Origin of the sequence: Streptomyces sp. NPDC002870 (genome assembly GCF_042888505.1) — a bacterium.
Taxonomy (GTDB): domain Bacteria; phylum Actinomycetota; class Actinomycetes; order Streptomycetales; family Streptomycetaceae; genus Streptomyces.
The window spans coordinates 56840-170104 of sequence record NZ_JBIAPW010000009.1; the positions used below are offsets into that span (position 1 = coordinate 56840).

A 113265-nucleotide genomic window follows, 5' to 3' on the forward strand; every position below is an offset into this window, starting at 1 on the left:
ACGTCACGGGGCTGCACAGCGCGCGGGAGGCCCGTCAGGACATCGGCGACGTCCTGCGCTGGGCCTGGGGCCATGTCACGGAGCCGGTGCTGTCGGCACTCGGCCACACCGGGCCCCGGCCCCTGGACCGGCGCCCGCGGCTGTGGTGGGTCGCGACCGGCCCGTTCGCCTTCCTGCCGCTGCATGCCGCCGGTCACCACAGCCGCGAAGAAGTGCAGCGGCGCTCCGGCCGTACGGTGATGGATCGCGTCATCTCCTCGTACACCCCCACCGTCCGGGCGCTCGGTCACGCGAGGCGAGCCGCTTCGGCGGCACCGGACGGCCCTCGGGGTGTGCTCATCGTGGCCATGCCAGAAACGCCCGGGGAGTCGCCACTGGTCGGTGTCGACAAGGAGGTGGGGGAGATCACCGGAGTCGTACCGGACGCGGAGATCCTGAGCGGACGGCAGGCCACACGCGAGGCGGTACTGAGCGCACTGCCCCGGCACACAATCGCCCACTTCGCCTGCCACGGGGTCAGCGAGCCCGGAGACCCGTCCACCAGCAGGCTGCTGCTCGACGACCACCTGGCCGCTCCGCTCGATGTCGCGGTGGTCTCCCGGTTGGACCTCCCCCACGCCGAGCTCGCCTATCTCTCGGCATGCAGCACGACCGAGACCACCGGCCGGTTCGGCGACGAGTCCGTCCACATCACGGCCGCCTTCCTGCTCGCCGGGTTCGCCGGCATCGTCGGCACCCTCTGGCCGGTCCAGGACGCAGCCGCGCGGCGCATCGCGGCAGCGTTCTACCGGCAGGCGTTCGCACAAGAGGCCACGAGTGGTCCGGTGGACCGGGCCGCGTACGCACTCCAGTACGCGGTCGACCGGCTGCGCGCGAAGAGGCCCGGCATACCGGCACTGTGGAGCGCACATATTCATGTGGGCGTCTGACCGACCGGACCTTCCGCCCCCATGACGTGACCGTCACCCCCGGCTGTCCGCGCGCAGACGACGACGCATGAACAACCATCCGCAGCCGAAGCCGGGCAGTGCCACCGCCCAGGTCAGCAGGACCGACGAGCCCCGGCCCGAGACCGCATGTGCGGTCACGGTGACCGCCAGCCAGCCCGCCGTGGCCCCGACCAGTCCGGCGAACAGCGAGCCGAGTCGGCCCCGCCCCCGTTCCTGAGGTGGCGTCGCCAGCCAAAGCACCAGTGTGGCCAGCAGCAGGGCGAGGGCCCCGAGCAGCGCGATGAGGGCGGGGACCGCGGGCGGCGCGAGAAAGGGAACCTTGTAGGCGAACGCCTGAACGGCGGCGAGCACCATCAGGACGGCACTGAGGAACGCGCCCTGAAGCAAGTTGACCGTGCCCTGCCGACGGTGAAGGGCCATCTCCTGTTGTTGCGTCCGTTCCCGGCGTCGCTGCAGGGCGTTCTCGGCCTCGATCGTGAGGGCGGACAACGCGTCACGGGCGCGTTCTCGATCCGCCTCCAGATAGACGAGGCCGTCGGTCAGGCGCTGGATGAACCACTGTGCCAGGGCGAGATCCTCGGCGAACGGGCCTTGCGCGCTCGTGGGAATGCCTGCGGCATCCCGGTGGAAACGCATGTTGGCCTCGCTGATCTGCACGGTTGTGCGCATCTCGCTCAGCCTGGTGATCCGCTGGGTCAACCCCGCGGAGCCCGCGGTCAGCGCCAGCAGCCTGTTCCGCCACTGAGCGAGTTCCTCGCTCCGGTCATCCGCTCGGCCATCGCCGGTCGGTGGCGTCTCCAGCACAGCGAGGGCACTGTCCACGACCGTTCCCGTGGCGGATCCGGGGTTGCTGCCGTGGGCCGCGTGCACCCGTATCTCGTAGCGGAGTTCGGCCGCGGCTGCCAGGTAACGGGCGAACGGCGCAGGTGCGCCGCCGCCTTGACTCCACAGCCAGCGCTCGGCCTCCCGAGGCTCGTCCCCGCGGTCCGCCGCCACGGCCACGAGGCGACGCGAGTGCCGCGTCTCGGACTCCCCGGCCACCTCCCACACGGTGACCGGCGGGCGTGCCACCGCGACGCCCGGTCCCAGCCGCAAAGGCGGATCGGCGGGCGGCAGCCCGGACAGTACAGACTCATCCGTGTCCCGCGTGCTAGTCGGGGCGTCGCTGCCGCTGCGGTAAGCGACGAACAGCCGCGCCTCGCCCACCGCCCACTCCTGGACCGTCCCGCTGGCCTGCGTCCACCGCCGGTCCCATTCGGCCCACGATCCCTGCTGCCCGGCGGCGGGCGAGAGTGCGACCGACAAACACAGCAGGTCGTGGTGGCGCCGCAGGACCGCCTGCAACAGACCGTCACGGCTGCGCCGCGCCGCCACCGCTCCGGAGGCGGGCAGGTCCCCCAACTCCTCGGGGAGCGTGTCGGGCAGCCCGGTCGCGGCGACAGGGTGTGCCATGCCGAGGCTCAGCCCACACGCCGCCCACAGTTCACGCAGCCGCCGGTACGATCTGCCCCGGCGCGGTCCGGTCGCGGCTGCGAACAGATGGACGACGAGGGACTGGTCAGTGAGGGTCACCACTGGCTGGTTCGTCCTCCGTGAGGTCGCCGTCCAGGGCTTCGCTCTGCAGTGAGTGCACCAACCGGTTGACTCGGTCCACTACGTCCTGTGACGCCGACTCGCCCTCTTCAGCAGGCTGCGTACGAATTCTTGAGGGCCCCACGAGTTCCAATTGCCCGGTCGCCTCGCTCAGCGCACCCGGGTCCCCGGCCCGCAGCGCCGTTTCCATCGACTCCAGCGCGCGTTCCACAAGGGCCCAGCCCGACGGCGGCAGCACCAGGCCGACGATCCCGGTCAAGGCGCCCACGGCGTCGTCCCGTTCCTCGGCCAGGTTCACCGGTGCCCGATCGCCCTCCGACAAGTCCATGGCCGACAAGGTAGCGGGCAGGTCCGTGCCCGGACTGCCGATCGTCCAAGGAGGCCGCACTGAGGCGCGGCCTGTGGTCCTGATCCGCCAGGATCTCGACGGCTTCGGCCGCGCACCGGCGTATGCGCCGACGCAACCCGCGGCATCTGCGCGTGTGGGCGTACAAGGTCATGGCCGAGAACGTGCTGCGGCGGGTCCGCTTGTACGATGCTCGCGCGTCGCGCCTGACGTACCTCGCGAACAGCGGCGTGCCGGATCACATCCTGGCCCGGTGGGCGGGGCACACCGACGTCAAGACGACCAAGAAGCGGTACGTGAAGCCGCACGTGGAAGACCGTCGCCCGGCGGGAAGCCTGGGGTGGTCTGGCGAGCGTCCCGACCCCCGGCAGTGAGAAATTGTGAGATGTGGGAGCGTGAGCAGGTGAGTGAGACGAAGACCGAAACCCTGCAATACCGCTTTGACGGGCCAGAAGACGCCCCGGTCCTGATCTTGGGACCGTCCCTCGGTACCACATGGCACATGTGGGACCGGCAGATCACCGATCTGTCCCGCCAGTGGCGGGTGTTCCGCTTCGACCTGCCGGGCCACGGCGGGGCCCCCGCCCACCCCGCCACCGCCGTCGCCGAACTCGCCGACCGGCTGCTCGCCACCCTCGACGAGCTGGGCGTCCAGCGCTTCGGCTACGCGGGCTGCTCCATCGGCGGCGCGATCGGCGTCGAGCTTGCGCTGCGACATCCCCACCGGCTGGCCTCCCTCGCGCTGGTCGCCGCCTCGCCCCGGTTCGGGACCGCCGACGAGTTCCGCCAGCGCGGCGTGATCGTCCGTACCAACGGCCTGGACCCGATGGCGCGCAGCGCACCCGAGCGCTGGTTCACGCACGGTTTCGCCGCCGCCCAGCCCGCGATCGTCGAGTGGGCCGTGCAAATGGTCCGCACCACCGACCCCGGCTGTTACATCGCCGCCTGCGAGGCGCTCGCAGCCTTCGACGTGCGCGGCGAACTCGGCCTGGTCGGCGTCCCCACCCTCGTCCTGGTCGGCTCCGAGGACCAGGTCACCGGGCCCGCGGAGGCCCGCACCCTGGTCGCCGGGATACCGGACGCCCGGCTCGCGCTGGTGCCCGGCGCCTCGCACCTCGCGCCGGTGGAGCAGCCCGCCGCCGTCACAGACCTGCTCGTACGCCACTTCTCCACCGCCTGGAACGACACCCTCTCCGCCATCGTGGCCCCGCCCGTCGCGCCCGCGATCTCCGCCCCGGTGGTACCCGTCGCCGAGATCGCGTCCGCCTCGGCCACGCAGCCCGAAGCGGTGCAGTCGGGCCGCCCCGATCCGTACGTCGCGGGCATGAGGGTCCGCCGTGAGGTCCTCGGTGACGCGCATGTGGACCGGGCGACGGCCGCCGCCGACGACTTCACCGACGACTTCCAGGAGCTGATCACCCGCTACGCCTGGGGGGAGGTCTGGACCCGCGAGGGCCTGGACAGACGCACCCGCAGCGTGGTGACGCTGACCGCGCTGGTCGCGGGCGGGCATCTGGACGAGCTGGTCTTCCACACCCGGGCAGCCCTGCGCAACGGACTGACCCCCGCCGAGATCAAGGAAGTCCTGATCCACACGGCCGTGTACTGCGGCGTCCCGGCGGCGAACTCCGCCTTCAGGGTCGCCCACGCCGTCATCCAGGAGGAGACCACTCCCGAGCCGTAGCAGGATGGGGGCATGAGGCTTACGAAGAAGACGCATGCCTGCATCCGCCTGGAAAAGGACGGGCAGACGCTCGTCATCGATCCCGGCACCTTCAGCGAGGAGGACGCCGCCGTCGGCGCCGACGCCATCCTCGTCACGCACGAGCATCTCGACCACTTCAACGAGGACCGGCTGCGCGCCGGCCTCGAAGCCAACCCGGCCGCCAGGATCTGGACGCTGCGGAGCGTCGCCGAGAAGATCTCGGCGGCCTTCCCGGGCCGCGTACACACCGTCGGCCACGGCGACTCCTTCACCGCGGCCGGTTTCGACGTCCAGGTCCACGGCGAGCTGCACGCGGTGATCCACCCGGACATCCCGCGGATCACCAACGTCGGCTATCTGGTGGACGGTTCGGTCTTCCACCCCGGCGACGCCCTCACCGTCCCAGGCCACCCGGTCGAGACGCTGCTGCTCCCCGTGCACGCCCCGTGGAACAAGATCTCCGAGGTCATCGACTACGTACGCGAGGTCAAGCCGCGGCGCGCCTTCGACATCCACGACGCCCTGCTCACCGATCTCGCGCGGCCGATCTACGACAGCCAGATCGGCTCGCTCGGCGGCGCCGAGCACGGTCGGCTGGCCCCGGGCGAGACGGCGGACCTGTGACTGCCGCCCGCCCGACTGTCAGACCCCACGGCTAGGCTGTCGCACATGCGCATCGCTACCTGGAACGTCAACTCGATCACCGCTCGGCTGCCCCGGCTGCTGGCCTGGCTGGAGAGCACCGGCACGGACGTGCTGTGCATCCAGGAGACGAAGTGCACCGAGGAGCAGTTCCCCGCCGACGAGCTGCGCGAGCTCGGATACGCATCCGCGGTCCACGCCTCCGGCAGGTGGAACGGCGTGGCGCTGGTCTCCCGGGTCGGTCTTGACGACGTCGTGAAGGGCCTGCCCGGCGGTCCGGACTACGAGGGGCTGCAGGAGCCGCGGGCGATCACGGCGACCTGCGGTCCGGTCCGCGTCTGGTCGGTCTATGTGCCCAACGGCCGCGAGGTCGCCCATGAGCACTACGCCTACAAGCTGCGCTGGCTTCAGGCGCTGCAGGTCGCGGTGGCCGAGGACGCGTCCGGCAGCCGCCCCTTCGCGCTCCTCGGCGACTTCAACATCGCGCCCACCGACGACGATGTGTGGGACCCGTCGTTCTTCGAGGGGCTGACCCATGTCACCCCGCCCGAGCGGGCGGCGCTGGAGGCCCTGCGCAAGGCCGGGCTCGCCGACGTGGTGCCGCGCCCCCTGAAGTACGAGCACCCGTTCACCTACTGGGACTACCGCCAGCTGTGCTTCCCGAAGAACCGCGGCATGCGCATCGACCTGGTCTATGGCAACGAACCCTTCGCCAAGGCGGTCAAGGACAGCTATGTCGACCGTGAGGAGCGCAAGGGCAAGGGCGCCTCGGACCACGCCCCCGTTGTTGTCGATCTGGACATGTGACGTTCGTTGACGCGCGCCCTGTGGTGCGTGCGGCTGCGGGGATGCGAGGCTGAGCGGTATGAACATCCCTTTCTTGGATAACTGGCTCAAGCGGCACGGCGCTGAGCAGGAGGAGGACGATCTCTCCGCCGAGTACGACCCGGAGCGCGCGGCGGCCGTCGCCGAGCTGCTCTCCGAGTGTGAGCTGCTGCGTGTCCGAGCGGGGCAGGCGGGGCTCGAACTGGACGACTCCCCGGCCTCGTTGGCCGCCCTCGACCAGCTGCCGCCGCGCTGGCGCGACGACCCGGAGGAGCTGCCCTGGCTGGGCAATGACGCGGGCCTCTACCTCGGCACCGTGATCGTCCGTACGGTGCGCGGCGCGGCCTGGCACGTCTGGCCGGGTGGCCATCCCGTGGTGCGGCTGGCCTCCGGCCGCGAGATCAGTGTGGTGGAGGCCGGCCTCGAGTGGGCGGTCAATGGAGCACCTGAGCTGTCCCAGGTCTATGCGGAAGCAGCCGAGGCCTGACCTGCTAAATTGCCATTAATACGGCTTATGCCCTATTTATGCGTGTCGGGTGTGAAGTCCCTTGTCCGGCTGGATAGTTTGCGCAGACGCCGACACAGCTGAGAGTGGGTAGGGCAGCGTATGGCCGTCGATCCGTTGATCGAGCTGCGTGACGTCAACAAGCACTTCGGACAGTTGCACGTCCTCCAACACATCGACCTCACGGTCGGCCGCGGAGAAGTGGTGGTGGTCATCGGCCCGTCGGGCTCAGGGAAGTCCACGCTCTGCCGGGCGATCAACCGCCTGGAGACGATCGAATCGGGCTCCATCGCCATCGACGGCGTGCCGCTCCCCGAAGAGGGCAAGGCGCTCGCCAGGCTCCGTGCCGACGTCGGCATGGTCTTCCAGTCCTTCAATCTCTTCGCGCACAAGACCGTCCTGGCCAATGTCTCGCTCGGACAGATCAAAGTCCGCGGGCGCAAGAAGGAAGAGGCGGAGGAGCGCTCGCGCCGGCTACTCGAACGCGTCGGCCTCGCCGACCAGGCCGAGAAGTATCCGGCCCAGCTCAGCGGCGGTCAGCAGCAGCGCGTGGCCATCGCCCGTGCGCTCGCCATGGACCCCAAAGTCATGCTCTTCGACGAGCCCACCTCGGCCCTCGACCCGGAAATGATCAACGAAGTGCTGGAGGTGATGCAGCAGCTCGCACGCGACGGCATGACCATGGTCGTCGTCACCCACGAGATGGGCTTCGCCCGTTCCGCCGCCAACCGCGTCGTCTTCATGTCGGACGGCCGCATCATCGAGGACCGTACCCCGGAGGGCTTCTTCACCAATCCCGAGAGCGACCGCGCCAAGGACTTCCTTTCCAAGATCCTCAAGCACTGACGGGGGGCAGGGTTCATGATGCGTACGAGACGTACCGGACGCACAACTCGCTCCCTCTCGGGGGGATTCTCGCCACGGGACGGCTCAGCCACTACGATTTGTCGTTCATCCCAGTGGTGATGGTGATCTCGCCGATCTATATCGGGCTCCGCCCGACAAGAGGCCGTGGACGTCGCCCCGGCCGAACCAGGAACGCTGCTGCCGGGCGGGGGTCGACCCACGGCCCCCAGGTCGTAGGGGGAGCAGTGGCTCAGGGGCAGTGCCCGCCCGGCAGCAGCCGGTGATCACTTCTCGCGCAGCGGGACCGACAGATAGGACGGGTCGGCTGCGGACGAGGAGAAGGTCAGCTGCGCGCCGGACGGGTTGTGCTCGATGTAGAGCGGGTCGACGGTGTCGACGACCAGGGCGAGACGGTGACCGGCCGGAACGTCGTAGGCGGTGGAGAACAGCTCCAGGTCGACGGCGAACGGCTTTCCGGGCGTCTTGCCGTGGAAGGTGTACGGCGCATTGCTGACCAGCTTGCCGAGGCCGAGCGGGCCCACGTCGTAGAGATATGCGACGAGGGTGCCGCTCTCCTTGGTGCTGGTTACCGTGGTGTGCAGCCTGGCGGTGCCGCGGATGTGCTGCTCGGAGGCGTAGCGCTCGGACTGCCAGACGGCGGCGAAGAGGCGCGGCAGCAGCGGGATCGACGCCATGGGCGGCAGCTTGGCGATCTGGTCCAGGATGCTGGAGAGGAAGATGACCCCGCCGTTGGCGCCGGAGTCGATATTGGCGAAAATCCTCTTGCTGCCGCCGAGGTCGATCTTGCGCTCCGTCGCGGCCACCGACTTCCAGTCGGGATAGTTCTCATAGGCGTCGGTGGAACGGGACTTGATGCGGACCGGCTGCTCGCGGTCGACGCCGTTGTCGACGCCCCTCAGGTGGTGGTCGAGCCAGCGATGGGCGCTGGTCCAGGTGTCGTTGGGCAGACCGAGCAGACCCGTGCCCTCGGCCGTGGCATGGTCGCCGGGGCGGAACTCCAGGCGCTTGGGGCCGGTGAGCTTCTCGTAGAAGTCCGCGTACTGGTTGGGCGGGAAGATCGTGTCGCCCCAGGCGTTGCCGAGCATGATCGCGGCGCCGTTGGCGTTGATCCGGTCCAGATAGGTGCTGGGGGACCGCTTGTTCCCCCAGGCGATCAACTCCTGCTCCTTGGCGAGATTGGAGGAGAAGAAGTCCGCCGTGATCTGCTGGAACTCCGCGCTCGGCCGGCCGGTGAGATACCCCGCCCCGGCGAGCATCGCCGTGGCCTGCACATGCTGGGTGCGGCCGCTGTAGATGGACTCGCCGAGGTCGGCCCAGCCGCTGAGCGCCGCGACCGCCTTGATCCGTCTGTCGTGGGCGGCGGCCAGCAGACAGATGCCCGCGCCGTACGAGACTCCGGCCATGCCGACCTTGCCGGGGTCGGCGGGGGTGTTCGCCAGCGCCCAGTCGATCACCTTGGACGCGTCGGCGATGTCGGGCGGTCCTCCCACCTCGATGTAGCCGCCCGACTGCCAGAAGCCGCGGGTGTTGTAACTCACCACCACATAGCCGGAGTCGGCGAGCCTCTTCGCTTGGGCGATGTATTCGATCTGGGGCAGGCCCCAGCTCGTGGGCAGCACGATCACGGGGTACTTCCGCGTGCCGTCCGAGCCTGAGGGGGTGACCACATTGGCCTTGAGCACGGTTCCGCCGTCGCCCTCGATGTCGACGAACCGTACGTCCGTGGCGGCGGATTGGGCCTGCGCCCGGGCCTGGGGCTGCGCCGACGGCATGGCGGGTGCCGCCCCGACGGCGGGTCCGGCGAGAAGCGCGGCCGAGACCGTGCCGATCGCGGTCGTGCGCAGGGCATTGCGGTGCTGGCCCACGGTCACTCCTCACGTGTCATTACAAAGTGACCCGACGGTAACCTTGAGGGCTTACTTGGGGTAACTCCTCGGTAAGTTACGCGAGGGTAACGATTATTGGACTCGGTGTCAGTGAGCGGGTCGGGCGGCTCGGTGCAGCGCCTTTCCGGGCCGTCCCGCACCAACTCCAGCCGGTGGCTGCCGAGATGGACCGGACCGGCGCCCGAGCGCTGCCCGGGCGAACGGCTGACCGGAATTCAGCAGACCTCTGGCGTTCCCGCGGTGGACGTTCCAAGCTCTGGGTGTGGCGAATTCAACGGGCGGGGCACCGTCGGCGGTGCTGACCCTCCGGCTGAGACGGCAGGTCGAGTGGGTGCCCGTCGCCGCGCTCGTGCTGCTCGTCGGCTGGGGCGTCGCCGTCGCGAGCATCGTCGAAGGACCCAACGGCACCGCGGGCGCAATCGCCCTGTCGGTCGTCGGCGTGCCGGTCGCCGTCATCGCCGTGAGCAGCGCCGGCCATCTGGTGCGTCCGCTGCGGGTGCGCGTCGACGCGGACGGGCTGACCGTGCGGCTGCCCACCTGGCCGGCCAGGACCGTGCCCTGGTCCGCGGTCTCGGGCGTGCGGGAGCACGTCCCGCGCGCGGAGAGCTACGGAGGAGCGTCGGGGCGGTATGTCGTGGTCGACTGCGACGCCACCGTGCGGCGGCTGCCCCGCACCTGCCGGGTGCGGGCCGCGTACCGGAGACTCGCCCCCGACCAGGACCGGGCCGCAGACGGCCACGGGCTCTGTTTCGAGACACAGATCTTCGATCTGGATCCGGCCGAACTGCTGGACGCCGTCAGGCAGTACGCGCCGGTAGGGCTCACGGTCATGGACGAAACGCGCCAGTAGCCTCCCGCAGGCCCCCTTTCGGGCTTGTCCGAAAGGGCAGTCTTCATGTGCCGGACCTGGCTGCGCTGCCGTACGCGCGGCGAGGTGGTGGAGCGGGCGTGCGCCGGACGCCATGCGATGGCCGAGACTCCGCTCCAGCTCATCCGTACCCTCGAGGACTTCCTCCGCCCGCGGGCGCCCACGGCTGACAACGCCCGCATACGGCTGACAATGCCTGTATGACGAGGCCCGACCAGACCGTGCCCGATGTGTTCGATCCGCGGATCTACGCCGCCGGGCTGCCGCACGACGCGTTCCGCGAGCTGCGGGACCGCCGCCCGGTGGCCTGGCAGCAGGAGTACGAAGTCCTGGGCTGGCCCGCCGGGCCCGGCTTCTGGGCGGTCACCCGGCACGCCGACGTCGTACGGGTCCTGAAGGACTCGGGAACGTACTCCTCTCACCTCGGGGCCACCCAGATCCGCGACCCGGACCCGGCCGACCTGCCCTTCATCCGGCGGATGATGCTCAACCAGGACCCTTCCCCGCGCTTCGCGGGGGAGGCCCCGTCGGACCACGGGCGGCTGCGGCGGCTGGTGAGCCGCGCCTTCACCCCGGGCCGGATCGACCGCTTCACCGCGGCCGCCCGGACCCGGGCCCGCCAACTGCTCACCGCCGCACGGGACACGGGGCCTGTCATCGACCTCGTCACCGCCGTCACCGACGACTACGCCCTGCTCAACCTCGCCGATCTGCTCGGCGTCCCGGAGAGCGACCGCGGCCTGCTGCTGAAGTGGACCGAACGCGTCATCGCCTACCAGGACCCCGACGAGCCGCCGGTGCTCGGACCGGACGGGCGGCCCGTCAACCCACGCTCGCCCGCCATGCTCCGCGAGATGTTCACCTACGCCCGGGAGCTCGCCGCGTACAAACGGCGCAGCCCCGCCGACGACGTCATGACCTCACTCGCGCAGTCGGAACTCTCCGCCGCCGAACTGGAGATGTTCTTCTTTCTGCTGACGGTCGCGGGCAACGACACCGTACGCAGCGCCGCCCCCGGCGGCTTTCTGACGCTGGCGGAGCACCCGGACGAACAGCGCAGGCTGCGGGCGGGCGAGGCCGGCCTGGACCTGGCCGTCGACGAGCTGCTGCGCCGCCACCCGCCGGTTCTCAGCTTCCGCCGCACCGCCACCCGCGACACCGCTCTCGCCGGGCAGCGGATCCGTGCGGGCGACAAGGTCGTCGTCTTCCACGCTTCCGCCAACTACGACGAGCGGGTCTTCGACGCGCCGTACGGGCTCGACCTCGGCCGTTCCCCGAATCCGCATGTCTCCTTCGGGGACGGGCCGCATGTCTGCCTCGGCGCACACTTCGCCAGACTCCAGCTGCGCGTGCTGCACGAGGAGGCGCTGGATGTGCTGCCGCCGCTGGTGACCGCCGGCCCGCCCAGGCGGCTGGTGTCCAACTTCATCAACGGCATCAAGTCACTGCCGCTGACGGCGGCCTGACCGGCCGGGCGGGTCAGCTCGCGGCGCGGTGGGAGTTGCGCGCGGCGGGCGCCGGGGCCTGCGCCGTCCGGGTCACATCGGCGACCAGCTCGACCACATCGGGGCCGTACGCGGAGGAGTTGACGACCTTGAGCAGCAGGCAGAAGGAGTCGGCGCCGTGCTTGCGTGCGAGCTTCTCGTGGTTGCGGGCCAGATAGCGGGTGGCCGCCTGGTTGGTGATGGCGCGCTGTCCGCAGAAGAGGAAGACGGGCCGGGCGTCCTGCCCCGCCGTGAGCCGCGCCAGCATGACGTACTCGGCGACGCCCGGCTCCATGCGGTAGCGCTCAGAACCGATCTGGAAGGCACCCTGGTCGGGGCCCGGCTCCGGGTCCGTGTTGACCTTCACGCCGGGGAGCAGTGAGTGCAGATGCGCGGCCATCCGGCGATTGGAGAACGGGCCGCCCACACAGAATTCCGTGCGCTCGCCGAAGCCCTGCTGGGCTATGTCGTGCCAGATGATCTGGGCGTTCGCCCCGCAGTCCTTGATCAGCGCGGAGAGCTCGATCAGCGCGAAGACGTCGAAGCGGTGCACGGAGCCGTCCCGGCCGGCCTCGCGGTTGACAACAAGCAGCGATTCGGAGTTTCCCGGCAGCCCGAAGAAAGCCTGCTTGCGGCGGAGTCTGCGCTTCCACAGGTACGTGCGGGCGAGCCAGCCGAGCGCTGCGCTGATGCCGGCGGCCAGCACGCCGAGCACAAGGTTGCGTACGTCGTCAGTCATGGGCGCGCATGTTAGCGGGGTTGCTGGAACATTGTTCTAGGCGGTCCTGACGGGGACGTGGTGAAGTTACGCTGCGCGGACGTACGTTGACTGGAGGTACGCATGCGTCGCTCTACCGCACGGTATGTGTCGGTTCTTGCCGCTTCGGCGGCCGTGATCTCGATCGGCGCGGCTGCGCCGTCGGCGGATTCCCCGCCGGTCAGGACTCCCGCGAAGACGCCCGTGGCGGCCGGGTACGGCGGCGCGGTGGCGAGTGTCGACGCGGACGCGTCGGCCGTCGGGATCGACGTGCTGCGGCGCGGCGGCAACGCCGTGGACGCGGCGGTGGCGACGGCGGCGGCCCTCGGCGTCACCGAGCCGTATTCGGCGGGCATCGGCGGCGGCGGCTTCTTCGTCTACTACGACGCGAAGTCTCGCAAGGTCCACACCGTCGACGGCCGCGAGACCGCGCCCCGCGCCGCCGACTCCTCCCTCTTCCTCGAGAGCGGCAAGCCCATACCCTTCGAGGAGGGCATGACGAGCGGTCTGGGCGTCGGCACCCCGGGCACCCCCGCGACCTGGGAGACGGCACTGGACGACTGGGGCACCAGGTCGCTGCGGCAGCTGCTGCAGCCGGCCGAGCGGCTGGCGAAGGACGGCTTCACGGTCGACGCCACCTTCCGCTCGCAGACCCAGGCGAACCAGGCGCGCTTCGCAGACTTCCCCGACACGGCGGAGCTCTTTCTGCCGGGCGGGCAGCTGCCGGTGGTCGGCTCGGTCTTCAAGAACCCCGACCTGGCGCGCACGTACAAGGAGCTGGGACGCAAGGGGGCCGGCGCGCTGTACCGCGGCGAGCTGGCCGAGGACATCGTCGACACGGTACGCAAGCCACCGGTGCGGGACGACGCGACGCGGATCGTGCGCCCCGGCGATCTGACGGTGCAGGACCTGCGGTCGTACGAGACGGAGCGGCGCGCGCCCACCAAGCTCACCTACCGCGGGCTCGACGTGTACGGCATGGCGCCGTCCTCGTCCGGCGGCACGACCGTAGGCGAGGCGCTCAACATCCTGGAGCGGACCGACCTCTCGAAGGCCACGCAGGCGCAATATCTGCACCGCTTCATCGAGGCGAGCCGGATCTCGTTCGCGGACCGGGGGCGGTGGGTCGGTGACCCGGCCTTCGAGGACGTGCCGGTCAAGGAACTGCTCTCCCAGCGGTTCGCGGACTCGCGCGGCTGCCTGATCAAGGACGACGCGGTGCTCACCAGTCCGCTGGCTCCGGGCGACCCGCGCAGGCCCGCGGCGTGCGGGACTTCGGGCCCGGCCGCGCCCACCACGTACGAGGGCGAGAACACCACCCATCTGACGGCCGCCGACAAGTGGGGCAACGTCGTCGCGTACACCCTGACGATCGAGTCCACCGGCGGCAGCGGGATCACCGTGCCGGGGCGCGGCTTCCTGCTCAACAACGAGCTGACCGATTTCTCGTTCGCCCCGGCGAACCCCGCGGTCCACGACCCGAATCTGCCCGGCCCCGGCAAGCGTCCGCGCTCGTCCATGTCCCCGACGATCGTGCTCGACCATGGCCGTCCGGTGCTCGCCCTCGGCTCCCCGGGCGGCGCGACCATCATCACGACGGTGCTGCAGACTCTGACGGGCCACCTGGACCGGGGCCTGCCGCTGGTCGAGGCGATCGCCGCGCCGCGCGCCAGCCAGCGCAACCAGGCGACGACAGAGCTCGAACCGGAGCTGTGGAACAGCCCGCTGCGCGCCGAGCTCGAGGCCATCGGCCATGCCTTCCGGCAGAACCCGGAGATCGGCGCGGCGACGGGCGTCCAGCGGCTTCCCGACGGGCGGTGGCTCGCGGCGGCCGAGAAGGCTCGCAGGGGCGGCGGATCCGCGATGGTCGTCCACCCGAGTGGTGCCGCAATTTCCGGGGCTCGATGACAGGAGCGGCTGACGCCGCGCGGCCCGGACCCAGCCGAAACGCGGGTGAGCCGCGGCGGCCGGCGAGGAGGCTGTGCGGCAAGCCTGCGTAACCCGTCCGGCGGCTGACCGGACGCGCCGGGCCCGCAAACGGGTAGGGAGCCTTTCGTACGCTTTCGAACGAAAGGCTCCCTGTGTGCATACGAATAGCCGCTCTCGCCGCGGCCGCCGGTTCCGCCCTGCTCGCAGCGGCTGCGCTGCCGGCCGATGCCCTCGCCGATCCCAACCCGCTGGGCACCTTCGGCAACGACTTCGCGAGCTACGAGGGCTCAGTCAGCGCGTCCGACCTGCTCGCCAAGGTCAGTGACTGTCCGCAGATCTCGAACGGCTGGTACCGGACGGACGAGGACGGGCCCGCGAACATACCAGTCTGCGGCAAGAACGGGGCCGTGTTCTGGCAGGCCGACATGGACATCGACTGCGACGGCCAGCCCACCGACCGGTGCAACGCGGCGACCGACCCGTTGTTCCAGGCTGCGACCACCTTCAAGCAGTCCGACGGCGCGGAGCTGAACTCCGAGACGCTGCCGTTCATCGTCGCCCCCCTCCCGAGCGGGATGTGGGACTACCAATCATCGAGGATCATGGACGGAACGGTCGCCGCCGTCATATACGGGGACCGGGTGCAGTACGCGGTCGTGGGCGACACAGGCCCCACCGGGATCATCGGCGAGGCTTCGTACGCCACCGCAGAGGCCCTCGGCATCAACCCCGACCCCATGGGCGGCGGTGTCGATTCGGGGGTCACGTACATCCTGTTCGAGAACTCCCGGGTGTCGCAGATCGAGGACCACAGTGGCGCCGTGACCCTCGGTGAGGCCCTTGCCAGGGATTTCCTGCAGAACAACTAGCGCGGGGCTACAGGGCAGTGAGGATGCGGGGGCCGTCGTCCGTGATCGCCACCGTGTGCTCGGCGTGGGAGGCCCGGCTGCCGTCAGCCGTACGGACCGTCAAGCCGTCCCGCGCCGTGTGGTGGCCGTCCGGCCGCGCCCGCGGCGAGGACCAGCAGCGCGGCGGCCGCGCCCGTGCCGCTGCCGATCACCATGGGCTCGATCGCCGGCACTTGCCGTGGCGCAGCGGCATCCCCCGACCAGGGCGTCCCTCGTTGGGCACGCCGGGTTCCTCGTGCATGTGGCGGCCCACGCCGTGGCCGCCGAAGCCGTCCGGGATGCCGTACCCCGCCGAGCGGCACACGCGGCCGATGGCGTGGGCGATGTCGCCGACCCGACCAGAACCGCGCACGACGAGAACTCGCCGCGCGTCGAGTACGAACTCACCGAGCTCGGCCGCTCGGCGCTCGGGCCGATGGACGCGGCGTGCGAGTGGGCCATGACGCATCTGCCGGAGCTCGCAGAGGCGAGGGAGGCGTACGAGCGCCGACCCTGACGCGCGTGCGTCTCGAACTCCGTCGGCATAGTCTCGGCCCGTGACTCCTGAGGACTTCGCACCCGCCAGGTACATCAGTCTGGCCACGTTCCGCAAAGACGGGACGGGCGTCGCCACGCCCGTCTGGTTCGCGGTGGACGGCGGTGAACTGTTCGTGTGGACGGGTTCCGGCTCCTGGAAGGTCAAGCGGCTGCGCAACGACAGCCGCGTCGTCGTCACCGTCTGCGACGCGCGTGGCCGGATCGCGGAAGGCGCACCGAGCGCGGAGGGTACAGCGCGACTGCTGGATGCCGCCGGGACGGGCGAAATTCGCAAACTGCTTGCCCGCAAGTACACCTGGCAGTTCTGGCTGGTCGACTGGCCGGCCACGGTCGTGCGGCGGGGGAAGCGGCCGCAGACCGGCATCGCGGTGACCATCTGAAAACTGCGCGTAGCAGAGCCGTAACACGCCTGGGGTCGAATGCCAGCGGACTGAAAGGTTCCAGGCGGCGGTTGGGCAGGGGCGGCGATGGCGGTGCATCAACTTCCGGCAGAGGCCGGAGTGTTCGCGCGGTACCTGAAGGGTCTGACCGCGCTCCTCGACCGGAGCGGCGGCTGGTACGGCATCTTCTGGCAGCGTGACCCCGACGGGATGCGCGCCTGTCTGGACGGCGTCGAGATCCCACCCTGGGACGTGGTGGAGGCGCTGCTCCACGACCTCGCGGCGCGGCGCGGGGCGGTGGTCGCGGAACAGGAGTCCGTCCGCGCGAGACACCTCCACGCAGCGTCTGCGGCGGCCCACGACCGGCGGCCGGGCGGCCGCGAGGCGCTGGGGGAGCGGCTGGAGCTGATGCTCCGGGAAGAGGTGTACGCGACGGGCCGGGCGGAGGAGCTGCTGCACCGCCTGGCGGGCGAGCCGGAGGGCACGCCCACGGCGGAGCAGCTGGCCCACGAACTGGAGTGGACCCGCGACGACTACGCGCGAGCGACGTCGCGCGTGGCGGAGCTGCGTTCGAGGCTCGGCGCGCTGGACGCGTCGACGCGGGGCGGACGCCGGGCGCCGGACATCGCGGACGCCGGGTACGGTCCGGGGCCCGGCGGGCGGTCGGCGGCCGAGGGGTATGTTCCCGCACAGGCCGGTCCGGTGGACGCCGGGTACGCGCCGGACGCCGGGTGGCCCGGAGGTGGGGACGTGTCCGCCGCGCCGGACGCCGGGTACGGGCCGGGGCCCGGGGGGCGGTCGGCGGCCGAGGGGTACGTTCCCGCGCAGGCGGGACCGGTGGACGACTGGTACCAGCCGGAGGCCGGGACGGACGTACGGGATACGCCCGGCCCGGCCCGGTCGTACGAGGCCTACGAGCGCCCCGGCGAGCCCGCCGCGCCCGCCGTGCCCGACGGCTGGTTCCGGCCGGCTCCGGAGGCCACCGCGGTCCCGGAGGCCGCAAGCAAGCCCGCCGCCCCCGACGGCTGGTTCCGGCCGGAGCCGGACACCACCCCCGGGCCGGACGTCGCGGGCGCCCCGGCCGGCGGACCCCCGACGCCCCCCGCACCCACCGAACCCCCCGCACCCGCCGCCAAGAAGCGGCGCCCCCGTGGTGCCCGGTTCGCCGGGGTCGAGGACGACGGGGAGGAGATCGCCGCCGTGCCCGTGCTGCCCGTCGCCGGTGATGTGCCGCGCGGGGCGCGGTACGGCGGCGCGGCCGCCGAGCAGCAGGCACCCGCCGCCCCTGTCGCGCCCGCCGGAGCGGACCGGGCCGCCCGGGAGACCGTCGCCGAGCTCGGGCGGCTGAGAGCCGAGGGCCGCAGCGGTGAGGCGCACGCCGTGCTCGTCGAGGCGGCCGCCCGGCCCGCCCCCTGGCTGCCCCTCATCGCCGCCGAGCTGCACCGCGCGGGCCTGGACGCCGACTGGGCCACGCTGCTGTGGGAGACCGCGTCTCAGCCGGCCTTGAGGCTCGCGGCGGCCGCCGGCGCACTCGCCGCGGCCGGCCGTACCGAAGACAGCCGGCAGCTGCTGCGCCAGGGCGTCACCCGCCCCGCCGACGACGTCGCCGACGCCGTACTCGCCCTCGAGGACGAGGGCCGGGAGCCGGAAGCCCGCGCCTTACTGGCCGCCTTCGTACAGGTCCACGCCGCAGAGGACACCGCCAAGATCGCCGACCGCGACCCCCGCCGCCTCGTGCCGCAGCTGCTCGACACCGCCCGCGCGATCTCCGCGGATCACGAGCGTGATCTCGTCCATGCGCTGCGCGTAGCAGGTCATCTCGGTGCGTGAAGCCGTACGGTGTGGACCGCTCGGGTGTGAAACATGATCGACTTTGCGGGTTAACGACGATGGTCTTGCCCCAGTGTGTGACGGGGCTTACGTTCTCTTCCTACGCACGAGCATCTACGTGCGTAGAAGCTCTCTGACGCCCCGCCGAAGGAGCAGCTCATGGCTAACGTCGTACGCGCCGCACTGGTCCAGGCGACCTGGACCGGCGACACCGAATCCATGATTGCCAAGCATGAGGAACACGCCCGCGAGGCCGCCCGCCGGGGCGCCAAGATCATCGGTTTTCAAGAGGTCTTCAACGCTCCCTACTTCTGCCAGGTCCAGGAGCCCGAGCACTACCGCTGGGCCGAGCCCGTCCCGGACGGTCCCACCGTCCGCCGGATGCAGGAGCTCGCCCGCGAGACCGGCATGGTGATCGTGGTCCCGGTCTTCGAGATCGAGGGTGCCGGCTTTTACTACAACACCGCCGCCGTGATCGACGCCGACGGCTCCTACCTGGGCAAATACCGCAAGCACCACATCCCCCAAGTCAAGGGCTTCTGGGAGAAGTACTACTTCAAGCCGGGAAATCTGGGCTGGCCCGTCTTCGACACCGCGGTCGGCAGGGTCGGGGTGTACATCTGCTACGACCGGCACTTCCCGGAGGGCTGGCGTCAACTCGGCCTGAACGGCGCCCAGTTGGTCTACAACCCGTCCGCCACCTCGCGCGGCCTCTCCGGGTACCTCTGGCAGCTGGAGCAGCCCGCGTCCGCCGTCGCCAACGAGTACTTCATCGCCGCCATCAACCGCGTCGGTCAGGAGGAGTACGGCGACAACGACTTCTACGGCACCAGCTACTTCGTCGACCCGCGAGGTCAGTTCGTCGGCGAGGTCGCCAGTGACAAGGAGGAGGAACTGCTCGTACGGGACCTCGACTTCGACCTGATCGACGTCGTACGACAGCAGTGGGCGTTCTACCGGGACCGCCGCCCCGACGCTTACGAGGGGCTGGTGCAACCGTGACCCATCTCTACGACCGCCACAAGGCCGTCATCCCGGACTGGGTAGCGCTCTACTACAAGCAGCCCATCGAGATCACCCACGGCGAGGGCCGCCATGTCTGGGACGCGGACGGCAACCGCTACCTCGACTTCTTCGGCGGCATCCTCACCACGATGACCGCTCACGCCCTCCCCGAGGTCACCAAGGCGGTGAGCGAGCAGGCCGGGCGGATCGTCCACTCCTCGACGCTCTACCTCAACCGCCCGATGGTCGAGCTCGCCGAGCGGATTGCCGCCCTCTCCGGCATCCCCGACGCACGGGTCTTCTTCACCACCTCCGGTACCGAGGCCAATGACACCGCCCTGCTGCTGGCGACCGGCCACCGCCGCTCCAACCAGATCCTGGCGATGCGCAACAGCTACCACGGCCGGTCCTTCTCGGCGGTCTCCATCACCGGAAACCGGAGCTGGTCGCCCACCAGCCTCTCCCCGCTGCAGACGCTGTACGTGCACGGCGGCGTCCGCACCCGCGGCCCCTACGCCCAGCTGTCCGACGCGCAGTTCATCGAGGCGTGCGTGGCGGACTTGGAGGACGTCCTCGGCCAGACCCGGGGCGGAGTCGCCGCGCTGATCGCCGAACCCATCCAGGGCGTCGGCGGCTTCACATCCCCGCCCGACGGTCTGTACGCCGCGTTCCGCGAAGTTCTCGGCCGGGAGGGCATCCTGTGGATCTCCGACGAGGTGCAGACCGGCTGGGGCCGCACCGGTGACCACTTCTGGGGCTGGCAGGCGCACGCCGAGAACGGTCCGCCGGACATCCTCACCTTCGCCAAGGGCATCGGCAACGGCATGTCCATCGGCGGCGTCGTCGCTCCCGCCGAGATCATGAACACCCTGGACGCCAACTCCATTTCGACCTTCGGCGGCTCCCCGGTCACCATGGCGGCGGGCGCCGCCAACCTCTCGTATCTGCTGGAGCACGACCTCCAGGGCAACGCCCGCCGCGTCGGCGGCCTGCTGATCGAGCGGCTGCGGGCCATCGGCGCGGGTGTTCCGGCCGTACGAGAAGTACGCGGCCGCGGCCTGATGATCGGCATCGAGCTGGTCAAGCCGGGTACCGACGAGGCGAACCCGGAAGCGGCATCGGCCGTCCTGGAGGCCGCCCGCGAGGGCGGGCTGCTGATCGGCAAGGGCGGCGGCCACAGCACCAGCGCCCTGCGTATCGCCCCGCCGCTCTCGCTGACCGTCGCCGAGGCGGAAGAGGGCGCCGCCATCCTCGAACAGGCCCTGCACAGCGTCTAGATCGACTGCACAAGAGGGAGCGCACCAGCAATGAGCAGCACCCGCACCCTGATCCGCGGCGGCCTGGTCATCACGGCCGCGGACGAGGTCCATGCCGACGTACTGATCGAGGACGGCCGGATCGCCGCGCTCGCCGCGCACGGCTCAGCCGTCGCCGATGCCTGGACCGCGGACCGCACCATCGAGGCAGCCAACAAGTACGTGATCCCGGGCGGCGTCGACGCGCACACCCATATGGAGCTGCCGTTCGGCGGGACCTTCGCCTCCGACTCCTTCGAGACCGGCACCCGGGCCGCCGCCTGGGGCGGCACCACCACCATCGTCGACTTCGCCGTGCAGTCGGTCGGGCACGCCCTGCGCGAAGGGCTCGACGCCTGGTACGCCAAGGCCGACGGCAAATGCGCCATCGACTACGCCTTCCACATGATCCTCTCCGACGTCAACGAGTCGTCGCTGAAGGAGATGGATCTGCTGGTGGAGGAGGGCATCACCTCCTTCAAGCTCTTCATGGCCTACCCGGGCGTCTTCTACAGCGACGACGGGCAGATCCTGCGCGCGATGCAGCGCTCCGCCGCCAACGGCGGGCTGATCATGATGCACGCGGAGAACGGCATCGCCATCGACGTCCTGGTGGAGCAGGCGCTCGCCGCGGGCCACACCGACCCGCGCTACCACGGCGAGGTGCGCAAGGCCCTCCTCGAGGCGGAGGCAACCCACCGCGCCATCCAGCTCGCCCGGGTCGCCAGCGCCCCCCTCTACGTCGTCCATGTGTCGGCCGAGGAAGCCGTCGCCGAGCTCGTCGCCGCCCGCGACAAGGGCCTCAACGTCTTCGGCGAGACCTGTCCGCAGTACCTCTTCCTCTCCACCGACAACCTCGCAGAGCCGGACTTCGAAGGCGCGAAGTACGTCTGCTCAACTCCCTTGCGCCCCAAGGAGCATCAAGCCGCGCTCTGGCGCGGACTGCGGACCAACGACCTACAGGTCGTCTCCACCGACCACTGTCCCTTCTGCTTCGTCGGCCAGAAGGAACTGGGCCGCGGCGACTTCTCCAAGATTCCCAACGGGCTGCCGGGCGTGGAGAACCGGATGGACCTCCTCCACCAGGCGGTCGTCGACGGACACCTCACCCGCCGCCGCTGGATCGAGGTCGCCTGCGCGACCCCGGCCCGGATGTTCGGCCTGTACCCGAAGAAGGGCACCATCGCGCCGGGCGCGGACGCCGATGTGGTCATCTACGACCCGCACGCCGAGCAGACCCTCTCGGTCGAGACCCACCACATGAACGTCGACTACTCCGCGTACGAGGGCAAGCGGATCACCGGCCAGGTGGAGACCGTGCTCTCGCGCGGCGAGGTGGTCATCGACCGGCGGGAGTTCACCGGCCGGGCGGGACACGGCCAGTACACCCCCCGAGGCACCTGTCAGTACCTGAACTAGGAGCTCCACGTCATGGACTTCGGACTCGTCCTGCAGACCGACCCGCCGGCCTCTGCCGTCGTCTCACTGATGCGACGCGCGGAACGCAACGGCTTCCGCTACGGCTGGACCTTCGACTCGGCGGTGCTCTGGCAGGAGCCATTCGTCATCTACAGCCAGATTCTCGAACACACCCAGAAGCTCCACGTCGGACCCATGGTGACCAACCCCGGGACCAGAACCTGGGAAGTCACCGCCTCCACCTTCGCGACGCTGAACGACATGTACGGCAACCGCACGGTGTGCGGCATCGGGCGCGGCGACTCCGCGATGCGCGTCGCCGGCCGTAAACCCAACACCCTGGCCAGGCTCGGCGAGGCGATCGGCGTCATCCGCGACCTCGCCGAAGGCCGGGAGGCCGTGGTCGACGGGCAGCCCCTCCGACTGCCCTGGGTCCGGGACGGCAAGCTGCCGGTATGGATGGCGGCGTACGGGCCCAAGGCGCTGGCGCTCGCGGGCCAGAAGGCCGACGGGTTCATCCTCCAGCTCGCCGACCTGTATCTGACCGAGTCCATGGTCAAGGCGGTCCGTACCGCCGCGACGGACGCCGGGCGCGACCCGGACTCCGTCACCATCTGCGTCGCCGCACCCGCATACGTGGGCGACGACATCGAGCACGCCCGCGAACAGTGCCGCTGGTTCGGCGGCATGGTCGGCAACCACGTCGCCGACCTCGTGTCCCGCTACGGAGAGCACTCCGACCTGGTGCCCGACGCCCTCACCTCGTACATCAAGGCACGCGAGGGCTACGACTACAGCCACCACGGCCGCGCCGGGAACCCGTCCACGGACTTCGTCCCGGACGAGATCGTCGACCGCTTCTGTCTGCTCGGCCCGGCCGAGGCGCACATCGAGAAGCTGAAGGCGCTGCGCGAGCTGGGTGTCGACCAGTTCGCGGTCTACAACATGCACGACGCGAAGGAAGCGACCATCGACGCGTACGGCTCCCAGATCATCCCGGCACTCAACCGCTGAAGGAGCCGACGCAGATGGCCGAGACCGTTCCACCCGCTCCGGCCGGTGGCTCGATAGACGAGTCCGCGGGCCGCGTCGAGCTCGCGCCCGGCGCCGTTCCCCCCGACAGCCGCTTCGTCAATGACGATCTGCTGCCCGTCCCGGTCGCGAAACGCCGCTGGACCACGTACAACTTCGCCGCGCTGTGGGTCGGCATGGCCCACAACATCCCGTCCTGGCTGCTCGCTTCCGGCCTGGTCGCCCTCGGCATGGACTGGAAGCAGGCGGTGTTCACCATCGGCCTGGCCAATCTGATCGTGCTCGTGCCGATGCTGCTGACCGGGCACGCGGGACCGAAGTACGGCATTCCCTTCCCCGTCCTCGCGCGCGCTTCCTTCGGGCTGCGCGGAGCGAACCTCCCGGCGCTGGTCCGGGCCGCAGTGGCCTGTGCCTGGTTCGGCATCCAGACCTGGATCGGCGGGCAGGGCATCTTCATCCTGCTCGGCAAGATCTTCGGCGGCTGGACGAAAGCGGCCGAGGTCGGCGGGCAGCCGTGGACGCTGTGGGTGTGCTTCGTGATCTTCTGGGCGGTCGAACTGGCCATCATCTACCGGGGGATGGAGACGCTGCGGCGGTTCGAGAACTGGGCCGCGCCGTTCGTCATCGTCGGCGCGCTGGTCCTGCTGGTGTGGATCACCGCCAAGGCGGGCGGCCTCGGACCGCTCCTCGACCAGCCTTCGAAGCTCGGCTGGGGTGCCGACTTCTGGCCGGTCTTCTTCCCTTCGCTGATGGGGATGATCGCCTTCTGGTCGACGCTGTCCTTGAACATTCCGGACTTCACCCGCTTCGGCAAGGGCCAGCGAGCCCAGATCTGGGGCCAGACGCTCGGTCTGCCGACGACGATGACCCTCTTCGCGCTGCTGTCGGTCTTCGTCACGTCCGGCTCCCAGGCGGTGTACGGCGCGGCGGTCTGGGACCCGGTCGCGCTCGCCGCCAAGACCGACAACGTCTTCGGCCTGCTCTTCGCCCTGGTGACCGTGTTGATTGCGACGATCTCGGTGAACATCGCGGCCAACGTCGTCTCACCCGCGTACGACCTGGCGAACCTGGCGCCGAAGCTGATCAACTTCCGTAGGGGGGCGCTGATCACGGGCGTCGTCGGCGTCCTGATCATGCCGTGGAAGCTGACCGAGACACCCGAGCTCTACATCTTCACCTGGCTCGGCCTCGTCGGCGGTCTGCTCGGCACGGTCGCGGGCATTCTGATCGCCGACTACTGGATCATCCGCCGCACGGTCCTCGACCTGGCCGGCCTCTACACGCCGGGCAGCCGCTACTGGTACACCTCCGGCTGGAATCTGCGCGCCGTTGCCGCGTTCGCGGTCGGCGGGGTGCTGGCGGTGGGGGGCTCGCACTCGGCGAAGGGGAAGGGGCCGTTCCCCGAGGAGGGACTGATCCCCGTCCTCAAACCCCTCGCGAACTACGGCTGGGCGGTGGGGCTCGCCGCGGCGCTGGTGCTCTATGTGGTGCTGATGCTGCCGGTGGCCCGCGCGGCCCGGGACTCAGGCCCCGGGTATTGAGGCCCCGGGGTCTGAGGCCCCGGGTATTGAGCCCCGGGTTGAGCCCCGGGTATTGAGGCCCCGGGCATCGAAGCCCCGGCGTTGAAGCCCCGAGGCAGAGCGCGCGGCGGCCAGGGGTCAGCGGCTTTCGCGTTGTGCCTCCACGATGTGGCGGACCGTACGGTCCGCGCTGCTCGCGCGCCGCTGGACGCGTTCGGAGAAGCCCGGGAACTGGCCGGCGATCGCGGTGAGCACCTTCATCTCGACGGGGGCGACGTTCAGTTCGGCCCGGTCCTGCTCGATGGCGCGGACGACGCCCGCGACGACCTGCCGGGGTGAAACCGTGCGCAGTCCCGCCGGGGCATCCGCTCCGGTCGCAGCGAACATGCCCGCGTCCCGTACGAACCCGGGCTGGACGATCGACACGCCGACCCCGTGCTCGTGCAGATCCTGGCGCAGCGCGAGGGCGAAGCCGCGCAGGCCGAACTTGGTGGCGTCGTACAGCGCGGAGTACTTCGTCGCCGTCTTGCCCGACATCGAGCCGACGAACGCCAGGTGGCCCCGACGTGCCTCGACCATCGCCGGGGCGAGCAGCCGGGCGAGCATGGCCGGGGCGCGAAGGTTGACCGCGAGGGCGCGGTCGATCTGCTCCGGGCTGTAGTCCAGCAGCTCACCACTGGAGGGCAGGGCGGCATTGGCGATCAGGATGTCCGTGCCGGCGGCCTCGCGGGCGAGCCGTTCCACGTCGTCCGGGTCGGCGAGATCGGCGACGACCGTGCGCGCGCCATAGCGGTCGGCGAGTGGTTTCAGCGCCTCGGGGCGACGGCCGGTCAGTATCAACTTCGTGCCCATGGCTGCCAGTTCGGCGGCGAGCGCGCCGCCGATGCCGCCGGTGACCCCGGTGAGCAGAACGGTTGCTCCGGTGATGCGCATCTGGTTACCCTCCAGTTCTGTTCGTTCGAACGAACAATAGGGAGGTGGGGCGGTCGTGTCCACAGGAGATTCCGGCGGACTGGCAGAGCACACACGCGAGTTGACGGACGGTCGGACGACGTCCGAAGCGCTGGTGAAGAGCGCGATCGAGCGCATCGAGGCCAGCCAGTCCACCATCAACGCCTTTCGCTGGGTGCGCGGCGATGCGGCGCTCGCGGAGGCCAGGGACGCGGACCGGCGCCTGGCGGCGGGAGAGCGGCTGCCGCTCCTCGGCGTGCCCCTCGCCGTCAAGGACGACACCGATGTGGCAGGGCTGCCCACCCTCTTCGGCTGCTGCGGCGAGCTCGCCCCGGCCGCCACGGACGGCGAAGCGGTACGCCGCCTCCGCGCGGCCGGGGCCGTGATCGTCGGCAAGACCAACTCCTGCGAGCTCGGCCAGTGGCCGTTCACCGAGGGACCCGCCTTCGGCGCCACCCGTAACCCCTGGTCCACCGACCACACCCCGGGCGGTTCGTCCGGCGGCTCGGCGGCCGCCGTCGCCGCCGGCCTCGTTCCCGCCGCGCTCGGCTCCGACGGGGCGGGATCGGTCCGCATCCCGTCTGCCTGGTGCCACCTCGTGGGCATCAAACCGCAGCGCGGCCGCGTCTCCCTGCACCCCTACGCCGACGCCTTCCAGGGGCTCGCCGTCAACGGCCCGCTCGCCCGCACCGTCGCCGACGCCGCGCTGCTGCTCGACGTGGTGCAGGGCCCGCACCCCGAGGACCTGCACCGCCCGGACGCCGTCAGCGCCTCCGCCGCCGCCCGCCGCGACCCGGGCCGGCTGCGCATCGCTCTGGCCTGGCGGCCCCCGCTCACCCTCACCCGCACCGCGCCCCACCCTGAGGTGCGCCGCGCGGTCACCGCGCTCGCCGAAGCGCTCGCCCGCCTCGGCCACCATGTGGAGGAGGCCCGGCCGCGCTACGGCCTGATCGGCCTCGCCTTCGTGCCGCGCGCCACCGCGGGCATCGCGGAGGTCGCCGCCCTGCACCCCGACCCCGCCCTGCTCGACCCGCGCACCCGCCATGCCATGCGCAACGGCCGCCGGCTCGGCGGCCGCGTCGTGCGCGCCGCCCGCGCCCGCGAGGCCCGCCAGCACGCCAGGATCGGCGCGATCTTCGACTCGTACGACATCGTCCTCACCCCGACCACCGCGGCCCCGCCCCCGCGCATCGGCGCCTTCGACGGACTCAGCGCCTGGCGCACCGACGCGACGATGGCGGCCGCGTGCCCGTACGCCTGGCCCTGGAACGTCCTCGGCTGGCCCGGCGTCAACGTCCCCGCCGGACTCACGGCCGACGGACTGCCCGTCGGCGCGCAGCTGCTCGGCCCTGCGGGCAGCGAGGAACGGCTGATCTCGCTCGCAGCCCAACTGGAAGCCGACCAGCGGTGGTACGAGAAGCGGCCGCCCGCCCCGGTGATCCCCGGGAGCGTGCCGGTGGAACAATGACCGGCATGTCCAATCCGGCCCGCTCCGCCCCGACCCGGCAGCGCATCATCACCGCCGTCCTGCACATCATCGGCAAGGACGGGGTCGCGGCGGTCACCAACCGGCGGATCGCCAAGGAGGCCGGGGTCTCGCTCGGCTCGGTCACGTACCACTTCGAGACCCAGCACGAGCTGCTGCGCGAGAGCCTGCTGCACTTCGTTCGCGAGGAGACCCGCCGCTTCACCGAACTGGCGGACCAGTGCCAGAGCGACGGCGTCGACATCGACGGCGCCGCCGCCCTGGCGGGCCAGGTGGCGGGCGGCACCGCCTTCGACAGCGAGCACATCGCGCCCTTCGAGCTGTACGTCCAGGCCGGGCGCGACGAGCGGCTGCGGGAAGCGGCAGCCGAGGCCTTCGCCGCGTACGACCGGCTCGCGGCGCAGATCCTCACCGGCCTCGGCGTCCCGGACGCCGAACGCCTCGCCGCGACCACGGTCGCGCTGGTGATGGGCCTTCAACTGCGCAGACTGGCGACGGGCGACCCGGCCGACGACCTGGTCGACGCGCTGCTGCTGCTCGCGCGGGGAGCGGTCGGCCACGAGGCAGGGCGGTAGTCGCCGGGGCGCGCCCGCCGTGAGCAATCAAGGCCCGTGCCTTTCCGCTCATTGCTAACCTGCTGGCCACTGCACTTGTGCCTCGGCCTGGCCTCCAGGCTGGGCGCGCGAGACGCTCTGCGCACCCACGACGCCGTAAGCCGCTTCATCGCCGAGCACGCCTCCGCCCCGTCGCGTTTCCCGGCGCTTGTGCCCGACGCCGGAGGAGGCGCGGACATCGCATCCAGTCTCGTGCCGTTCGCTGCCGCATCCACGCGGACTCTCCGTGCCCTTGGCTTGGCCGTCGAGGAGGTGGCCACGACGGCACCGGAGCCGACTGCCGTGGAGGCACCAGCACCAGCACCAGCACCAGCACCAGCACCAGCACCGGCACCGTCGCCGGGGCAGACCATTGCGCTGGAAGCGGTGACCGAGGTGAACCTGTGCTCAATGTCCGTCGTGGACCCGGGGAGCTGGAGCATCGGCCGTACTTCTTCCTGAGTTACGCGCACACCCCGCGGTACGGGGCAGGCGGCCCGGACCCGGACATGTGGGTGAAGCGGCTCTTCCGCGATCTCTGCGGTCATGTCATGGCGATGACGGATCTTCCGGCCGGCGCGCCCGCCGGCTTCATGGACCGCGAGATCCGATCGGGGGAGGGCTGGTCCGAGCGGCTCGGTGAAGTCCTTGCCACCTGCCGGGTGTTCGTCCCGCTGTTCTCGCCGCGGTACTTCGCCAGCGAGATGTGCGGCAAGGAGTGGTACGCGTTCGCGCAGCGGGCGATCTACCACCAGGCGAAGAGCAACCGGCCGGCGGAGGCGATCGTGCCCGTGCAGTGGGTGCCGATGTTGCCGGAGCAACTGCCGGGTCCCGCCGAGCGGTTGCAGTTCAACCACCGGGCCTTCGGCGACCGCTATGTCACCGACGGCCTCTACGGCCTGATCAAGCTCCGAATTTTCCGCGAGGAATACGAGACGGCGGTCTATGAACTCGCCAAACGGATCGTCAGCATGGCGGACACCACCCACTTCGCCCCTGGTCACCCCGTCGACTACCGGCACGCGCCCAGCGCCTTCGGCAAACCCGGCGGCGGACCCCGGCCGATGCATGTGACCGTTGTCGCGCCCACCAGGCACGATCTGTCCGACGGGCGCGCCTCCGACTACTACGGTACGCACCCGCAGGACTGGAATCCGTACCATCCGGACTCCGCACGGCCGTTGGCGTATGTCGCGCAGGATCTCATGCGCTCACTCAACTACCAGGCCACGGTCTCCTCGTTCGACCAGGAGACGCCGTCGGATCTCAGCCAGCCGCCCACCCGGCCGGAGTTACTGCTGGTCGACCGCTGGGCCTTGGAGGACGAACAGCTGCGCGCACGGCTCGCCGCCTTCGACGCTGAGCCGCGGCCCTGGGTGAGCGTCGTCGTCGCATGGAACCGCGACGACCCGCAGAGCCGGGTGTCCGAGGCAGAGTTGGTCCAGAAACTGGAGCGGACCATGCCCCATCAGATGCGGCAGGGCCGCGCCATCTGCCGCGCGGCCGCCAGAGGAGTGCTCAGCATGGAGGCCTTCGGGCAGATCCTGCCGCAGGTGGTGGAGTCGGTCGCCCAGGAGTATCTGCGGCACGCCGAGGTCTACCCGGCTACCCCGCCGCTCGGCGGGGACCGGAGCGAACGGCCCAGGTTCCGCGGCCCGATGGCCGAGTACGGCACCACCGAGTACTCCACCCACATCCCCTGGAGCCCTGACGTAGAAGACTCCTAGAGAGCCGGGCTAGGTGGCGATGGCGGTGGTCATCTTCCGGCGGATGGGGCCGATCGTGCTCGCCAGCCGCAGCAACGTGCGGAAGCCGGCCAGCGCGAACCTGTTGTCCGCCACGCCCTGTTCCAGGTTGCGGTTGGCTGCCGCGACCGTGGTGAACGCCGCGTGGTCCAGCATGGTTTTCTCGTACGCGCCGACGGCGATGGTGTACTTCGGAGTGGTGCGGGGTCAGGCAGTGGCGAGAATCAGGTCCGTCGCCTTGCGGTAGGTGCTCTCGGTCCTGCCGTCCAGCGACTCGTGCGTCGCGATACGGAAGATCAGCGCGCGGACGAGCAGTTGACGCCAGTCGGGCAGATGCGACCACCGCTCGAGCAGCGCGGCATCGGCCTCGTACCAGCACAGCGCGTCGACGGCGACGACCGCGGAGGCGTAAGCCGCGGGACGCCAGTAGGGCGGCCAGTCGATGATCGCGGGAGGCCGGCCCGGCTCGAAGAGGACATTGCCCAGCAGATCCCCGTGGACAGCCTGGGCGGGGGCGTCGACGGTGCCGCGCTCGGCGAGGAGGGGCGCCAGCAGGGGGAAGTCCGGGGCCTCCTCGGTCTCCTGCCAGGCCAGCCGGTCCGCGCGGGACCAAGGGGTGTCGCGTACGTGGAGGAAGCGCGGCCTGGGCAGGTGCGCCAGTGCCGCGTGGAAGGCTTCGCCCGCCCGGATGACCTCGTCGGCGCGGTGCGGATCGGTGGATCCGCCGACCTGCCGCCACGCCTCCCAGCCGTGCACCGCCCAGGATCCGTCCGTCGCCGGCACCGGGCGGGCGACCCGGAAGCCGGGTGCCTCGGGCAGATGGTGCAGGACGCCCGCGCGCCACGCGGTCTCCGGCTCCATCGCGGCGGGCTTGAGCACCAGCGCGCCGGAGCGCCAGGCCGAGCCCTGGCCGCCGGGGAGGGGGACCGGTGTTCCGGCGGCCCCGAACGCGGCGAGCACGGAAGAGGATGGGGCGGGGGACTGGCTCATGGCCGGGGAGCGTAGGCGGCTAGCCTGCACGGACGCCGAACATTTTCTCTGTGCCCGATGAATTCGCGGTGCCGCGCGGGCCCGTTCGACGAGTACCGGCGAATTCTGTTGAGTACCGGCGACACAGCGACAGCTTCCCCAGCTCCTTCTACCCGCGCGGCATGCGGCCGGGCAGCGTCACCGTCGAGTCCCGTACGGACCCGGGCGTCATCGCCGGGCTGCGGCTGCGTGGCCATGACGTCACCGTCGGCGACGCCTGGTCGGAGGGCAGGCTGTGCGCGGTCGCCAGGGACCCGCGCACGGGTGTGCTGTCCGCCGCGGCGAACCCCAGGGGAATGCAGGGTTACGCGGTGGGGCGCTGAGCCGACAGTGGGATGTCAGCGGGCCGTGCTTAGCTGGAGGCATGATCGATGACTTCCTGAACGGTGATCTGTCCGACGTAGAGGAGGCGGTCCGCAAGGCGGCCGCCACCGAGATCACGCCGCGTTACCGCCAGCTCGCCGCCCACGAGATCGTCGAGAAGACCGGGCCGCACGACCTGGTGACCATCGCCGACCGCAATGCCGAGGAGCACCTCACCGCCTCCCTGACGGCCCTGCTCCCCGGCTCCGTCGTGGTCGGCGAGGAGGCGGTGCACGCGGACCCGTCCGTGTACGAGGCGCTGCAGGGCGACGCGCCCGTCTGGATCGTCGACCCGGTCGACGGCACACGGCAGTTCGTCCGCGGCGAGCCGGGCTTCTGCACACTGGTCGCCCTCGCCCTGCGCGGCGAGGTGCTGGCCTCCTGGACGTACGCACCGGTGCTCGAGGAGATGGCGACAGCGCTACGGGGCGGCGGCGCCCACCTCAACGGCATGCCGCTTCTGGCGGGTTCACCGGCGCCGGGGGCGGCGCTGGAGGTGGCCATGTCCCACCCGGACTACACGACCCCGGACCAGAAGCATGCACTGCTCGGCCTGAACGTGGACGGGGTGCACGCACGGCCCTGCGGCTCGGCGGGCCTGGAGTATCTGGGCGTGGCGCGGGGCCGGCTCGACGCGGTCGCATTCTCCTGGGAGAACGCGTGGGACCACGCGGCGGGCCTGCTCCTGGTGACGGAGGCGGGCGGGGCGCACACCACGGTGGCGGGCAAGCCTTTCTCCATCGCGGGCGGCAACGCACTCCCGTTCACGGCGGCGCGTGACACGGCGACTGCGCTGCGGATACGGAGCCTGCTGGCTGGGTGACCGCCCGGTGTGAGTCGCCCCGGGCGCGGATTCCAGCGCCGTCGCCGTCGTCAGCGCGCCCTTCTCGTTCAGGCACCACACCCTCGCGTCCGCGTGCAGGGACTGCACCAGGACGCCGAACGCGCGGGACAGGCAGAGCGACACATGCAGCGCATCTCCCGTGCCCACCGACTTGGCGGCGGCCTCCACGGAGAACTCCGCCTCCCACGCGGCGTCGATCAGCGCCCGGCGCAAGGCCTCCGGGTACTGCTGCGCCTGTGCCCGCAGCTCCGTCAACTCGCCCTCCGTGTCCGCCAGTACCACGCCCAGCGCCACCTCGCCCGCGTACGCCGGCGACCAGAAGCCCAGCGGATGCCCCGGCTGTACGCCCGTCTCGTAGCGGCCGGCCCGGCAGTCCGCCCAGACCCGCTCCACCCGGTCCAGGTCGCGCAGGATCCAGTCCACTCGCGTGCCGTCGACGGACAGCCACGCGCCGCCGTTGACCCACGGACCCCAGCCCCCGGGCCCGGCGACCTCCACCGGCCCGCCGGTCACCTCCGCGGCGAGGGACGCCAGGGCACCGGCATCCACCGAACCCCGGTAGTAGACGCCGAGGTCCCAGTCGGAGTCCGGGCGGTGCGATCCGCGGGCGCGGCTGCCGCCCAGCGCCACCGCACGCACCCCGCCCACCCCCGTGAGCTGCCGCGCCATCGCTTCGATCTTGGAATTCATCGCGCCGGACACTACCCCGGCTCCCGCTGTCGGCGCCCCGGAATATCCTGGGGACCTTGGCCATCGGCTGACAAAGGAGTCCGAAGGTGCCGTCGATGCTCGATGCCGTCGTCGTGGGGGCGGGACCCAACGGGCTGACCGCCGCTGTCGAACTGGCCCGCCGCGGGTTCTCCGTAGCGGTCTACGAAGCCATGGACACGATCGGCGGCGGAGCGAGGACCGAGGAGCTCACCCTCCCCGGCTTCCGCCACGACCCGTGCTCCGCCGTCCACCCCCTCGGCATCGGCTCGCCGGCCTTCGCCGCCATGCCGCTCGATCGGCACGGCCTGGAGTGGCTGCACCCCGAGCTGCCGCTCGCCCACCCCTTCCCCGACGGCACCGCCGCCGTGCTCAGCCGCTCGGTCGGCGAGAGCGCGATGTCGCTGGGAGCCGCCGACGCCGGGGCGTACCGCCGGCTCGTCGCCCCCTACACCGGCCACTGGGACACCCTCGCCGCCGACTTCCTGCGCACCCCGTGGGACGGGCTCCCCCGTGACCCGTTCCGCCTGGCGCGCTTCGGGCTGACCGCGCTCCAGCCCGCGAGCTGGATCGCCCGCCGTTTCGGGGGCGAGCGGGCCCGCGGGCTGTTCGCCGGTCTCGCCGCCCACGCCATCGCCCCCACCAGCGGTTTCGCCACCGCCGGCATCGCCCTGTGCTTCGCGCTGGCCGCGCACGAGAAGGGCTGGCCGGTGCCGCGCGGCGGTTCGCAGGCGATCTCCGACGCCCTGGCCTCGTATCTGCGCGAACAGGGCGGTGAAATCCATACGGGCACGGAGGTCAAGCGGCTGGACGAGCTGCCGCCGGCCCGGGCGTACATCTTCGACACCTCGCCGACCGCGCTCGCCAGGATCGCCGATCTCGGCCAGGCGTATCAGCACTATCGGTACGGCGCCTCCGCGTTCAAGATCGACTACGCCCTGTCGGGTCCGATGCCGTGGACCGCGCAGGAGGCCCGCGTGGCCGGGACCGTGCACATCGGCCCCACCGCCGGCGAGATCGATACGGCCCTCAGCGCCGCGGTCGCGGGCGCCGCCCCCCGGGTGCCCTTCCTGATCACCTCCCAGCCGAGCGTGATCGACCCGTCCAGGGCCCCGGCGGGCAAGCACGTCCTGTGGGCGTACGGGCATGTGCCGGCCGGCTGGGAGGGCGATGCCACCGAGGCCATCGAGCGGCAGCTGGAACGCTTCGCGCCCGGTTTCCGCGACCTCGTGCTGGCCCGAGCCGTGGCGGGACCGCCCCAACTCGCCCAGCGCAACGCGAATTACATCGGCGGTGACATCGCCTGCGGGGCGTTCGCCGGGCTGCAGACGCTGATCCGTCCCAAGCTCGCCCGCGTCCCGTACGCCACCGCGCACCCCTCGGTCTTCATCTGCTCGTCCGCGACCCCGCCGGGCCCCGGCGTGCACGGCATGTCGGGCCACCACGCGGCGAAGGCGGTGTGGCGGCGTCTGAGGGCGGCCGGGTGACCCCCGTCGGAGAGATGATGGCGGTATGACAGACCAGTCGCCCGCCATCGTCCTCGTACGGGGAGACATCACCCAGCAGCATGTCGACGCCATCGTCAACGCCGCCAACTCATCACTCCTCGGCGGCGGCGGAGTCGACGGCGCCATCCACCGCCGCGGCGGGCCCGAGATCCTGGCCGAGTGCCGTGCCCTGCGCGCCTCGCACTACGGCAAGGGCCTGCCCACGGGCCAGGCCGTCGCCACCACCGCGGGTCGCCTCGACGCGCGGCATGTGATCCACACCGTCGGCCCCGTCTGGTCCCGGCAGGAGGACCGGTCCGCCCTCCTCGCCTCCTGCTACCGCGAATCGCTGCGCGTGGCACAGGAGCTGGGAGCCGAGACCGTCGCCTTCCCCGCCATCTCGACCGGCATTTACGGCTGGCCGATGGACGACGGCGCGCGCATCGCGATCCGTACGGTGCGCGAGGCGGCAGCGGCGCCCGTCGCCGAGGTACGGTTCGTGCTCTTCGACGAGCAGGCGTACAAGGTCTTCGAGGCGGCCCTGGCAGAGCAAGGTTGATGTCGTTTTCTCGCCAGCCCTGACCTCCCTCGTGCCTGATGCTTGAGCCATGCACACCGACACCGAGCGCTGCGTACGCGCCGTCCAGTCGAAGGACGCCCGCTTCGACGGCTGGTTCTTCACGGCCGTGCTGACCACGCGGATCTACTGCCGCCCGAGCTGCCCCGTCGTGCCGCCGAAGGTCGAGAACATGACCTTCTACCCGAGCGCCGCCGCCTGCCAGCAGGCCGGATTCCGGGCCTGCAAGCGCTGCCGCCCCGACACCAGCCCCGGCTCCCCGGAGTGGAACGCCCGCGCCGACGCCGTCGCCCGCGCCATGCGCCTCATCCGGGACGGCGTCGTCGACCGCGAGGGCGTGCCCGGACTCGCCGCGCGCCTCGGCTATTCCACCCGCCAGATCGAGCGCCAGCTCCTCGCCGAGCTGGGTGCGGGACCGCTCGCCCTGGCCCGCGCACAGCGCGCCCAGACCGCGCGCCTGCTCATCGAAACCACCGGCATCCCCATGGCCGAGGTCGCCTTCGCCGCCGGTTTCTCCTCCATCCGTACCTTCAACGACACCGTCCGCGAAGTCTTCGCGCTCGCCCCGGGCGAACTGCGCACCCGCGCCGCCCGCAGCAGGTCCACACCCCCGCAGACCCCCGGCGTCATCGCACTGCGGCTGCCGTACCGCGCACCGCTCAACCCGAGCAACCTCTTCGGACACCTCGCCGCGACGGGCGTCCCCGGCGTCGAGGAGTGGCGGGACGGCGCATATCGCCGCACCCTGAGCCTCCCGTACGGACACGGCATCGTCGCCCTCACCCCGCACCCCGACCACATCGCCTGCCGGCTCTCCCTCACCGACCCGCGCGACCTCACCATCGCGATCAGCCGCAGCCGCTGGATGCTCGACCTGGACGCCGATCCGGTCGCCGTCGACGACCAGCTGCGTACGGACCCGCTGCTCGCCCCGCTGGTGGACAAGGCACCCGGCCGACGGGTGCCGCGCACCGTCGACGCGGCGGAGTTCGCGGTACGGGCGGTGCTCGGCCAGCAGGTCTCGACCGCCGCGGCCCGCACCCACGCCGCCCGGCTGGTCACCGCGCACGGCCAGGTGATCGACGACCCCGAGGGCGGCCTCACCCACCTCTTCCCGTCCTCCGCGGCGCTGGCGGCGCTGGACCCGCAGACGCTGGCGCTGCCCCGCAGCCGCCGCGCCACTCTGACGACCCTCGTCGACGCCCTGGCCGACGGCTCGCTGCAGCTCGGCCTCGACAGCGACTGGGAACGGGCCCGCGCCCAGCTGATCGCGCTGCCCGGTTTCGGCCCCTGGACGGTCGAGGTGATCGCGATGCGGGCACTGGGCGACCCCGACGCGTTCCTGCCGGGCGACCTCGGGATGCGGCGCGCGGCGGCCGAGCTCGGTCTGCCCTCCACGCCCGCCGCTCTCACCGAGCGCGCCGCCGCCTGGCGGCCCTGGCGCGCATACGCCGTGCAGTACCTGTGGGCCACCGACGGCCATCCCATCAACCACCTCCCCGTGTAAGGAAGTCCGGTGAAACAACACACCGTCACGGACAGCCCGTACGGTCCGCTCACCCTCGTCGCCACCGACGGCGTGCTGAGCGGGCTCTACATGACCGCGCAGCGCCACCGCCCCGACGAGGAGACCTTCGGCGAGCCGGACCCCGCTCCGTTCGGCGAGACGATCCGCCAGCTCGACGCGTACTTCGCCCAGGAGCTCAAGGAGTTCGACCTGCCGATGCGGCTCGAAGGAACGCCCTTCCAGCAGGGTGTCTGGGACCAGCTGCGGAAGATCCCGTACGGCGAGACGCGTACGTACGGGCAACTGGCCGAGGCGCTGGGCAATGTCGGGGCCTCCCGCGCGGTGGGCCTGGCCAACGGCAAGAACCCGATCGGGATCATCGTCCCGTGCCACCGGGTCATCGGCTCGACCGGAAGCCTCATCGGCTACGGCGGCGGACTCGACCGCAAACAGCGGCTGTTGGCGTTCGAGTGCGGCATGCCGGACGATGCGCTGTTCTGAGAACGACGCGCCGTTCCGGCCGGGGAGCCGGGGCTCAGCCCCGGACCTCCCCCATAGCCCTTCGGGCATGGGAGGTGCCCCCACCCCCTACGCCCTGCGGGCGTGGGGGACCCCCACTCCTCAATCGCCGGAGGGGCTGGAATTCAGCCGCTTCAGCAGCGCGGGCAGCCCCGTGCCGATCGGCTCGCGGACGACCTCGTCCGCCAGTTCGTCGTAGGGAGTCGGCTCGCCATTGACGATCGCGAGCCGCGCCCCGTGCTCCGCCGCGATCCCCGCGAGCGAGGCCGCGGGCTGCACCTGCAGGCTCGTGCCGACCGCGATGAAGACCTCGCTCGCCTTGGCGATCGCCATCGCCTCTGCCAGCACCACCGGATCGAGCCGCTCCCCGAACATCACCGTCGCCGACTTCAGGATCCCGCCGCACGCACGGCACGGCGGGTCCTCCTCACCGGCCTCGACCCGCTCCAGCGCCTGGGCCATCGGTGAGCGGGCGTGGCAACGGGTGCAGGTCACCGTGCGCGCCGTGCCGTGCAGTTCGAGCACCTTGCGCTCTGGCATGCCCGCCAGCTGGTGCAGCCCGTCGACGTTCTGGGTGATCACCCGGACCGCGACCCCGGACTGCCGGTCCAGCTCGGCGACGGCCAGATGCGCGGCGTTCGGCCGGGCGCGCCAGGCGGTGCTGTCGCGCCGCATCTGCCAGGAGCGGCGGCGGATGTCCGGATCGGCCATGTAGTAGTCGTACGTGACGAGCTTCTCGGCCTCCGGATCGCGCCGCCACAGGCCCTTCGGCCCGCGGTAGTCGGGGATGCCGGAGTCCGTGGAGATGCCGGCGCCGCTGAGGATCGCGACGAGAGTCATGCCGCGAGCGTACGCAGCGGGCCCCCACGGAGGCGAGTCGATTTGGCCGGTCAGGCGGGCGGCAGGCCGTTCTCCAGCTCCACTGGCCCGGTGCCCGCCTCCAGCGCGTCGAGAGCGGCCAGCACCCGGTGGCCGAGCGAGCCCAGCAGATACTCGCGGATTTCGTCACGGGGCACCAGCCGCCAGGAGAGCAGCTCCTCCTCCTGCAGCCGGATTGCCTCGATCCGCGACTCGGTCAGCACCCCGCCGTCGTACACATACGCGGCGATCGGCGGCCGCGCCACGCCTGGCACCCAGTCGACCGCCAGCAGCGTGCCCAGCTCCACATCGAGCCCGATCTCTTCGAGCGTCTCCCGCCGCGCCGCCCGCCGCGGGGTCTCGCCCAGGTCCGACTCGACGGTCCCGCCGGGCAGCGCCCACCCCTCGCGGTAGTTGGGCTCGACGAGCAGCACGCGCCCCTGGCCGTCACGGAAGAGCACGGCGGCGCCGGCGAGGATGCGGGGGAGGGATGCGATGTACGTGGCGTAGTCAGAGGAAGTCACTCGGGGAAGCGTAGTGGGGGCCGAGCCACCGCAGCGGTCTCGCGTCAACTCGCGGAGAGCGCCGCCAACCGCACCGTACGCTCGGCGAGTTCGCTGATCCTCGCGCCGTCGAAACCGAACACCGCGCTGCGTACGCGGTCCTCCAGGGGGTCCGTCCAGTGTGCGGGGATGGCGGCGGCGCCGCGCAGCACACCTGCCACCGAGCCCGCCGTCGCTCCGTTGGAGTCGGTGTCCAGTCCGCCGCGGACCGTGAGGCTGATGGTGGAGGTGAAGTCACCGGCGCCGTACAGCAGTCCGGCCGTGATGACGGCGGCGTTCGGAACGGTGTGGATCCAGCCCAGGTGGCTCGTCTGCTCGGCCATCTCGGTGAGCGTGTCGGACCAGGGTGATCCGGAGGCGTACAGAGCGGTGGTGTGGCGTACCGCGCGGGCGAGGCGGCAGCTCGCTGGGACGCGTTCCAGCGCCGTCTCGATCGCCTCGCGCGGGCTGTTCGCGGTGAAGGCGGCGGCGATCAGGGCGGCTGCCCACATCGCGCCGTACACGCCGTTGCCGCTGTGCGAGAGGACCGCGTCGCGGCGGGCGAGCGCGGCGGCGCGGTGCGGGGAGCCGGGGCAGGTCCAGCCGAAGATGTCGGCGCGGATGAGGGCCCCGATCCACTCCTGGTAGGGATTGTCGTGGGTGGCGGTGAGCGGGGGGCCGAGTCCGTTCGCGAGGTTGCGGTAGGCGGCCCGCTCTGCGGTGAACGTCTGCAGGAGCGGGAGGTGCAGCAGCCAGGCGTCGCCCACCTGCTCGGTGGTGAAGCCGAAGCCGTGGGTCTCGAGAAGGTGCAGGCCGAGGATCGTGTAGTCCACGTCGTCGTCGCGGCAACTGCCGTGGATCCGGCCCCTCACGCACTCGCGCCATTCGGGCCGCAGCTCGAAGTCGCCGGCGTCCGCGTCCGGCGGGGGCTCGGGGATGTAGTCGGTGAGGGGGAGGGCGTCGGTGCGGCGCAGATAGCGGTCGATGCGATCGCGTGTCCAGTAGTCGCCGAGCTCGACGGGCTTGCCGAGCATGTTGCCGGCGACTCTGCCCAGCCAGCCGCCGTGGATCCGGTCGGCGAGCTCCGAGTGAGGTAGGCCCATAGGTCCGGTTTACCGAAATGCCGCCGGATCTGCGCGGTGGTGGGCGACCGGGCCGTGGGGTGGCACGCCCGCAGACCGGGCGGATAGGGTCGGAGCGGCGCGACTGCCTGTTCGAAAGCAAGGGATAGCAAGGTGACGAACGGAGCAGTTATTCAGCCCGCGCACGTCCTCGTCGCGGCTGACAAGTTCAAGGGCTCGCTCACGGCCGTACAGGTCGCGGAGCGGGTGAGGGCGGGCCTCCAGCGGGTGGTGCCCGGTCTGGCGGTCGAGACGCTGCCCGTCGCGGACGGCGGCGACGGCACCGTCGCGGCGGCGGTGGCGGCGGGATTCGAACGCCGCGAGGTCCGGGTGACCGGGCCGCTCGGGGAGCCCCTGACGGCGGCGTACGCCCTGCGGGACGGCACCGCGGTGGTGGAGATGGCGGAGGCGTCGGGCCTCCAGCACCTGCCGGCGGGTGTGTTCGCGCCGCTCACCTCGACGACGTACGGCTCGGGCGAGCTGCTCAGCGCCGCGCTCGACGCGGGGGCGCGGACGATCGTCTTCGGCGTCGGCGGCAGCGCGACGACGGACGGCGGCGCGGGCATGCTGGCGGCGCTCGGCGCGCGCTTCCTGGACGCGGCCGGCGAGCCGGTCTCCCCGGGCGGCGGCGGTCTGCGCGACCTGGCGTCGGCGGACCTGTCCGGCCTCGACCCGCGCTTCAAGGACGTGGAGCTGGTCCTCGCGAGCGACGTGGACAACCCGCTGACGGGGCCGAAGGGGGCGTCGGCGGTGTACGGACCGCAGAAGGGCGCGAGCCCCGAGGACGTCGCCACGCTTGACGCGGCGCTCGCCCATTACGCGTCCGTCCTTCAGGCGTCCGTCGGCTCCAAGGCCGCCGAGTACGCGCTCTTGCCCGGCGCGGGCGCGGCGGGCGGGATCGGCTACGGCGCGCTGGTCGGCCTCGGCGCGAGCTTCCGGGCGGGTATCGAGGTCATGCTCGACGTGCTCGGCTTCGCCCGGGCGCTGTCGCGGGCGACGCTGGTGATCACGGGCGAGGGTTCCCTCGACGAGCAGACCCTTCACGGCAAGGCCCCGGCGGGTGTGGCGGCGGCGGCCCGCGCGCAGAACATCGAGGTGGTGGCGGTCTGCGGCCGTCTGGCGCTGCTGCCGGAGGCGTTGGGCCGCGCGGGCATCCGGCGGGCGTACGCCTTGACGGAACTGGAGCCGGACCCGGCGCGGAGCATGGCGGAGGCGGGACCGCTGCTGGAGCGGGTGGCGGAGAACATCGCGAGGGATTTCCTGACGTAGGAGGGCCCGGGTGCGGGCGGGTCTTTTCCCGGCACAGGCACCGGCCCGGGCACCGGCCCGGGCAACGGCCCCGGCACCCGGGACCGGGCCCAGGCGCCGAGCCCGCACCCCGCATTCCCGCCGAGCCGCACCCCGCAGGCCCCCGGGTCAGCACGCCAGAGCCCGCCCCCCCAGAGCCCGCCCCCCAGGGACCCTCACCCCAGCCGGAACGCGTCCAGCGCCAGCGTCATCTCGATCAGGTCCCGCGGGCGCGACAACGACCTCGACGTCAGCTGCTCCAGGCGGCGCAGGCGGTTGAACACCGTGTTCCGGTGGCAGTACAGCCGCGTCGCCGCCCGCCCCGCCGAGCCCCCGCACTCCAGCCACGCGTCCAGCGTCTCCAGCAGCACCGCGCGGTCCGCCGGGTCCAGGTCCAGGAGCGGGCCGAAGACGTCCGCGATCAGGCGGGCCGCCAGTTCCGGCTGGCTCACCACCAGCGCCGTGGGGTACATCCGGGTCGTGGGCGCGACGTACGACATCGAGACGATCAACGCGGTCGACTATCTGCTCAGCCAGAAGCGCGTCGCCAAGGGCGACAAGATCGGTCATGTCTACTTCGAGGGCGACTACGGCGAGAACGCTCTGAAGGGCGCCAAGTACGCGGCGCAGCAGGCCGGTCTGACCATCGTCGAGCAGAAGATCAAGCCGACCGACAACGACATGTCGGCGCAGGTCTCCGCGCTCAAGAAGGCAGGCGTCAAGGCGGTCCTGATCAGCGCGGGGCCGCGCCAGGCGGCATCCCTGGTCGGCGTCGCCGCGGCGGGCGGCTTCAAGGTCCCCATGATCGGCAACAACTCGGCCTTCGCGCCCCAGCTGCTGGGCACTCCGGCGGCGCCCGCGCTGACGAAGGACTACTACGTCGCGGCCTCCACCCTCCCCATCGGCGCGCCGGACGCGGGTCCGGCGAAGCTGGCGAGGGAGTACAAGGCCGCGTACCCCAAGGACGGTTTGGACAACGGCGTGGTCGCGGGCTACACCGCCGCGAGCGTGTACGGCGAGGTCCTCAAGAAGGCCTGCGCGGACAAGGACCTGACCCGGGCGGGCATCGACAAGGCGCTGCTGACCCTGACCTCGTACGACAGCGGCTTCGGCATCACGCACGACTTCTCCGACCCCGCTGCCCCCTCCACCCGGCAGAGCCTGATCATGAAGCCGGACAGCAAGGTCCCGGGCGGTCTGAAGGTGGTGCAGCCCGCGACGGTGGCGAAGGCGGCGGAGTCGTACAAGGCGGGTGGCTGACCTCCGGAACCGGGGGGCCCGCCCTTCGGGCGTTGTCCTCAATCTCCCCCGGACGGAGTCTGGGGGAGATTGAGAGCGGGGGCCGGGGCGGAGCCCCCGTCGGGTCCGCTGTCAGCGAACCCGCCTGGGTACAGGCTGTTCGCGGTGCTTGGGTGTCGGGATGGAGATCCTGGTTCTGGGCGGAACAGCATGGGTGGGCCGGGAGCTGTCCCGGCAGGCGATGGAGCGTGGCCATCGGGTGACGTGCCTCGCTCGCGGCGAAAGCGGAGAAGTCGCGGACGGAGCGACGCTGGTGGCCGCCGACCGGCGCGATCCTTCGGCGTACGAACCACTGCTCGACCGCGAATGGGATGCGGTCATCGAGGTGTCCTGGCAGCCCGGCTTCGTTCGTGAGGCACTCGACGCACTGGGCGGCAGGGCCAGGCACTGGGTCTATGTCTCCTCCGTCAGCGCCTACGCCTCCCATGCCACGCCGGACGCGGACGAGTCCGCGGCACTCCTTGCTCCGACCGACAGAAGCGAGGTCGACCGCGCGTTGTACGGCGAGGCGAAGGTCGCCTGCGAGCAGGCGTCGACGGCTGTCGTGGGCGACCGCCTCCTCATCGCACGCGCCGGTCTCATCGGCGGCCCCGGCGATCACAGCGGACGCTCCGGCTACTGGGTGGCCCGTGCCGCACGCGATCCGCAAGGGCCGATGCTGGTTCCCGATGCACCGGCCGCGCCGACGCAGGCAGTCGATGTGCGGGACCTCACGGCATGGCTGCTCGACGCCGCGGAGACGGGGAGCACCGGCACATACAACGCTGTCGGTCCGGTCGTTCCGTTCGGAGAGTGGATTGAGCTGTCCCGCGCCATTGGCGAGCACACTGGTCCGGTGGTCACCGCCGACTCGGCATGGCTGCTCGAGAACGGCGTGGCCGAGTTCATGGGGACCGAGTCGCTGCCGATGTGGGTGGTCGAGCCGGGCTGGACAGGGTGGTCGGCCCGGAACGGGTCTGCGGCGCGCGCCGCGGGGCTCCGTCATCGGGCCCGGGCGGAGCTGCTGGCCGACACGCTGCTCTGGGAACGCGAGCAGGGTCTGGACCGGGCAAGACGTGCCGGCCTCAGCGTCAAGCGCGAGCGCGCGTTGCTCGACGCTCTCGGCTGACGCTTTGGTCTCCTGCTGTTCGCGGAACGCCCCGACCATGCATCGCGGCCTCGTTCACCTACGGTCTTGACCTGCAACTGCACGCGGTGCATCGGAAGTTCCTCCGGGAACTGACCGTGCCTCAGAAGATCACTTCAGAAGCCGACCGGTGGATCAGGGGCTAAGGTCGCCGCGTGTGGATACGTGACGCCCGTCCCGATGAGGCCGACGCCCTGACCGCCCTGGTGCTGCGCTCCAAGGCGCACTGGGGTTACGACGCGGCGTTCCTGGCGACGTGCCGCGACGAACTCACCATCGAACCAGAGGAGTTGACGGCACGCCGGATCGTCGTCGCCGAGGACGACACCGCGGTCCTCGGCGTCACGTCACTGGAGGGTCGGCCGCCGGACGGCGTGCTCGGGCTGCTCTTCGTCGAACCGTCGGCGATCGGCGGGGGCATCGGCAGAACGCTCTACGCGCATGTCCTCGACATCGCCCGGGAGCTGGGCTTCAAGCGGCTGACCATCGACTCAGACCCGCACGCCGAGCCTTTCTACCGGGCGCTGGGCGCACGACCGGTCCCGGCCGGAGAGGGGCCGCTGCCGCGCCTGGAGGTGACGCTGACGCCGCGCGCCGACTGGGCGCAGGCTTGGACGGGCGGGCGACGGGCGGTGCACCTGGGCAATGTCGCAGAGTTCCAGGGCCAGTTCGGCGAGGTGACGCAGGAGGCGCGCCGGGCGGCCGGGCACTACGCCTGCCTGGCCGCGTTCGCGAGCCCGCACCCGGCGGCGCTCGTCCTGCCCAGGCCCGTCCCCGGCGAGTGGACCGCCCTGGTGGCGCGGCAGCTCGGCTGGGGCCAGGTCGAGGTGTACGAGGAGCTCACCGGACCCGATGTGCTGACCCGACCCGCCCTGGTCCGGCACCTGCGCGGGCTCGGTCTGCCCTTCGTGCCCTGGGGCCACACCGACGCGTCCGGCGAGCTGTCCGGACGCGGGCTCCCACCAGGAGCGCTGCGGTACGAGTCCAAACGGGCCTCCCACACCCTCTTCCGCCGGCTGGCCCCTGACCATCCGGGCATCGCCGTGCCCGAGCAGTGGACGCCCGCCACCCGCCGCGAGGCGGCCCGGCTGATCGCCGCACGGGCCCGCTCCGGAACGGCCACCGTCGTCAAGTCCGAGCACGGCGCGGGCGGTTCGGGCACCCGTGTGCTGAAACGCCGCGCCCGCGCGCGCTCGCTGCCGCGCGGTCCGGTGCTGCTCGAGGAGTACGTGGCGGGCGACGGAACGCCGAGCGATCCGACGTACGACGGCCTGGTGGACGGCGATGGCCAGGTGCACGATGTGGGCGTCGCGGCCATGGACGTCGCGGACACGGCCTATCAGGGGGCCACGGTGGGCCCCGGCGCCGTGCCGGAAGAACTCGCCGCGCACGCCCTGCGGTTCGGGCGCGCGGTCGGCCGTGAGCTCGCCGCCACCGGCTATCGCGGCTGGTACGACGTCGACTTCGTGACCGGCCCCGGAGGCAGGCTCGCCCCGACCGAGATCAACCTCCGTCTCACCGGACCTTCCGCGGCCTTCATGGCGAAGCTGCGCCTCGACGAGACCCGCGGCGGCGACCACCTCGTACGCTCCCTCGACCGCGTCCCGCTCGGCGCCCGACTGCCCGAGACCGAACTGATCGCGTTCTTAAGGGAGTTGACCGAGCGCTGCGCGGGGATCGACGCGGTTCTCATCCCGTCGATCCCCACGGCGGGCTACGAGCCCGATCCGTACGTGGGCGTGCTCGTCGCCGCCCGCACGGTCGGCCGGCTGGACGCCGCCGAAGCGCTGGTGCGCGCCGCGAGCACGGATCTGGCCGGGCTGTTCGGCTGAATGCTCACTCCTCAGCCTCAGCCCTGACTCCTCAGCCCTGACTCCTCAGCCCTCACTCTCGGTGTCGGACCTCAGCCCGCCCCACACCGCCCAGGCCGCCACCACACCCGCCGCGATCATCAGCGGGACATTGAAGGTGTAGACGAGCGCCGCCTGCCGCGGCCAGTCCTGTTTGGCCGCCAGCCGGTACAGATTGTCCTGCGGCCACCAGGATGCGAGCAGCCAGACGATGGCCAGATGGGCCGCCGTGGTCAGCCCTCGCGGCCTGCCCCGGCTCGACATCAGCGGCCGCCCGCCGATCAGGAACCCCACACCGGCCGCGAGGGCCAGGCTCTCAGCGAGATACAGACCCCGGAAGAACCACGCCCAAGGGTCGGGCACCAGGGAGAGATCGGTGGAGCCGGGCCAGATGACGTCGGTGAAGAAGAACGACATGATCGCGACCGGGAGCGCCACGGCCAGCCCGACGGCCGCCCGGTCCTCGGATGTGAGCGGGCCGCCGCCCTTGCTCCCGCTCTTGTTGCCCGCCGCGGACCGCACGGGCGGCTTCACCAGCGCCTTGCGGTCGACCTTTCCGGCGCTGTTGCGCGGCAGGGACTTGATCGGCACCACGGTGCGCGGGATGTCCGCCGTAGGTACGGCGCCGGTGAGATGGCTCCGTACGGTCTCCGCACCCGGCGCGCTCCCCGAGGCGGGCAGTACATAGGCGATCAGCTGCCCGCCGCCCGCGTCCACGACGGACTCGCGGATCTTGGGATGCCCGGCCAGCGCGGCCTCCACGCGGTAGGTGTCGACGGTCCGTCCGTCGACCTTGACCCGGTGCGCCATCCGGCCCCGGAACTCCAGGGGACCCTCGCCGTCCCGCCGCCCCAGATCCCCGGTGGGCACGGCTTCACCGCCACCGGGAGGCGTCAGCCAGACCTGCCCCTTGCGGATCCGCGCCTCGCAGCCGGGGAACGGCTGCCCGAGATACGCGTGCCGCTCGGGATTCTCGACCGGGCCCGGCAGCTGGCCGGTCTCGAACCAGGTGCCGCATCCGAAGGCCTCGGTCGGCCCGTACACACTGATCAGCCGCGCGCCGGGCACGAGCCGCCGCTGGAGGCGCACCTGTTCGTCGAGCCGCAGCCGTTCCCCGCCCACCGCGACCAGTCGCAGCTCCGGCAGCTCCTTGCGGCCGTCGAGCAGCGAGGCCGAGGTGAGGGGATCGGTGTCGGCGACGGTGATCGCCTTGCGCCGGGAGAGCACCAGCGTGGCGCCCGAGCCGAGGGTCCGTATCCAGCCGCCGGTGAACTCGGTGGTGTCCGGCACTGCCGTCACCAGCACCTGGTCCTCCTGCGTGAGCCGGTAGACCTCGGCCCAGGCGTCGTACGCTGCCCGCAGCTGCTTGTGCGATGCGGTGACGGGGCGGCGCTTGCCCGTGGTCCCGGCGGTGAACAGCACGACGGCTCTCCAGCCGGTGGCGGCGGGTTCGTCGAACGGTTCGCCCGAGTGGGCCTCGATGGCCGCGGCGTCGCCGTCCAGAGTGATGACCCGCCGCCCCCTGTCGTCGATGCGGGCCAGCTGCGCCTGATGCGTGATGACGGCCCTGGCATTGGCCAGGAACGGAGGCTCCGGCTGGTCGGGCCCGATGACGGCGTACGCACCGCCCGCCTTGAGCACGCCCAGGACGGCGATCAGCACATCGGGCGCCCGCAACATGCGTATGACGACGAGGCCACCGGCCGGCAGCCGCAGGGTCTCGACGAGATGCCGGGCCAGCCGGTTGGCTCTTGCGTCCAGCTGCCGGTAGCTCAGCCGGGCGCGGTCGGTGATCACGGCGGTACGGTCCGGCTCGCTCCGTACCCGGTCCTCGAACAGTTGGTGAAGCGTTCCCCCTGACATGACGGTCGATCATTCCAGAGGACGCGGGGCATGACGAGGGCCCGGGTGCGGATCGCACCCGGGCCCTCGCCTTGGGTCCCACCATGCCCGCTGGGGCACAGGGGGCGTAAGCACTGTTCTGGCGCACTGCCCTAGGGGAGCTGAGCCGCCCTTGCCTCGCGGCTCTCGCGGCGGTTGTCGCGGAAGGTGTTCACCCGGCGCGCCGTCGCGAAGAGCGGGATCGTCGCCGCCATCACGATCTGCAGTGCGCAGCCGGTCTGGAGCAGCACCTGTCCGCCCGGGGCGTCGAACGCCCACGCCGCCAGCATCCCCATCGCGGAGACGATCCAGCCGAGCATCGCGACCGCGAGGACACCCCGCGGCTTGGGGTACTCGACCCGGCTCACCATCAGCCATGCCGTGCCGATGATCGCCAGCAGAGTCGGGATGAACGGCAGCTCGAGCAGGATGATCGAGACGACCGTGAGCGCGCCGAAGGGGCTCGGCATGCCCTGGAACATGCCGTCCTTCATGGTCACGCACGAGAATCTCGCAAGCCGCAGCACCACCGCCAGCAGCACGACGATCGCGGCCACCGCCGAGACCTTCTGCTGGGCGTCGTCCGCGACCATTCCGTACACGAGTACGAAGTACGCGGGGGCCAGCCCGAAGCTGATCAGGTCGGAGAGGTTGTCCAGCTCCGCGCCCATCGGCGAACTGCGCAGCTTGCGCGCCACGAGCCCGTCACAGAGATCGAAGATCGCCGCCAGCAGCATCAGAATCACGGCGGTGGCGGCGCTGTTGCGCGCCATGCCGCTCTCGTTGCTGCCGGTGAGGTGCGGGATGAGGATCCCGGTGGTGGTGAAGTACACCGCCATGAAGCCACACGTGGCGTTACCCAGCGTGAGGGTGTCCGCTATTGACAGCCGCAGCGAGAGCGGCATGTCCTCCGCGTCGTCCTCGTCCGCCGCCTCGGCGGCCCAGCCGGCCTGTGTGTCAGGATCAATCACGGTCAATTCGAGTCACCCCCGCGGTCGTGGTCTGACCGACCTCGACAGCGACGTCGACACCTTCCGGAAGGTAGATGTCAACGCGCGATCCGAAGCGGATCAGACCAATGCGCTCGCCCTGCTCGACCTTGGTCCCCTGCGGGATGTACGGGACGATACGGCGGGCGACGGCACCCGCGATCTGCACCATCTCGATGTCGCCGAGCTCGGTGTCGAAGTGCCAGACAACGCGCTCGTTGTTCTCGCTCTCCTTGTTGAACGCCGGCACAAAACCGCCGGGGACGTGCTCGACGGACGTCACCGTGCCCGCGAGGGGAGCGCGGTTGACGTGGACGTTCAGCGGGCTCATGAAGATCGCGACGCGGGTGCGTCCGTCCTTCCACGGCATGATGCTCTGCACCACACCGTCGGCGGGGGAGATGACCCGGCCCTGGGCGATCTCGCGCTCGGGGTCGCGGAAGAACCACAGCATGCCCGCCGCAAGCGCGGTGGCGGGCACGGCGATGGCCGCGGCGCGCCTCGAACGGCGCGAGCGGGCCAGGCTGAGTGCAGCGGTGGCGACGGTCGGCAGAAGCCACGGCGATGCTCCGCGCGCAAGGCGTACGCCACGGAGGCTGTCGCGTGGTGCAGAGGTTTGGCTGTGGGGCATGGATGACCTTCGTAGCGGATGATGCCGCGCTGGCAACGGGGGACGGCGGCTTTCCGGCGATGCTATCGGTTGTGAGCCACAACTGGGAAAGCCGACGGCCGAGTCGGCGGCCGGAAGACGATAACAGGGTGTGATCCTCTTCGCGGCCGTACCGGCTCAAGCGCGACAATCAACCCTGGAATCGGTACTCCTCGAGCAGCCGACGACCAATGATCATTTTCTGGATCTCGGCGGTACCCTCACCGATCAGCAGCATCGGCGCCTCGCGGTAGAGGCGCTCGATCTCGTACTCCTTGGAGAAGCCGTAGCCGCCATGGATGCGGAAGGCGTCCTCGACGACTTCCTTGCAATACTCGGAGGCGAGGTACTTCGCCATCCCTGCCTCCAGGTCGTTTCGCTCCCCGGAGTCCTTTTTGCGTGCCGCGTTCACCATCATCGCATGGGCGGCCTCGACCTTGGTAGCCATCTCGGCCAGCTTGAACTGAATCGCCTGGTGCTGAGCGATCGCCTTGCCGAAGGTATGACGCTGCTGGGCGTATGACACGCCCAGCTCGAAGGCGCGCTGCGCGACGCCACAGCCACGGGCCGCGACATTGACGCGGCCGACTTCGACGCCGTCCATCATTTGGTAAAACCCTCGGCCGGTGGTGCCGCCGAGTACCCGATCGGCCGGAATGCGCAGTCCGTCCATGATGAGCTCGGTCGTGTCGACGCCCTTGTAGCCCATCTTGTCGATCTTCCCAGGGATGGTGAGGCCGGGGCGGACCTCTCCGAAGCCGGGCTCCTTCTCGACGAGGAAGGTCGTCATCGACTTGTGGGGGGCGGTGCCCTCCGGGTGTCCTTCGTCACTCCGGCACAGAACGGCGACCAGATTGGACGTTCCGCCGTTCGTGAGCCACATCTTCTGGCCGGTCAGGACATACTCGTCGCCGTCCTTGACGCCCTTGGACGTGATGGCCGACACGTCGGAGCCCAGAGCCGGCTCGGACATCGAGAACGCGCCGCGCACCTCGCCCAGCGCCATCCGCGGCAGGAAGGTGTCCTTCTGCTCCTGTGTGCCGTGCTGCTTGAGCATGTACGCCACGATGAAGTGCGTGTTGATGATGCCCGAGACGGACATCCAGCCGCGGGCGATCTCCTCGACGCACAGCGCGTACGTGAGGAGCGACTCGCCCAGACCGCCGTACTCCTCCGGAATCATCAGCCCGAACAGGCCGAGTTCCTTGAGGCCTTCGACGATCTGTGTCGGGTACTCGTCGCGGTGTTCCAGCTCGGTCGCGACGGGGAGGATCTCCTTGTCGACGAAGTCCCGGACGGTGGCCAGGATTTCCTGCTGGACGTCGGTCAGACCGTGAGTCTGGGCGAGTCGGCTCATGGTTACTTCTCCTGCGTCTTCTTCGGAGTGTCCAGCAGCTCCGGGCGGCCGGGCTGCTCGCCGCCGCGCTCCTTGATGTACGTCTCGGTCGGGACCATCACCTTGCGCCGGAAGACGCAGACGAGGGTGCCGTCCTGCTTGTAGCCCTTGGTCTCGACGTAGACGATTCCGCGGTCGCTCTTCGAGCGGGACGGCGTCTTGTCGAGGACCGTCGTCTCGCCGTAGATCGTGTCTCCGTGGAAGGTCGGCGCCACGTGCTTGAGCGACTCGACCTCCAGGTTGGCGATGGCCTTGCCCGAGACGTCCGGGACCGACATGCCGAGGAGGAGCGAGTAGATGTAGTTGCCCACGACGACGTTCTTGCCGAAGTCCGTCGTCTTCTCCGCATAGTTGGTGTCCATGTGGAGGGGGTGGTGGTTCATCGTGAGCAGACAGAAGAGGTGGTCGTCGTACTCCGTGACCGTCTTTCCGGGCCAGTGCTTGTAGACGTCCCCGACGGTGAACTCTTCGTAGGTGCGGCCGAACTGCATGATGCTTACGCCTCCGGAGCTTCGAACTTGGACGTGCGCTGCATGCCGGCGGCCCGCCCCTTGCCCGAGATGACGAGCGCCATCTTGCGGCTGGCCTCGTCGATCATCTCGTCGCCGAGCATCGCCGAACCCTTCTTGCCGCCCGCCTCTGACGTGAAGTACTCGTACGCGTCGAGGATCAGCTCGGCGTGGTCGAAGTCCTCCTGCGAGGGCGAGAAGACCTCGTTCGCGGCGTCCACCTGCCCCGGGTGCAGCACCCACTTGCCGTCGAAGCCGAGGGCCGCCGCACGGCCGGCGACCTCGCGGTAGCCGTCGACGTTCTTGATCTGCAGGTAGGGGCCGTCGATCGCCTGGAGGTTGTGGGTCCGGGCGGCCATCAGGATCCGCATGAGGATGTAGTGGTACGCGTCCGCCGGGTAGCCGGGCGGCTGCTCGCCCACGACCAGGGACTTCATGTTGATCGACGCCATGAAGTCGGCCGGGCCGAAGATGATCGTCTCGACGCGCGGCGAGGCGGCCGCGATCTCGTCGACGTTGACCAGGCCCTTGGCGTTCTCGATCTGCGCCTCGATGCCGATCTTCCCGACCTCGAAGCCCATCGTCTTCTCGATCTGGGTGAGGAGGAGGTCGAGCGCGACGACCTGCTGGGCGTCCTGGACCTTCGGCAGCATGATGCAGTCGAGGTTGGGGCCCGCGCCCTCCACGACCGTCACCACGTCCCGGTACGTCCACTCGGTCGTCCAGTCGTTGACCCGTACGACCCTGGTCTTGCCCGTCCAGTCGCCCTCGTTGAGGAACTTCACGATGGTGTGCCGGGCTTCCGGCTTGGCGAGCGGCGCGCAGGCGTCCTCCAGGTCCAGGAAGACCTGGTCGGCAGGCAGGCCCTGGGCCTTCTCCAGGAAGCGCGGGTTCGAGCCAGGAACAGCCAGGCACGAGCGACGCGGACGGAGACGGTGATCCGAGGGGCCGGGCGCGGAGCGACCGACAGGCAGGGCGGTGGTGGGCGACGGGTGGGCGGTCATGCGGGGACCTCCAGAGGGTCGAGCTTGTTCGCTTTCCGGATCTCGTCGACGATACGGCCGATGATCTCGGTAATGCCGAAGTCCTTCGGGGTGAAGACGGCGGCCACACCCGCCGCCTTCAGATCTGCGGCGTCGGCGTTCGGGATGATCCCGCCGACGATCACCGGAATGTCTGCCGCGCCGGCCTCGCGCAGCCGGTCCAGCACGTCCGGCACCAGCTCGGCGTGCGAACCGGACAGGATGGAGAGGCCCACGCAGTGCACGTCCTCCGCGAGGGCGGCGTTGACTATCTGCTCGGGTGTGAGCCGGATGCCCTGGTAGACCACCTCGAAGCCCGCGTCGCGGGCGCGTACGGCGATCTGCTCGGCGCCGTTGGAGTGCCCGTCCAGGCCGGGCTTGCCGACCAGCAGCCGCAGCCTTCCGGAGCCGAGCTCATCGGCCGTACGGGTCACCTTCTCCCGTACGACGGCGAGCGGCGTGCCCGCCTCTGCGGTCACCGCGACGGGTGCGCTGGACACGCCCGTCGGCGCGCGGAACTCGCCGAAGACATCCCGCAGCGCCCACGACCACTCGCCGGTGGTGACACCCGCACGGACGCACTCCACGGTCGCGGCCATGAGGTTCTCGGAGCCCGCAGCGGCCTTCTTCAGCGCGGCCAGGGCATCCGTCGCCCGGGCCTCGTCACGGTTGTCGCGCCACTCGTGGAGCTTCGTGACGACGCGTGCCTCGTTGGCCGGGTCGACCGTCATGATCGCCGTGTCGAGATCCGCGGTGAGCGGGTTCTCCTCGGTGGTCTTGAAGATGTTCACGCCGACGATCTTCTCGTCGCCGGCCTCGATCCGGGCGCGGCGCTCGGCGTGCGAGGAGACCAGCTGCGACTTGAGATAGCCGGACTCGACGGCCGCCATGGCGCCGCCCATCTCCTGTATCCGGTTCATCTCGGCGAGGCACTCGGTGACCAGGGAGGCCACCTTGGCCTCGATGACGTGCGAGCCCGCGAAGATGTCCTCGTACTCCAGCAGGTCGCTCTCGTGCGCCAGCACCTGCTGGATACGGAGCGACCACTGCTGGTCCCAGGGGCGCGGGAGCCCCAACGCCTCATTCCAGGCGGGGAGTTGTACGGCCCGGGCGCGTGCGTCCTTGGAGAGGGTGACGGCCAGCATCTCGAGGACGATGCGCTGGACGTTGTTCTCCGGCTGGGCCTCGGTCAGACCGAGGGAGTTGACCTGGACGCCGTAGCGGAAGCGGCGGTGCTTCTCGTTCTCGATGCCGTACCGCTCGCGGGTGATCTGGTCCCAGATGCGGCCGAAGGCGCGCATCTTGCACATCTCCTCGACGAAGCGGACGCCCGCGTTCACGAAGAAGGAGATACGCGCGACCACATCGCCGAACTTCTCGGCGGGCACCTGGCCGGAGTCCCGGACCGCGTCCAGCACGGCGACCGCGGTGGCCATCGCGTACGAGATCTCCTGGACCGGAGTGGCTCCGGCCTCCTGCAGGTGGTAGCTGCAGATGTTGATCGGGTTCCACTTGGGGATGTTGGCCACCGTGTACGTGATCATGTCGGTGGTCAGGCGCAGCGAAGGGCCGGGCGGGAAGACATGCGTCCCGCGCGACAGGTACTCCTTGACGATGTCGTTCTGAGTCGTCCCCTGGAGCTTGGTGATGTCGACGCCCTGCTCCTCGGCGACCACCTGGTAGAGCGCCAGCAGCCACATCGCGGTGGCGTTGATCGTCATTGAGGTGTTCATCTGCTCCAGCGGGATGTCCTGGAACAGCCGCCGCATGTCGCCGAGGTGCGAGACGGGGACCCCGACCCGGCCGACCTCGCCGCGGGCGAGGATGTGGTCGGGGTCGTAGCCCGTCTGCGTGGGCAGGTCGAATGCGACGGACAGGCCGGTCTGCCCCTTGGCGAGGTTGCGCCGGTAGAGCTCGTTGGACGCCTCGGCGGTCGAGTGACCGGCGTACGTCCGCATGAGCCAGGGCCGGTCCTTCTGGCGCTCAGTCATCTATGAAACCTCAGACATTCCTGAAGCGGTTGATGGCGTCGATGTGCTTCTCGCGAAGCTCCTCGTCGCGCACGCCCAGACCCTCGCGCGGAGCGAGCGCAAGCACGCCGACCTTGCCCTGGTGGAGGTTGCGGTGCACGTCGTACGCCGCCTGGCCGGTGTCGTCGAGCGAGTAGACCTTCGACAGTGTCGGGTGGATCTTGCCCTTGGCGACCAGCCGGTTGGCCTCCCACGCCTCACGGTAGTTGGCGAAGTGCGAGCCCACGATCTTCTTCAGCGACATCCACAGATAGCGGTTGTCGTACTCGTGGTTGTAGCCCGACGTCGATGCGCAGGTGACGATCGTGCCGCCCTTGCGGGTCACGTACACGCTGGCGCCGAAGGTCTCGCGGCCCGGGTGCTCGAAGACGATGTCCACGTCCTCGCCGCCGGTGAGTTCACGGATGCGCTTGCCGAGGCGCTTCCACTCGCGCGGGTCCTGGTTGTGCTCGTCCTTCCAGAACTTGTAGTCCTCGGCGTTGCGGTCGATGATCGCCTCGGCGCCCATCGCGCGGCAGATGTCCGCCTTCTGCGGGCTGGAGACCACACAGATCGGGTTGGCGCCGCCCGCCAGCGCGAACTGGGTGGCGTACGAACCGAGTCCGCCGCTCGCGCCCCAGATCAGCACGTTGTCGCCCTGCTTCATGCCCGCGCCGTTGCGCGAGACGAGCTGGCGGTAGGCGGTGGAGTTGACGAGACCGGGCGCCGCCGCCTCCTCCCAGCTCAGGTGCTGGGGCTTGGGCATCAGCTGGTTGGACTTGACCAGCGCGACCTCCGCCAGACCACCGAAGTTGGTCTCGAAGCCCCAGATACGCTGCTCGGGGTCGAGCATCGTGTCGTTGTGACCGTCGGACGACTCCAGTTCGACGGACAGACAGTGCGCGACGACCTCGTCGCCGGGCTTCCAGGCGTTCACGCCCGGACCGGTGCGCAGTACCACGCCCGAGAGGTCGGAGCCTATGACGTGGTACGGCAGATCGTGCCGCTTGGTGAGCTCGGAGAGCTTTCCGTACCGCTCGAGGAAGCCGAAGGTGGCCATCGGCTCGAAGATCGACGTCCAGACGGAGTTGTAGTTCACCGAGCTGGCCATGACCGCCACCAGGGCCTCACCCGGGCCGAGCTCGGGCACCGGCACGTCCTCGACATGGAGGGACTTGCGGGGGTCCTTCTCGCGGGTTTCGAGGCCGGCGAACATCTCGACCTCGTCCTTGTGCACGGTCACCGCGCGGTACGAGTCGGGGATGGGCAGTGCGGCGAAGTCGGCGGGGGTGCTGTCCGTCGATTGGATCGCGTCCAGGATTTCCTTCACGGGTGCCTCCGGCGAAGCGCGTTGCGGGGAACGCTGAGGGGAACGTCGGGGTGCTGCTGCTGTGGAGGTGTGCCGTCGGTTCGGCGGGTGGTGCGGTGGCAGCGCGGGTGGGCGCGGGAGGTGCCTGTGACGCAGGCGTCCGGGCGCGCAATCACGATGGTTTGCGGGGACAGCCGGCGTACGAATGGTCTCTGCACGCCGGCCGCCCGGACACCTTCAACGTATGGCACGCTGTGCCAGCTCGCAAGACACTGGGTGCCAAGAGTTTCTCTCAGTTGTCATCTGGCGGGCACGCATGAGCAACAACGGCCGCCCCGAGAGGGGCGGCCGTTACCTTGCGTACATGTTCGTGTGCGATTTGAGGGGCCCCGAGCAAACCAAGCCCTGCCGGCGATCGAGGCGCGGGGTCCGGGCCGGAGCCCCAGGTCAGCCCTTGCCGTCGCTCAGCGCCCGCTCGATGGTGCGCATGACCTCGTCGAGCGGTGCGTCGGTACGGGCCACCGTGACCAGCACGTCGCCGCTGGTGCGCGTCGACACCGCCGCCGGAACGGTCCGCTCAGGCCGATCGGTTCGCTCGCTCCGTTCGGTCCGCTCGCTCTGCGGGGCGCGGCCCGCGCCGATGCCCGAGCCGAACGTGTCGCGGACGATCGCGAACGCATGGTCCAGCTGGGACTCCACGTCCCCCTGCCCGCCCGCCCGCAGCCAGCGCCGCAGCACGTGATTGTGCGCGGTGACGACCGCGGACGCGGCCACCTCCGCCAGCAGCGGGTCGTCGTTGCCGTCGTGGTGGTCGCGCTCGTCGAAATGGCCCAGCAGATAGCGTGTGAACAGTCGCTCGTAGCGGGCCACAGAGGCGATTTCCCGCTCCCGGAGGGTGGGCACCTCACGGGTGAGGCGGTAGCGCTCCACCGAGACGGCCGGGGAGGCCGCGTACATCCGCATGACCTCCTTGATGCCCCGGCACACGGTGTCCAGCGGGTGCTCGTGGGCCGGGGCCGCGTTCAGCACCGCCTCGGCGCGTACGAGCGTGTCGTCGTGGTCCGGGAAGATCGCCTCTTCCTTGGAGCGGAAGTGGCGGAAGAAGGTCCGGCGGGCGACCCCGGCCGTGGCGGCGATCTCGTCCACGGTCGTCGCCTCGTACCCCTTGGTCGCGAACAGTTCCATCGCCGCGGCCGCCAGCTCGCGCCGCATCTTGAGGCGCTGTGCGGCGGCGCGACTGCCTGCGGCACTTTCCGGAGCGTCTGACGTGGCTTTGGCACGGGTGGGCTTGGCGGGCTGGGGCATGAGCTGAACGTACTGCATTCGTGCAGCGGAGCGCGCCTGTGGGCCGGGGACGCCCCCACCCGAGGCGGGGGGCGGGTCGTCCGAAGGATCGAGCAGCCCGCCCCAGCCCGCCGTGTGATCAGCGCCGGGCATATTCGCGGAAGCCACGCCCCGTCTTCCGGCCGAGGCACCCCGCGGCCACCAGGTGCTCGAGCAGCGGCGCGGGCGCCAGGCCCGGGTCGCGGAACTCGCGGTGCAGAACCTTCTCGATGGCGAGCGAGACATCGAGCCCGACCACGTCGAGAAGCTCGAAGGGACCCATCGGATAGCCGCCGCCCAGCTTCATCGCGGCGTCGATGTCGTCCAGCGTCGCGTAGTGCTCCTGGACCATCTTGATCGCGTTGTTGAGGTACGGGAAGAGCAGGGCGTTCACGATGAAACCGGCCCGGTCGCTGCAGTCGACCGGGTGCTTCTTGATCTTCGTGGTCACCGCGCGGACGGTGGCGTGGACCTCGTCGGAGGTCAGGACCGTACGGACCACCTCGACCAGCTTCATCGCCGGCGCAGGGTTGAAGAAGTGCATGCCGATGACGTCCTGCGGGCGCGAGGTGGCGCGCGCGCAGGCGACGACGGGCAGTGAGGAGGTGGTGGTGGCGAGCACCGCGCCCGGCTTGCAGACCTTGTCGAGGGTGGCGAAGAGCTGCTGCTTGATCTCCAGATCCTCGGCCACCGCCTCCACCGCGAGGTCGACCTCGGCGAACGCGTCGAGCGAGCCGGCCGGGGCGACGCGGGCCAGCGTCGCCTCGCGGGCCTCGGCCGTCATCCGGCCCTTGTCGACCGAGCGGGAAAGGTTCTTGGCGATACGGGACTTCGCCGTCTCCGCCTTCTCCAGGCTGCGGGCGGCGAGCACCACGTCGTAACCGGCCTTGGCGAAGACTTCCGCGATGCCGCTCGCCATCGTGCCGGAGCCGGCGACACCGACCGAGCGGACCTCGCGGCCGGCCGCCGCATCGGCCGCAGGCTGCGGGGTGAGGGCGTCCGGGACCAGGTCCGCGGTGCCGGGGGCGGCGTAGGTGTAGAAGCCGCGGCCCGACTTGCGGCCGGTCAGGCCCGCCTCGCTGAGCTGCTTGAGGATGGGGGCCGGGGCGTGCAGCCGGTCGCGGGACTCCGCGTACATCGCGTCCAGGACGGTACGCGCGGTGTCGATGCCGATCAGGTCGAGCAGCGCGAGCGGGCCCATCGGTAGCCCGCAGCCCAGCTTCATCGCGGCGTCGATGTCCTCGCGGGAGGCGTACCTCGCCTCGTACATCGCGGCGGCCTGGTTGAGATAGCCGAACAGCAGCCCGTCCGCGACGAAACCGGGCCGGTCGCCGACCGCGACCGGCTCCTTGCCGAGCTCGCGGGCGAGCGCGGTGACGGCCTCGACGGCGCGCGGCGAGGTCAGCACCGAGGAGACGACCTCGACCAGCTTCATCGCCGGCGCGGGGTTGAAGAAGTGCATGCCGAGCACGCGCTCGGGGTGGGCGGAGTCCGCGGCCAGCCGGGTCACCGACAGGGCGTTGGTGCCGGTGGCGAGGATGGTGCCGGGGCGCACGATGGAGTCCAGGGCGCGGAAGACCTGCTGCTTGGCCTCGTACGACTCGGACACGACCTCGATCACGAGATCGGCGTCCGCGGCGGCCTGCAGATCGGAGAAGGTGCGGAAGCGGGCGAGGATGTTGCGCCGCTCCTCCTCGGTGATCCGCTCGCGCTCCACGGCGCGGGCGGTGGAGGCTTCGAGCGCGGTGACGGCCTGGCCGGCGGCGGCGTCACTGATGTCGATGCCGATGACCTCACGTCCGGCGCGGGCGAGCACTTCGGCGATGCCGGTGCCCATGGTGCCGAGGCCGACGACGGCAATGGTGTGCAGAGGGATGTCCATCGGGGGACTCCAGGGATGTGTGACGACTGATGAGGGGCGCGCGGGGCGCACGGGCGAGAACGCCAAGGGGCGCGGCGCACGCCAATTGCGTGTCGTGGTGCGGGGCCGACGGACTCTGTCCCGGAGTCGCGTCGTACTCACGCATGTGCGGAACTCATGTGCAGAACTACCGAACCGACAAGCACTCGCGGCGGCTGCGTCACCAGGCCACCGTGAGCTGTGCGGGGGGTTACCCGCTCAATTGAGGTTAACCCGCGAGTAACGAGCGCGCCAGACCTGGGCGGGTGTGATCTGGATCGCCACGGCGTCGCCGATACGCTGGCCACCATGGATGAGGAGTTACGGTCCGTGGCGCGGCGGCTGCGCGGAGAGTCGGGCGGCTCGGTTGCGTACGAACGGCTGCTGGCAACAGAGGACCGGGAGGAGCTCGCAGGAGTCCTCACCGAACATGAGCGGCCCCTGTGGGCGCGGGAGATTGCGGCCTTCCGGCTCGGTTGCGCGGGGGACCGGCGCGCCTTCGAGGCGCTGGTGCTGCTCCTGAACCACCGCGACCGGGAACGCTGCGTCTCGGCGGCCCACGCCCTGTCCCGCCTGGCGGACCCCCGCACCTCCCGCGCGGCGGCGGCGCTCGCCACGAATGAGCTGCGCGTCGCCTACGCACTGGTCCCGGTCCGGCTGCTCACCCGCCTGCGGGCCCCGGAATCGGTCCCGGCGCTGATCACGGTCCTCGGCCGCCGCCTCACCCCGGGCGACCCGCACTGGCGACTGGCGCTGGCCTGCGTCGAGGGTCTGGGCGCCCTGGGCGACAAACGGGCGACGGCCGTCCTCCGCTCGGCCGCCGCGCACCCCCGTCTGATGGCGGCGGCGGAGGCGGCACTGGCCCGCCTCTCGGCGTCTCGCTAGCCCGCCTCCCCGACCAGCGCGAAGGCCTCGATCAATCGGGCCGCCGCCAATCGGCCGCCGGGCTCAGAGCAGGGTGAGCTGGGTCGGTTCAGGGCCCACCGGCTCCGGCTCCGGCGGCATCGGGATACGCCGCGGCACACCCCGGTCCGCCGGGCCTATCCCGAACTCCGCGGCCAGTTCGTGGACATGGCGGGTGATCCGGCGCTGGTACCACTTCGGCGCGTACGCCCCCTCCGCGTACAGCCGCTCGTACCGCCGCACCAGATGCGGATGGTGCTGCGTCAGCCACGCCATGAACCACTCACGCGCGCCGGGCCGCAGATGCAGCACCAGCGGGGTCACCGACGTCGCCCCGGACGCGGCGATGGCGCGGACCGTCGCGCGCAACTGGTCCGGATGGTCGCCGAGGAAGGGGATGACCGGCGCCATCAGCACCCCGCAGCCGATGCCGTGATCGGTGAGGGTGCGTACGACATCGAGGCGACGCTCTGGCGACGGCGTGCCCGGCTCGACCGTGCGCCACAGCTCGGGGTCCGTGAAACCGACCGAGACCGAGATCCCGACCTCCGTCACCTGGGCCGCCTGCCGCAGCAGATCCAGATCGCGCAGGATCAACGTGCCCTTGGTGAGGATCGAGAACGGATTCGCGTGGTCGCGCAGGGCCGAGATGATGCCCGGCATCAATCGGTAGCGTCCTTCGGCCCGCTGATAGCAGTCGACGTTCGTCCCCATCGCGATGTGCGCGCCCTGCCACTGCCGCGAGGCCAGCTGCCGGCGCAGCAGCTCCGGCGCGTTGATCTTCACGACGATCTGGGAGTCGAAGCCGAGCCCGGTGTCGAGGTCCAGATAGCTGTGTGTCTTGCGGGCGAAGCAGTACACACACGCGTGCGTACAGCCCCGGTAGGGGTTGACGGTCCACTCGAAAGGCATCCGTGAGGCGCCCGGCACCCGGTTCAGGATCGAGCGGGCGCGGACCTCGTGGAAGGTGATGCCGCGGAATTCGGGCGTGTCGAAGGTCCGGGTCGTCACCGCTGACGTGCCGAAAAGCGCGGTGTCCCCGGCCGTAGTGGGGTTATCGACCAGATTGTCCCAGCGCATGGCGCCTCCCGGGTAGCAGTGACCACAGAATAGAACACATGTTCCCTTGATTGCTGCTGGGGTGAGTCAAACTTTCCGGCAGGGGGTTGAGTCGAGGGGCCGGGATGGACCGTTCGCTGCCCCGCCCCCTGATCGGAGGCCGCGCACCGCGCCAGACCTACTTCCGACTCATGACACTGAACCCCAATTTCTGTCGGCCGCACCCGAGATGGTTGGCTAGCCGCACCCCCGAAGACCCCGAGTGCTGGAGGAACAGGAATGGCGCAGGTCGAGGCCACCACGGAACGGATCATCTCGGCGGACGCGGAGAAGGTGTTCGACGCACTGGCCGACTACGAGAACACCCGCGCGAAGCTCCTGCCCGAGCACTTCAGTGAGTACGAGGTCCGCGAGGGCGGCGACGGCGAGGGCACCCTCGTCCACTGGAAGCTCCAGGCCACCAGCAAGCGCATCCGCGACTGCCTGCTCGAGGTGGCCGAGCCGACCGACGGTCAGCTGGTCGAGAAGGACCGCAACTCCTCCATGGTCACCACCTGGACCGTCACCCCGGCCGGTGAGGGGAAGTCCAAGGCCGTCGTCACCACCGTCTGGAACGGCGCCGGCGGCATCGGCGGATTCTTCGAGAAGACCTTCGCCCCCAAGGGACTTGGGCGGATCTACGACGAGCTGCTCGCCAAGCTCGCCGCCGAGGTCGAGAAGTAGCCCGCCGGGATTATTCTCACGCTCACCGTTTCGAGTGGTTTTCCGTATGGGTCCGCTGTCCGCCGTAGGGGCTCCGACCGGCGCTTAAGCCGCTCACTCGTGCCTCCCGCGGCCCTCGTCGCGCTTGCCCGCAGTTGTCGCGTAATGCGAGAAATGGGCCCGCGCAGGCGCGACGAGGGGAGCAGGCAGGTGGGCGGGATCACTCTGGTGAAGGACGAGCCAACGGCTCCGGCCGCGGCCGCACCGCCTCCGCATACCGATCCGGCCGAGGTCACCGCGCTCAGCCCGCGCCGCGTACGCCTCGTCTTCTTCGGCCTGATGCTCGCGCTGCTTCTCGCCGCGCTCGAGCAGATGATCGTCGCCACCGCCCTCCCGAAGATCGTCGGTGAGCTTCAGGGCCTGGACCGGATGCCCTGGGCGATCACCGCCTATCTCCTCACCGCCACCATCGGCCTGCCGATCTACGGCAAACTCGGTGACCTCTTCGGCCGCAAGGGCCTCTTCCAGTTCGCGATCGTCGTCTTCGTCATCGGCTCCGCGCTTGCGGGCTGGTCACGCAGCATGGACGAGCTCATCGCCTTCCGTGCCGTCCAGGGCATCGGCGCCGGCGGTCTCCTGATCGGCGTGCAGGCGATCATCGCGGACATCGTCCCGGCCCGGGAGCGCGGCCGGTTCATGGGACTCATCGGTGCGGCCTTCGGACTCGCCTCCGTCGCGGGCCCGTTGCTCGGCGGCTTCTTCACCGACCACGTCTCCTGGCGCTGGTGCTTCTACTTCAACGTCCCCTTCGGCGTGGTGACACTGCTCGTCGTCACCCTGGTGCTGAAGCTCCCCAAGCCCGCCGCGCGCGCCCGGCTCGACGTCCTCGGTGCGCTGTTCCTCGCCGCCGCGTCCACCTGCCTGGTGCTGCTGACCAGTTGGGGCGGCACGGAGTACGCCTGGGGCTCGCGCGTCATCCTGGGACTGGCGGCCGGGGCAGCAGGAACCATCCTGCTCTTCACGGTCGTTGAGCACTACGCGCCCGAACCGATCATCCCGCTGCGGCTGTTCCGCGACTCGATCTTCAACGTCACCAGCCTCGTCGGCGCGGTCGTCGGCGTCGCGCTCTTCGGCACGGCCGGCTATCTGCCGACCTTCCTGCAGATGGTCGACGGCGTCAGTGCCACCGAGTCGGGGCTGCTGATGCTCCCGATGATGGGCGGCATCGTCGCCGCCTCGATCGTCTCCGGCCGGCTCATCAGCCGCAGTGGCCGCTACAAGATCTATGCCGTACTGGGCAGCGCGATCTCGGTGGCCGGCATGTTGCTGCTGTCGCGGCTCGAGGCGGACACGCCCCGGCTCGAATACAGCATCTGGCAGGCCGTGCTGGGTGTCGGCATCGGACTGGTGATGCCGGTTCTCATCCTCGCCGTGCAAAACACCGCGCCGCCCGCCGACCTCGGCGCCGCCACCAGCGCCAGCAACTACTTCCGGCAGATCGGCGGCAGCGTCGGCGCCGCCGTCTTCGGCACACTCTTCGCCGACCGCCTCACCTACGCGCTCGCCGACCGCCTCCCGGCCGGCGCGGGACTTCCCGCCCCGGAGTCCATCACTCCGCAACTGGTCCATGCCATGCCGCCCGCCCTGCGCGACGGCTACATCCAGGCGTACGCAGACGCGATGCCGCGGATCTTCCTCCATCTGGTGCCGGTGCTCGCGCTCGGCCTCGTCATCGCCTTCTTCCTCAAGGAGAAACCGCTGGTGTCCTACAACGCATCCGCCGCCGAGACCGCATCCGTACCGCAGGCCCGCAACGCACCCGTGTACACCTCGGGCGTCCCGGTCTGCGGCATGGTCCAGCACCACGACGGCAGCACCGTCCCGCGCGCCGCCCTCACCCTGATCGACGTACAGGGACACCAGATCGGACGCGGCGCGAGCGGCGAGGACGGGCGGTATGCGCTGAGCGTGCCCGGAGCCGGCTCGTACGTCATGATCGCGGCGGCCGGCGGGCACCAGCCACAGGCGGTCACCGTCACCGTCGCAGAGCGGCCGGTCGAGCTCGATGTGGTCCTCGGCGGAGCGGGCCGGCTCGCCGGATCCGTCGTGACGGCGGACGGCGCGCCCGTGCGGGACGCGGCGGTGACTCTCACCGACGTACGCGGCGATGTCGTCGCCACCGCCCGCAGCGGCCGCGAAGGCGGCTATGTGATGACGGAATTGGTGGCGGGGGAGTACACCCTCGCCGCGAGCGCCCCCGCCTTCAGGCCTGCCGCGCTCCCGGTGAGCGTGCAGGCGGCCCGCGAGACCCGGCAGGACGTCGAGCTGGCGGGCGGAGCGATGCTGCGGGGCACGGTGCGGGCCGGCGACGGCCGCCCGGTCGAGGATGCGCGCGTCACCCTGCTCGACGCGGCCGGCAATGTGGTGGACACCCTCACCACGGGCCCCGACGGTACCTTCCGGTTCGTCGACCTGTCCTCGGGGGAGTACACCGTGATCGCGGCCGGCTATCCGCCGGTGGCGACGGTCCTGCAGGTCGCCGGCGGCGGGCGCACCGAACGCGATCTCCAGCTGGGGCACGAGGACTGATCTCCGGTCAGTTGGCGCGGGCGCACAACCTGTTCCGCCGTTGCCCCGCGCACGGTGTGCTCAGCGCCGTACCGTGGTGACAAGGCCGCAGATCCTGGCGGCGGGGAAGGAGCCTGACACCCATGGACAGTGGTGCTGCGCCGCCGACACCGCCGCAGCAGTACGCCGTGGCCGGCCGGATTCCGCTTGCGGTGGTCGTCGTGGACGGCGAAGGCCTGGTGTCGCACTGGTCGACCGGCGCGAGGCGGCTCTTCGGCCCCGCCCGCGAGGAGGCCGTGGGCCGGCCCGCGGTCGACCTGCTCCCGGTCACCGGCGCGCTGGCGGACGACGGCGAGTACGACTCGTACGACGGATACGGCGGTCTCGGCCCCGGACTCGACGCCTCACTGAACGGCCTGACCTCCTTTCCGGCGGCCGGCCGGGCCCGGCTCTCTGAGCCCGGCCGCGACCGGGCCGATGTGCTGTGGTGGGCCTACCCCATGGTCGGGCCAGGCGAGGAACGACTGCTCGTACTGGCCGCCGACGCTGCCCTGTTCGGCGGGGAGGACGAGAGCGTCGAGCGGATAGCGCCGGGCTTCGCGCTGCACACCGAGTTCCCCGGCTTCGACGAACTGGCGCGCAGACTCCCCGAGATCCTGCCGAGCATGAGCGTCCATGAGTCGACGCGGATCGTCTCCCAGGTCCTCGATCTGGGCTATCCGGTGCTGGAGTTCAGCCATCACGACCGGGTGCCGGTGACCCCCGACTGGGGTGTGCCACGGCGCGCGGAGCGCCAGGCGCGACAGCGCGCCGCCGAGGCTGCGGCAGCCGCCGGACAGACGGTGGACGCGGCCGATCTCGAACAGGACCTCGAGTACGCGGCGGTGCGCGAGCGGCTCGAATTCCTCAACGAGGTCAGCGGCCGCATCGGCTCCTCGCTCGACCTCGCCCGTACGATCCAGGAAGTCAGCGCGGCCGTCGTGCCGCGCTTCACCGACGTCGCGGGCACCTATCTGCGTGAACAGGTCATCGCGGGCGAGGGCTTCCCGGACGGACCGCCGGACGCGACCACCATGTGGCACCGCGTCGCCGTCGAGCATGTGGACGAGCCGGGACGCTGGGACGATGTGGTGCCCGTCGGCGAATCCATGCCGTTCCCCGTGCACACGCCGTTCTTCCAGTGCATGACCACCGGCGACCCGGTGCTGGTGCCGCGGATCAGCGAGCAGATGGGCACCGCCATCGCCTCGCAGTTCGAGAAGCGCGACATCCGTCCCCTCATCAGCGGGCGTTCGATGCTCGTCGTGCCCCTCAAGGCACGCAATGTGGTGCTGGGATTCATGATCCTTCTGCGTCACCCGCAGCGCGCCCTGTTCAACGACATGGACCGGGTCACCGGTGCAGAACTGGCCGCCCGCGCGGGGCTCGTCCTCGACAACGCCCGTATGTACACCTACCAGGAGAGCGTCGCCGAGACCCTCCAGGACTCGATGCTGCCGCAGGTCACCCCGCGGATGGCCGGTTGCGACACGGCCACCCGGTATCTGCCGGGCACCCTCCTCGGCCGAGTGGGCGGTGACTGGTTCGACTCCGTCAAGCTGCCCGGATCGCGCACCGCGCTGGTGGTGGGCGACGTGATGGGGCACGGCCTGAACTCCGCGGCGATGATGGGCCAGTTACGTACGGCCGTACAGACCATGGCCGCCCTCGACCTGCCGCCCGAACAGCTGCTGCGCAACCTCGACGACCTGGCCCAGCGCCTCGGCGAGCACTACCTCGCGACCTGTCTGTACGCGGTGTACGACCCGATCCGGGGTGAACTGCAGTTGGCGAACGCCGGCCATGTGCCGCCGGTGATCGTCCGCGCGGCCGACGGGCGCAGCGATCTGCTCGACCTGCCGACGGGCGCGCCGATCGGCGTCGGCGGAGTGCCCTTCGAGAGCGTACGAGTGCCCGTGGCGCCCGGCGATCGCCTGGTGATGTGCACGGACGGTCTGGTGGAGGTGCGGGGCGAGGACATCGGCGTCGGGCTTGCGACGCTGTGTGAATCCGCTGCCCACCCCGCGGCCTCCATGGACGACGCCTGCGACACCATCATCCGCGCGCTGGCTGCGTCTTTTCCGGAGGGCCGCGGCGGCCGCAAGGACGACGTCGCCCTGCTGATGGCCCGGTTGAACGGCATCGACGCCGAGTCGGTGGCCTCCTGGGAGCTGTCGCTGGAACCGCGCGAGGCGGCCAGGGCGCGCCGATTGGTCCGCGGACAGCTGCGGTCCTGGGGCCTCGCCGGGCTGAACGAGACCGTGGAGCTGCTGGTCAGCGAAGTGGTCACCAATGCGGTGCGGCATACGAGCGGCCGTCGCGCCGAGCTACGGCTGGTCCGGGCAGGATCGCTGCTGTGCGAGGTGGCGGACGAGGACCACACCCTGCCGACGCTGCTCGACGCGCGATGGGACGACGAGATCGGGCGCGGGCTGCGGGTGCTGAGCACCCTGGCGCGGGAGTGGGGCACCAGCCGTACGACGGAAGGCAAGACCGTCTGGTTCGAGCTGGCGCTGCCGTAGCGGGCATCTTCCGGATCTTGCCCCGGCGCGCGCGCCGGCGTGCCGACGGATCGAACGCCAGGTGAAGGAATGCGCCGGGCGCTTGTCGGCGTAACCGGGGAGCGATAGACCGATCTTGACGTCGTGTCATATCCTGGGGAGCTGGTCATGAGCGTGACGAGTCGGTACAAGGATGCCTGGGAAGGCTTCTGGAGCGAGGCCTCCGACGAGCCCGGAGCGGTCTTCTGGGACGCGGAGCCGGCACTCACCGCGGGAATCCATCTCGCGCTCTACGAACCGCATGTGACCGACGCCGAACTCACCCTGGTGGATCTGGGCTGCGGCAATGGCACACAGACCCATTTCCTCGCCGACCGCTTCCCGGATGTCCTCGGGGTGGACCTCTCGGCGGCCGCCATCGAACTCGCCGGAAGGCGGGACAAAGCGGGGGAGGCGCGGTTCCGGGAGATGGACGCGGTGGACGGGGCGGCGATGTCGCAGTTGCACGCCGAACTGGGTGACGCCAATGTCTATATGCGCGGAGTGCTCCACCAGTGCGACCCCGAGGACCGGCAGGGGCTGGCCGACACCATCGCCACCCTGGTGGGGGAGCGCGGGCGGGCCTTCGTGGTCGAGCTCTCGGAGGCCGCCGGGCAGAAGCTGATGGGCCTGGCGCAGTCGCCGGCCGGGCCGCCGCCGAAGCTTCAGCCGGTCTTCCGGCACGGCATCGTGCCGGGTGCGGTCGCCGATGCGCAGTTGGTGGAATTCTTCCGCACGGCGGGGCTCGACGTGCTCGCGAGCGGTGAACTGCCGCTGACGACAACGGAGTACGCGGCGGACGGATCACGCGTCGAACTGCCATCGAAATGGCTGGTCATTGGCCGGAACGGGTGACGCCGGAGGTCCGGCCCGCGGGTAGTTATCCACAGGGCTGGCCGGGCCGTCGGGCGAGCGCGTAGGTTTCCAGGCATGAAGATCCTCATCAGCGCCGACATGGAAGGCGCCACCGGTGTGACCTGGCCGGCCGACGTGCTGCCCGGCACTCCCCAGTGGGAGCGCTGCCGGACCATGTTCACCTCCGATGTGAACGCAGCCGCACTCGGCTTCTTCGACGGCGGCGCCGATGAGGTGCTCATCAATGAAGCGCACTGGACCATGCGTAATTTGCTGCTGGAGCGGCTCGACGAGCGGGTGGAGATGCTCACCGGCAAGCACAAGTCGCTGTCGATGGTGGAGGGGGTGCAGCACGGCGACGTGGACGGCATCGCGTTCGTCGGCTACCACACGGGGGCGGGCGCGGAGGGGGTGCTCGCCCACACCTACCTCGCCAACTCCATCACGGGGGTCTGGCTGGACGGCGCGCGGGCGAGCGAAGGCCTGCTCAACGCCCATGTGGTCGCGGAGTACGGCGTGCCGGTCGTGCTGGTGACCGGTGACAACCTGACCTGCGTGGACGCCGACGGCTATGCGCCCGCGGCCCGCAAGGTGGCGGTGAAGGACTACGTCTCGCGGTACGCGGCGGTGTGCCGCACCCCGGGCCGTACCGCTTCCGACATCCGCGGCGCCGCGAAGGAGGCGGCGGCCCTGGCCATGCGGTTCGAGCCTGTGCGGGGCGGCCCGTTCACCGTGGAGCTGGAGTTCGACGCGGAGCATCTCGCGGCGGCGGCCACCGTGGTGCCGGGCGTTGCGGGCAGCGGCGAGCGGCGCGTCGCGTACACCAGCGAGACCATGTATGAGGGCATTCGTACCTTCAAAGCGGTCACGACGATCGTCTCGGCGGCAGTGGAGGAGCAGTATGGCTGACGTGACAACGCATATCGACGGCCAGGCACTCGACGAAGTGGTGACCTTCACCTCCGAGCTGATCCGCATCGACACCACCAACCACGGCGGAGGCGACTGCCGGGAGAGGCCCGCCGCCGAGTATGCCGCCGAGCGACTGGCCGGGGCCGGCATTGAACCCACCCTGCTGGAGTGCACCCCGGGGCGTACCAACGTCGTCGCACGGATCGAGGGCACCGATCCGTCCGCCGATGCCCTGCTCGTCCACGGCCACCTGGACGTGGTGCCGGCCGAGTCCGCCGACTGGTCCGTGCACCCCTTCTCCGGGGAGGTCAGGGACGGGGTGGTGTGGGGCCGCGGCGCGGTCGACATGAAGAACATGGACGCGATGGTCCTCGCGGTCGTCCGGGCCTGGGCGCGCGCCGGCATCAGGCCCCGGCGCGACATTGTGATCGCCTACACCGCCGACGAGGAGGCCAGCGCCGTCGACGGCTCGGGCTTCCTCGCCGACCGGCACCCCGGCCTCTTCGAGGGGTGTACGGAAGGGATCAGCGAGTCCGGGGCCTTCACTTTCCATGCCGGCCCCGGTATGGCGCTCTACCCGATCGCGGCCGGGGAGCGCGGCACAGCCTGGCTCAAGCTCACCGCGCACGGCAGGGCCGGACACGGATCCAAGGTCAACCGCGCCAACGCCGTGAGTCGGCTCGCCGCTGCCGTCGCCCGGATCGGCGAGCACCAGTGGCCGGTGCGGCTGACGCCGACCGTGCGGGCCGCGCTGGCCGAGCTCGCCGTGCTGCACGGCATCGAGACCGATGTGGACGCGGACGACTTCGACGTGGACGCTCTGATGGCGAAGCTCGGGCCGGCCGCCGCGCTGGTCGAGCCGACTGTGCGCAACAGCACCAACCCGACCATGCTGGAAGCCGGTTACAAGATCAATGTGATTCCGGGGCATGCCACCGCGTACGTCGACGGGCGGATGCTGCCCGGCTGTGATGCCGAGTTCCACGAAACGATGGACCGGCTGACAGGACCGGACGTCGAGTGGGAGTTCCAACACCGCGAGAAGGCCCTGCAGGCTCCCGCCGACTCTCCGACATTCGCCAAGCTGCGCGCGGCTGTCGAGCGTTTCGACCCGGCCGGGCACGTCGTGCCGTTCTGCATGCCCGGCGGCACCGACGCCAAGCAGTTCTCCCGGCTCGGCATCACCGGCTACGGCTTCTCGCCGCTGAAGCTCCCTGTCGGCTTCGACTACGCGGCACTGTTCCACGGGGTCGACGAGCGCGTTCCGGTCGAGGCGCTGCACTTCGGCGTGAATGTTCTCGACCACTATCTGCGGTCCGCATAGGGGGAGTCGGCAATGGTACCCACGGGAGCCTACGGAACCTGGCCGTCACCCATCGACGCGGCGCTCACCGCCTCGCACGAAGGGCGCCCGGAGTTCCTGGGCATGATCGCCGACGAGGTGTGGTGGACCGCGCCACGCCCCACCGAGGGCGGCAGGCGCGCCCTGATCCGCCGACGGGCCGACGGCGGCGAGGAGTCGGTGCTCCCCGCCCCGTGGAATGTTCGCAGCAGAGTCATCGAGTACGGCGGGCACCCCTGGGCCGGAGCCGGCCGCGCCGACGACGACGGCCCGCTCGTCGTCTTCGTCCACTTCGCCGACCAGAGGCTGTACGTCTATGAGCCCGACGCGGCCGATGCCGTGCCGCGTCCGCTCACCCCGGTCTCGGCGGTCGGCGGCGGGCTGCGCTGGGCCGACCCGCAGCTCCGGCTGGAGCGCGGCGAAGTCTGGTGCGTCCTGGAGGAGTTCACCGGCGAAGCACCCACGGACGTACGCCGGGTGATCGCGGCCGTGCCGCTGGACGGCTCGGCGGCCGAGGACCGAGGGGCGGTGCGGGAGCTCTCCGACGACCGGCACCGCTTCGTCACCGGGCCGCGGCTCTCGCCGGACGGACGGCACGCCGCCTGGATCGCCTGGGACCATCCGCAGATGCCCTGGGACGGCACGGTCGTGATGCTCGGCGAGGTGACGGCGGGCGGCCCGTTCAGTGGCGTGCGGCCGATCGCGGGGGACACGGACGAGTCGGTTGCCCAGGTCGACTGGGCCCCGGACGGCTCGCTGCTCTTCGTCTCCGACCTCTGCAACTGGTGGGAGCTGCGGCGGATCCGGCCGGAGGCGCTGGTCGCCGGCGTCGGGCCCGCCGGGGAGCCGGGCTTCGCGTCCGGCGTCGCCCCCGGCGCCGTGCCGAGCACCGGCCTCTGCCCCGGCCGCGGCGAGGAGTTCGGCGGGCCGCTGTGGAAGATCGGCCTCAAGTGGTTCCACCCGCTGGACAACGGGCTGATCGCAGTCATCCACGGCAAGGGCGCCACCGCCCTGGGGATACTCGACCCGGAGACCGGCGAGCTCGTCGACGCCGCGGGGCCGTGGACCGAGTGGGCGTCCACCCTCGCCGTCCACGGCGACCGGGTCATCGGGGTCGCGGCCAGCCCCCGCAGTGCGTACGAGGTCGTCGAACTCGACACCGCCACCGGGCGTACCCGCGTCATCGGCTCGGCACATGACGACCCGGTGGACCCGGTGTACTACCCGGAGCCGCAGATCCGCACCTTCACCGGCCCCGACAACCGGGAGATCCACGCCCATATCTATCCGCCCCACAGCCCCGACCGGATCGCACCCGACGAGGAGCTGCCGCCCTTCGTGGTGTGGGCGCACGGCGGCCCCACCGGCCATGCGCCGCTCGTCCTCGACCTGGAGATCGCCTACTTCACCTCGCGCGGCATCGGCGTCGCCGAGGTCAACTACGGCGGCTCCACCGGGTACGGCAGGGAGTACCGCGACAGGCTGCGTGAGCAGTGGGGCGTCGTCGACGTCGAGGACTGCGCGGCCGTCGCCGAGGCGCTGGCCGCCGAGGGCACGGCCGACCCGGCGCGGCTCGCCATCCGCGGCGGCAGCGCGGGCGGCTGGACCGCCGCCTCCTCCCTCACCGCCACCGACGTCTACGCCTGCGGCACGATCATCTATCCCGTCCTCGACCTGGTGAGCTGGGCCACCGACGAGACCCACGACTTCGAGTCGCAGTATTTGGAGTCGCTCGTAGGTCCGCTCGCAGAAGTTCCGGGCCGCTACCGAGAGCGCTCGCCGCTGCAGCACAGCGACCGGATCAGCGCACCGTTCCTGCTGCTCCAGGGCCTGGACGACGTGATCTGCCCGCCCGTGCAGTGCGAGCGGTTCCTGGCTCGGATGGCGGGGCGCGGCATCCCACACGCGTACATCGCCTTCGAGGGCGAAGGCCACGGCTTCCGCAGAGCCGAGACCGTGGTCCGCGCACTGGAGTCCGAACTGTCCCTGTACGCCCAGACCTTCGGCATCTCGCGCCCCGATGTCCCGCTGCTGGAGCTCAAGAAATGACCCGCACGCCCTTGCCGCCCCTGAGGCCCTTGACCCGCCCGGCGCGACTGAGGCCCGGGGCCAGGGTCGCCGTGGTGGCGCCCAGCGGCCCGGTACCCGGCGAACGGCTCGACGCGGGCCTGGAGATCCTGCGCGGCTGGGACCTGGACCCGGTCGTAATGCCCCATGTCCGCGACCAGCACCCCGACTTCTGGTATCTCGCGGCGGCCGACCGGGACCGCGCCCGCGATCTGACAGAGGCCTGGTGCGACCCGTCGGTCTCCGCCGTCATCTGCGCCCGCGGCGGCTACGGCGCCCAGCGCATGGTCGACATGCTCGACTGGGCCGCGATACGGGCGGCCGGCCCCAAGGTCTTCGTCGGCTACAGCGATGTCACCGCCCTCCACGAGGCCTTCGCCGTCCGGACGGGCCTGGCCACCCTGCATGGCCCGATGGTCGGCACCGCCACCTTCCTCAAGGACGCACCCACCCAGGAGTCGCTGCGGGCCACGCTCTTCGAGCCCGAGTCGGTACGCACCCTGGGCCTGGAGACGGCCCGGACCATGGTCCCCGGCCGGGCCCGGGGCGTCACCCTCGGCGGCTGTGTGAGCCTGCTCGCGGCGGAACTCGGCACCCCGCACGCCCGGCCGTCGGCGCGCGGCGGGCTGCTGCTGATCGAGGACGTGGGGGAGGAGGACTACCGCCTCGACCGCGTCCTCACCCAGCTGCTGCGCTCCGGCTGGCTGGAGGGAGTCGCGGGCGTCGCGCTCGGATCGTGGGATGAATGCGGTCCGTACGAGACGGTGCGGGCGGTGCTGCTCGACCGGCTCGGCGGTCTTGGCGTTCCGGTCGTGGAGGATCTGGGCTTCGGGCACGGGGCGCCGGCGCTGACGATGCCGTTCGGGGTGGGGGCGGTGCTGAACGCGGACGCGTGCACGCTGACGCTGGACGAGCCGGCGCTGCGGTGAGGGGGCGGTTTGCGCCTGCGGCGGGCCTGTTCCCCTACCCCGCCCCTTCCCGTAACCAAGAGGCTGCGCCCCCTGGACCCCGTATGCGACCTTCGACCGCATGTCGCACGTTTCAGCCCCTCCGGCGATTGAGGAGCGGGGGTCCCCCCACGCCCGCAGGGCGTAGGGGGTGGGGGCACCTCCCTGCCCGAAGGGCTATGGGGGAGGTCCGGGGCTGAGCCCCGGTTAAGGGCAGGGGCGGGCTGGGGGCAAGCCCGCCGCAGGCGCCACGCTCGTCGGACGCGGCCTAGCCGGCCGACAGCGCCGCGTACCCCGGCCGGATCACTTCGTCGATCAGCCGGCGGCGCTCCGGAAGCGGCAGGAACGCCGACTCGACCGCGGCGACCGTGAACTCCTCGAAGACCTCGGGCCCGTAGCCGAACGCGTCCGCCATGTGCTGGAACTCCGCGCTCATGGTCGTGCCGGAGACCAGGCGGTTGTCCGTGTTGAGCGTGATGCGGAAACCGAGGCGGCGCAGCAGGTCGATGGGGTGCGTGGCGTAGTCCTTCGCCGCGCCCGTCTGGAGGTTGGACGTCGGGCAGACCTCCAGGGCGATCCCGTTGTCGCGTATGTACGCGGCCAGATGACCAAGGGCCGCCGTGCCGTCGTCGTGCACCGTGATGTCGTCCGTGATGCGGACACCGTGCCCGATCCGCTCCGCGCCGCAGATCTGCACCGCCTCGTGGATCGACTCGGCGCCGACGGCCTCGCCCGCGTGGATCGTGAAGTGGCAGTTGTGCCGCTTCAGATGCTGGAAGGCCGGCAGGTGGCGGGCCGGCGGGTTGCCGATCTCGCCGCCCGCGATGTCGAAGCCGGCGACCCCGCGCTCGCGGTGGGCCACGGTCAACTCGGCTATTTCCAGGGAGCGTTCAGTGTGGCGCATGCCGGTGAGCAGGGCGCGGACCGTGATCCGGCCGGCGGCGCGGCGCTCGCCCTCGCGGAAGCCCGCGTTGACCGCGTCGACGACCTCGTCGAGGGTCAGGCCGCGCTCCAGATGCTGTTCGGGGGCGTACCGCACCTCCGCGTAGACGACCCCGTCCGCCGCCAGGTCCTCGGCGCACTCCGCCGCGATGCGCTCCAGCGCCTCACGGGTCTGCATCACCGCGCACGTGTGGGCGAAGGTCTCCAGGTAGCGCTCCAGCGAGCCGGAGTCCGCGGCGTCGCGGAACCAGGTGGCGAGCGCGGCCGGGTCCTCGGTGGGCAGCTCGTGGTAGCCGCACTTCCGGGCCAGTTCGATGATCGTGGCGGGGCGCAGGCCGCCGTCGAGGTGGTCGTGGAGGACCGCCTTGGGTGCGCGGATGATGTCAGACAAGTGCATGCACCGGGAGTGTACGGCACGTCTCGGGGATGCGCCGTGACGGCCGTCTCCCGCTCCGCGCAGCGCTCAGTTCGACTGGAGTACGGGCATGGCGGGCGCGCCCGTCGGCAGCATGTGCTTCGCCGCCAGGATCGGGGTGTCCCCGACCCGTACCACCTGCGTGACCAGCACCGCGGGGGTGTCGGCCGCCCGGCCCAGCTGCTCGCCGCGACGCTGTCCGAGCAGGGTCGCGGTCACCCCGCTGTGCCCGGTCAGCGACACCCCGCGGGAGGCCGCGGCCAGCACCGCGAGCATCGAGGTGGCAGGCGCGGGCGTGGTCCGCAGTGCTTCGGCGAAGGCCGGATGCACCCCGTCCAGGACCTCCTCGGCGGCCGCCCACTCCTGGCTGAGCGCCGCCGCCGTGCCGTCCCCGGCCAGCAGCGACTCCCAGAACCGCAGCTCGGCCCTGGCCGGCGCGAGCAGATGCTGGGTGGTGAAGTCGGTGGGCTCCTCCACGGCGCGCAGCAGCGGCCGTACCCGCAGCGGCGAGCCGGTGGACAGCAGTTCCTCCAGCGGCTGGATGTGCTCGTAACCACGCCGCGGCGGACGGTCGTTGACGGTCCGGCCGACCCCCCGGCGTACCGAGAGCAGCCCGTCCTCCTGGAGCAGCAGCAGCGCCTCACGCAGGGCGGGCCGGCTGACTCCCAGCTCGGTTGCGAGCCGGGGCTCCGACGGCAGCGTGGAGCCGGGCGGATAGGTGCCCTCGTGGATGGCGTCCGCGATCCGCTCGTACAGGACGACGACCGGCCTCCGCTGCTGCCTGCTGACTGCCACTGGCCCTCCTCGGCTCACTTGTCAGCAAGCTATGCGAGCCGGCGCGTCGGGGCAATGTTCGCCGGATCCGGGATGAGCTGCGATTTGTTGTTCATCCGCAATTCGCAGCGGGGAGGGCGTAATGCTCTACGCGCGTAGAGCATGCTGGGTGTGGGCCAGCTTGTCTGACAAGGTGGATCAAGTGCGCCGCCCTCGCGCTACTCGCGACCGGCTGACGCACCACACACATCACCCGTACGCCCCGCTCGACCGCCCTCATGGGGCCAGGATTCGTCCATCCTGGTCCCATGCAGCCCGGCGCCGTGCCCGAGACCGCCACCGCCTCCCCGTACCTCGCCGCAAGCGCGCGGGTCGGCATACGCCACTACGTGTACGAGGACGGTGAGGAATTCACGACGCTGGCCGGCCGGAGCACCGGTCACCACCGACCCTGGCTCTTCCCGCCCCTCACCGCGGAGGCGTACGCCGCCTACGCCCGGCGGCTCATCGAGGACCCGGCCAGGGCCGGATTCCTCGTCTGCCGACGGGCGTACGCCGCCTACGCCCGGCGGCTCATCGAGGACCCGGCCAGGGCCGGATTCCTCGTCTGCCGACGGGAGTCGGGCCGTATCGCGGGCTTCATCAACATCAACAACATCGTCGAGGGCGGCTTCCGCAGCGGGGCCCTCGGCTACGGCGCCTTCGCGCCCGCCGTCGGCCATGGCCTGATGGGCGAGGGACTCGGCCTGGTAGTGCGGTACGCCTTCGGCCCGATGCGCCTGCACCGGCTGGAGGCCAACATCCAGCCGGGGAACGCCGCGTCGATCGCACTCGTAAGCCGCGCGGGCTTCCGGCTCGAGGGCTTCTCGCCCGACTTCCTCTTCATCGACGGGGCCTGGCGCGACCATGAACGCTGGGCGATCACGTCGGAGATGCTCGACCGCTGACCGGTCCGGTCCTCGACCGCTGACCGGTCCGGCCCTCGACCCCTGACCCGTCCGGTCCGGCCCTCACCCCTGACCCGTCCGGTCCGGTTCTCGGCGACCGTGGCCGCCTTTGCCGAACACTGACCCCCGGAGCCCCTGGCGACGCCGGGGTCCACCGTGTTCCATGGCCACCGGGGGCGCCGGCCAAAGGAGCTGCCGACGGCCCGCGCGAGGAGCGAGGTTGCCTTGGCCACAACCGTGCGGCGTACCGTACTGACCCTGCCCGCAGCCCTGGTGGGGCCGCCGAACCCGCTGCCCGCCCTGCGGCCGCTGGACGAGATGCACTCGATCGACGAGCGCGCCAAGCAGGAGCTGCCACGCGAGATGGCGCGGCAGATCGGATACGAACCGCTGCGCACCCTGCTGCCGGTGCAGGTTCGCGACGGATACGGCCGCGAGCGCACCGAGACCGGTCTCGACGCGATCGTCATCGAGAACGAACGGCTGCGGGTAACCGTGCTGCCGGGGCTCGGCGGCCGCGTCCACTCGCTGCACCACAAGCCCACCGGGCGTGAACTCCTCTACCGCAACCCGGTGTTCCAGCCCGCCGACTTCGCGCTCAACGGGGCCTGGTACTCCGGCGGCATCGAGTGGAACATCGGCGCGACCGGTCACACCACCCTGTCCTGCGCCCCGCTGCACGCCGCCCTCGTGCCCGCGCCCGACGGCGGCCGGATGGTCAGGCTCTGGGAGTGGGAGCGGCTGCGCGATCTGCCCTTACAGGTGGACCTGTGGCTGCCCGCCGACTCCGACTTCCTCCATGTCGGCGTACGGATACGCAATCCGCACGAGCGGCCGGCGCCGGTCTACTGGTGGTCCAACATCGCCGTCGAAGAGCATGAGACGACCCGCGTGCTCGCACCGGCCGAGGAGGCCTGGCTCCCCCACAGCCTGCACGGCGTGGGAGGTGCCCCCATCGGCTACGAGCGGAGCCTGCGCCGGGTGCCCGTGCCGGAGTTCCGCGGCGCGGACCGTACGTACCCGCTGCGCAGCGAGTATCCCGCCGACTACTTCTACGAGGTGCCGGCCGAGGCACGTAAGTGGATCGCCTCGCTGGACGCGGACGGGCAGGGCCTCGTACAGACCTCGACCGATGTACTGCGCGGCCGCAAGCTCTTCCTCTGGGGCTCGGGGCGCGGCGGGCGGCGCTGGCAGGAGTGGCTGACCCAGCCGGGCACGGGTGGCTACGCCGAGATCCAGGCGGGACTCGCGCGCACGCAGCTGGAGCACGTACGGCTGGACGGGGGCGGGGAGTTCAGCTGGCTGGAGTCGTACGGACCACTCGCCGCCGACCCCACGGCGGTGCACGGCGACGACTGGGGCGCGGCGCGCGCCGAGGCCGAGGCGCGGCTGGCGGACGCCCTGCCGCGGGCGGCGGTGGACGCCGCGTACGAGGCATGGCGGACCTGCGCCGACGCCGAACCGGGCGAACCGCTCGCCACGGGATCCGGGTGGGGCGCGCTGGAGGTGCTGCGCGGCCGGCACAAGCTGCCCGGCACGCCCTTCGACGAGTCGACGCTCGGTGAAGAGCAGGCGCCCTGGCGGGAGTTGCTGAACACCGGGGTCTTCCCCGTACCTCGCAAGGTCACCCCGCCCGGGCCGTCGCTGGTCGCGCCGCACTGGCGCGACATGCTGGAGACCGCTCCCGCGGAACCGCTCACCGAGTACCACCTCGGCGTCGCCCAGTGGCACGCGGGCGACCTCGCCCAGGCGGTACGCAGCTGGGAGCGCGGCCTCGGACTCGCCCCCTCCCGGTGGCCGTTGCTACGCTGCCTCGCCGTCGCCGACCAGGAGGGCGGTAACGCCCAGCGCGCCGCCGACCGCTACGCCGAGGCCTTCGACGACCTGTGCCAGGAGCGCCGCGACGACGGCGAGACCTGGACGTCGGCCACGGTTGCCCTCGGCCGCGAGGCGATCGACGCCCTGCTCGCCGTGCACCGCACCGCGGACGCCCGTGCCGTCTGGGACCGGCTGGGCCCCGCGGTCCGGCAGCGCGGCCGCTTCCGCCTGATCGACGCCCGACTGCTCATCGCCGAGGGCCACCTGGAGCAGGCCCGCGCCGTCTTCGACGCCGGCTTCGAGGTGGCGGACCTGCGCGAGGGCACGGAAGTCCTCGACGAGGTGTGGTCACAGCTCACCGACGAGCCGCTGCCCGATGCGTACGACTACCGGATGCGGCCTCCGACGCCGTAGGCCGAGGGGGAGGGGCTGGGGCGGCGCCTCGCCCCGCCCTTCCATCGCCGTCCCCCCATCGACCCCTCCTTCGCCGACCCCCGTTACCGGCCTCCATCGCTGGGTCACGAATAGGTGGTGGGACGCGACCAGGCTGACGTGACTTCGTCCGCAGCCCTTGACAGCCTTCCCCTGTACGGACGACGATCCCGGAGTGAACCTGTCAGACAGCCAGACAGCTGGCGATGTTCCCAGGCGGATCAGCGCGCTGGAAGCGGTGCTGAGCCATCTTCGCGGCGCCATCGAGCGGGGCGACTACGCGGTGGGGGAGAAGCTGCCCTCCGAGGCGGAGCTCTGCCGCCGCCTCGAGGTGAGCAGACCCGTGCTCCGTGAGGCTCTGCGCGCTCTGCAGACCATGGGACTCACCGTCTCGCGTACCGGCAAGGGCACCTTCGTCCTCTCCAACGGCGCGGTGGAGGACCCGATGTTCGGAGACTACTCGGCGAGCGACCTCCTGGAGGTCCGCCGGCACGTGGAGATCCCGGTGGCCGGGTACGCGGCCGCACGCCGTACCCCCGAAGACCTCGACCACCTCTCTCACCTGCTGGAACGGATGGAGCAGGAAACCGACACCACCGCGTGGGTGGCGATGGACACCCTCTTCCACCTCGCCGTCGCCCAGGCCGCCCAGAACCCGGTCTTCCGCAGAGTCATCGAGGACATCCGCGACGCGCTGGCCCGCCAGTCCGCGTTCCTCAACGAGCTCGGCGGGCGGCGCGAGCAGTCGAATCGGGAGCACCGGGCGATCGTCGAGGCGCTTGTGGACCGCTCCGAGCAAGAGGCCGTGGAGGCCATGACGCACCATCTGGCCCGCGTCGAGTCGACCCTGACCAGCATCGTGCGGCCGCCACACCGTAACGACCCATCCGCGGAAGGCGAAGAAAACGCGTGAGCGAGGAATCCCTCCACAAGACGGTTCATGGCGATGACCGGATCCGCGCCGAGGCACGCCGTACCCCGGCAGAGCCGCCCGTCGTCCGCGAACCGGCCCATGTCCCTCTCGCCCATGTAGTGCGCGGAGGCGTCATCGAGGGAGTTCACCACGGCTCGGTCGTCGTGCTGGCCGCGGACGGCAGCGTGGAATTCAGGGCGGGCGACATCGAGGCCTCGTTCTACCCGCGCTCGGCGCTCAAGCCGGTCCAGGCGGTCGGCCTGCTGCGCGCGGGACTGCCGCCGCTGGACGGCGAGGCGCTGGCCCTCACCGCGGCCAGCCACTCCGGTGAGGAACGGCATCTGGCCACGGCCCGGCGCATCCTGCGCACCGCCGGACTGACCGAGGACGACCTGCGCAATGTCCCCGATCTGCCGTACGGCACGGCGATGCGCGAGGACTGGATCCGCCGTGGCCTCGGACCCACCCGGCTCGCTCAGAACTGCTCGGGCAAGCACGCCGCCATGCTCATGACGGCCCGGGCCCGGGGCTGGTCGCTGGACGATTACCTCGACCCCGGACACCCGTTGCAGTGGGCCATCGCCGCGACCGTGGAGGACCTCACGGGGCAGGGCATCGCACGGGTGACGGTCGACGGATGCGGTGCGCCGCTGTTCTCCGTATCCCTGCACGGCCTCACCCGCGCTGTCGCCCGGCTGGCGACCGCTGCGCCCGACACATACGAGGGCCGGGTCGCGCACGCCATGCGCGAGCACCCGGAGATGGCCTCCGGCAGCGGGCGGGACGTCGCCAGGCTGATGCGCGCGGTGCCGGGCCTGCTTGCCAAGGACGGGTTCGAGGGTGTGCAGGTCGTGGCGCTGCCGGACGGGCGGGCCGTCGGCGTGAAGATAGCCGACGGCGCCGACCGCGCCCGGATGCCGGTGACGGCGGCGGCCCTCGCCCACTGCGGAGTCGACCCCGGGATTCTTGCCGAATTCGCCCATGCGCCGGTCATCGGGGGCGGGACGGCGGTCGGGAGCCTGCGGGCGGTGGGCGCGCTCGCCACCCTTTCCGCCCGGTCCGCGCCAGTGCCCTCCTCCGCCGCGTGACACCCCTCGCGCCGCCCTGCGTCAGCGGGAAACCACCCTCATCACCTCACGAAGGAAGACGTGCACCATGGATCCCGTCGGCCACCGCCGCGAACACGACCTGCTCGGCGACCGCTACGTACCCGCTGATGTGTACTGGGGCGTCCACACCCTGCGTGCCTCGGAGAACTTCCCCATCAGCGGTACGGCGATAGCCGCGTACCCGCATCTGATCAACGCGCTCGCCTCCGTCAAGGAAGCCGCGGCCCGCGCCAACGAAGAACTCGGGCTGCTGACACCGGGGAAGGCCGATGCCATCGCCGCCGCCTGCCGCGAGATCCGCGACGACGGCCGCCTGCACGACCAGTTCGTCGTCGACGTCATCCAGGGCGGCGCCGGCACCTCGACCAACATGAACGCCAACGAGGTGATCGCCAACCGGGCGTTGGAGATCCTCGGCCATGGCAAGGGCCAGTACGGTCACCTGCATCCGAACGAGGACGTCAACCTCAGTCAGTCCACCAATGACGTCTACCCGACCGCCGTCAAGGTCGCCACGATCATCGCGGTACGTGAACTGCTCGACGCGATGAACGTCCTGCGTGGGGCCTTCGCGGCCAAGGCCGAGGAGTTCCGCGACGTACTCAAGATGGGGCGCACCCAGCTGCAGGACGCGGTGCCGATGACCCTGGGTCAGGAGTTCTCCACGTACGCGGTGATGCTCGAGGAGGACCGCAGCCGGCTCGCCGAGGCCATCACCCTGGTGCACGAGATCAACCTCGGCGCGACCGCCATCGGCACCGGCCTCAACGCCCCGTCGGGCTACGCCGAAGGCGCCCGCCGCCACCTCGCCGCCATCACGGGCCTCCCCCTGGTCACCGCGGCCAACCTCGTCGAGGCCACCCAGGACTGCGGGGCCTTCGTCCATCTGTCCGGTGTGCTCAAGCGCATCGCCGTCAAGCTCTCCAAGAGCTGCAACGACCTGCGCCTGCTCTCCTCCGGCCCGCGCGCGGGCTTCGGGGAGATCAACCTGCCGCCGGTCCAGGCGGGTTCCAGCATCATGCCCGGCAAGGTCAACCCGGTGATCCCCGAGGTCGTCAACCAGGTCGCCTTCGAGGTGATCGGCAACGACGTCACCATCACCATGGCCGCCGAGGCGGGGCAGCTGCAGCTCAACGCCTTCGAACCGATCATCCTGCACTCACTGTCGGAGAGCATCACCCACCTGCGGGCCGCCTGCCTCACCCTCGCCGAACGCTGCGTATCCGGCATCACCGCCAACACCGAGACCCTGCGCGCGACCGTGGAGAACTCCATCGGGCTCGTCACCGCCCTCAACCCGCACATCGGCTACACCGCCGCGACCGGAATCGCCAAGGAGGCCCTCGCCACGGGGCGCGGCGTCGCCGAACTGGTGCTGGAGCGCGGGCTGCTCCCGGCCGATCGGCTCGCTGCCCTGCTGCGCCCGGAGGAGGTCGCGGGCACGTGGTCCCCGGCAACCGGCAACGAGGCAGCGGCAACGGCCTCTGGGAGCTGACGGTCGTCTCAGGGCTGACGACCCCTCACGACACCCTCACGGCTGACGGCCTCTCAGCGCTGAGGGGCGCGCGCAGTGCGGTCATTCGGCCGTCTTCCGGTCGACGTACTCGAAGACCGACCCGTCCGGGTGGACGGCGATCAGATTGCGGCCCACCGGGGTCGGCACCGGGCCCGCCACGACTCTCGCGCCGACCTCGGTGAGCGTGGCGTACGCCTCCTCCACGTCCTTCACCGCGATCGTCGCCGTCACCTTGCGCAGCACCTCCAGCTCCGACTCCGGGCCGCTCATCAGCAGGAAGCAGCCGACCGCGGCGACCGAGACCCCGCCGCGCTCGAAGCGCAGCGGTGTGGTGCCGGTGAGGCGTTCGTAGAAGGCTGCCGCGGCCTCCAGGTCGTCGACGCAGATGCGGAGCGTGGTTCCGAGGATCTCCATACGGGCGAGCGTAGTTCGCGGCGGCGGGAGGCGAAATCAGTTGCCCGATTGTGGGTGGCTCTGGCCCCCGCGCAGTAGGGTGCCCGACCGTGACCGAACCGGACCTCCGGAGGCAGCCGGACAGTGTCGCCGAGCCGTCGAGCCGGGCCGGGCTGGTCGTGCGCGCCCAGCTGTGCGTGAGCCCGACGACGACGACTCCAGCGAGAAGACGCAGCAGGCCTTTCTGTCGGTCCGTAAACGGCGCGGGCCGTTGACCGGCCGTCGTCGGCCGACCATGACGTAGCGGGCCCCACGCAGCACGTCGTTGACGCTGCGGTCAGGCGCGGCAGAGCACTTCGCCGTGCGGGACCATGAACCAGGCGTCGGCCCGGCCGCCCCACTCCCGCCAGCCGTCGGCGATCGCGGCCAGCTGCCCGGCGGGGGCGTGGCCGCCGTCGACCGCGAGCTTCGCGTAAGACGACGCGGTTGTACGGTCCGCCCACAGGCCGCTCCACCATGCCCGCTCGTCCGGCGCGGCGAAACACCAGGCGGCGGCGGTGGCGGTGATGTCGGTGAAGCCCGCGGCGCGTGCCCAGGACACCAGCCGGCGACCTGCGTCCGGCTCGCCGCCGTTCGCCCGGGCGACCCGGTGGTAGAGCTCCAGCCACTCGTCCAGGGCGGGGATCTCGGGGAACCAGGTGAAGGCGCCGTAGTCGCTGTCGCGCGCCGCGACGATGCCGCCGGGGCGGCAGACCCGGCGCATCTCGCGCAGCGCCCGCACCGGGTCGCCGACGTGCTGCAGCACCTGGTGGGCGTGGACGACATCGAACGAGTCGTCGGGGAAGTCCAGTGCGTGGACGTCGGCGACCGCGAAGCGGACATTGTCCAGGCCGCGTCCGGCAGCGGTCTCCCGCGCCTGGTGCAGTACGTCATCGACGGCGTCGACGGCCGTCACCTGTCCCGGCGCGACCAGCCCGGCAAGATCGGCGGTGATGGTGCCGGGACCGCAGCCCACGTCCAACACGTCCAGCCCTGGGCGGAGTTCACCGATGAGGTACGCCGCGGAGTTGGCGGCCGTCCGCCAGCGGTGCGAACGCAGCACCGACTCGTGGTGCCCATGGGTATAGACGGCGGTCTCCTTCGGCATGGCCGGACTCCTTCTGCTGAGGCGAGTACCGCAACGGTACGCCGGTGTTCCGCATTGCGAGACCTGCGTCTTGAGATATGGACGGGCGCATCACGGGACCTGGACGAGCGGCTGCGCCTCCTCAAGGCGGGGGGAGTGTGCGGTTCGAGGGCAGGGTGCCCACCGGGAGGGCCGCCTGCCATCTCACTTCGCCGTCCTGTACCCGGTCGGTCGGCGTCAGCCCGGCCGCGGCGGCGACGGCCGCCGAGGCGAGATGGTCCGGGTGTACATGGGCGACCGCCGTGTGGACCGACCGCCCGGCGAGCCAGCCGACGAGCGCCCGCGCCGCCTCGGTGGCGATGCCCCGCCCCTGCCAGGGCGTGCCGACGAGCCAGGCGATCTCGGCGCTGCGACCGCGCCCTGACGGACCGACCGTCGCCTGGACCGTGCCCGTGAGACAGGACTCGGCCTCCAGCCTGATGACCCAGTTGCACCAGGACACGGCGGGATCGGGCGCGCCCGCGAGCATCCTGGCGTATCGCGAGCGCAGCGCATCGGCGCTCTCGGGCTCGCCCCCGATGAAGGTGTGCAGAGCCGGGTCGGCGAGGACCTTCGCCATCTCGTCCGCGTGCGCGACGGCGAGCGGCAGCAGGACGAGCCGTTCGCTACGGATGGGCTCGGCACTGACCGCCCGCAGCAGCGGCCGCTGGTAACGCAGTTTGACCAGCGGACGGCCGGCGGTCGTGTCCACCTCGACCGCGCCGTCCGCACGCCAGCCCGCGGCCTCGTAGAACCGCCGGGCGCGGTCGTTGGCCTCCAGCACCCACAACTGCGCGCGCGTGCGGCCCGCCTGGGTGAGTTCCTCCACGACGGCCGCCATCAGACGTCTCCCGACCCCGGTGCCCCAGAGCTCGGGCAGGACGCAGAGCATGCCGATCTCCGCTGTGCCCGCGGCGCGGGCCGGTGCGTAACCGGCGAAGGCGACGATCCCCTGCTCGGCCTCGGCGACCAGCACCCCCGCGTCGGGCCTGCGGGGCCCGGTGAGCCGGCCCGCCCAGACCAGGGCCTCCCGACCGGGTGCGAGCGCATCGAGATGCTCCTGCGGTACGAGACCGGTGAACGCCGCCCGCCAGGACCGTACGTGGACCGCGGCGATGCCCGCTGCGTCATGGCTCTGTGCGCGGCGTATCTGCATACGCTCATGGTGCGCGAAGCAGTTTGAGCCCGTCGATCGGGTTTTCCGCGGAAGCCGGCAGCGACGTGTCAGCGCTCAGAGCAGGGCTTGCGGGCGGTAGACCGTCAGCGCCTCGACCTCCTTGTCCACCAACAACTCCCGTGGGGCCTGCGTGACTTCACCGTCGTAGGCCAGCAAAGTGCCCGGCGCGAGCCCGGCGATCCGCAACTGGCGCAGCTTCTGCGCCGCGTGCACCGGCGAACGGCTCAGCGGACCGGCGAGCGCGGCGGCCAGCAGCCGCAGCCCCGGCCAGCGGCCGCCGTGCACCACCCGGACATCGAGCAGGCCGTCCGCCAGATCCTGCCGGTGGCCGGGCGTCGGACCCACCCGCTGGTAGATGCCGTTCCCGGCGAACAGCAGCCACATCGGGTGTCGCCGGCCCTGGACCTCGGCCTCCAGCGGGTGCTCGCCGCGCAGCACACGCGCCGCCGCGAGCACCCCGGCGGGCCAGCCGCCGATCCGCGGCGACCAGCGCTCGCGGATGCGCACCAGCTCCGGATAGACGCCCAGGCTGAAAGTGTTCAGAAAGTGACCGGTCTGCGCGCCGTCCGGGCCCGGTGTGAAGCGCCCCAGGTCGACCCTGACGGCCTCGCCGCCCTCGACGGCCCGGCTGGTCTCGTGGGCGGACTCGATGCCCAGGTCGTACGCGAAGTGGTTGAACGTGCCGCCGGGGAAGACGGCCAGCGGCATCCCGTGCGCGGCCGCGACGGTCGCCGCCTTGTTGATCGTGCCGTCTCCGCCCAGGATGCCCAGCGCCCGGCAGCGGCCCGCCGCCTTCTCCAGCTCCGCCGACAGCTCGTCGGGCGCGCACTCGACGACCTCGGCGAGCGGCAGCGTCTCGCGCAACGGAGCGGCCGAATCCACCGAGCCCGCCTGCCGGTTGACCACGACCACCAGCCCTTCACCGCCCGGCAGTGCGGGCGCGTCGGCCAACGGCCGGGCCGGCGCAGGCAGTTGCGACCTGGTCGGCACAGCGCCCCGCACCGCGAAGGCGGCACCCACGCCCAGCGCCGCGCCCACCAGCACATCGCTCGGGTAGTGCGCGCCCGTGTAGACGCGCGAGAGGGCGACACCGGCGGCCACGGGCGCGACGACCGCGCCCCATCCCTTCGACTCCAGCGCGACGCCGGTCGCGAACGCCGCCGCCGACGCGGAGTGGCCGGAGGGGAACGACGTGGTGAACGGCTGCCGCTTCAGTCGCCGTATCACCGGCACCGCGTCGAGCACCGGGCGCGCCCTGCGCACCGAACGCTTGCCGATGGTGTTGATGGTGGCGGAGGCGAGCGCGAGGGACGCCACACCCCGTGCGGCGGCGCGGCGCGAGCGTGTCCCGCGTCCCAGCGCCACTATGCCGGCGGCCGCGCCGAACCACAGCAGGCCGTGGTTGGCGCTGTGGCTCAGCCGGGGCAGCACCGGCTCGGCGGCGGGCCAGTGCCGGGAGGCGATGGCCTGCAGGAGCTGCCGGTCCCAGCCGCTGAGCAGTGTCGCGACACGCGCCCGGACCCGCGGATTTGTGTGTGCGTAAAGGTCAGACATGCATCGCGGGTACCCCGTGGACCCGGCCGCCACGCGGAATGTGCGCCCGACAGACACCGCGGACGCCGAGATCCTGACCGGCCGAGATCCTGACCAGGAGCTGCCGGCCGCCCTGCCGGTGGCCGGGGCACAGCAAACGGGTGTGCGGCGGTTTCAGTTCTTCCTGTCCGATCCTCGCGACGGTCGCGTCCCGGTGGGGTGCTGGTCATTGACGATCCGCAGACCGACAAGACGCGCCCGCCCGTTCGATTGCGCTGCCGTATCCCTTGACAGCGACTCCCGATGCCCCGCAGGATCGCCCGTGAACCTGTCAGACAGCCAGACAGGCGGGAGGATCCGCGCCGATGACTCCCGGCCCCCGCACCGAACGCGACCTGCTCGGCGGTCGAGCACTCCATCGGCCTAGTCGTCGCCACCTCCCCGAAGCCCGTCCTGAATGATCCGGACGGCCGTGAGGGGCAGAGGCACAAGCCCAGGACATAGGCATAGGCGTTGCAAACACAGACAATTCTGCGCATCCATCCGGACCCCTCGGTCCGCGCACACCTGCCGGCCCTCGTATCGGTTGATGAGACCTCCAGTTCGACGTTGGCCCAGAGACTGGGGCATGCGGGTCTCGCCCTCGGCGCCGCCGTGCGTTGGGGAAGCGAGGCAGCCTGCGTCTCCATGCTGGAACGAAGACCGGCGATGATCCTGCTCGATGTCCCCTCGACGGAGGCCGACGGGCTGGCAAGGCTCGTCCGGGCCGCGTCCTTGATCGCCCCCGTCGCCGTCCTGCGGCACGAAGGGCGAGATGCCGTCGCCGCATTCACCGCCGGGGCGTTCGATGTGCTCGACCGGCAGAAACCGGCCGCTGAGCTGGCCTGGCGCATCCATGCCGACCTGAGACGGTGCCCGCCGATGCCGGTGCCGCGTGCGTCGGCAGGGGGCACCGCCGGCCAGCGCCTTCTGTTCGACGTGATCACCAGAGCGCAGACTCCCGTCTGCTGCCACCATCTGAGACTGCTCCTGGGAACGCCCGGCCTCCCCATGACGCTTCGGGCGCTCAAGGCACGGATCCAAAGGCTGCTGCCCGTCTTCGCCGACCACGGACTGGCACTGATCGTGGATCAGCAGTGGGGGCTCGCGACCTACCGCACCCTCAGAGCCGAAGCTCCAGGCGCCGGCGCCCCATAGCCCGCCGATGTCGCGGCCGCCCCTCGAACGGAACGCGGTGGTGGTCCGACGCCCGCCCGTCCGACGCTCCCGCGCGGCGAGTTCGCGCAATCGTCCGTATAAAGGGCTCGTGGGCCGGGCAGTGGTTCCGGGATGCGAGCAGCGGAGGTGACGGCATGCAGCGGACGGCTCCGGAGGACCACGGTCCCGTCCGATACGGACCGCACGCCCCCGAGTCCGGACTGCCCGTGCTGCCCGAGCTCGCCGCGGTGCTCGCGGCCGCATCGGACCGGGCCGCCGGCGAGCCGCCCGGCGGCAGCCCCGAGCTGCGCGAGGCGGCCTGCGGCTACTGGTGGCGGCGCGGGCTTCGCTCCCACCCCGAGGAAGTGGCGGCGGCGTCCGGCGCGCAGCCCCTGCTGTTGGCGCTGATCGGCGCGTACGGCGGGGATGTGCTGATGCCCCGCCCGTGCCCCGCCTGGTGGACTCCGCAGGCCCGGCTGCTCGGCCGGCCCGCCTACCATGTGCCGACCCCGGCGGAGTGCGGCGGCGTGCCCGATCCGTACGCACTGCTCGAGACCGTACGCAGAGTGCGTGCCGAGGGCGGCAGGCCCCGGCTGTTGCTGCTCTCCGTCGCCGACGACCCCACCGCGACCGTCGCCCCGCCCGAGATCGTGCGCGAGGCGTGCGAGGCCGCGGTGGGCGAGGGGCTGCACATCATCAGCGACGAGACCTGGCGGGACACCGTCCACCGGCCGCACGAGACGGTGCTGGTCAGCCCCGCCGAGATGTGCCCCGGCGACGTCACCGTCATCAGCGATCTGGCGGGCGCGCTCACGCCCGACTCCTGGCCGGTGGCCGTCGCCCGGTTCCCGCCCACCGAGGAGGGCGCCGTCCGGCGGGCCAGGACCCTCGACATCCTCACGGCACTGGGCGCGGTGGTGGCGGAACCGATCGCCGCAGCCGCCGCACTCGCACTGGACGAGCCAGGACCGGTCACAGAAAGGGCGGAGCAGGCGTCCGCGCTGCACGCACGCCTGGCGGCCGCGGCGCACCACGCGGTGCTCGTCTCCGGCGCGCTGGCCCGCCCCCCGCAGGCCGGCCGCCATCTGTACGCGGACCTCGGCCCGCTGCGCGCCCGTCTCGCCGACCGGGGCGTCACCGACTCCATGGAGCTGGAGGAGTATCTGACCCGCCGCCTCGGGGCGGCGGCACCCGGCGGACACCGGTTCGGCGACGAACTGGGCGCGCTACGGGTGCGACTGGCCACCGGACCGCTGGTGGGAGCGACTCCCGAGCAGCGGCTGGAATCTCTCACCTCACCGGCACCTCTGGAATTGCCGCATGTGGCCGAAGCGTTGAGCATTCTTGGAACGGCCTTCGACGAACTGCGTTGAACGGAGCCCCGGATGACCGAACAGACGGAGCAGGCAGAGCACTCGGGACGGTCGGCAGGCACACCCGGCGGCGTACGGCCCCGTTCCCGCACCCGCCCCCTCGGCGAGATCCGCCGCTGGCCGACCTCCTTCGCCGACCGGCTGACCGCACCGCTCCCCGGCGTACGGGCCATGGCCCGTCTCGCCAGAGAGGGCGCGGTGCGCCCCGGGCCCGACGGGCTGAGGGACATCCCGATGCTGCCCTTCGCTCCGGGCCCGCTGCCCGCCGTGGACACCACGACCGTCGCCGTCACCTGGGCCGGACACGCCAGTTGGGTACTGAACATCGGCGGGCTGACCGTCCTCACCGACCCCGTCTGGTCACGCCGGATCTTCGGTACCCCGGCCAGGATCACACCGGTCGGGGTGCGCTGGGAGGACCTGCCGCCCATCGACGCGGTGGTCATCAGCCACAACCACTTCGACCATCTGGACGCCCCCACCCTCAAAAGACTTCCGCGCCACACGCCGGTGTTCGCCCCGGCCGGACTCGGCCGCTGGTTCCGGCGCCGCCGCTTCACCAAGGTGACCGAACTCGACTGGTGGGAGGGCGCGGAACTGGCCGCCGTCCGCTTCGACTTCGTACCGGCCCACCACTGGTCCAAACGCACCCTCATCGACACCTGCCGCTCGCTGTGGGGCGGCTGGGTGCTCACCGACCAGCTCGGCCAGTCCGTCTACTTCGCGGGCGACACCGGATACGGCCACTGGTTCAAGGAGATCGGCCGCCGCCACCCCGGCCTCGACCTGGCGCTGCTGCCGATCGGCGCGTACGACCCGCGCTGGTGGCTCAGCGATGTGCACACCGATCCGGAGGAGGCGGTGCTCGCCTTCGACGACCTCGGAGCGCGGAACATGGCCCCGATGCACTGGGCGACGTTCGTGCTCTCCGCCGAGCCGGTCCTTGAGCCCCTCACCCGGATACGGGCAGCCTGGGAGCGCACCGGCCGTCCGCGCGAGCAGCTGTGGGACCTGCCGGTCGGCGGCTCACGCCTGCTTGCCGGGTGACCGCCGCACCCTGCGCCACAGCGCCGGAGCCCCGCTGATGACCACCGTCAGCGCCACCGCCACCACCACGCCCTTCCACGGCTCGTCGAACAGCGAGCCGCCCAGAATCCCGATCAGCTGGTACGTCGCCGCCCACGCGAGGCACGCCGGGACATCCCCGCGAATGAACCCGCGCAGCGGCATCCTGGCGAGCAGACAGGCCAGCATCACCGGGATCCGCCCGGCGGGCACCAGCCGGGAGACCACCAGCACCGTCACCCCGTGCTCGTCCAGCTTGCGCTGCGCCTGCTCAAGGCGGTCGGGCGCGGCACGGTCGCGCAGCGTGGCCAGCCACCGGGAGCCGTTCTTGGAGCGGGTCCCGCGCTGCCCGAGCCAGTACAGCGTCACATCCCCCAGGAACGCGGCGAACGACGCCACCAGAAAGACGAACAGCATCGTCAGCGGAGCCGTCTGATGGAAGGCCACCACCGCCGCAGAACTCACCACCGCCCCCGTCGGTACCACCGGCACCAGCGATCCCAGCGCCACCAGCAGAAACAGCGACGGATAACCGACGGCCTGCTGCGTCGACTCCGGCGGCAGCCTGCCCACGACTTCCGACAGCTGCCCGAGGACATCCGACAGCTTCGAGCTCACCGGGCGGCCTCCGGTCTGACCCGCTCGCCGTGGACCAGCCGGTGCACCGCCACCTGCGGAGCCAGCCGCCCCGCCTTGCGTACGAACTCCTCGCCCGGAGCGTAGAACTCGTGCGGCCGGATCCCGTCCATCCCGATCGGCCAGTACGTGCCGTAGTGCACCGGCACAGCCGCGCGCGGCGCGAGCGAGACCAGCGCCTGCGCCGCCCGGTCCGCGTCCAGATGCCCGTGCCCGAGATACGGCCCCCAGCCACCGACCGGCAGCAGCGCCACATCCACCGGACCGACCTCGTCGGCCATCGAGTCGAACAGCCCGGTGTCCCCGGCGAAGTACGTACGCGCCTCACCGCTGATCACATAGCCGAGCGCGGGCGAACGGTGCGGCCCGACCGGCAGCCTCCGCCCGTCGTGCAGCGCCGGGACGGCCCGCACCACCAGGTCCTCGACCCGCACCTCGTCGCCCGGCGCCACCTCGGTGACCCGCAGCCCGGCCGAGCTGACGAGCCGCCGCAGTCCCGGCACCGAGCGCCCCGCACCGCTCGGCACCACCAGACGGGTTCCGGGCGCGAGCCGGGCCAGCGACGGCAGATGCAGATGGTCGGAGTGCAGATGGGAGACGAGGACGGCCTCGGCCCTCGCGGCGTCCGGCGGCGGCAGCTCACCGCGCCGCCTGCGCAGATGCGCGAGCCGGCGCACGAACAGCGGATCGGTCAGCACCCGGACGCCGGAGTCCTCGACCGTGCAGGTGGCATGACCCCACCAGGTGACCTCCACCGGCACGCAGCGCCTCCTCGTTCCCGCTCGCCGTTCCCGTTCGCCCGTCCCGTTCCCCGTACTCGTACGAGCGTAGATGCGGAGTAGGGTCGGCGGGGAAGGCGAGCGTACGGGGGGATGTCCATGGGCGGCTTACGAGTGGCGGCGATCGCCAGCCTGACGCCCCTCGAGGAACTCGACAGCGACCCGTTCCTGGTGGACACCCGCACGCAGCACGCGATGTGCGCCCGCTGGGCCGTCGACAAGGGGTTCGTCGTCACCCGGCAACTGCTCTTCTACGGGCTGCGGCCCGACCACAGCGGACTGTGGACAGATGTCGTGGCGGGTCACGTGGACCTGTTCGTCGCGCCCAACGAGCGAGTGCTCGCACGGGCCTTGACGTCGGTGCCGGGCTTCGTCGCGGAGTGCGAGCGCAGAGGCGTGCCGCTGGAGACCGCGGGACTGGACGAGCCGGCGTACGACGCGGCGATGAAGGCCAGCGTGCATCGCAGACTCTCCATGCCGACGGCCGGTTACGACGGCTGCTGAATGTGCCGCCCGAGCGCGTCACCGGATCGCGTCCGCCCCTGTGCCAGGCTGGAGACCTGATCCAGGGGTGAGGTGAAGACAGCGTGGCCGAAGGGCGATGGCGCACGGCCGGCAGAGCCCTGTTGCGGGTGATCGTGGTGTGGGCGGTGTCCACGCTGACGATGCTGGCGCTCGCCGGGCTGCTGCCCGATTTCCAGCTGCAGTCCGACGACGGCGACAGCATCACCAGGACCGCGGTCACCGCCGCCTGGGGCGCCGGCGCCTTCGGTCTGCTGACCGCGCTGGTCTGGCCGGTCGTCGTACGGGCCCTGCTGCTCGTACCCGCCCTGGTGCTCGGCCTGTTGGTGTTCTTCCTCAACGGCTCGCTGCTGCTGATCGCCCTCTGGCTGATCCCCGACGGGCGCGGCGCGGCCGACCCGGAGACCGCGGTCGTCGTCGCCGCCGTGATGTCCGCCGTCGCCTCCGCGACCTCCACCGCGCTCGCCGTCCGCGACGACAACGCCTACCGGCGCAGGCTCTCCCGGCTCGCCGACCGCCGCAGACGGCGACGCGGTGAGGACGGCGGCCGTGAAGGCCCGCCGGGCACGGTCTTTCTGCAGCTCGACGGGGTCGGGCACGAGGTCCTGCGGCGCGCGGCCGAGGACGGTTCGATGCCCACCGTCGCCGGCTGGATCGGCACGACCCACCGGCTCACGCCCTGGCGCACCGACTGGTCCAGCCAGACCGGCGCCAGCCAGCTGGGCATCCTGCACGGCTCCAACCACGACGTCCCGGCCTTCCGGTGGTACGAGAAGGACAGCGGGCGGGTCATGGTCACAAACCGGCCCGCGAGCGCCGCCGAACTCCAGCGCCGCGCGATCGAGCGCACCGGCGACGGCGGGCTGCTCACCGTCGACGGCGCCAGCCGCGGCAATCTCTTCAGCGGCGGCGCCGACCAGCTCGCGCTGGTGCTGTCCATGGCCGCCAGGCGCGGCCGGGGCAACCGCTCCAGGGCGGGCTACTTCGCGTACTTCAGCGACCCCGCCAACGCGGTCCGCACAGCGCTGTCCTTCGTCGCCGAAGTCGCCCGCGAGATCGGCCAGTCGACGCGGGCGCGGCTGCGCGGCGACCGGCCGCGGGTCGGGCGAGGCGGCCTCTACCCCTTCATCCGGGCGTTCGCGACCGTCATCGAGCGGGATGTGGTGGTAGCCGCGGTGGTGGGGGACATGCTCGCCGGACGCACCGCCGTCTACGCCGACCTCGTCGCGTACGACGAAGTGGCGCACCACTCAGGGCCGCACAGCCGGGACGCGTCACTGGTGCTCGAACGCCTCGACCGTTCGATCGCGCTCATCGCCAAGGTCGCCGAGCACGCGCCACGCAGCTACCGGATCGTGCTGCTCTCCGACCATGGCCAGAGCCCGGGGGAGACCTTCGAGAGCGCGTACGGACTGACCCTCAAGGACCTCGTGCGCGCGGGATGCGGGCTGCCCGTCTCGCGCCGGGCGGGACGTTCCAAGAGCGGCGCGGAGGCCCGCGACGCGGCGGGCGACGCCCTGCGGACCGCGCTGCACCGGCGGCTGGCGGAGGGTGAGGACGAGCATCCGGAGGTGGGCTCCGACCCGATCGTGCTCGCCTCCGGGAACCTCGCGTTGATCTCCTTCCCCGACACGGCCGAGCGCCTCAGCCGCGAACAGATCGAGCGCCGCCACCCGGCGCTGCTGAGCACGCTCGCCAACCACCCGGGCATCGGCTTCCTGCTGGTGGGCAGCGAGGAGCACGGCTCGCTGGTGCTCTGCCCGGGCGGCGCGGAGGTGCCCGTAGCCAAGCTGTCCGACGACGGACCGCTGGCGGCCTTCGGCCCGGGCGCGGCCGAAGCCGTACGCCGTACCGACAGCTTCCCGCACGTCGCCGACATCATGGTCAACTCGATGTACGACCACGGGACGGGCAATGTGCACGCCTTCGAGGAGCAGATCGGCTCGCACGGCGGACTCGGAGGCGAACAGTCCCAGCCCTTCCTGCTGTCGCCGCTCGACCTGTCGTCGCCCCTCTCGGCGAGTGCGCCGGGTGCGGCGTCGGCGCCGGGCGCGGAACTGGTCGGCGCCGAGCGGGTGCACCGGGTGCTGCGGCGCTGGCTGCGCGAGTGCCAGGGTCCGCAGGTGCCGATCGGGCCGCTGGAGGCGGCCAGAACGGACGGGCCAGGTCAGGGGCTGCCGTAGGACCCATCCTTCCGGATACGTTGAGACGGCTGAGCCCGAGCTGGATTCCCCGGACGAAGGAGTTGGCCCGTTGCGTGCTGTGGTGTTCGAGGAGTTCGGGAAGCCGCTCGAGGTACGAGAGGTGCCCGAGCCCGTGCCGTCCCGGGCCGGCGCCGTGATCAGGGTCGAGGCGACGGGGCTGTGCCGCAGCGACTGGCACGGCTGGATGGGGCACGACACCGACATCACCCTCCCGCACGTTCCCGGCCACGAACTGTCCGGAGTGATCGAGTCCGTGGGCGACGATGTCGCGAATTGGCTCCCCGGGGACCGGGTCACGGTGCCGTTCATCTGTGCCTGCGGCCGGTGCGCGGCGTGTGCGCGCGGCGCCCAGCAGGTCTGCGAGCGCCAGGAGCAGCCCGGCTTCACCCACTGGGGTTCCTTCGCCGAGTACGTCCCCGTCCACCACGCCGACACCAATCTCGTGGCTCTGCCCGAGTCGATGTCGTTCGCCACGGCCGCGAGCCTGGGCTGCCGGTTCGCGACCGCGTTCCGGGCCGTCGTGGGCCAGGGCCGGGTGCGGCCGGGGGAGTGGGTCGCCGTGCACGGCTGCGGCGGGGTGGGCCTGTCCGCGGTGATGATCGCCGCTGCGTGCGGGGCCAGGGTCGTCGCGGTCGACGTCTCGCCGGGCGCGCTGGAGCTGGCCCGGACGTTCGGCGCCCAGGTGTGCGTGGACGCCTCCGCGCTGACCGGAAGCGTCGCCGACGCGGTCCGCGAGGCGACCGGCGGCGGCGCGCATCTCTCATTGGACGCCCTTGGCGCGCCGGTGACCTGCGTCAACTCAGTCCAGAGCCTGCGCCGCCAGGGCCGCCATGTGCAGGTCGGACTGTTGCCCCAGGGCGTACAGCTGCCGATGGACCGGGTGGTCCCGCTGGAGCTGGAGCTCCTCGGCAGCCACGGCATGGCGGCGCACGCCTACCCGGAGATGATGGCGATGGTCGCCTCCGGCGCTCTCCGTCCCGACCTGCTGGTGACGACGGCGATCGGCCTGGACGACGTGCCTGCGGCGCTGGCCGCCATGGGCAGCGCCCCGGGGACCGGCGTCACCGTGATCATCCCGCACGCGGCGGTGAATTCGGCGTAATGGGCGTCCCCCGGTAGGGCGGTTCTCGGCCCTACCGCGGCACGGCGGGGTACTTCCTGGGCAGGCAGTGGTCAGTGGACGCATCCAGGAGGTCGCGTCGCCATGATCCAGCCCCGCTCTCAGCCTCGCGCCGCGGCTGCCGCCGCGGCCCGCGCCGCCACGCACCGGACCGTGGCGGTCGTCGCACTGGTGCTGCTGGCACTTCTCGGTACGTCCTGCGGCTCCGCCGTCGCGGCGGCCGGGGGTGCCGCGACCCAGGTGCCCGTCTCCGCACCCGACTCGGCGGGCGGCGGCCAGCCGGAGGAGACCGACGCAGAGGTGTCGCCATCGGGCCCGGTCCGGGCCCGTCCCGCGGCACGGTATGCCGCGTCGGCGACTCATGCGCGTCCGGCGACGGCCGAGCCCGTCGCGTACCGCCCCGGCAGGAGCCGGCCGGTACAACTCGCTCTCCCGCTGCGCGCCGTGCGCTGTGTGGTCCTGCGCTGCTGACGACCACCGTCAGCCGTCCGCAGCCATCAGCCACTTCACACCGCGAGGTGCACAGCCATGCCCATCGACCCTCTCGCAGCGCTCAACGCCATGATCCGCGCCGAAGCCGCCCGCTCCACGGAACCCGAGGACGGGCCCCATAGCGGCGATCCCGATACCGAAGCCGGCGGACCGGCGTCCGGCGAACACCGCGCGTCATCCGACGACGGCGCCCCCTGACCCCTGCGGCCACCGGCGGGTACTCCCTCACCCAGCAGTCGGGGCCGACTCTCACTCGGGGCCGGGCCGCCCTCACCCGGCCGGACGGCCCCCACCAGGGGTCGGACCGTCCCTCACCCAGAGGTCGGGCCGCCCCTCGCGCCCAACGCCGGCACCCTGAAGCCGGTGAGTGGCCACCGCACCGCTGCCGTGGCCACTCCCCGCGTCGAGGGGCCGTCCACCCACGCCCGCCATGCCGCGGCGGCTCCCGTATGGAAGACGAACCGTGGATCGTGGCCCGGCTCCCATCGGAGGCCGTCGGCCGGGCCGATGATGTGGAACGTCAGCTTCTCGCCGCTGGGAAACACGTCCCGTATCTCGTCGAGGGTCAGCTCCCAGTCGTCGGCGAGGGCGCTGACATCCACGAAGAGCGCGGAGAACCCCTCGGCCTCACGGAGCCGCAGCAACTGCCCGAGCATCGGAGCCGTGGACCTGGCCAGCCGGCCGCCCACGGCGATCCACACCTGTGGCCCGTCCACCGCCAGTACTCGTACCCGTATGGTCGCTCGCACCTGTTCCCCCAGCAGCCGGGACCGGCGCACCGCCGACCGGTGCGCTGCCGCACGACTGCTATTCGAGGCCGGGCGAACTCGGGATTGCTCAGGATCCGGCCGCTCTGCTGCCGGTCGGCCCGCCGAGCGGACAATCGGTGAGCAGCGTGCGCGGACCGGCCGCTTCCGGGCGGGCCAGCGTGCGGCTGGACACCGGCTGCCTGCCGTGTCCGATCCAGGCTTCCAGGGCGGTGAACGCCGAGCGGTGGCACGGCGTCAACGGCCGCAGCCTGTCCGGAAAGACGTCGTAGAGCGAGTCGACATGCGTGCCGCCTTCGACGCGGTAGTAGCGGAAGAGCCCGTCCCGTCCGGCGTCGCGCACCATCGCTGCGTACACATCGGAGTCACGGCCGATGGGCAGCAGCACATCGAGGGTGCCGTGCAGCGTGATCAGCGGTTTGCCGATCCGGCCGGTCAGCCCGATCGACGCGACGGCCCGGCGTACCTCGGGCGGCCGGGACGCGTAGTCGTAATCCGCGTCGCACGCGGGCGTGCCGGGTGCGCAGTACGGAGTCCCCGCCTCAGTCTGCCCGTCGTAACCCGGGTCCAGCTCCTCCCGGTAGATCCGCTGGGTCAGGTCCCAGTAGTACTGATGGTGGAAGGGCCACAGAAACTCCGACCCCGCCGGATACCCGGCCGCGACCATTGCCCGGTGCGCCTCGTCCGCGCCCGGGCCGCCGGAGGCGTACACGGGATAGTGGCGCAGCGCAGGCGGCAGGAAGGTCAGCAGATGCGGTCCGCCCGCCCGCCAGAGCGTCCCCTCCCAGTCGACGCCGCCGTCGTACAGCCCGGGGTGGTTCTCCAGCTGCCAGCGCACCAGATAGCCGCCGTTGGACATGCCGGTCGCAAGCGTGCGGGACGGCGGGCGGTGGTAGCGCTGGGCGACGACCGCGCGGGCGGCCCTGGTCAACTGCGTGACCCGGTCGTTCCATTCGGCGATCGCCGCTCCCGGCGCGGCGCCGTCGCGGTGGAAGCCCACGCCCGTGTTGCCCTTGTCAGTGGCGGCGAACGCGTAGCCGCGGGAGAGGACCCAGTCGCCGATGGCGCGGTCGTTGGCGTACTGCTCGCGTACGCCGGGGGAGCCCGCGACGACCAGGCCGCCGTTCCAGCGGTCGGGCAGCCGGACGACGAACTGCGAGTCATGGCTCCAGCCGTGGTTGGCATTTCCGGTCGATGTGTCGGGGAAATAGCCGTCGATCTGGATGCCGGGCACCCCGCTGGGCGTGGCCAGTCCCGCCGGGGTCAGCCCGGCCCAGTCGGCCTGATCCGTGTGGCCGGAGGCAACCGTCCCCGCCGTCGTCAACTCACCCAGACAGGAGGCCTCTTGGTGTTCGGCGCCGGGCACATGCAGCCGCGCGATCCGCGCGCAATGGGTCTCCGTCTCCGGCTGCTGCCGGGCGGCGGCCGGTGCGGCGGTGACGGCGAGCAGCAGCGCGGCCGCGTACGGAAGGGCGAAGCGCACAGGGAAACCTCCTTGGGGGGTGTACGGACCGTCGGGTCAGGGGCAGTTGCCGTCGGCGACGACGTAGTGGCCGGGCGGGGATTCCTTCAGCGTGTGGGTGACGAAGGTGTTGTAGAGGCCCAAGTTCTGGGCGGACCCCTTGGCGTACGCATAGCTGCCGTCGGTGGTGGCCCGTCCCGCCGCCACATGGTGGTAGTTGTCGGCCGTCCAGCAGGCCGCCGCGGAGCCGGTGGTGGCAGCCGTGACCGCGCCGGAGCGCGCACCTTCGGCCCCTGCCGCGTCGCGGGCGGCCACGCTGTAGGCATGGCCCGTGCCCGGGCTCAGCCCCGTGTCCGTGAAGGGCGAGCCGGCCGGAGTGGCGACACGCGCCGCGTCCCGGTACACCGCGTAGCCCGCCGCACCCTCAACCGCATTCCAGTTCAAGGTGATTGAAGTGTCGGTGGCTCCCGTGGCGGCGAGCCCGGCCGGGGCCGGCAGACCGCCGGGATCCGGTGTGGAGCCGCCCAGGCCGAAGAACTCGGTGATCCAGTAGCTGGAGCAGATCGAGGCGATGAAGTTCGCGGTGCCGGTCTGCCCGCACTGCTGCGGGCCGCTGCCCGGATCCACTGGCGTGCCGTGGCCGATGGCGGGCACCCGGTCGACCTCGACGACGACCCTGCCGTCGGTCCCCAGATACTGCTCCCGGCGCGTCCGGTCGGGCCCGATCGTGGATGTGCGGTCCGGATTCTGGTCCACGCCGTGCACAGCGGTCCACTGGTCCCGCAGCTCGTCCGCGTTCTTCGGGACGACCTTCGGGTCATTGTCGCCGTGCCAGACCGCCACCCGGGGCCACGGCCCGGCGTACCCCGGATAGGCGTCGCGGACCCGCTGCGCCCACACTGTCGGCGTACGGTCCACGCCCGGGTCCATGCAGGTGAGGGCCCCGGTGTCCTTGGTGCAGTCGTACGGCAGCCCGGCGATCACCGCGCCCGCCTCGAAGACGTCGGGATAGGCGGCGAGCATGACAGCGGTCATGCCGCCCCCGGCCGAGAGCCCGGTGACGTACGTACGCGCCGCATCGGCCCCGTACGCACTCTCCGCATGGGCGACCATCTGCCGGATCGACGCGGCCTCGCCCTGCCCGCGCCGGTTGTCGGTCGTCTGGAACCAGTTGAAGCAGCTGCTGATGTTGTTCGCCGACGTCGTCTCGGCGAGCACCAGCACAAACCCGTGCCGGTCGGCGAACGTCGTCAGTCCGGAGTTGTCGGCGTAGACCTGGGCGCTCTGGGTGCAGCCGTGCAGGGCGACCACGACCGCGGGATGCGCCGGGAGGGCGGCCGGCCGGTACACGTACATGTTCAGACCGCCCGGATTGGCGCCGAAGCTGCCCACCTTCTCCAGGGGTACGGCGGCATGCGCGGCCGGCGCGGGGGCGAGCCACAGAAGGGCCGCGAGCAGAGCGAGGACAGTGCCCATGCCGGCCGGCTTGGGATATTTGCGCAACCGCATCCGAGACCTCCCGCAGGCGTACCGATGTGCCGGTCACAGTAGGAACCAGCCCCTCGCTCGCGGAATGGTGACGCGACCCATAGCGAGGGCCGCGGACGACGGTGCGCGGACCGTTGCCCGTGTGGCGCACGCCTGCTAGGAGCGCGGCTCGCTCCGCTCAGCCGACCACCTACGCGGGGCGCTCCTGCACCCGGGGGTTCTGGCACCGCACGGCGAGCGCCGCGATGTCGTCGTTGAGCCTTCCGCCGCTGTAGTGGAGCAGGTCCCGGTGAAGCCGGTCGAGCAGCTCGCGGGGCGGCGCGGAGCCTTGCCGCCGCATCCAGTCCGGCAGCGGGAAGAACTCGCCTCTGCGGTCCCGCGTCTCCGTTACGCCGTCGGTGTAGAGCAGCAGCTGGTCGCCCGGAGCGACGGCGACGGTGTCGACGAAGTAGCGGTCTCCGATGAGCGTCGCGAGGTTGAGGGGCGGCGAGGGGGCAGTGGGCTCCAGGATGCGGATCTCCCCGCGGTGCACAAGCAGCGGCGGGGGGTGCCCGCAGTTGAGAAGTCTGGCGTGGCCGCCGCCGTGCGGAATCTCGGCGATAAGAGCGGTGGCAAAGTGCTCCGGCAGGTCCTGGGCGGGGAACGCGGCGCTGTAGCGGGTGATGCTGGCCTCCAGGCGATGGATGATGCCCTTCAGGCCGGGCTCGTCGTACGCGGCCTCCCTGAAGCAGCTGATCACCGCCGCGGCCGCCCCCACCGCGGGCAGGCCCTTGCCGCGTACGTCGCCGATGAGCAGCCGGACCCCGTACGGCGTGTCGGCCGCCTCATAGAAGTCCCCGCCGATCCGGGCCTGCTCTTGGGCCGCCAGATACAGCGACTCGATCTCGACGTCCGCGATGCGGCGCGGCAGGGGGCGCAGCAGCACCTTCTGGGCTGCGTCGGCGACGAGCCGGACGTGGGCGAGTGTCTCCTCCCGCTGGAGGCGGACATGGCTCGCATATGCGGCCGCCAAGGTGACCGCGATGATCGCAGCACCCGTGTATGGCGTCCCCAGGTCGGTGTAGGCGAAGCTGAGGCCGATCATGACCAGCAGGCAGAACGTCCCCAGCAGGATCGTGGGAAGCACAGGCCACATCGCGGCGGCGAGGGCGGGTGCGGCGGGCAGGAGGCGGCTGATGGCGATCTCCCTCGGTGTGGAGAACGCCAGGCCGGCGATGAGGACGGTGAGGACCACCGGTGACAGCAGGGCAGCTTCCCACCGGCCGCCGTAGGGAGGACGACGGCGCCGCAGCCGCCCGGGCGTGATCACAAAATGCATCATATCGGGGCGAAGCGGACCTTTATCTACTTCGAGGTCCGCGCAGCTGGGCCTCGCCGTCGGCATTGCGGTGCTCGGCGAACCGGTCCGCGGGAAACCGGACCGTCCCTCGCCGCATCCGGGACACCTTCGACGTCGTGGTCGGCAAATGGGCGTCCGTCTGGAGCCGTGCGAGACCGCCGAGTGTCGTCGTGTGTGGCTCCCCCTATGGCTCCCGCCGATGTGGCCCCGTGTAGGAGCGGGAAGGGCGTCTTGTTTGTAAGCGCCTTTTTGGGCTTCACCGCACGGACGAGAAGTGGCTCCACGGTGTACGAAGTTGATCTGGCCCCACCGCTGAGTGGACGGAGGTGCTGGGCGCTGGTCCGACATCGGCTCCGCTGCCTCCTCAGATCCCTCAGAGGGATCGGTAGAGCGGTGGGAAGACGCCGGTAGGGTGGCCCTGTGGACGCGGGGGCAGGAAACGAGATGGTTGCCGTCCCGTCGGGACGGGTGGCACTGTCGGACCGGCGGACGCAGAGCAGTTGGACGGTCGAGGTCGCGCCGTTTCAGATGTCGGCGTTCCCGGTCACTCAGTCTTGGTATGCACTATTGACAGGCCGACGGCCGAGTAGCACCCAAAACGAGCGGCTGCCGGTTGACGGTGTTTCGTGGTGGGACGCGGTCCAGTTCTGTAACGCCTTGTCCCGGCGTGAGGGGCTGGCGCCCGCGTATCAACTGTGCGTCGACGCCGAGAGGGCCGAATGGGACACGTCCGCAGACGGGTACCGGCTGCCGACCGAGGCCGAATGGGAGCACGCCTGTCGTGCGGGGAGTACTGGCCCGCGGTACGGCCAGCTCGACGACGTCGCCTGGTACCAAGGCAACTCTGATGGGCGGATCCATACTGTCGGCGGCAAGCAGCCCAACGCATGGGGCCTGTACGACATGCTGGGCAATGTGTGGGACTGGTGCTGGGACGTCTACGACGCCGAGGTGTATGGCACCTACCGGGTGCTCCGTGGTGGTGGATGGGCGGACGAGCACTGGAGCTGCCGGGCGTCGGTGCGGCGGCGCAGCCACCCGACCTTCCGGATCGACGACGTGGGATTCCGCATCGCGCGCTCCACACCACTGCCTCGGCCTTAACAGCCTCATTCTGAAACGGTCAGTCAATCGGGTGTGACTGGCTCCGAGGTGGGGCGACGTGCCCTCTGCTCCGGCCGGGTCGGCTCCTCATTGAACTTGCCGTACGACCCTGCCTTTATCTGGACCTTCTGCGAGCACTACCCGCTATGAACTGGTCTTCTGTGTCGCTTGCAGTGTCAGCGAGGTGTGTGTTCAGCAGGTGTGGTCCAGCGCGGCGGAGGCCGTCGATTTCGTTGTGGCGGGGCTGCCCGACGGCTGCGGGCCCGCGGTGGAGGGGCCTGCCGAGCTGCTGACCAGCTGAGCAAAGCGGCTCCTGGACCCTCCTCGTCATGCCAAGGAGGGGCTGCCTCGTGCTCTGGCAAGTGGCGACGGCTGTCCACAGAACCGCAGCACGCACTACCTGCCGTTATGTGCCTGGCCCTCACTGCCGTTGAGGCCATGAAGGTGTCAGTTACGTTGGGTTGCGGCAGGTGTGGGGGTGCCGCGGCGAAGGTCGCGGAGTTGTCCGAGTGCGACGGCGAGCTCGTTCCGGAGCCGCTCATTGTCCTCGTTGAGTTTCCGGTTGGCGTCCCGCAACGTGCGCACGATGGCTTCGTGGGACTTGGTGGTGATGCGCTCTTTGTCGGGCAGGGCGGGTCGGCCCGAGGCGGGCTGTCCGCTGGCGAGATTCCGCAGTCTGGTGAGCAGAACCGTCTGGGCGTCGTCGTAGAGGAAGGTGCGGGATACCCCAGCCCGGGAGGCGACTCCGGCGACGGTGACCGGGCCGCCGTCGCGCTCCAGGCTGTTCAAGACTGCTTTGGCGCGTTCGATGCAGTCCAGGCGGCGTTGTTGAGCGGCTTCGGCCAGGTGGGCCGAGTTGTCAGCCCGCATCGGCTGCCCTCTCGGTCTCGTGGCGGATGGCTTCGCTGTCGTCCGGTGGCGGGGACAGCTCGTCGTGTTCCTGGTCTGTGATGCTCGCGATGACATGCTCGACGGCGGTGGCCAGTCGCTCGTTGACGGCGGCAGCGCGAGGACGTGCCGCTGCCGTGGCGCTGATCTGCAGTTTGCGTGTGCGGGCGAGTGTGTCGCGGTGGATCGGCAGGAACTGCCGATCGGTTTGGAAGTCTTCGCAGAAGTAGCAGCCGTCGGCGGCGGTCTTGGGGCAGGGACGCGCGATGTGCGATCGGCGCCTCCGGCACCGTCCTGGGACTGCTGATCGGCGGCTCGCTGACCCAGTTCCTCGACTGGCGCTGGACCATGTTCATCAACGTCGTCTTCGCCGCCGTCGTCACCGCCGACGGGGCGCGGCTGGTGGCTCACACCCGGGACAAGGCCGGCACGAGGCTGGACCTGCCGGGAGCCGCGACGATCCCGGCCGGGCTGTTCGCCCTGGTCTACGGGTTCTCCAATGCCGAGTCCCGCTCTTGGGGCTCGCCCATGGCATGGGGCTTCCTCGCCGCCGGCGTCATCCTGATCGTCGCATTCGTACTGTGGCAGCGCGACGCTCCGCACATGGCCAGCGCGGTTCGCGCCAGCCCGCGCAGCCAGGCGTGGGCGTGGTCGGTGTCGTAGCGCTGATGCCACGACAGGTATATCGGTGCCAACGGCAGTTCGAGCGGGAGGGGGAGCACGACCAGGCCGAGGTCGGCGACCGCTGACCGCGTGGTGGCTTCGGGGACGCTGATCAGGAGATCGGAGCCGCGCGCGAACTCCAGCGCGGCCGCTTCCGTGGGCGCGGTCGCCACCACGCGGCGGGTGAGGCCGAGCCGCGCGAGGGCGTCGTCGAGGGCATTGCTGAGGTTTCCACGTCGCGAGACGGTGACGTGCTCAGCGGCGGCGTACTGCTTTGCGGTGAAGGTCCTGACGCGGGTGAGGGGGTGCCCCTGCCTCACGACGATGACGAGGCGGGTCTCGCCCACGTTCTCGGCACGGATGTCCGGTGCGCTCGGGCGGTTGGCGTTCGCCTCCAGGTCGACCTCGCCGCGCCGCAACTCGGGGGTGTCGATGCTCGATTCCGCGATGAAGCGCAATCGCACGCCCGGCGCCTGTCCGCGCACGGCCGCGAGCAGTGCGGGGCCGCTCAAGGCGACCAGGGAATCGTGCCAGCGGAGTGTGAAAGTGCGCTCCAACGTTGCCAGATCGAGTTCACGGCTCGGTGCCAGTACCCCCTGGACCTGGTGCAGCAGCTCGTGCACCTGTTCCCGGACGGCGATCGCATACGGCGTCGGGGTCATCGTGCGGCCGGTGCGCACCAGGATCTGATCCCCGGTCGTGCGCCGGATCCGGCCCAGACTCCGGCTCATCGCGGGGGCGGTGACGTGCAGGCGCGCGGCCGCCCCGGCCACACTTCCCTCCTCCAGCAGCGCGTCGAGCGCGGTGAGCAGGTTCAAATCCAATTGCATGTGAGTAATCCTATCCGTGCTTGACATGCATTTGAAGTTAATGAAGGGGCTGCATACCGTTGAGGCGAAAGCGCAAGAAGTAACGCGCAGTTCGGCTCTCGACCGGCCTCATCACCCCTCCTCACACGGGAGTACCGCCATGTCCGAAACGCTTCAGACCACTGACGTCGCCGCCTCCGACGCCGACCTGCTCGGCCAGACCGCGGACGCCGTGCGCGCGGCCGGTTCGGCGCTGCGCGAGCGCTTCGGCGAGGTGGTTCGCTACCAGACCCGCGAAGAGCTGATGCGCGCGCTCGCCGCCAACGACGACACGGCCCTCGACATCCTGCGCCCCCGCCTCACGCGCCTGCGCCCGGACGCCGGCTGGGTGGAGGACGAACTGGACGGCGGGGCGCTGCCGCCCGGCGAATGGTGGGTCGTGGATCCGGCCGAGGGCAACGTCAACCACCTGCACGCCCTGCCGGAGTGGGCGGTGACCGCCACCCTCGTGCGTGAGAACCAGCCGGTGCTCACCGCGGTCCACCTGCCGTTGACCGGCGAGACCTACACCGCGCTCACCGGCGCGGGCGCCCACCTCGACGGCCGGCCGCTGCACGTCTCCCAGACCGCGGACCTCGGCCTGAGCATCGTGGCCACCAGCCAGGCCCGGCCGGACGAGGACGAGAAGGTCGTGCGGCGCGTCGGCTCCTCGATCACCGCGATGCTCTTCGACGCGCTCGTCGTCCGCACCGCCGTGCCCGCGACCCTGCACCTGCTGAACGTGGCCGCCGGCCGGATCGACGCCTTCTGGCAGTTCGCCGGCGCCCGCGCGGACCTGCTGCCCGGGGCGCTGCTCGTCACCGAGGCCGGCGGACAGATCTCCGACGCCGAGGGCCGCCCCTGGACCCCGCAGAGCGAGAGCCTCCTGGCCGCCGCGCCCGGCATCCACGCCGAAGCCGTCGCCACCCTCTCCCGCTGACCGCGCACCACAACCCGCACCCACGAAAGGACCACACCACCATGACCACGATCGCAGTTCTCGGAAACGGCCGCGTCGGCGGCAACCTGGCCACAGCCCTCACCCGGGCAGGGCATGAGGTGACCGTGGCGGACCGCGCGCCGGGCGCCGCCGCCGACGCTGCCCGGACAGCCCAGATCGTCATCAACGCCACCCCTGGCGCCGGCTCGCTGGACCGGCTCGTCGCCCTGCGCGAGGAACTGCGCGACAAGATCCTCGTCGACGTCTCCAACGCCACCGTCGACGGACCGGACGGACTGCCCGCCGACCTGATCTATCCCGGCTCAAGCCTCGCCGAGCAACTGCAGGAAGCGCTCCCCGAAACGCGCGTCGTCAAGACACTCAACACCATGCTCTTCCCGGTGATGACCGCGCCAGCCACGCTCACCCAGGCGCCCGACGCCTTCCTCTCCGGCGAGGACCCGCAGGCCAAGCAGGCCGTCCGTGAACTGCTCATCAACCTCGGCTGGCGCAAGGAGTGGATCACTGATCTCGGCGGGATCCGGACCGCCCGCGCCACAGAGGCCGCGATACTGTTCGTACCGCACGTGATTCGGTCCAGCGGATTCGCGCCCTTCGCGATCTCGATCGCCCGCTGATCCGCACACAGTGCACCGCCCCCGGCGGGCCCACATCCAGAACGGATACGACAGCGCAGCCAGGGCCAGCGATTCAGCGCCGGACGGCGACCCGTGGCCACCCTTCCCGGGGCCGTCGGCCTCGCACCGAGGAATCGGCCCATCTCACGGCGGACGCGCTTGCGGAGCTGGTCGCGAATCTGCCCGCCGATACCCGCGGCGGCCGCCGGAACCGGCCTCACCTCGCCGATCCAAGTGCGCGTGCGTGTGCATGGCGCTGGCGCCGGGCGGCATCACGCTGCCGCTGAAGTAGTGACCTGGCATCGATGGTCAGGCTGCCTGGCGGTAGCCGTCCGCGCCGGGGCCGTCGCCGCGCAGCGGGCTGAAGTCGACGTCCAGGTGCGGGTCGTACGCCTCGGGCTCAAGGCCGAGTTCGTGGGTGGAGTACTCGCCGAAGCGGCGGATGTGCTCGGTCAGGTACGGCGAGATGTGAGCTGAACGCCTCGACCTTGTTCGTGGCCGCGGTGACCCGCCGGCGCAGTGGGGCATCCGAGAGGTAGCGCAGCTGGACGGTACGGATCACACGGCCGACCTCACGGAAGGCGGTGTAGGTGGCGTTCTTGCGTGAGCCCGCGCGCAGGCGACGCAGCAGCAGCGTGGAGGAGATGGCGCCCAGCCGCGCTCCATGGCCTGGTTCATGCGCAGGACAGCGTTCGCCCCCGCCTCCCAGTGCCAGGCATCCAACTCAACCTCATACCCGGCATCCTGCAACTGCCAGGCCACCCACTCCGCCCAAGCCCTGTCCGCCCCCGCATAACTGACGAACAACCGCACCCCGCCCGCGGCATCCCCGATACCCGCCACCCCTGACACCCCCCGTGTAACGCCCCCGCACGTGCCTCGCGTTGCCTCACCCGCCGAGGCTAGAACCCGTCCAGGGCTGTGCGCTCCTACTTGCCGCAAACACCCGGGACGGCACAAGAGCTGGCACAAGGATTGTGGCGCGCCGACGACGCCCCGGCCGGACGGGGGTTTCCGGCCGGGGCGGCTGGAGGTGGGCGCGGATGGCGGTCGCCTCTCGGCGAAACGCTCCACAGGGCTTCAGCCGAACGATCGTCCCTGTGGGCAACAGGTGAGGCCCGGGGACACTGTCCCATCCGCCCCCACGTGTAGATGAACGGGAAACCATCATGCTGCGTTCCGCGGTACCCCCAGGTCTCGCTATGACTTGCGTTACGCCCGCTACTGGCCGCCGCCCCGCTGCACCACCGTCGACAGCACAGAGGGCAGCGGGTACCAGTCCGCCGAGACCACGCTTGCGTGGCGGCCCGCCAGCAGCGCGACCCGGTCGCGGGCCTGCGCCTCGGTCGGGTTCGTGCCGTCGATCGCGGGCGCCACATTGTGTGCGTCCGTCATGACGACGAGGTAGTGGTTCCGGTCGTACCACGCGGTGTCGACGGTGCCGCCCGCGTACGTACCGGCGTTGCCGTCGAAGAGGACGAACCAGGGGCGGATACCGGCATCGGCGTACCGGGTGCGGGGGTCGCCGGCGGCCGCGCCGTGGACGGCCGGGAAGGCGGCCGCATCCCGGAGCCTGCCCGCAGCCGCGAGATTGCGCAGGTGCGTGGCGTACTCGCGGTCGGTCCACAGGGTGTCGGCGGGGTTGCCCTCCTCGACCGTGCCGGGGATCAGCTCGACCACGAACTTGCCGGCGAGGGCGGAGCGTGCGGGCCAGCCGTTCGTGCGTACCGCCGTGTCGAGTTCAGGGTGAGAGCCCGCCAGGTCGGCCGGGCGGAACAGGGCGTCGCCGAGTCGGGCGGAGAGCAGCGCGTCGAGCGCGGCGGGACCGCGTCCGTTGTTGTTCTGGAAGCCGTCCTTCATCTCGATCTTGATCAGAATCGGACGATGGCCGGGGTGGGCGTCGTGCCACGCCTTCATGTCCGCGAGGCAGCCGCCGAGGTCCTGGTTTCTGGACTTGGTGCGCAGTTCGGCGGCGTTCGCCGCGTTCTCGCAGTTGTTGTTGTTGCCGAGCGGGTTATTGTGCGAGACCCGCCACGACCGGCCGAACACATTGGTCCAGACGTCGAGTTCGAGCATCCCGGCGCCGGAGTCGAGCGCATCGGCGAAGTACGAGTACTTCGCCTTCTCGTAGGCGTTGTGGACGCCCACCCAGGTGGCGGAGGAGTAGGGCAGCTGCCCCGGGTCCGCGACCTGGGGCGTGGCCGCCTGTGCCGGGGCGAGTGCGGTGACGAGCAGCCCGGCCGCGACTGTCGTCGTCACGGCGGCGCGCGTGAGCTTCCCCATGGTCCCCTGCCTTCACGTCGGTTCGATCGCTGGAGCGATCAAGTCGACGGAAGGCTAGGGGAGTTGGGTGAACCTTGGGGAGACTGGACTCGGCCGTTACGGATGGGGTGCGGGTCGGCCCGGGGCTTCCCGAAACCGTGGGCAAGCCCCCAGGCCCCGAGTCGCTCCCCGGTGCGGGCGGCGGGGACCAGCTGTGACGTCCGCAGGGGGAGGGGCCGTGCAGGGTCGTCCCCGCAGGGGATCGGCGGCAGCCACCGGCCCACTGGACGACCGCGTTCATGCCGCCGACCCCGAGGAGTCGAGCCCGGAGGGGCCCCGGAGCCCGCACGCTACGCCCCCGGGCAACCCGTGGACCCGCGCCGCGGGCCCCCGCGCCGAGCAGCGCCCCGCGCCGCGACCCCCCGCGCCGCGACCCCCCGCGCCCCGCGCCGCGACCCCCGCACCCGCAGCACGTGCGCCCCCCGCCCCCGCCGTGCACCATGGCCCCATGCTGCTGGTCCGGGTCGTCGACGTGTCCCGAGAAGTCGCCGCCGCCTCCGCGCGGTCGCGGAAGATCGCCGCGCTCGCCGGGTTGTTCTCCGACGCGCAGCCCGACGACGTCGCCCTCGTCATCTCGTACCTCGCCGGGCGCGTGCCGCAGGGCCGCATCGGCGTCGGCTGGAGTGTGCTCAAGGAAGCCGTACCGCCCGCCGGCGTCCCGAGTCTGACCGTCGCCGACGCGGACGCCGCGTTCACCCGTCTCGCCGAGGTCACCGGATCCGGATCCCAGGCCGAGCGCAAGCGCCTCGTGCGGGAGCTCATGGCCCGCGCCACCGCCGAGGAGCAGGAGTTTGTGATGCGGCTGCTGATGGGCGAGGTACGACAGGGCGCGCTCGACGCGATCGCGCTGGAGGGCGTCGCCCAGGCCGCCGGGGCGCCCGCCGCCGATGTGCGGCGGGCCGTGATGCTGGACGGGTCGCTGCCCCGCGTCGCCCGCGACCTGCTCGCCGAGGGGCCCGCCGCGCTCCAGAGGTTCCAGTTGCGCGTCGGCACCCCCGTATTGCCGATGCTCGCCCACACCGCGAAGTCGGTCACCGAAGCGGTCGACGCGCTCGGCACCGCCTGCGTGGTCGAGGAGAAGCTCGACGGCATCCGCGTCCAGGTGCACCGCAGCGGTGAGGACATCCGGATCTACACGCGGTCCCTCGACGACATCACCGACCGCCTCCCCGAAGTCACGGACGCCGCCCGGCAGATGACGGGCGACCAGTTCATCCTGGACGGCGAGGTGATCGCCCTGGACGCAACCGGCCGCCCCGTCTCCTTCCAGGACATCGCCTCCCGGGTCGGCTCCCGCGTCGACGTGGACGCGGCACGCGCCGCGCTGCCCCTGTCTCCCGTCTTCTTCGACGTCCTCGCCGCCGACGGGGAGCCCACGCTCGACCTCCCCGGAAGCGAACGGCGCACCGTCCTCGCCCGCCTCGTCCCCGAGCCGATGCGCGTGCGCCGCGCGGTGGTCGAGGACCCCGCCTCCGCCCAGCAGGTCGCCGCCGCAGAGGAGTTCTTCGCTCAGACGCTGCGCCGCGGCCATGAGGGCGTCCTCGTCAAGGCCCTCGACGCGCCGTACGTCGCGGGCCGCCGCGGCCGCTCGTGGCTCAAGGTCAAACCCGTCCACACCCTCGACCTCGTCGTCCTCGCCGCCGAGTGGGGCCACGGCCGACGCACCGGCCTGCTCTCCAACCTCCACCTCGGCGCACGCGCCGCCGACGGTACGTACCTCATGCTCGGCAAGACCTTCAAGGGCCTCACCGACGAGATGCTGCGCTGGCAGACGCAGCGACTGCGCGAACTGGCCGTGGACGACGACGGGTTCACCGTCAGGGTCCGTCCCGAGCTCGTCGTGGAGATCGCCTTCGACGGCGTGCAGCGCTCCCCGCGCTACCCGGCGGGTGTCACCCTGCGCTTCGCCCGCGTACTGCGCCACCGCCCCGACAAGCCGGCCCAGCAGGCCGACACCATCGAGCAGGTCCTGGACTCGCGCGGCTGATCCGCGCCCCCGCGCCCCCGCGCTCAGCGCAGGCCCATCACCTTGTCGGCGAAGGCGGTGAGGTTGCCGACCGTACGGGTGATCCGCTCCTCCAGCGTGAGGGTTTCCTCGTGGAGGCCGCCGCGCAGCTTGGGCTGCCTCCGGCCGCGGATGTACAGCGAGCAGGCGAGGTCCGCGCAGAGATACGTGCCCACGGTGTTTCCCTCCCGTCCCGCCGCGCCGGCCAGCGGGGCGGCGAAGAGGGTCACCCCGGACGAGGCGTGTCCCGTGAGGCAGGCCTGGCACATGCTGGACTTGACAGCGCTGGTCCGTCCGGTCGACGGCACCCGTAGGGTGACGCCGACGGGGCCGTTTGGCCGGGGGAGGACGATATGGGCCCGCAGCGGGGCGCCCGGATCGGTCCAGCCGAGGAAGTCGAGGTCCTCCCATGGGAGTTCGGCGAAGTCCATGGGGAGCTTCAGGCGGGTCGCCTCGCCCTTCGTGCAGTTGACGAAGGCTCCACGTATCTGCTTTTCGGTCAGAGCTTCCACCGGTGGAACGTACACAGAGCGCTGTCGGACGGGCATCCCATTTATGGTGGCCGAAGCCGCCGCCGTTTTCTGAAGGGATCCTGGTCATGCCCACAGAGCCGCTGTCGCAGAAGGACATCGAGGACCGCTTGAGCGAACTTCCCGGCTGGTCCCAGGAAGGCGACCGTATCGCCCGCGCGTACCGCCTCTCCACGCACTTCGCGGCGACCGCGATGGTCGTGCACATCGCGCAGATCCAGGACGAGCTGAACCACCACTCGGATCTGACCCTCGGCTACAACACGCTCGCCCTGTCGGTGAACTCCCATGACGCGGGCGGCGCGGTCACCGAGAAGGACTTCGAGCTCGCCCATCGGGTGGAGCAGATCGCCCCGGGGCACGGGGCGAACTGACGAGCCGCGACGGTCAGGGAGCCGGGCCGGGCCGGTACAGGCCCGGCCCGCGCCCTCCTGTCAGGCGTGCCATGCGCCCGACTCCGCCGTATGCCGCGCGAAGTCCGCGAAGTCCTTCGGCGCGCGGCCCAGTACCTGCCGCACGCCATTCGTCAGCGAGGCGTTGTGCCCGTCGAGCAGCATGACGAACAGTCCCGTGAGCCACTCCGCGTCCGGCGCCGGCAGCCCGTACTGCTGGAGCATCTCCGTGTACGCCTCGCCGGACACCGGGACATAGCGCACATCGCGGCCCGTCGCCCGGCCGATCTCCGCCGCCACCTCCGCGAAGGTGAGCAGCCGCGGCCCCGTCAGCTCATGGACGAGCCCGGTGTGACCGTCCTCCGTGAGCGCGGCGACCACCACGTCCGCCAGGTCGTCCGCGTCGATGAAGGGCTCCGCGGTCTCGCCCGCCGGGAACGGGATCTCCCCGGCCAGCACCCCTTCCGACATGGCGCCCTCGCTGAAGTTCTGCGCGAAGAAACTCGCCCGCACGACCGTCATGTCCAGGCCCGACTCCCGCAGTGCGCCCTCGGCCACCACGGCTTCCGGTTCACCACGGCCGGAGAGCAGCACCAGACGCCGCACCCCGTTCTCGGCCGCTTGCCGGCCGAAGGACCGCATCGCCTCGGGGGCTCCCGGAGCCGCCACGTCGGGGAAGTACGCGACGTACGCCGCGTCCGCGCCCCGCAGTGCGGGCCCCCAGGTGGACTCGTCCTCCCAGTCGAAGCGGACCTCTCCCTTGCGCGATCCGGCCCGCACATCCACGCCGCGCGCCGCGAGCCGCTCCGCCACCCGACGGCCGGTCTTGCCCGTGGCCGCCGTCACCAGCACCGTTTTCTGCACCGTCTCCTGCTTCAGGTTCTCTGTCATGCCTCAAGGCTCGTGGCCGCGGCCTGGACTCTCCATGCTCCAGAGGCTCAATGCCATATGCGTGCGTCTACGCTTTGGTACATGGACGCTCTCGCCCGGCTTCTGGATGGACCGCGCGCCAGGGGCGCCTTTCTGCTGCGGATGGTGATGGAGCCGCCGTGGTCCGTACGCGTCGAGGACCACGCCCCGCTCTCGCTGCTCTGCATGACCGCGGGCGAGGCCTGGATCATGCCCGATGCCGGTGACCCGGTGATGCTGCGTCCCGGCGATGTGGCGATCGCCCGCGGCCCGGGTTCGTACACCACGGCGGATGAGATCACCCGTGAGCCAACGGCGCTGATCGGTCCCGGCGGCACCTGCCACACGCTGCAGGGCGAACCGCTCGCGGAGTCCATGCACTTGGGCGTACGGAGCTGGGGCAACGACCCTGCGGGCTCGGCCACCATGCTGGTCGGCACGTACCAGATGAAGGGCGAGATCAGCGGGCAGCTGCTCGATTCGCTGCCCGAGCTGCTCCATCTGCCTGCCGATGTGTGGAACTGCCCGCTGATGCCGGTGCTCGACGACGAGATCTCCCGCGACGAGCCCGGCCAGAGCGTGGTGCTCGACCGGATCCTGGACCTGGTGCTGATCGCCGTCGTGCGGGCCTGGTTCTCGCGCCCGGACGCCGCCGCCCCGGCCTGGTATCTGGCGATGGGCGACCCGGTGGTCGGCCGGGCGCTGCGGCTGCTGCAGGACGATCCCGCCCACGCCTGGACGGTGGCCTCGCTGGCCGCCAAGTGCGGGGTCTCCAGGGCCGGACTCGCCCGCCGCTTCAACGAGTTGGTGGGAGAGCCCCCGATGGCGTACCTGACGGGCTGGCGGCTCGCGCTCGCCGCGGATCTGCTGCGGGACACCGACGCGACGGTCGAGGCGGTGGCCAGGAAGGTCGGCTACAGCGGCTCGTTCGCGCTGAGCGCGGCATTCAAGCGGGTCCGCGGCATCAGCCCGCAGGAGCACCGTGGAGGCGTTATTTTGCCGGAACCGCAACAACAGTCGCCGTAACCGCACCATCGCGCGAACCTTGAGTCCATGAGCCATCACCACGACACGACGCATATCGACTGGGACGAACTCGGCCCGCTGCTGGAGCGCGGCGCGGAGCTCCAGAATCCTCTGTACCGCCAGGCGGCGGCCTGGCTGGACGAACTGCTGCCCGCCGCCGGCGTCCGGCGGATCCTCGACATCGGCAGTGGTCCGGGTGTGCTGACCGCGCTGCTCGCCGAGGCGTTCCCCTACGCCGAAGTGGTCGCCGTGGACGCCACAGAGCCGCTCCTCGCCCGGGCCCGCGCACGTGCCGAGCGCGCCGGGCTCGGCGACCGCGTCCGTACCAGCCATGCTGAGCTCCCGGACAACATCGAGGAGTTGGGAGAGGCCGACCTGATCTGGGCGGGCAACTCTGTGCACCACATCGGTGACCAGCGCGGCGTGCTCGCCGACTTCGCCCGGCTGCTGCGCCCGGGCGGGCTGCTCGCGGTGGTCGAGGGCGGGCTGCCCTCGCGTCACCTCCCGCGCGACATCGGCATCGGTCGGCCGGGGCTCGAGGGCCGCATCGACGCGGCTGCGGGGGAGTGGTTCATCCGGATGCGGGCGGAGCTGTCCGGCACGAAGGACGAGGTCGAGGACTGGCGGGGGCTGCTCGGCGCGGCCGGCCTCACGCCGAGCGGGACCCGTTCATTCCTGCTGGACATCCCCGCGCCGGTGCCCGAGGCGGTACGCGAACAGCTGGTCTCCGCCTTCGCCTGGCAGCGCAAGATCCTGGACGGCCTGCTGTCGGCCGAGGACCTCGCGCTGCTCGACCGGCTGCTGGACCCGGAAGACCCGCAGGGACTGCGGCATCGCCCGGACGTGTATCTGCTCACCGCGCGCACGGTGCACACCGCCCGCCGGGGCTGAATCAGGGGCAGGATGACCCCATGGCCATGAAGTGCAAGAAGTCCGTCAAGTCCACTGAGCCCACGGGGTCCGCCTCGCTGCTGTCCCTGTGGTCGAAGGACTCCGTACTGTCGATCGGCTCCGTGGGGTCGGTGCTCTCCATCGGCTCCGTCGGCTCGGCGCTTTCTGTCGGCTCGGTCGGCAGCGCGCTGTCGGTCGGCTCGGTCGGATCCACCCAGTCGCTGTTCTCTGTGGGGTCGTGGATGAGCACGGGGTCGCTGCTGTCCGCGCAGTCGCGGTGGTCCGCGCTCTCCTGGCGCTCCTCCCACGGCTTCCTGGCCGCGGGTGCGGTCGGCGCCGGTGTGGTCGCCGTAGCCGTCGGAGCGGTGCTCCTGGTCAGGGAGTGACGGGCTCGAGGTGCCACCACTGGCCGGGTGAGTCGGTGTCCTCCCACTGCTGCACATTCGCGCCGTCGTCCATGCTGCCGTCGGCAACCTCGAGCAGCAGCCCGCTGATGAAGCTGACGATGGCGACGGTGCCCGGCGCGTCCAGGTGCTGCTCGATGATCCACTCCTGGGCGCCGAAGTTGTTGGCCTTCCACTGCTGGATGTTGACGCCGTTCTCGGTCGCGGCGCCCGCGACGTCCAGCCGCTTGCCGCTCGCGGCGTTCACGAAGTGGTAGAGCCCGCTGCCGCCCGGCACGGGGTCGATCTGCCACTGCTGCCCCGGGGCCCCGGTCTCCTTGCCCTGCTGGACATTGGCGCCGCTGGCCTTGACGCCGCCGTACACCTCGAGCAGCAGCCCGCTGCCGATATTGCGCACCAGGTAGCGGCCAGGTGTCAGTGCCCCGCTCAATGTCCGTACTCCTTGGTCGGCTGTGTGGCAGTCGCGCACACCATGAACGTAGCCCTCGCCGCCGCATGGCGTTCGACGAGGGCTACGTCCGCGCGATGAGCCGGGCCGGCCTCAGTGCACCGTGACGGTGACCTCGGGCGAGACGGTGCCGCCGCCTACCATCCGGAGCGTGCTGTGACCCTTGATGCCGAGGAGGACGCGCATCTTGTAGGTCGACTTGTACGTCGTGTTCATGGACGCCGGCAGGGTCACCCACTCTGTGCCCTGCTTCTGCTGGAGCGCGACCTTGGTGCCCGGCGGCAGGTGTTTGGTGGTCCCGTACACCCGGAACTGATGCCACGCCGCGACTTCGCTCACCGTGACGCTCGCCGTCAGCTCCGGCCGTTCGGGCACCGGCCGCTCATTGCCCGAGTTGCCCGTGCCGTCGGCCGGCGGCACGGGAGGTGCCGGGGCCGGCCATGGCCATGGCCATGCCGACCGACCCGGCCAGCACGACGGCCGTGGCGAGTCCTGTCAACGACGCACGTCTGAAACGCTCCATTTGAGCTCTCTCCATGGGGAGGGGGACTGCGGATCACCAACCCTAGGCATATGGTTCGTA

General features: G+C 71.0%; 102 protein-coding genes and 9 pseudogenes (1 of these 111 running past the window's edge). 63 read left to right on the forward strand and 48 right to left on the reverse strand.

All coding sequences use genetic code 11. From position 1 onward, the window contains the following. A protein-coding gene (locus ACFYWY_RS13710) for a CHAT domain-containing protein (RefSeq protein ID WP_389184606.1) crosses the window boundary here: on the forward strand, positions 1 to 929 show its 3' portion. Its footprint begins 2074 nt before the window's first position; 929 of the gene's 3003 nt are visible here — the last part of the coding sequence; the start codon falls outside the window, past its left edge; the stop codon is at positions 927 to 929. Positions 930 to 962: 33 nt separating this feature from the next. Here ACFYWY_RS13710 and ACFYWY_RS13715 read toward each other — a convergent pair whose 3' ends face one another. Beyond that, on the reverse strand, positions 963 to 2522 hold the full coding sequence (locus tag ACFYWY_RS13715; protein WP_389184609.1) for a CATRA conflict system CASPASE/TPR repeat-associated protein: 1560 nt from the start codon (positions 2520 to 2522) through the stop codon (positions 963 to 965). Further along, positions 2509 to 2871 carry a CATRA system-associated protein gene (locus tag ACFYWY_RS13720; RefSeq protein WP_389184612.1) on the reverse strand — a complete coding sequence of 121 codons (363 nt, stop codon included), beginning with the start codon at positions 2869 to 2871 and terminating at the stop codon, positions 2509 to 2511. Before ACFYWY_RS13720 ends, ACFYWY_RS13715 begins: the two co-directional genes overlap by 14 nt. Positions 2872 to 2993: 122 nt before the next feature. Here ACFYWY_RS13720 and ACFYWY_RS13725 point away from each other — a divergent pair, with 122 nt between their 5' ends. From ACFYWY_RS13725 to ACFYWY_RS13755, 7 genes and pseudogenes are all read left to right on the forward strand, one after another. Then, positions 2994 to 3263: a hypothetical protein gene (locus ACFYWY_RS13725; RefSeq protein WP_389184615.1), complete on the forward strand. Its 270-nt coding sequence runs from the start codon at positions 2994 to 2996 to the stop codon at positions 3261 to 3263. 29 nt (positions 3264 to 3292) lie between these two features. Then, positions 3293 to 4573, forward strand: a complete 1281-nt coding sequence (gene pcaC / locus ACFYWY_RS13730; RefSeq protein ID WP_389184618.1) for a 4-carboxymuconolactone decarboxylase — start codon at positions 3293 to 3295, stop codon at positions 4571 to 4573. 12 nt (positions 4574 to 4585) lie between these two features. Then, positions 4586 to 5218: an MBL fold metallo-hydrolase gene (locus ACFYWY_RS13735; protein ID WP_389184621.1), complete on the forward strand. Its 633-nt coding sequence runs from the start codon at positions 4586 to 4588 to the stop codon at positions 5216 to 5218. 45 nt (positions 5219 to 5263) lie between these two features. After that, positions 5264 to 6043: an exodeoxyribonuclease III gene (locus ACFYWY_RS13740; protein ID WP_389184624.1), complete on the forward strand. Its 780-nt coding sequence runs from the start codon at positions 5264 to 5266 to the stop codon at positions 6041 to 6043. Positions 6044 to 6101: 58 nt separating this feature from the next. After that, entirely contained in the window at positions 6102 to 6548 is a 447-nt protein-coding gene (locus ACFYWY_RS13745) for a DUF6278 family protein (RefSeq protein WP_389184627.1), read from the forward strand. 120 nt (positions 6549 to 6668) lie between these two features. Continuing rightward, complete coding sequence (locus tag ACFYWY_RS13750; protein ID WP_389184630.1) at positions 6669 to 7412, forward strand: amino acid ABC transporter ATP-binding protein; 744 nt, start codon at positions 6669 to 6671, stop codon at positions 7410 to 7412. A 92-nt stretch (positions 7413 to 7504) separates the two neighbouring features. Next, positions 7505 to 7649 (forward strand): annotated as a pseudogene (locus tag ACFYWY_RS13755) (amino acid ABC transporter permease); the annotation flags it as partial. A gap of 47 nt (positions 7650 to 7696) precedes the next feature. On the opposite strand, the gene ACFYWY_RS13760 reads toward ACFYWY_RS13755, so the two are convergent. Next, entirely contained in the window at positions 7697 to 9298 is a 1602-nt protein-coding gene (locus ACFYWY_RS13760; RefSeq protein ID WP_389184633.1) for a CocE/NonD family hydrolase, read from the reverse strand. A 283-nt stretch (positions 9299 to 9581) separates the two neighbouring features. Between ACFYWY_RS13760 and ACFYWY_RS13765 the strand changes: the two genes are divergently transcribed. Together ACFYWY_RS13765 and ACFYWY_RS13770 are read left to right on the forward strand one after the other, a co-directional pair. Next, positions 9582 to 10169: a hypothetical protein gene (locus ACFYWY_RS13765; protein WP_389184636.1), complete on the forward strand. Its 588-nt coding sequence runs from the start codon at positions 9582 to 9584 to the stop codon at positions 10167 to 10169. Positions 10170 to 10387: 218 nt separating this feature from the next. Beyond that, the gene (locus ACFYWY_RS13770; RefSeq protein ID WP_389184640.1) at positions 10388 to 11653 is read left to right on the forward strand and encodes a cytochrome P450; all 1266 of its coding nucleotides are present in this window, start codon (positions 10388 to 10390) and stop codon (positions 11651 to 11653) included. A 13-nt stretch (positions 11654 to 11666) separates the two neighbouring features. Here ACFYWY_RS13770 and ACFYWY_RS13775 read toward each other — a convergent pair whose 3' ends face one another. Further along, complete coding sequence (locus tag ACFYWY_RS13775) at positions 11667 to 12410, reverse strand: hypothetical protein (RefSeq protein WP_389184642.1); 744 nt, start codon at positions 12408 to 12410, stop codon at positions 11667 to 11669. Between the two features lie 102 nt (positions 12411 to 12512). Between ACFYWY_RS13775 and ggt the strand changes: the two genes are divergently transcribed. Together ggt and ACFYWY_RS13785 are read left to right on the forward strand one after the other, a co-directional pair. After that, positions 12513 to 14336, forward strand: a complete 1824-nt coding sequence (gene ggt, locus ACFYWY_RS13780) for a gamma-glutamyltransferase (RefSeq protein ID WP_389184645.1) — start codon at positions 12513 to 12515, stop codon at positions 14334 to 14336. 173 nt (positions 14337 to 14509) lie between these two features. Continuing rightward, positions 14510 to 15226 (forward strand): glycoside hydrolase family 75 protein, encoded by a 717-nt coding sequence (locus ACFYWY_RS13785; RefSeq protein WP_389184648.1) that lies wholly within the window; start codon positions 14510 to 14512, stop codon positions 15224 to 15226. 7 nt (positions 15227 to 15233) lie between these two features. Here the strand turns inward: ACFYWY_RS13785 and ACFYWY_RS13790 are convergent. Beyond that, positions 15234 to 15680, reverse strand: a pseudogene (locus ACFYWY_RS13790) (M24 family metallopeptidase); the annotation flags it as partial. A gap of 121 nt (positions 15681 to 15801) precedes the next feature. Between ACFYWY_RS13790 and ACFYWY_RS13795 the strand changes: the two are divergent. The 7 genes from ACFYWY_RS13795 (at position 15802) to ACFYWY_RS13825 (ending at position 24304) form a co-directional block, all read left to right on the forward strand. Then, positions 15802 to 16182 carry a PPOX class F420-dependent oxidoreductase gene (locus ACFYWY_RS13795; RefSeq protein ID WP_389184651.1) on the forward strand — a complete coding sequence of 127 codons (381 nt, stop codon included), beginning with the start codon at positions 15802 to 15804 and terminating at the stop codon, positions 16180 to 16182. Positions 16183 to 16269: 87 nt separating this feature from the next. Then, the gene (locus ACFYWY_RS13800; RefSeq protein WP_389184654.1) at positions 16270 to 18012 is read left to right on the forward strand and encodes a hypothetical protein; all 1743 of its coding nucleotides are present in this window, start codon (positions 16270 to 16272) and stop codon (positions 18010 to 18012) included. 159 nt (positions 18013 to 18171) lie between these two features. Then, complete coding sequence (locus tag ACFYWY_RS13805; RefSeq protein WP_389184657.1) at positions 18172 to 19014, forward strand: nitrilase-related carbon-nitrogen hydrolase; 843 nt, start codon at positions 18172 to 18174, stop codon at positions 19012 to 19014. Beyond that, positions 19011 to 20294, forward strand: a complete 1284-nt coding sequence (locus ACFYWY_RS13810; RefSeq protein ID WP_389184660.1) for an aspartate aminotransferase family protein — start codon at positions 19011 to 19013, stop codon at positions 20292 to 20294. Before ACFYWY_RS13805 ends, ACFYWY_RS13810 begins: the two co-directional genes overlap by 4 nt. 30 nt (positions 20295 to 20324) lie before the next feature. Next, on the forward strand, positions 20325 to 21731 hold the full coding sequence (gene hydA / locus ACFYWY_RS13815; RefSeq protein WP_389184663.1) for a dihydropyrimidinase: 1407 nt from the start codon (positions 20325 to 20327) through the stop codon (positions 21729 to 21731). 12 nt (positions 21732 to 21743) lie between these two features. Continuing rightward, complete coding sequence (locus ACFYWY_RS13820) at positions 21744 to 22745, forward strand: TIGR03842 family LLM class F420-dependent oxidoreductase (RefSeq protein ID WP_389184666.1); 1002 nt, start codon at positions 21744 to 21746, stop codon at positions 22743 to 22745. A gap of 14 nt (positions 22746 to 22759) precedes the next feature. After that, complete coding sequence (locus ACFYWY_RS13825) at positions 22760 to 24304, forward strand: NCS1 family nucleobase:cation symporter-1 (protein WP_389184669.1); 1545 nt, start codon at positions 22760 to 22762, stop codon at positions 24302 to 24304. A gap of 117 nt (positions 24305 to 24421) precedes the next feature. Here the strand turns inward: ACFYWY_RS13825 and ACFYWY_RS13830 are convergent, their stop codons facing one another. Further along, positions 24422 to 25216: an SDR family NAD(P)-dependent oxidoreductase gene (locus tag ACFYWY_RS13830; RefSeq protein WP_389184672.1), complete on the reverse strand. Its 795-nt coding sequence runs from the start codon at positions 25214 to 25216 to the stop codon at positions 24422 to 24424. 55 nt (positions 25217 to 25271) lie between these two features. Between ACFYWY_RS13830 and ACFYWY_RS13835 the strand changes: the two genes are divergently transcribed. The 3 genes from ACFYWY_RS13835 (at position 25272) to ACFYWY_RS13845 (ending at position 29040) form a co-directional block, all read left to right on the forward strand. Continuing rightward, positions 25272 to 26702: an amidase gene (locus ACFYWY_RS13835; RefSeq protein ID WP_389184675.1), complete on the forward strand. Its 1431-nt coding sequence runs from the start codon at positions 25272 to 25274 to the stop codon at positions 26700 to 26702. A 5-nt stretch (positions 26703 to 26707) separates the two neighbouring features. Then, a complete protein-coding gene (locus ACFYWY_RS13840) occupies positions 26708 to 27295 on the forward strand; it encodes a TetR/AcrR family transcriptional regulator (protein ID WP_389184678.1) in 588 nt (195 codons plus the stop codon). A gap of 422 nt (positions 27296 to 27717) precedes the next feature. Beyond that, entirely contained in the window at positions 27718 to 29040 is a 1323-nt protein-coding gene (locus tag ACFYWY_RS13845) for a TIR-like protein FxsC (protein WP_389184681.1), read from the forward strand. A gap of 9 nt (positions 29041 to 29049) precedes the next feature. Here the strand turns inward: ACFYWY_RS13845 and ACFYWY_RS13850 are convergent, their stop codons facing one another. Together ACFYWY_RS13850 and ACFYWY_RS13855 are read right to left on the reverse strand one after the other, a co-directional pair. After that, positions 29050 to 29214, reverse strand: a complete 165-nt coding sequence (locus ACFYWY_RS13850; RefSeq protein WP_389184684.1) for a hypothetical protein — start codon at positions 29212 to 29214, stop codon at positions 29050 to 29052. A 51-nt stretch (positions 29215 to 29265) separates the two neighbouring features. Continuing rightward, positions 29266 to 30048: a TIGR02569 family protein gene (locus ACFYWY_RS13855; protein ID WP_389184687.1), complete on the reverse strand. Its 783-nt coding sequence runs from the start codon at positions 30046 to 30048 to the stop codon at positions 29266 to 29268. A 122-nt stretch (positions 30049 to 30170) separates the two neighbouring features. On the opposite strand from ACFYWY_RS13855, the pseudogene ACFYWY_RS13860 reads away from it, so the two are divergent. Both ACFYWY_RS13860 and ACFYWY_RS13865 read left to right on the forward strand, forming a co-directional pair. Then, positions 30171 to 30410: pseudogene (locus ACFYWY_RS13860) on the forward strand (gamma-glutamyltransferase family protein); the annotation flags it as partial. Positions 30411 to 30451: 41 nt separating this feature from the next. Then, positions 30452 to 31273 carry an inositol monophosphatase family protein gene (locus ACFYWY_RS13865; protein ID WP_389184690.1) on the forward strand — a complete coding sequence of 274 codons (822 nt, stop codon included), beginning with the start codon at positions 30452 to 30454 and terminating at the stop codon, positions 31271 to 31273. 21 nt (positions 31274 to 31294) lie between these two features. Here the strand turns inward: ACFYWY_RS13865 and ACFYWY_RS13870 are convergent. Further along, positions 31295 to 31984: pseudogene (locus ACFYWY_RS13870) on the reverse strand (nucleotidyltransferase domain-containing protein); the annotation flags it as partial. 86 nt (positions 31985 to 32070) lie between these two features. On the opposite strand from ACFYWY_RS13870, the gene ACFYWY_RS13875 reads away from it, so the two are divergent. From ACFYWY_RS13875 to ACFYWY_RS13890, 4 genes are read left to right on the forward strand one after another with little or no spacing between them, the layout of a single operon-like run. Beyond that, positions 32071 to 33489 carry a phytoene desaturase family protein gene (locus ACFYWY_RS13875; RefSeq protein WP_389184693.1) on the forward strand — a complete coding sequence of 473 codons (1419 nt, stop codon included), beginning with the start codon at positions 32071 to 32073 and terminating at the stop codon, positions 33487 to 33489. A 25-nt stretch (positions 33490 to 33514) separates the two neighbouring features. Beyond that, complete coding sequence (locus ACFYWY_RS13880; protein ID WP_389184696.1) at positions 33515 to 34048, forward strand: O-acetyl-ADP-ribose deacetylase; 534 nt, start codon at positions 33515 to 33517, stop codon at positions 34046 to 34048. A gap of 49 nt (positions 34049 to 34097) precedes the next feature. Beyond that, positions 34098 to 35573 carry a DNA-3-methyladenine glycosylase 2 family protein gene (locus ACFYWY_RS13885; protein WP_389184699.1) on the forward strand — a complete coding sequence of 492 codons (1476 nt, stop codon included), beginning with the start codon at positions 34098 to 34100 and terminating at the stop codon, positions 35571 to 35573. 9 nt (positions 35574 to 35582) lie between these two features. Continuing rightward, a complete protein-coding gene (locus ACFYWY_RS13890; protein ID WP_389184702.1) occupies positions 35583 to 36074 on the forward strand; it encodes a methylated-DNA--[protein]-cysteine S-methyltransferase in 492 nt (163 codons plus the stop codon). 120 nt (positions 36075 to 36194) lie between these two features. Here ACFYWY_RS13890 and ACFYWY_RS13895 read toward each other — a convergent pair whose 3' ends face one another. Genes ACFYWY_RS13895 through ACFYWY_RS13905 form a run of 3 tightly spaced genes read right to left on the reverse strand, consistent with a single transcriptional unit; the run spans position 36195 to position 38595 of the window. Next, a complete protein-coding gene (locus ACFYWY_RS13895; RefSeq protein WP_389184706.1) occupies positions 36195 to 36932 on the reverse strand; it encodes an NAD-dependent deacetylase in 738 nt (245 codons plus the stop codon). A gap of 50 nt (positions 36933 to 36982) precedes the next feature. Continuing rightward, the gene (locus ACFYWY_RS13900) at positions 36983 to 37474 is read right to left on the reverse strand and encodes an NUDIX domain-containing protein (protein ID WP_389184709.1); all 492 of its coding nucleotides are present in this window, start codon (positions 37472 to 37474) and stop codon (positions 36983 to 36985) included. Positions 37475 to 37518: 44 nt separating this feature from the next. Continuing rightward, positions 37519 to 38595: an ADP-ribosylglycohydrolase family protein gene (locus ACFYWY_RS13905; RefSeq protein ID WP_389184712.1), complete on the reverse strand. Its 1077-nt coding sequence runs from the start codon at positions 38593 to 38595 to the stop codon at positions 37519 to 37521. A 132-nt stretch (positions 38596 to 38727) separates the two neighbouring features. Here ACFYWY_RS13905 and ACFYWY_RS13910 point away from each other — a divergent pair, with 132 nt between their 5' ends. After that, positions 38728 to 39882, forward strand: coding sequence for a glycerate kinase (locus tag ACFYWY_RS13910; protein WP_389184715.1), 1155 nt, complete (start codon positions 38728 to 38730; stop codon positions 39880 to 39882). 194 nt (positions 39883 to 40076) lie between these two features. Here the strand turns inward: ACFYWY_RS13910 and ACFYWY_RS13915 are convergent. After that, positions 40077 to 40367 (reverse strand): annotated as a pseudogene (locus tag ACFYWY_RS13915) (PucR family transcriptional regulator); the annotation flags it as partial. Between the two features lies 1 nt (position 40368). Between ACFYWY_RS13915 and ACFYWY_RS13920 the strand changes: the two are divergent. The 3 genes and pseudogenes from ACFYWY_RS13920 to ACFYWY_RS13930 form a co-directional block, all read left to right on the forward strand. Continuing rightward, a pseudogene (locus ACFYWY_RS13920) lies at positions 40369 to 41160 on the forward strand (ABC transporter substrate-binding protein); the annotation flags it as partial. Between the two features lie 160 nt (positions 41161 to 41320). Further along, entirely contained in the window at positions 41321 to 42307 is a 987-nt protein-coding gene (locus ACFYWY_RS13925) for an NAD-dependent epimerase/dehydratase family protein (RefSeq protein WP_389184718.1), read from the forward strand. A 173-nt stretch (positions 42308 to 42480) separates the two neighbouring features. Further along, a complete protein-coding gene (locus tag ACFYWY_RS13930; RefSeq protein WP_389184721.1) occupies positions 42481 to 44157 on the forward strand; it encodes a GNAT family N-acetyltransferase in 1677 nt (558 codons plus the stop codon). Between the two features lie 45 nt (positions 44158 to 44202). Here the strand turns inward: ACFYWY_RS13930 and ACFYWY_RS13935 are convergent, their stop codons facing one another. The 10 genes from ACFYWY_RS13935 to ACFYWY_RS13980 form a co-directional block, all read right to left on the reverse strand. Further along, on the reverse strand, positions 44203 to 46038 hold the full coding sequence (locus tag ACFYWY_RS13935; RefSeq protein WP_389184724.1) for an AMP-binding protein: 1836 nt from the start codon (positions 46036 to 46038) through the stop codon (positions 44203 to 44205). A gap of 131 nt (positions 46039 to 46169) precedes the next feature. Beyond that, positions 46170 to 47027: a CDP-diacylglycerol--serine O-phosphatidyltransferase gene (pssA, locus tag ACFYWY_RS13940; protein ID WP_389184727.1), complete on the reverse strand. Its 858-nt coding sequence runs from the start codon at positions 47025 to 47027 to the stop codon at positions 46170 to 46172. Further along, positions 47020 to 47676: a phosphatidylserine decarboxylase gene (locus tag ACFYWY_RS13945; protein WP_389184730.1), complete on the reverse strand. Its 657-nt coding sequence runs from the start codon at positions 47674 to 47676 to the stop codon at positions 47020 to 47022. The genes pssA and ACFYWY_RS13945 overlap by 8 nt, the downstream gene beginning before the upstream one ends. A 169-nt stretch (positions 47677 to 47845) precedes the next feature. Next, positions 47846 to 49051: an acyl-CoA dehydrogenase family protein gene (locus ACFYWY_RS13950; RefSeq protein ID WP_389184733.1), complete on the reverse strand. Its 1206-nt coding sequence runs from the start codon at positions 49049 to 49051 to the stop codon at positions 47846 to 47848. Between the two features lie 2 nt (positions 49052 to 49053). Further along, positions 49054 to 49581: a MaoC family dehydratase gene (locus ACFYWY_RS13955; RefSeq protein ID WP_389184736.1), complete on the reverse strand. Its 528-nt coding sequence runs from the start codon at positions 49579 to 49581 to the stop codon at positions 49054 to 49056. A 5-nt stretch (positions 49582 to 49586) separates the two neighbouring features. Beyond that, positions 49587 to 50603, reverse strand: a complete 1017-nt coding sequence (locus ACFYWY_RS13960; protein WP_389184739.1) for an HpcH/HpaI aldolase/citrate lyase family protein — start codon at positions 50601 to 50603, stop codon at positions 49587 to 49589. Continuing rightward, on the reverse strand, positions 50600 to 52612 hold the full coding sequence (locus tag ACFYWY_RS13965; RefSeq protein WP_389184742.1) for a protein meaA: 2013 nt from the start codon (positions 52610 to 52612) through the stop codon (positions 50600 to 50602). Before ACFYWY_RS13965 ends, ACFYWY_RS13960 begins: the two co-directional genes overlap by 4 nt. Before the next feature lie 10 nt (positions 52613 to 52622). Beyond that, entirely contained in the window at positions 52623 to 53960 is a 1338-nt protein-coding gene (gene ccrA, locus ACFYWY_RS13970; RefSeq protein ID WP_389184744.1) for a crotonyl-CoA carboxylase/reductase, read from the reverse strand. Between the two features lie 426 nt (positions 53961 to 54386). Continuing rightward, complete coding sequence (locus ACFYWY_RS13975) at positions 54387 to 55244, reverse strand: TetR family transcriptional regulator (RefSeq protein ID WP_389184747.1); 858 nt, start codon at positions 55242 to 55244, stop codon at positions 54387 to 54389. Between the two features lie 118 nt (positions 55245 to 55362). Further along, positions 55363 to 57144 (reverse strand): 3-hydroxyacyl-CoA dehydrogenase family protein, encoded by a 1782-nt coding sequence (locus tag ACFYWY_RS13980; protein WP_389184750.1) that lies wholly within the window; start codon positions 57142 to 57144, stop codon positions 55363 to 55365. A gap of 327 nt (positions 57145 to 57471) precedes the next feature. Between ACFYWY_RS13980 and ACFYWY_RS13985 the strand changes: the two genes are divergently transcribed. Continuing rightward, positions 57472 to 58047: an adenylosuccinate lyase gene (locus ACFYWY_RS13985; protein WP_389184753.1), complete on the forward strand. Its 576-nt coding sequence runs from the start codon at positions 57472 to 57474 to the stop codon at positions 58045 to 58047. 63 nt (positions 58048 to 58110) lie between these two features. Here the strand turns inward: ACFYWY_RS13985 and ACFYWY_RS13990 are convergent, their stop codons facing one another. Beyond that, entirely contained in the window at positions 58111 to 59145 is a 1035-nt protein-coding gene (locus ACFYWY_RS13990) for an Rv2578c family radical SAM protein (protein WP_389184756.1), read from the reverse strand. Between the two features lie 258 nt (positions 59146 to 59403). Here ACFYWY_RS13990 and ACFYWY_RS13995 point away from each other — a divergent pair, with 258 nt between their 5' ends. The 8 genes from ACFYWY_RS13995 (at position 59404) to ACFYWY_RS14030 (ending at position 71078) form a co-directional block, all read left to right on the forward strand. Continuing rightward, on the forward strand, positions 59404 to 59847 hold the full coding sequence (locus tag ACFYWY_RS13995) for an SRPBCC family protein (RefSeq protein ID WP_389184760.1): 444 nt from the start codon (positions 59404 to 59406) through the stop codon (positions 59845 to 59847). Between the two features lie 189 nt (positions 59848 to 60036). Beyond that, positions 60037 to 62415, forward strand: coding sequence for an MFS transporter (locus tag ACFYWY_RS14000; protein WP_389184763.1), 2379 nt, complete (start codon positions 60037 to 60039; stop codon positions 62413 to 62415). Between the two features lie 122 nt (positions 62416 to 62537). Next, positions 62538 to 64955 (forward strand): SpoIIE family protein phosphatase, encoded by a 2418-nt coding sequence (locus ACFYWY_RS14005; protein WP_389184767.1) that lies wholly within the window; start codon positions 62538 to 62540, stop codon positions 64953 to 64955. Positions 64956 to 65102: 147 nt separating this feature from the next. Beyond that, complete coding sequence (locus ACFYWY_RS14010) at positions 65103 to 65828, forward strand: class I SAM-dependent methyltransferase (protein ID WP_389184770.1); 726 nt, start codon at positions 65103 to 65105, stop codon at positions 65826 to 65828. A gap of 75 nt (positions 65829 to 65903) precedes the next feature. Next, positions 65904 to 66737, forward strand: coding sequence for a M55 family metallopeptidase (locus tag ACFYWY_RS14015; protein WP_389184773.1), 834 nt, complete (start codon positions 65904 to 65906; stop codon positions 66735 to 66737). Beyond that, positions 66730 to 68064: a M20/M25/M40 family metallo-hydrolase gene (locus ACFYWY_RS14020; protein ID WP_389184776.1), complete on the forward strand. Its 1335-nt coding sequence runs from the start codon at positions 66730 to 66732 to the stop codon at positions 68062 to 68064. Before ACFYWY_RS14015 ends, ACFYWY_RS14020 begins: the two co-directional genes overlap by 8 nt. 12 nt (positions 68065 to 68076) lie before the next feature. Next, positions 68077 to 70131: a S9 family peptidase gene (locus ACFYWY_RS14025; protein ID WP_389184779.1), complete on the forward strand. Its 2055-nt coding sequence runs from the start codon at positions 68077 to 68079 to the stop codon at positions 70129 to 70131. Next, entirely contained in the window at positions 70128 to 71078 is a 951-nt protein-coding gene (locus ACFYWY_RS14030) for an LD-carboxypeptidase (RefSeq protein WP_389184782.1), read from the forward strand. Before ACFYWY_RS14025 ends, ACFYWY_RS14030 begins: the two co-directional genes overlap by 4 nt. A 286-nt stretch (positions 71079 to 71364) precedes the next feature. Here the strand turns inward: ACFYWY_RS14030 and ACFYWY_RS14035 are convergent, their stop codons facing one another. Together ACFYWY_RS14035 and ACFYWY_RS14040 are read right to left on the reverse strand one after the other, a co-directional pair. After that, positions 71365 to 72435: an adenosine deaminase gene (locus tag ACFYWY_RS14035; protein WP_389184785.1), complete on the reverse strand. Its 1071-nt coding sequence runs from the start codon at positions 72433 to 72435 to the stop codon at positions 71365 to 71367. Positions 72436 to 72501: 66 nt separating this feature from the next. After that, positions 72502 to 73248: a GntR family transcriptional regulator gene (locus ACFYWY_RS14040; protein ID WP_389184788.1), complete on the reverse strand. Its 747-nt coding sequence runs from the start codon at positions 73246 to 73248 to the stop codon at positions 72502 to 72504. A 287-nt stretch (positions 73249 to 73535) separates the two neighbouring features. On the opposite strand from ACFYWY_RS14040, the gene ACFYWY_RS14045 reads away from it, so the two are divergent. The 5 genes from ACFYWY_RS14045 to aspA all read left to right on the forward strand — a co-directional run bounded on the left by ACFYWY_RS14045 (position 73536) and on the right by aspA (position 79941). Further along, entirely contained in the window at positions 73536 to 74174 is a 639-nt protein-coding gene (locus tag ACFYWY_RS14045; RefSeq protein WP_389184791.1) for a GNAT family N-acetyltransferase, read from the forward strand. Positions 74175 to 74399: 225 nt separating this feature from the next. After that, positions 74400 to 76406, forward strand: a complete 2007-nt coding sequence (locus tag ACFYWY_RS14050; RefSeq protein WP_389184794.1) for a DUF5107 domain-containing protein — start codon at positions 74400 to 74402, stop codon at positions 76404 to 76406. A gap of 193 nt (positions 76407 to 76599) precedes the next feature. Then, entirely contained in the window at positions 76600 to 77337 is a 738-nt protein-coding gene (locus ACFYWY_RS14055; protein WP_389184797.1) for a FadR/GntR family transcriptional regulator, read from the forward strand. 41 nt (positions 77338 to 77378) lie between these two features. Then, a complete protein-coding gene (locus ACFYWY_RS14060; protein ID WP_389185102.1) occupies positions 77379 to 78425 on the forward strand; it encodes an asparaginase in 1047 nt (348 codons plus the stop codon). 67 nt (positions 78426 to 78492) lie between these two features. Then, the gene (gene aspA / locus ACFYWY_RS14065) at positions 78493 to 79941 is read left to right on the forward strand and encodes an aspartate ammonia-lyase (protein ID WP_389184800.1); all 1449 of its coding nucleotides are present in this window, start codon (positions 78493 to 78495) and stop codon (positions 79939 to 79941) included. Positions 79942 to 80022: 81 nt separating this feature from the next. Here the strand turns inward: aspA and ACFYWY_RS14070 are convergent, their stop codons facing one another. From ACFYWY_RS14070 to ACFYWY_RS14090, 5 genes and pseudogenes are all read right to left on the reverse strand, one after another. After that, positions 80023 to 80376, reverse strand: coding sequence for a VOC family protein (locus tag ACFYWY_RS14070; RefSeq protein WP_389184803.1), 354 nt, complete (start codon positions 80374 to 80376; stop codon positions 80023 to 80025). A 316-nt stretch (positions 80377 to 80692) separates the two neighbouring features. Continuing rightward, the gene (locus ACFYWY_RS14075; RefSeq protein WP_389184806.1) at positions 80693 to 81502 is read right to left on the reverse strand and encodes a class I SAM-dependent methyltransferase; all 810 of its coding nucleotides are present in this window, start codon (positions 81500 to 81502) and stop codon (positions 80693 to 80695) included. A gap of 121 nt (positions 81503 to 81623) precedes the next feature. Next, positions 81624 to 82178: a GNAT family N-acetyltransferase gene (locus ACFYWY_RS14080; protein WP_389185105.1), complete on the reverse strand. Its 555-nt coding sequence runs from the start codon at positions 82176 to 82178 to the stop codon at positions 81624 to 81626. A 69-nt stretch (positions 82179 to 82247) separates the two neighbouring features. Further along, positions 82248 to 82676 (reverse strand): annotated as a pseudogene (locus ACFYWY_RS14085) (GNAT family N-acetyltransferase); the annotation flags it as partial. Between the two features lie 75 nt (positions 82677 to 82751). Then, complete coding sequence (locus ACFYWY_RS14090; protein ID WP_389184809.1) at positions 82752 to 84251, reverse strand: bifunctional phosphatase PAP2/diacylglycerol kinase family protein; 1500 nt, start codon at positions 84249 to 84251, stop codon at positions 82752 to 82754. Between the two features lie 666 nt (positions 84252 to 84917). Between ACFYWY_RS14090 and ACFYWY_RS14095 the strand changes: the two genes are divergently transcribed. The 3 genes from ACFYWY_RS14095 (at position 84918) to ACFYWY_RS14105 (ending at position 87847) form a co-directional block, all read left to right on the forward strand. After that, positions 84918 to 85427, forward strand: coding sequence for a hypothetical protein (locus ACFYWY_RS14095; RefSeq protein ID WP_389184812.1), 510 nt, complete (start codon positions 84918 to 84920; stop codon positions 85425 to 85427). A gap of 155 nt (positions 85428 to 85582) precedes the next feature. Continuing rightward, positions 85583 to 86800, forward strand: coding sequence for an aminotransferase class I/II-fold pyridoxal phosphate-dependent enzyme (locus tag ACFYWY_RS14100; RefSeq protein ID WP_389184815.1), 1218 nt, complete (start codon positions 85583 to 85585; stop codon positions 86798 to 86800). Between the two features lie 12 nt (positions 86801 to 86812). Next, positions 86813 to 87847, forward strand: a complete 1035-nt coding sequence (locus ACFYWY_RS14105) for an MBL fold metallo-hydrolase (protein ID WP_389184818.1) — start codon at positions 86813 to 86815, stop codon at positions 87845 to 87847. Here ACFYWY_RS14105 and ACFYWY_RS14110 read toward each other — a convergent pair. Both ACFYWY_RS14110 and ACFYWY_RS14115 read right to left on the reverse strand, forming a co-directional pair. Next, positions 87827 to 88483, reverse strand: coding sequence for a DedA family protein (locus tag ACFYWY_RS14110; RefSeq protein WP_389184821.1), 657 nt, complete (start codon positions 88481 to 88483; stop codon positions 87827 to 87829). The two genes, ACFYWY_RS14105 and ACFYWY_RS14110, sit on opposite strands and share 21 nt — an antisense overlap. Beyond that, the gene (locus ACFYWY_RS14115) at positions 88480 to 89262 is read right to left on the reverse strand and encodes an MBL fold metallo-hydrolase (protein WP_389184824.1); all 783 of its coding nucleotides are present in this window, start codon (positions 89260 to 89262) and stop codon (positions 88480 to 88482) included. Before ACFYWY_RS14115 ends, ACFYWY_RS14110 begins: the two co-directional genes overlap by 4 nt. Before the next feature lie 117 nt (positions 89263 to 89379). Between ACFYWY_RS14115 and ACFYWY_RS14120 the strand changes: the two genes are divergently transcribed. The 5 genes from ACFYWY_RS14120 to ACFYWY_RS14140 all read left to right on the forward strand — a co-directional run bounded on the left by ACFYWY_RS14120 (position 89380) and on the right by ACFYWY_RS14140 (position 93816). Further along, on the forward strand, positions 89380 to 89784 hold the full coding sequence (locus ACFYWY_RS14120; protein ID WP_389184826.1) for a hypothetical protein: 405 nt from the start codon (positions 89380 to 89382) through the stop codon (positions 89782 to 89784). An 83-nt stretch (positions 89785 to 89867) separates the two neighbouring features. Continuing rightward, positions 89868 to 91985, forward strand: coding sequence for a phage holin family protein (locus ACFYWY_RS14125; RefSeq protein WP_389184829.1), 2118 nt, complete (start codon positions 89868 to 89870; stop codon positions 91983 to 91985). 70 nt (positions 91986 to 92055) lie between these two features. Continuing rightward, entirely contained in the window at positions 92056 to 93108 is a 1053-nt protein-coding gene (locus ACFYWY_RS14130; RefSeq protein ID WP_389184831.1) for a zinc-dependent alcohol dehydrogenase family protein, read from the forward strand. Between the two features lie 102 nt (positions 93109 to 93210). Then, positions 93211 to 93597, forward strand: a complete 387-nt coding sequence (locus ACFYWY_RS14135) for a hypothetical protein (protein WP_389184834.1) — start codon at positions 93211 to 93213, stop codon at positions 93595 to 93597. Positions 93598 to 93654: 57 nt separating this feature from the next. Further along, positions 93655 to 93816, forward strand: coding sequence for a hypothetical protein (locus ACFYWY_RS14140; RefSeq protein ID WP_389184837.1), 162 nt, complete (start codon positions 93655 to 93657; stop codon positions 93814 to 93816). Positions 93817 to 93929: 113 nt separating this feature from the next. Here the strand turns inward: ACFYWY_RS14140 and ACFYWY_RS14145 are convergent, their stop codons facing one another. The 4 genes from ACFYWY_RS14145 to ACFYWY_RS14160 all read right to left on the reverse strand — a co-directional run bounded on the left by ACFYWY_RS14145 (position 93930) and on the right by ACFYWY_RS14160 (position 98644). Beyond that, positions 93930 to 94367, reverse strand: a complete 438-nt coding sequence (locus ACFYWY_RS14145; RefSeq protein WP_389184840.1) for a hypothetical protein — start codon at positions 94365 to 94367, stop codon at positions 93930 to 93932. An 88-nt stretch (positions 94368 to 94455) separates the two neighbouring features. Further along, the gene (locus tag ACFYWY_RS14150; protein ID WP_389184843.1) at positions 94456 to 95868 is read right to left on the reverse strand and encodes a tannase/feruloyl esterase family alpha/beta hydrolase; all 1413 of its coding nucleotides are present in this window, start codon (positions 95866 to 95868) and stop codon (positions 94456 to 94458) included. A 36-nt stretch (positions 95869 to 95904) separates the two neighbouring features. Continuing rightward, positions 95905 to 97356 (reverse strand): PHB depolymerase family esterase, encoded by a 1452-nt coding sequence (locus ACFYWY_RS14155; protein ID WP_389184846.1) that lies wholly within the window; start codon positions 97354 to 97356, stop codon positions 95905 to 95907. Between the two features lie 169 nt (positions 97357 to 97525). Further along, a complete protein-coding gene (locus tag ACFYWY_RS14160) occupies positions 97526 to 98644 on the reverse strand; it encodes a PP2C family protein-serine/threonine phosphatase (protein WP_389184849.1) in 1119 nt (372 codons plus the stop codon). Positions 98645 to 99118: 474 nt separating this feature from the next. Between ACFYWY_RS14160 and ACFYWY_RS14165 the strand changes: the two genes are divergently transcribed. Next, positions 99119 to 99778 (forward strand): formylglycine-generating enzyme family protein, encoded by a 660-nt coding sequence (locus ACFYWY_RS14165; RefSeq protein ID WP_389185108.1) that lies wholly within the window; start codon positions 99119 to 99121, stop codon positions 99776 to 99778. Positions 99779 to 99962: 184 nt separating this feature from the next. Continuing rightward, positions 99963 to 100079 (forward strand): DUF6193 family natural product biosynthesis protein, encoded by a 117-nt coding sequence (locus ACFYWY_RS14170; RefSeq protein ID WP_389184852.1) that lies wholly within the window; start codon positions 99963 to 99965, stop codon positions 100077 to 100079. A gap of 146 nt (positions 100080 to 100225) precedes the next feature. Here ACFYWY_RS14170 and ACFYWY_RS14175 read toward each other — a convergent pair whose 3' ends face one another. Together ACFYWY_RS14175 and ACFYWY_RS14180 are read right to left on the reverse strand one after the other, a co-directional pair. Further along, the gene (locus tag ACFYWY_RS14175) at positions 100226 to 100648 is read right to left on the reverse strand and encodes a DUF6262 family protein (RefSeq protein ID WP_389184855.1); all 423 of its coding nucleotides are present in this window, start codon (positions 100646 to 100648) and stop codon (positions 100226 to 100228) included. 503 nt (positions 100649 to 101151) lie between these two features. Next, positions 101152 to 102159 carry a LysR family transcriptional regulator gene (locus ACFYWY_RS14180; RefSeq protein WP_389184858.1) on the reverse strand — a complete coding sequence of 336 codons (1008 nt, stop codon included), beginning with the start codon at positions 102157 to 102159 and terminating at the stop codon, positions 101152 to 101154. A gap of 139 nt (positions 102160 to 102298) precedes the next feature. Here ACFYWY_RS14180 and ACFYWY_RS14185 point away from each other — a divergent pair, with 139 nt between their 5' ends. Beyond that, positions 102299 to 103117 (forward strand): 3'(2'),5'-bisphosphate nucleotidase CysQ, encoded by an 819-nt coding sequence (locus tag ACFYWY_RS14185; RefSeq protein ID WP_389184861.1) that lies wholly within the window; start codon positions 102299 to 102301, stop codon positions 103115 to 103117. A gap of 41 nt (positions 103118 to 103158) precedes the next feature. Beyond that, the gene (locus ACFYWY_RS14190; RefSeq protein ID WP_389184863.1) at positions 103159 to 103755 is read left to right on the forward strand and encodes an NADPH-dependent F420 reductase; all 597 of its coding nucleotides are present in this window, start codon (positions 103159 to 103161) and stop codon (positions 103753 to 103755) included. Between the two features lie 309 nt (positions 103756 to 104064). On the opposite strand, the gene ACFYWY_RS14195 is transcribed toward ACFYWY_RS14190, so the two are convergent. From ACFYWY_RS14195 to ACFYWY_RS14210, 4 genes and pseudogenes are all read right to left on the reverse strand, one after another. Next, on the reverse strand, positions 104065 to 104283 hold the full coding sequence (locus ACFYWY_RS14195) for a hypothetical protein (RefSeq protein WP_389184866.1): 219 nt from the start codon (positions 104281 to 104283) through the stop codon (positions 104065 to 104067). 7 nt (positions 104284 to 104290) lie between these two features. Beyond that, positions 104291 to 104470: pseudogene (locus ACFYWY_RS14200) on the reverse strand (Tn3 family transposase); the annotation flags it as partial. Further along, a pseudogene (locus tag ACFYWY_RS14205) lies at positions 104425 to 104829 on the reverse strand (toll/interleukin-1 receptor domain-containing protein); the annotation flags it as partial. The pseudogenes ACFYWY_RS14200 and ACFYWY_RS14205, both read right to left, overlap by 46 nt. 147 nt (positions 104830 to 104976) lie before the next feature. After that, positions 104977 to 106038, reverse strand: coding sequence for a phosphatidylinositol-specific phospholipase C domain-containing protein (locus ACFYWY_RS14210; protein WP_389184869.1), 1062 nt, complete (start codon positions 106036 to 106038; stop codon positions 104977 to 104979). 487 nt (positions 106039 to 106525) lie between these two features. Here ACFYWY_RS14210 and ACFYWY_RS14215 point away from each other — a divergent pair, with 487 nt between their 5' ends. Next, positions 106526 to 108064 carry an ATP-dependent DNA ligase gene (locus ACFYWY_RS14215; RefSeq protein ID WP_389184872.1) on the forward strand — a complete coding sequence of 513 codons (1539 nt, stop codon included), beginning with the start codon at positions 106526 to 106528 and terminating at the stop codon, positions 108062 to 108064. A 23-nt stretch (positions 108065 to 108087) separates the two neighbouring features. On the opposite strand, the gene ACFYWY_RS14220 is transcribed toward ACFYWY_RS14215, so the two are convergent. Beyond that, complete coding sequence (locus ACFYWY_RS14220) at positions 108088 to 108594, reverse strand: FBP domain-containing protein (RefSeq protein ID WP_389184874.1); 507 nt, start codon at positions 108592 to 108594, stop codon at positions 108088 to 108090. 86 nt (positions 108595 to 108680) lie between these two features. Between ACFYWY_RS14220 and ACFYWY_RS14225 the strand changes: the two genes are divergently transcribed. After that, positions 108681 to 108986: a 4a-hydroxytetrahydrobiopterin dehydratase gene (locus tag ACFYWY_RS14225; RefSeq protein WP_389184877.1), complete on the forward strand. Its 306-nt coding sequence runs from the start codon at positions 108681 to 108683 to the stop codon at positions 108984 to 108986. 60 nt (positions 108987 to 109046) lie between these two features. Here ACFYWY_RS14225 and ACFYWY_RS14230 read toward each other — a convergent pair whose 3' ends face one another. Then, entirely contained in the window at positions 109047 to 109895 is an 849-nt protein-coding gene (locus ACFYWY_RS14230; protein WP_389184880.1) for an NAD(P)H-binding protein, read from the reverse strand. An 81-nt stretch (positions 109896 to 109976) separates the two neighbouring features. On the opposite strand from ACFYWY_RS14230, the gene ACFYWY_RS14235 reads away from it, so the two are divergent. The 3 genes from ACFYWY_RS14235 to ACFYWY_RS14245 are packed head-to-tail and all read left to right on the forward strand — an operon-like array spanning position 109977 to position 112216. Beyond that, entirely contained in the window at positions 109977 to 110939 is a 963-nt protein-coding gene (locus tag ACFYWY_RS14235) for an AraC family transcriptional regulator (RefSeq protein WP_389184883.1), read from the forward strand. Between the two features lie 27 nt (positions 110940 to 110966). After that, positions 110967 to 111830: a class I SAM-dependent methyltransferase gene (locus ACFYWY_RS14240; RefSeq protein ID WP_389184886.1), complete on the forward strand. Its 864-nt coding sequence runs from the start codon at positions 110967 to 110969 to the stop codon at positions 111828 to 111830. 20 nt (positions 111831 to 111850) lie between these two features. After that, on the forward strand, positions 111851 to 112216 hold the full coding sequence (locus ACFYWY_RS14245; RefSeq protein WP_389184889.1) for a hypothetical protein: 366 nt from the start codon (positions 111851 to 111853) through the stop codon (positions 112214 to 112216). On the opposite strand, the gene ACFYWY_RS14250 is transcribed toward ACFYWY_RS14245, so the two are convergent. The 3 genes from ACFYWY_RS14250 to ACFYWY_RS14260 form a co-directional block, all read right to left on the reverse strand. Continuing rightward, positions 112206 to 112664, reverse strand: coding sequence for an RICIN domain-containing protein (locus ACFYWY_RS14250; protein WP_389184892.1), 459 nt, complete (start codon positions 112662 to 112664; stop codon positions 112206 to 112208). The genes ACFYWY_RS14245 and ACFYWY_RS14250 overlap by 11 nt on opposite strands. A gap of 111 nt (positions 112665 to 112775) precedes the next feature. Beyond that, complete coding sequence (locus tag ACFYWY_RS14255) at positions 112776 to 113057, reverse strand: hypothetical protein (protein ID WP_389184895.1); 282 nt, start codon at positions 113055 to 113057, stop codon at positions 112776 to 112778. A 7-nt stretch (positions 113058 to 113064) separates the two neighbouring features. Then, positions 113065 to 113205 carry a hypothetical protein gene (locus ACFYWY_RS14260; RefSeq protein WP_389184898.1) on the reverse strand — a complete coding sequence of 47 codons (141 nt, stop codon included), beginning with the start codon at positions 113203 to 113205 and terminating at the stop codon, positions 113065 to 113067. Between the last annotated feature and the right edge of the window lie 60 nt (positions 113206 to 113265).

Coding starts and splice junctions, on each gene's coding strand:
- ACFYWY_RS13720 (WP_389184612.1), bottom strand. CDS start 2,871: ATGGACTTGTCGGAGGGCGATCGGGCACCGGTGAACCTGGCCGAGGAA.
- ACFYWY_RS13725 (WP_389184615.1), top strand. CDS start 2,994: ATGCGCCGACGCAACCCGCGGCATCTGCGCGTGTGGGCGTACAAGGTC.
- ACFYWY_RS13735 (WP_389184621.1), top strand. CDS start 4,586: ATGAGGCTTACGAAGAAGACGCATGCCTGCATCCGCCTGGAAAAGGAC.
- ACFYWY_RS13740 (WP_389184624.1), top strand. CDS start 5,264: ATGCGCATCGCTACCTGGAACGTCAACTCGATCACCGCTCGGCTGCCC.
- ACFYWY_RS13745 (WP_389184627.1), top strand. CDS start 6,102: ATGAACATCCCTTTCTTGGATAACTGGCTCAAGCGGCACGGCGCTGAG.
- ACFYWY_RS13750 (WP_389184630.1), top strand. CDS start 6,669: ATGGCCGTCGATCCGTTGATCGAGCTGCGTGACGTCAACAAGCACTTC.
- ACFYWY_RS13770 (WP_389184640.1), top strand. CDS start 10,388: ATGACGAGGCCCGACCAGACCGTGCCCGATGTGTTCGATCCGCGGATC.
- ACFYWY_RS13775 (WP_389184642.1), bottom strand. CDS start 12,410: ATGACTGACGACGTACGCAACCTTGTGCTCGGCGTGCTGGCCGCCGGC.
- ggt (WP_389184645.1), top strand. CDS start 12,513: ATGCGTCGCTCTACCGCACGGTATGTGTCGGTTCTTGCCGCTTCGGCG.
- ACFYWY_RS13800 (WP_389184654.1), top strand. CDS start 16,270: ATGGCGGTGCATCAACTTCCGGCAGAGGCCGGAGTGTTCGCGCGGTAC.
- ACFYWY_RS13805 (WP_389184657.1), top strand. CDS start 18,172: ATGGCTAACGTCGTACGCGCCGCACTGGTCCAGGCGACCTGGACCGGC.
- hydA (WP_389184663.1), top strand. CDS start 20,325: ATGAGCAGCACCCGCACCCTGATCCGCGGCGGCCTGGTCATCACGGCC.
- ACFYWY_RS13820 (WP_389184666.1), top strand. CDS start 21,744: ATGGACTTCGGACTCGTCCTGCAGACCGACCCGCCGGCCTCTGCCGTC.
- ACFYWY_RS13825 (WP_389184669.1), top strand. CDS start 22,760: ATGGCCGAGACCGTTCCACCCGCTCCGGCCGGTGGCTCGATAGACGAG.
- ACFYWY_RS13830 (WP_389184672.1), bottom strand. CDS start 25,216: ATGCGCATCACCGGAGCAACCGTTCTGCTCACCGGGGTCACCGGCGGC.
- ACFYWY_RS13840 (WP_389184678.1), top strand. CDS start 26,708: ATGTCCAATCCGGCCCGCTCCGCCCCGACCCGGCAGCGCATCATCACC.
- ACFYWY_RS13850 (WP_389184684.1), bottom strand. CDS start 29,214: ATGCTGGACCACGCGGCGTTCACCACGGTCGCGGCAGCCAACCGCAAC.
- ACFYWY_RS13855 (WP_389184687.1), bottom strand. CDS start 30,048: ATGAGCCAGTCCCCCGCCCCATCCTCTTCCGTGCTCGCCGCGTTCGGG.
- ACFYWY_RS13865 (WP_389184690.1), top strand. CDS start 30,452: ATGATCGATGACTTCCTGAACGGTGATCTGTCCGACGTAGAGGAGGCG.
- ACFYWY_RS13880 (WP_389184696.1), top strand. CDS start 33,515: ATGACAGACCAGTCGCCCGCCATCGTCCTCGTACGGGGAGACATCACC.
- ACFYWY_RS13885 (WP_389184699.1), top strand. CDS start 34,098: ATGCACACCGACACCGAGCGCTGCGTACGCGCCGTCCAGTCGAAGGAC.
- ACFYWY_RS13895 (WP_389184706.1), bottom strand. CDS start 36,932: ATGACTCTCGTCGCGATCCTCAGCGGCGCCGGCATCTCCACGGACTCC.
- ACFYWY_RS13905 (WP_389184712.1), bottom strand. CDS start 38,595: ATGGGCCTACCTCACTCGGAGCTCGCCGACCGGATCCACGGCGGCTGG.
- ACFYWY_RS13925 (WP_389184718.1), top strand. CDS start 41,321: ATGGAGATCCTGGTTCTGGGCGGAACAGCATGGGTGGGCCGGGAGCTG.
- ACFYWY_RS13935 (WP_389184724.1), bottom strand. CDS start 46,038: ATGTCAGGGGGAACGCTTCACCAACTGTTCGAGGACCGGGTACGGAGC.
- ACFYWY_RS13945 (WP_389184730.1), bottom strand. CDS start 47,676: ATGCCCCACAGCCAAACCTCTGCACCACGCGACAGCCTCCGTGGCGTA.
- ACFYWY_RS13950 (WP_389184733.1), bottom strand. CDS start 49,051: ATGAGCCGACTCGCCCAGACTCACGGTCTGACCGACGTCCAGCAGGAA.
- ACFYWY_RS13955 (WP_389184736.1), bottom strand. CDS start 49,581: ATGCAGTTCGGCCGCACCTACGAAGAGTTCACCGTCGGGGACGTCTAC.
- ACFYWY_RS13960 (WP_389184739.1), bottom strand. CDS start 50,603: ATGACCGCCCACCCGTCGCCCACCACCGCCCTGCCTGTCGGTCGCTCC.
- ACFYWY_RS13965 (WP_389184742.1), bottom strand. CDS start 52,612: ATGACTGAGCGCCAGAAGGACCGGCCCTGGCTCATGCGGACGTACGCC.
- ACFYWY_RS13975 (WP_389184747.1), bottom strand. CDS start 55,244: ATGCCCCAGCCCGCCAAGCCCACCCGTGCCAAAGCCACGTCAGACGCT.
- ACFYWY_RS13980 (WP_389184750.1), bottom strand. CDS start 57,144: ATGGACATCCCTCTGCACACCATTGCCGTCGTCGGCCTCGGCACCATG.
- ACFYWY_RS13985 (WP_389184753.1), top strand. CDS start 57,472: ATGGATGAGGAGTTACGGTCCGTGGCGCGGCGGCTGCGCGGAGAGTCG.
- ACFYWY_RS13990 (WP_389184756.1), bottom strand. CDS start 59,145: ATGCGCTGGGACAATCTGGTCGATAACCCCACTACGGCCGGGGACACC.
- ACFYWY_RS13995 (WP_389184760.1), top strand. CDS start 59,404: ATGGCGCAGGTCGAGGCCACCACGGAACGGATCATCTCGGCGGACGCG.
- ACFYWY_RS14005 (WP_389184767.1), top strand. CDS start 62,538: ATGGACAGTGGTGCTGCGCCGCCGACACCGCCGCAGCAGTACGCCGTG.
- ACFYWY_RS14010 (WP_389184770.1), top strand. CDS start 65,103: ATGAGCGTGACGAGTCGGTACAAGGATGCCTGGGAAGGCTTCTGGAGC.
- ACFYWY_RS14015 (WP_389184773.1), top strand. CDS start 65,904: ATGAAGATCCTCATCAGCGCCGACATGGAAGGCGCCACCGGTGTGACC.
- ACFYWY_RS14020 (WP_389184776.1), top strand. CDS start 66,730: ATGGCTGACGTGACAACGCATATCGACGGCCAGGCACTCGACGAAGTG.
- ACFYWY_RS14025 (WP_389184779.1), top strand. CDS start 68,077: ATGGTACCCACGGGAGCCTACGGAACCTGGCCGTCACCCATCGACGCG.
- ACFYWY_RS14030 (WP_389184782.1), top strand. CDS start 70,128: ATGACCCGCACGCCCTTGCCGCCCCTGAGGCCCTTGACCCGCCCGGCG.
- ACFYWY_RS14035 (WP_389184785.1), bottom strand. CDS start 72,435: ATGCACTTGTCTGACATCATCCGCGCACCCAAGGCGGTCCTCCACGAC.
- ACFYWY_RS14045 (WP_389184791.1), top strand. CDS start 73,536: ATGCAGCCCGGCGCCGTGCCCGAGACCGCCACCGCCTCCCCGTACCTC.
- aspA (WP_389184800.1), top strand. CDS start 78,493: ATGGATCCCGTCGGCCACCGCCGCGAACACGACCTGCTCGGCGACCGC.
- ACFYWY_RS14070 (WP_389184803.1), bottom strand. CDS start 80,376: ATGGAGATCCTCGGAACCACGCTCCGCATCTGCGTCGACGACCTGGAG.
- ACFYWY_RS14075 (WP_389184806.1), bottom strand. CDS start 81,502: ATGCCGAAGGAGACCGCCGTCTATACCCATGGGCACCACGAGTCGGTG.
- ACFYWY_RS14090 (WP_389184809.1), bottom strand. CDS start 84,251: ATGTCTGACCTTTACGCACACACAAATCCGCGGGTCCGGGCGCGTGTC.
- ACFYWY_RS14095 (WP_389184812.1), top strand. CDS start 84,918: ATGCTGGAACGAAGACCGGCGATGATCCTGCTCGATGTCCCCTCGACG.
- ACFYWY_RS14100 (WP_389184815.1), top strand. CDS start 85,583: ATGCAGCGGACGGCTCCGGAGGACCACGGTCCCGTCCGATACGGACCG.
- ACFYWY_RS14105 (WP_389184818.1), top strand. CDS start 86,813: ATGACCGAACAGACGGAGCAGGCAGAGCACTCGGGACGGTCGGCAGGC.
- ACFYWY_RS14120 (WP_389184826.1), top strand. CDS start 89,380: ATGGGCGGCTTACGAGTGGCGGCGATCGCCAGCCTGACGCCCCTCGAG.
- ACFYWY_RS14135 (WP_389184834.1), top strand. CDS start 93,211: ATGATCCAGCCCCGCTCTCAGCCTCGCGCCGCGGCTGCCGCCGCGGCC.
- ACFYWY_RS14140 (WP_389184837.1), top strand. CDS start 93,655: ATGCCCATCGACCCTCTCGCAGCGCTCAACGCCATGATCCGCGCCGAA.
- ACFYWY_RS14155 (WP_389184846.1), bottom strand. CDS start 97,356: ATGCGGTTGCGCAAATATCCCAAGCCGGCCGGCATGGGCACTGTCCTC.
- ACFYWY_RS14165 (WP_389185108.1), top strand. CDS start 99,119: ATGGTTGCCGTCCCGTCGGGACGGGTGGCACTGTCGGACCGGCGGACG.
- ACFYWY_RS14175 (WP_389184855.1), bottom strand. CDS start 100,648: ATGCGGGCTGACAACTCGGCCCACCTGGCCGAAGCCGCTCAACAACGC.
- ACFYWY_RS14180 (WP_389184858.1), bottom strand. CDS start 102,159: ATGCAATTGGATTTGAACCTGCTCACCGCGCTCGACGCGCTGCTGGAG.
- ACFYWY_RS14185 (WP_389184861.1), top strand. CDS start 102,299: ATGTCCGAAACGCTTCAGACCACTGACGTCGCCGCCTCCGACGCCGAC.
- ACFYWY_RS14190 (WP_389184863.1), top strand. CDS start 103,159: ATGACCACGATCGCAGTTCTCGGAAACGGCCGCGTCGGCGGCAACCTG.
- ACFYWY_RS14195 (WP_389184866.1), bottom strand. CDS start 104,283: ATGCCCCACTGCGCCGGCGGGTCACCGCGGCCACGAACAAGGTCGAGG.
- ACFYWY_RS14210 (WP_389184869.1), bottom strand. CDS start 106,038: ATGGGGAAGCTCACGCGCGCCGCCGTGACGACGACAGTCGCGGCCGGG.
- ACFYWY_RS14215 (WP_389184872.1), top strand. CDS start 106,526: ATGCTGCTGGTCCGGGTCGTCGACGTGTCCCGAGAAGTCGCCGCCGCC.
- ACFYWY_RS14225 (WP_389184877.1), top strand. CDS start 108,681: ATGCCCACAGAGCCGCTGTCGCAGAAGGACATCGAGGACCGCTTGAGC.
- ACFYWY_RS14230 (WP_389184880.1), bottom strand. CDS start 109,895: ATGACAGAGAACCTGAAGCAGGAGACGGTGCAGAAAACGGTGCTGGTG.
- ACFYWY_RS14235 (WP_389184883.1), top strand. CDS start 109,977: ATGGACGCTCTCGCCCGGCTTCTGGATGGACCGCGCGCCAGGGGCGCC.
- ACFYWY_RS14240 (WP_389184886.1), top strand. CDS start 110,967: ATGAGCCATCACCACGACACGACGCATATCGACTGGGACGAACTCGGC.
- ACFYWY_RS14245 (WP_389184889.1), top strand. CDS start 111,851: ATGGCCATGAAGTGCAAGAAGTCCGTCAAGTCCACTGAGCCCACGGGG.
- ACFYWY_RS14260 (WP_389184898.1), bottom strand. CDS start 113,205: ATGGAGCGTTTCAGACGTGCGTCGTTGACAGGACTCGCCACGGCCGTC.